Origin of the sequence: Legionella sp. W05-934-2, from assembly GCF_964199965.1 — a bacterium.
In the GTDB taxonomy this organism is placed as follows: Bacteria; Pseudomonadota; Gammaproteobacteria; order Legionellales; family Legionellaceae; genus JAFIFT01.
Map to the genome: position 1 here is coordinate 265,345 of NZ_CAXMZT010000003.1, position 88,753 is coordinate 354,097.

Sequence of the window (88,753 nt, forward strand, 5' to 3'; positions counted from 1 at the left end):
AGGGGACGAAGCAATCCACACTCCCCGTCGTTGCGAGGAGCCCTAGCGCAGCGGAGGGGACGAAGCAATCCACACTCCCCGTCGTTGCGAGGAGCCCTAGCGCAGCGAAGGGGACGAAGCAATCCACACTCCCCGTCGTTGCGAGGAGCCGCAGCGCAGCGAAGGGGACGAAGCAATCCACACTCCCCGTCGTTGCGTGGAGCCGCAGCGCAGCGAAGGGGACGAAGCAATCCACACTCCCCGTCGTTGCGAGGAGCCGTAGCGCAGCGAAGGGGACGAAGCAATCCACACTCCCCGTCGTTGCGAGGAGCCGTAGCGCAGCGGAGGGGACGAAGCAATCCACACTCCCCGTCGTTGCGAGGAGCCGCAGCGCAGCGGAGAGGACGAAGCAATCCACACTCCCTGTCGTTGCGAGGAGCCGTAGCGCAGCGAAGGGGACGAAGCAATCCAGAATGCTCGTGGTTTGTTCCATGTGTTTCCAGAGAAAAATAACCTGGAAAAAGAAAAATTTACTATACTCATCCCCTCCCACCCTATAGAATTTATTTCTAAGCGATATCTTCAATAGAAACCTCCCCGCTTAAATAAGTCCAAAAAAAGGAAATAACATGAGTGAACGACAACCTGCCGTATATATCATGGCAAACAAACGAAATGGTACCATCTACACAGGGGTCACCAATGATTTGACCAGAAGAGTATTCGAACACAAATATGCCAATATTGGCGGATTTACCAAAAAATACGGTTGTAAATACCTGGTGTATTACGAACTCGCAGACGACATAATGAGCGCCATAACACGGGAAAAACAACTCAAAGGAGGCTCAAGGCAAAAGAAAATAGCGTTAATTGAAAGTGTGAATCCCTTTTGGGAAGACTTATATGATAAGTTAGTGGAATTATGAGCGATCGCGGTCTTCTGGATTGCTTCGTCCCCTCCGCTACGCTCCGGCTCCTCTTAACTAACTTCACAATTTGTATATTATTTGATCTCAACGATCTTCTGGGCTGCTTCGCGTTGCTCGCAGTGACGACGAAGTTAGTTCGGAACGTTTTTCAGACCCCGTATAAAGGCTCTTAACGACAGCTACTTGCTTATCGATGATCATTCAAAAATAATTAAACCCCAATCTACTGCACAATCTGATCAATCACCGGCAAATCAATCACATCCCCCGTAACGCTAGTCACATGCACATAAGCCACATCGCCTTGACCATTGGATAATTGATACAAATTACCACTACCTTCCGTGCCTAAATTATCGTTTGGCCCTAGCTCAACTTGCTCAGCATTATGAAGGATGACTTTATCGCTGCTATCGCTGATGATTTTTAAAACGGAGACATTCCCTTGATTTTCAAGACTTAAACCTAATTCACTTTCATTTCCGGTTAAACTGATAACAGCATCATAATCAAGTTCAAGCGTATTGCTGCCATTGCCACTCATATCCACCAACTCAAATCCTCCTTGGAAATGATCGTTGATTTCAGTAGAGTACAAATTCATACCCGTTTCATGAAAGACAATCGTATCAATACCAGCACCGCCAATATATCGACCGAGATGACCAAAATCATCGGGTATTTCAAGTGTATCATCCGAATCCATTAAATGAATAATGTTATTAAGCGTTGCCTCGCTAACATCGCTATCAAAGATAGATAATGCCACATCAGCTAGTTTACCAGTACTACCATCCGCATAGGTAAAGGTTGATTCACCAAATACTAACACCTCATCGTTCGCAGCGTTATACGCTTGCTCATCACTCAGCAAATTAATACTAACAATGCCATAACCACTTAAGCTTCTATATTCACCTTCCTCACTGACACCATTCATATTAACATCTTGCCACAATCCAAATTGTGAGAAAGCCGCATCTTGGGCATCAAGCACCCCATCCATATTGGTATCATAGTTTAATCGAAGCCCCGCCAAATCGGTAAAGGCGCCATTTTCCGGATCAGCAAAGATAATTTCAGAACCATCATTCACTTTATTATCCAGGTTTAAATCAATGGCCAAAAACGCTTCCATCGCCCCAATCCAAGCCGACATCATAGGGACACCATTCCCATTAAAATCAAAACGAACTTGAGTGGTAGGGTGGGTGTGTGGGACGAAGGTAAAGCCGTCGTTGTATAAATCGACAATAACTGGGAATACCACGGACGAAGAAATCAACGTTGACAAGTTAGTAAGCGGGAAGGGTACTCCTTGAATGTTTAGTAAGTCGACGAGGATGTCGTTATTGACATTTTGACTATTGCCAACCTGTTGATAAATAAAAGTATGATTAACTCCATCGATGACCGCGTTAAAAGCAACGGTAGCACCAGCATTCCCCAAATCATTCCTTTGTAAATAGTCAACCACTGCTGCCACATGGGAAAAAGATGTTAATTCCAAGGCGCCTAAACTATTAAAAGTGTTCGCATCATCAAATCTAATAATACCATTAGATATTGAGTGTGATTTTACGGTTTGGCTATTGATAGTTAACACGGAGTCTTGTCCGTTAAATCCAACTGTATCTGCTACAGCAAACAGAGATCCTGGGAAAGTACCTGGTAGGTTGATTCGGTCATTAGCAACGTTAAAATCTCGAATAACATCAAATCGTGTAATAGTACCGTTATCACCACTACCACCTAATTTAGCAATCGAGTCTCCACTAGCGAAAACGAAAGTATCGTTACCAGTTCCACCGTCTAGGACATCCTGTCCTTTACCGCCATTTAAAGTGTCATTGCCACCAAGGCCCAGCAACACATCGTCGCCATCACCACCGTTGATTATATCATTAGGATTAGCACTACCTACTATTTGAATATTATCAAACCGAGCGTATTCACCGGGGTCAAGGTTCCCTTCCCCTTCAAATCTAATCCGAATATCGTTACCACCTAAGTAAGACGAGATATCCACACTAAAAGATCCGCTACCGGGGTCGGGGCCATTTCCATCTAACTCTAGTAGTTCTGTCCATGAAGTACTTGCACCATTATAATTACTGGTAATAAATACTCTTACATCTTCACCTGTACTGCTAATATCTTTTTGCCAATCAAACGAAAGCGTTACATTTGTATAGCCTAGAAGCGGTAATTTACCGCTAAGTAGAGATACATTCCCTCCACTACCTGTTCCAGTAAACTCCAACCAGCCTGAATCAATTTTTACTCTTCCTGTATTAGCATTATTATTATCATCCAACTCTTCCCATGGGACAGGCCAAGTTCCACCAGGAGGGTTATAACCTAGGGAGAAATTTTCTTCCCAATTAATAATAGCCCCATTATTTCCTATAAGAACTTCGTTCCTAAATGTCCCATTTAAAACTTGAGTACGATTAAGTACAACATTAGCATTAGCACTTTGACTGCCTGTTGTATTGGTGTAATTAAACGACCCACCATCAGCTGCTCCATTGCTCTCTTCTGTAAACTGCACGTTGCTACCTACGATGCTGGTTGTCCCATCTATAGCAGGTCCGAGTAGTGTTAGATTTGGGATTCCTACTCCACCCATATCATTTTGCGTTAAAGCCCAGATGGGGATATTAATCACATCTTGTCCTGATACCTCAGGTTGATTGGTTAAAATCAAATCATCTCGAACGACAAAGACAGGATTCTGCCCTGGAACGCCAATGTTAAAGGTTGCCGTCGCACTAGACGTATCACCATCATTATCAATTAATGTAAAATCAACTGTCTGATTAATGGCAGTGGTGATTGATGCTGGCGGCGTAAAGGTGTAATTGCCATCATCCATATCCACAAGAAATTGTTCTCCCGAAGGATTAATTGTGATAATCAAGACATGGTTGCCATCAAACGTGTGTGAATTCGACCCATTCGTTGCTATGCCAGAGGTTGATATTGAATTTGGTAAATTATAAGTATAGGTCACGCCATTCACAGTGACTGATTTAATATAACCACCATCTGCGCCAAAACTGCCATCAACTGGGAAAGGATCTGTCAGTAAGTTCCCTGAAATGGGGGCTGCTGTAATAGTGCTGACTAAAACATCAGTTAAGTCATTAATATCTTCGACTACATTAGGGGGGATATCAGCTTGAGCAAAGCCATCATAAGCAATAGGGTCAAGATTTCCAGGAGTTATTCCCGATCCCATAGCTAGTGCATAAGAACGAATATCTTCATCTTCTAAAAACATTGTCCAATCTGTAATCTCAGATCCGGTGATCCCACCACCTTCAGTAGGATTTCCATCAGAAATAAAATATGACAAGTTCTGTGCATCCGCAATCCGCCCGTCAGACTGACCAACCGTTCCTGTATTAAAAGCTGTTTCCGCGGTATCAAGTGCAGCATCAAAATCTGTTAAGTTACCCAAACCTATTTGATTTCCTAATTCTAAATTACTTATCACAGATTTCGCTTCATCAATCGTCATCCATCTATCAACCCCATCGAAAGATGAAGTCGCATCCGATGCAAAAGCTATTATTCTAACTTTAGTCTCACCAAGTGCTTCATATTGCTCTAACAATTCCAAAGACGAATTAATTAAAGTATTAAGTCCCAAATTATTGTTATTGCCCATACTGCCAGACACATCCAGAATCAGCATCAAATTAGTCTTAGCCCCTTCAGCGGCTAGTTCTTGGCGGGAGAAGTTGTAGGCACTGGGTCCATCATCATCAAAGCTAATTAAGCCACCTAAGTCTTCACCGTCAACGTCCACATCCCCATCGCCATCGGTCACTGTTATCGTTGCAGATAACACCCCATTTCCAAGGCTTATGCTTTCATCATAGTTATTAGGTGAATCTGAGTGTCTTAATGAGTCATATTGGGTGACTGTCACGGTCCCATCTTGAGCTAATTCAAAGCGAAGGATCACATCGCCTGCGGCATTATTTCCAGCTCGCCCGGTAACACTGCCATCGCCTTCACTAAATAAATAAATATCGGTGCCATCGGTGGTTTGTAAGCCCGATAAACTGGTGTTAATGGTTAACGATAAGACTTTGGTAGCCCCTTCATCATCAGAGCCTGTTTCACCAGAGTTTGCCGCTGTGCTCACCAATTGCGCACTGGCTTGTCCAATGGGCGTTCCATAAGCATCCGCGACCGTATAATCATCACCATCACCAATGGTTTCATCCAAGGCAATCGTTGCTGCACCAACCCGGGTAATATCAGCACTGGGTCCATCATCATCAAAGCTAATTAAGCCACCTAAGTCTTCACTGTCAACGTCCACATCCCCATCGCCATCGGTCACTGTTATCGTTGCAGATAACACCCCGTTTCCAAGGCTTATGCTTTCATCATAGTTATTAGGTGAATCTGAGTGTCTTAATGAGTCATATTGGGTGACTGTCACGGTCCCATCTTGAGCTAATTCAAAGCGAAGGATCACATCGCCTGCGGCATTATTTCCAGCTCGCCCNGTAACACTGCCATCGCCTTCACTAAATAAATAAATATCGGTGCCATCGGTGGTTTGTAAGCCCGATAAACTGGTGTTAATGGTTAACGATAAGACTTTTGAGCCGCCATCTTGATCTCCTCCAATCGATCCTGAATTAGCAGCAGAACTAACCAATATCGTACTGGCTTGGCCAATGCGGATACCATATGCATCTGTGGTTCCATCATCATCTAATGGGGTATCTGTACCACCTATCGTTTCATCTAAATGTATTGATATTGGATTTAGTGTAATATTTGCAATAGGCACATCATCTTCAATACCCGCAAATACATGATTCGCTGGCAAATCCATAAACCCGCCATTTGAGAAATTAGCGCGAATGGCTTGAGAAATGTCGAAACTCATAAACTCTAGATCATTGCCATTTGCGTTTGGATGGTCGATAGGGCCTGATATCTTTAGTTCTAATGTCCCATCTGGATTTAAATTAAATCGTAATATTTCTGTGTTTGTACCGGTTATTTTTCCTATCAAATCATTCCCCGAAACACTGTACTCAATTTGGGCTTGATTCGATGTGAGCGCTGGTAATGTGCTTGTGGTCCCGTTCCAGGAATATGATACGGTTACACCAGGTGTTGGGTTAAATAATGGGGTTAACGATATCGTGTCTGATATTCTTTGAATCGCTAGGTTTTCAAAGTTTGCGCCAGAGAGCGCATCCTCAAATACTCTAAGAGATCCTAAGACAACCCCTGTAAATAATGGGGTAGGAAGTATCTCACTGGCCTCTATTAACCTGGTTTCTCTTGGTTCAAAGAAAAACACTTCCTCATGAAAAGGCTCAAATGATCTCGATATCGGGCTTGTGGGATACCCAGCAGTGACTGCACCTTGAGCGTAGAGAGGATCGACTACTGTAAATTCTGCGCCACCGCTATTTAATTCGCTTTCTCCTGCGGCGGTCGCTTCTAACGTTTCCATAATCAAGCCAATATCGACACCTTTTTCACTAAATTCATCGATTAATAATTCTTCGATTGTCCTGGCTTCATTGTTATCAACAATGGGTGAGAGACCGGTCAGTGCAACCGGCTTCATGACCTCTAATATCATGGGTAAATGCCCTTGCAAAAGCAAGGCCGCTTGCCCATTGAGAAGAGTTAGAATATCGCCATCCGTTACCGTGCTATTTTGCTTGGCAAAAGATAGCTTGCCATTTGAATCTTCCTTGATTACTAAGCCATTCACCTTTAAAACAGGTTGTACATCGGAATGCTCAGACATCATTTCGCTCAAAGTTATCACATTATATATTTAATAATAGCCTATATGTGACAAATTTTTGTCTATATTAGATAATATTTAATCATTTATTGCTCTTTTTGCTGATTAAGCTAGGCCGTTCGCTTATACTTAGGATAACTACTTGATAAATGGTTAATTTGGCGAATGATGAGCGACAAAAAAATATCTCCGGAGGATAAAGCGTTGTTTCGCCAGGCGATGGCCGGTGTTAAGCCGATTAAAAACACGGAGAAACGGGACGATAAACCGCTAAAGTTTCCCTCTCAGGGCGAAAAACTTGTGCCAATAGATCCTACGTATCCTGAAAATAAAGACAATGCGCGGTTTTTATCAGACGCTATCAATGAACCAGTATTTGACCACACCACCCTATCCTACCAACAAAATCCGCTCCCTCTAAAACGCATGAAGCAATTGAAAAGCGGGACGATTGCTTTTCAAAGTCAACTTGATTTACATGGTTTTCGCGGTGATGAAGCAAAAGCGGCGTTATTAACTTATCTTAAAAAAGTCAGGCTAGCAGGCATTCGATGTGTGTTGATTATTCATGGAAAAGGCAGCTACGGTGCTGAGCCACCACGCATTAAAAATTTGGTCAATGTTTGGCTGCAACAATTGCCCGAAGTGCTTGCTTTTCATAGCGCTATTCCCAAAGATGGTGGCACTGGCGCGCTTTATGTCTTATTAAAACGTTGAATCCAAGCAAAAAAAAATGCTATTATCCGTTCAAATTTTCAGCGCTTAAGATTATGAATAAACGTACCATCATTATTGGCATATCCGGGCCATCTGCTTCTGGCAAAAGCTTATTAGCCAATACCATTGTCAATGAACTTGGTTCAGACCAAGTAGCAGTCATCTCCGAAGATGCCTATTATAAAGATAATGGTCATTTACCCTTTGCTGAGCGTGAAAAAATTAATTACGATCACCCCAATGCCTTTGACCATGCCTTGCTGGCTGAACACCTTAGGCAACTTCAAAAAGGTAAAAGTGTTAAAATCCCTATTTATTCACATTCGAAGCATGAACGGTTACCCGAAACACGGGAAGTGGGCGATCATGCGATCATCGTTCTCGAAGGAATTTTACTTTTCAGTGATCAGAGTTTGCGGGAGTTAATGGATATCCGAATATTCATGTCCACTCCACTTGATATTTGCTTAACCAGACGGCTAAAGCGCGATGTGGTTGAACGCCATCGTTCGTTTGAGTCGGTCATCCATCAATACGAAACAACCGTGCGACCAATGTATTTTCAATTTATTGAACCCTCAAGCCTTCATGCGGATATTATTGTACCGCGAGGTGGGGAAAATCGTATCGCCATTGATATGATTCAAGCAAAAATGCGAGAGTTATTGGCCAATCATGCAACCGACTAAGGAGTTATCCATGGGTTTCTTACAAGGAAAAAAAGCACTAATTTGCGGCCTTGCCAGCAATCGATCCATAGCTTATGGCATTGCCAAAGCCTTTCATGAACAAGGGGCCGAGCTTGCTTTTACCTATCAAAACGATAAGTTAAAAGAGCGCGTTGAAAAAATGGCCGCTGAATTTGGCTCGTCACTTGTTTTCCCTTGCGATGTCGCATCGGACGATGAAATCAATGCTGTCTTTAGTTCATTAAAACAACATTGGTCGCATCTTGATTGCTTAGTGCATTCTGTGGCCTATGCCCCAGCAGATCAAATCGGCGGAAATTATCTTGAAAATGCAACCCGCGAAGGGTTTCGAATTGCCCATGATATCTCTGCTTATAGCCTAGTTGCTCTCGCTAAAGCGGCATATCCCATGATGCAAGACTGCCAAGCCTCCATTATTGCCTTAAGTTACTATGGCGCGGAAAAAGCCGTCCCCAATTACAATGTGATGGGTATTGCTAAAGCTAGCCTTGAAGCGGCTGTTCGCTATCTTGCCTTGAATATGGGTGAAATGGGTATTCGGGTAAACGCCATTTCAGCTGGTCCAATCAAAACATTGGCGGCTTCCGGTGTGAAAGACTTTAAGAAAATGTTGCAATCATATGAGCAAATGACCCCATTACGGAAAAATGTGTCCATTGAAGAAGTGGGGCAAACCGCTGCATTTTTGTGTTCGAATATGGCGTCAGGCATTACCGGGGAAGTGTTGCACGTGGATGCTGGTTTCCATGCGGTGGCGATGTCTTCAGTTGGGGAATAAAAATTTCTTTCCCAGCCACCTATAATTTGCTATAAATTAAGTTACTGATCTTTATTAAGAATGATAAAAATGATGCATCGCTGCCTGGCCCTTGGGCTGGTTGTCTTATCGCTTACCAGTTGTATAAAGCGTGGCCCTAACCCACAAGATCCTTATGAATCACTCAATCGTGAAACGCATAAGTTCAACGTTGCCTTTGATGCAACCATTTTAAGGCCGCCAGCTCGTGTTTATAAAGCCATGGTGCCAGGGCCAATTCGAGGTAGCATTGATAATGCTTATGACAATATTCATATGCTGCCAACGGTTGCCAATGATATTTTACAAGCCCAGTGGCGTGATGCTATCAAGGATTCATGGCGTTTTCTCATTAACTCAACATTAGGCATTGCAGGCTTCTTTGATGCAGCGACCCAAATGGGTTTACCACCGCATAGCAATGATCTTGGTTTAACCTTTGCTAAGTGGGGCGATAAGAATTCTCCTTACATCGTCATACCCTTCTTAGGACCAAGCACGATTCGTGATGGGGCAGGTTCTGTGTTTGACTTTTCTGTTTTCATGCCATACCCCTATATCAATAATGATGCCCTTGTTTATAGCTTGTTAGGCCTTCGTTATATTGATTTGCGTTCTCAACTGTTTGAAACGGATCAATTAATTGCGGAAGCATTGGATAAATATGCCTTTATTCGCGATGCCTATTTGCAAAACCGCAACTATCGAATTAATGGAGCAATCCCTGTGGCTGATGCCGGTTCATTATATGTGGACGAGGAAGAAGTCGGCGATTATATCGACGATGATACGAACAACGGCAAAGCTAACCACAACAACGCTAAAGTTGAGCATGATTCACGTCGTACTGTATCAGCCTGAAATTCCACCCAACACTGGAAATATAATTCGCCTCTGCGCCAATGCAGGGGCAAAGCTCCATCTCATCCACCCGCTTGGGTTTCGTTGGGAAGATAAACAATTGCGTCGAGCGGGCCTTGATTATCATGAATTTGCTGACATCGCACATTACGATAATTTTGACCAATTTGCTGAGCAAAATCAGCAGCGTCGTATTTTTGCTTGCTCTACCAAAGGAAGTCAATCCTTTTGGGATGTCACCTTTGAAGATGAAGACATGTTACTGATGGGACCTGAAACGCGTGGTTTACCCGATGCCATACGCGAACGGTATACGGCTATTCATATTCCCATGCAAGCCCACAGTCGCAGTTTAAATTTGTCGAATGCGACGGCGATCTTACTTTATGAGGCGTTGCGGCAGATTCGGTAGTTTGGGGTAAGGAGTACTATCCAATACCAGCCCGTATGAAGGCCGCAGGCCGTAATACGGGGAAAATTCTCGGCGAAGCAGAGACAACAAAAAAGCATTTCAAGTTTCTACCAAATCAAACGTCAATAGCGTTCATGTAACTTCATTTATCTCGGGTTTTAATCCCGGATAAGTCCATATACGTATTACGGCCTAAGGCCTGAGGTATCTTCAGTTTTTGGGAGATGCCTCAAATTTAGTCGTTGCGAGCGCAAGCGAAGCAATCCAGATCGATGTCACGCTGAAGATTTGTACTGAATTGCTTCGCTTTGCTCTTAACTAACCTCACAATTTGTTTATTATTTGAACTCATCGATCTTCTGGGCTGCTTCGCGTTGCTCGCAGTGACGACGAAGTTAGTTCGGTACGTTTTTCAAGGTCTGTATAAAGGCTCGCAACGACGACAACTTTTTCTTGCTTTAGAAAACTGAAGATACCTCAGGCCGCAGGCCTTCATACGGGCTACGAAAATTTTTGAGGTGCGATGATTTGCGACAGATTCGGAATTTTTTACTTTATTTTACTCGCCAATGCCACCAACAAGTCTTTAGCGATGGTTAAATTGGTTTCTGCTTCGATTTCTCGTATACAGGTGGGGCTGGTGACGTTAATTTCTGTTAGATAATCACCAATGATATCAATGCCCACAAAGTATAACCCCATTTTTTTAAGTGTTGGTCCTACTTGGCTGGCTATCCAATAGTCGCGCTCAGTTAGCGGCTGGACGACGCCTTTAGCACCCGCGGCGAGATTGCCGCGCATGTCGCCTTTGGCGGGAATGCGGGCTAGGGCGTGTGATATGGGTTTGCCATCCACGAGCAATACGCGCTTATCACCGGTTTGATAGATTTCAGGGATAAATTTTTGTGCCATGATTGATTGGCTTTGATTTTTAGTGAGCGTTTCTAAAATGACAGGCAGGTTTAGCCCTTGTTCATCAACAAAAAAGACAGACTTGCCTCCCATGCCTTCTAGGGGTTTAAAAATGACTTTTTGGTGTGTGGCCCAAAATTGGGTTAATCGATGCATATCACGACTGACTAATGTTTCTGGGCAGCACTGGGGGAAATGAAGGGTGAAAAATTTTTCATTGGCATCGCGAAGACTTTGAGGCTTATTGGCAACTAAAACCCCCGCTTTTTCCGCTAAGTCGAGTGTATACGTTGCATAGATGTATTCGATATCAAAGGGGGGGTCTTTACGCATTATGATAATATCATAATCAGCTAAGGGAATATCGCCGATTGCTTTGATTTCAGCCCAGTCTTTTGCCTTATCATCGGTGATTTTAATAGCACTCATCTTGCCAAAAGCGTGTCCTTGGCTGCTATATAAATCCTCCAAAGTTAAAAAATGCACCGTCCAATCCATCGCCTGAGCAGCAAGGATCATAGCAACAGTTGAGTCTTTATACGGCTTAATTTGTGAGGGATGGTCCATCACGATAGCAAGTTTCATCGTCAAAGCGTCCTATAATCTTTCTTTACTTTCTATCGCAGCCAGTTCATAAGCAGCTGCTAGTGCACCAAGCCGAGCAATCACACCATAAATATAGAATCGATTAGGCGAGTTTTCATCATCGCTGATATCAGGCATATTGCAAGGTTCTGCAAATGCTAGCGGCACAAAATGCATGCCAGGCGCATTGAGATTTTCGTCTCGACCACGCCCTTGATGGACTCGATAAAAGCCGCCCACCACATAAGGGCCTATCATATACACCACGGGCTCAGCAACGGCACCACCATCCACAGTTTCAAAGGTATGGACCCCTTCTTGCACAATGACGCGAGAGACTTTCTGACTGCCCTTGGACGCAGCCATTTTAGTACGTAGCTTTCGATTCATGTTTCTGACATCATCGCCATCATGAACCATCATCACACTCATCCCATAGGTGCCATTATCGGCTTTAACAACAGCGAAAGGTGTCTCACGTATCCCCTTTTCTTGATAATGTTGCTTGACTTGAGAAAGTAAAGTATCAACCGCTTGAGCACACTGCTCTAAGCCTTCTTGCGCCATAAAATCGATGCCCTCGACAGATGCATAATCGGGATTAACCAACCAAGGGTCAATATCGATTAGCTCAGCAAACTGTTGGGCTACTTGTTTATAGAAACGAAAATGAGTCGATTTCAGTCGGCTTGTCCACCCAAGTTGTGTGGTTGGCAATATCGTTTGCTCAAGCCCTTTTAGCGAATCTGGAATGCCTGAGGATAAATCGTTATTTAATAACACCAGGCACGGCTTGAACCCATCAATCATAATATGATTATCTTTTCGAATAACAGGTTCGTATAAAATGGTTTCCCCAGAAGCAGCGGTTACCTCATAGGGGGCTTGCTTTTCCCCATCCAGGCTGCCAATTCGAACCTCATAACCAGCTTTTTGTACAATGCCTCTTAAAACAGAAAGGCTTTGGGTATAAAAAGGATTGCGCGTATGGGTTTCCGGTAAAATCAAAACCCGTTTACAGCCTGTTTGATAATTGGCTAAGGTGGCTTGCATTGCCTGCACACAAAGAGGCAAAAACTCAGCATTTAAATTGTTAAACCCCGCCGGGAACAAATTGGTATCCACCGGTGCAAGTTTGAATCCTGCGTGCCTTAAATCAACGGATGTGGTTAAAGGGGGTTGGTAAATTGTCCACTGTTTTCGGAACCAGTCTTCAATCAAATTAACTTGGGAGAGTATCTTTTTTTCCAAAAGATGGAGTGGGCCACGATAGGCCGTAGTAATGTGTGGAACTGTCATCTCATTCGTCAACATGTTGACTCTCCAAGTGTTAGGTGATACAAGTGTTGCAGCATATGTTTTAGATGAACAGTAATAGTAACCGATTTAGACTTCTTAAGTGAATGATTCAGCGAAAAATAATTAAATCAGATGCCAATAATCGATTGGGACTTCAAAGTCAAACCCTCAAAGGACTTTTTTTGTTGTTCCTGCTAGGCTTTGTATGGGGCTCCGGTTATTCCATCGCTCGTTTTGCCATGACCCATGAAGTGCATCCCTTGGGTTATGCCTTTTGGCAATCAGTGGGCCCAGCCATCTTGCTAGGCTTAATTTGCCTAATCAATCGTGATCCAAGCTTACTGAACTCAAAAAATTGGTTCTTTTTTATTGTATGTGGACTTATTGGCATTGCCATTCCTAACACTAATATGTATTTTGCTGCCAGTAAGATTCAAGCAGGTACCTTGGCCGTATTAGTGAATACCGTTCCTTTGATGGTATACCCGTTAGCCTTATTATTTAAACAAGAATACCTTGATTTGAGTCGCTTAGTTGCCATCCTCATTGGTTTATTTGGTTTAGGATTTATTGTCTTTCCTGCGGGCGGTTTCAACTGGCATAGTTGGCAGCTATTAGTCTTAATCACCCCATTAAGTTTTGCCCTTTGTGCGATTTATATTTCTGCTTCCAAGAAAAATGACATTCATCCTTTATCTGCCGCCGCAGGTATGTTGATTGCAGCCTCCTTATTCTTAACACCCATCGTATACAACCAACAGGCATTTTATGCGCTGACATGGCCGATGAATTTGAGCCAAAAAGTCGTGGTTTTAGAGATATTTTTATCCAGTTTAGGCTATCTTATTTTCTTTCGTTTGATTCGACTTGCGGGTCCGGTTTATTATAGTTTGACCGGCGGTGTTGTCGCGGTCACAGGCATATTCTGGGGAGCCTTGCTATTTGGTGAAAGGCCGGATTGGCATGAGTTATTAGGCACGGTACTGATTCTCTTAGCAATCGGTCTGTTATCCTGGCGACAACCCTATCAACCTAACTATGAGTTAAATCATGAATGAATTCCTTACCCAATTAAGCTCATCGATAGTAACGTTTCAATATATTTTACTGATTGTTAACATCATCATCCATTTGTTATTTGCGGGTGCCGTTGCTAAAGATGCGGGTAAAATTAATCAATTAGGCCATCGGACCGCACTAGTTTCCCCCTCCACATGGGCGTTCGCCACATTGTTAGGCGGGGTAATCATAGCAGCTATCTATTGGTTTATTCACCATTCAACCCTTACACGTCCGACAAGCGGAGAAAAATCGTATGAACGAAGTTAACATTCCTTGCATTGATGTCCACGAACTCAAACAAAAACGAGATGAAAATAGTAATCTATGCCTCATCGACGTTCGTGAGCAAGATGAATGGGATCTCATGCATATACCCGGTGCTAAACACCTACCAAAGGACACCATAGCAGAAAGAATCCATGAAGTGACGACCGACAAAAATAAGCCTATTTATCTGCATTGTCGAAGTGGCGTTCGTTCGCTTTATGCAGCCCAGGTGCTCCTTTCGCTTGGTTATCAGCAAGTATTTTCAGTGAATGGTGGGATTCAAGAGTGGGCAATGTTTGGCTATGAAATTGAGGAGTAAGGAGCAGGCTTGCCTGCCTCCTAGCAAATCGCTACAATGCCTGAAGTTTCAATTCTTCATAATTAGTATCCTATGAAACGGTTTTCTCTATTTTGTGCGTTAACTGCGTCTCTTGTGAACGTCTCTGCCCAGCAGCCCAAATTGGTTGTGCAATTAGTTGTCGACCAACTCAGATCGGATATTTTGGCCAGGTACGAGAACCATTTTAGCGAAAAGGGATTTAACCGATTAATTAGTCACAGCGTGGATTACCGCAATGCAACCCATAACCATGCTAACACGGTGACGTGCGTAGGCCATGCAACCATTGCGACAGGCGCCCCCCCTTCTTTCCATGGCATAATTAGTAACAATTGGTTCGATAGGGCTTCAAAAAAGACGGTTTATTGTGTCGATGACCCGAAACACCCCCAATTATCCCAGCCCAAAAACAAAGACGAAGGACGCTCCCCTCGGTGGTTAACCACCACGACGCTTTCCGATGAATGGCGATTGGCAAATAAAGGGCAAGTCTATGCTGTTTCCTATAAAGACCGCTCAGCCATTACCATGGCAGGCCATAGTGGCAAAGCGTTTTGGTTTGATCGCGATATTGCCCAAGTCACAAGCAGTACTTTCTATTTTCAATCGTTACCCAATTGGGTTGAAAAGTGGAATAAAGCGCATCCTGCAAAATCCTATCGATGGGACATGTCTCACCCTGTGACATATTATTACAATCATAAAGCACCAAGATTTGCCAACCGTTTTCCCAATTTTAATGCTAATTTCCCCCATGAAACAGGGAACCCGAAAGGTAAAAAATATAAAAAATTCTTGGCAATGACCCCGCAAGCGGATCATTTAACCAACCAATTTGCTATGGCTTTACTCAAAGAAAAAAAACTCGGTCTCAATCAAAACCAAACCGATTATCTGTCGATTAGTTTTTCAGGTAATGATGCCATTGGCCACCAATTCGGCCCCAATAGCATTGAGAGTGAAGACAATTTATATCATCTTGATAAAGAAATTGGCGATTTGCTCGATGCCATTGATAGCCAAGTTGGCTTGGATAATACACTCATTATATTAACTGCCGATCATGGCGTTAATGATAGTTCGGTGGATTTGATTTCCCGCCATATCAAGCCAGATAACCGGAAAGAAGCCGTTACCGTATCACGACAAATAAAGCGTTTGCTAAAAAGTAAGTGGCATTTGAAAAAGGATGCCATACAAGCGATCGAGCTACCTTATGTGTATTTTAATCATCGCTTAATTTCTGAGAAACATCTCGACTTAGATACCATCAAAAAAAGCATTGCATCCTCGCTCAATGGCATCAGTCCAATTTTTAGAGCAACCCCCATGCCCTATCAGAAGAGCATTGATGACGAACTCGATCAACTCGTCAATGCCATGAGTGTGCCAACACGCAGCGGTGATATGTATGTTGTCCCATTTTCAAATCACTCACTTAGTCCTTATGAAGATGTCCGCGTGATGCATGGCTCACCTTGGCAAAATGACCGCAGTGTCCCGCTCTTGGTGTTTAATGGACGTTGGCGTCATCAAATGATTTATCGGCCCGTCGGCACCACCGACATCGCACCAACGATTAGTTTGTTGCTCGCTATCAAAAAACCAGCATCGGCCATTGGGCAACCGTTAACAGAAGTATTGAGTCAGTTTTGAGAATGCGCTTCTCACACTTGCGTTTGCTCTCATTTATCTTCATAATTAAGCCAGTTATGCATACACGGTGGAAACATGACACAACTTGTTGAATTTATAGCTCACCACTGGCCTTTGGTTGGCGGATTAGTGGTTGTTTTGATCCTCATATGGATTAATGAAATGTTGACAGCTAAACAACAGGCTCAATCGATTTCACCTCAATCGCTGGTCAATTTAATGAATCATGATGAAGTCAAGATTTTTGACCTAAGGCAAAAAGAGGTATTTAACAAAGGCCATATTATTGATGCTGTCAAAGTCAATGCAGAAGAGTTTAACCAACCACATCTTGAAAAATTAAAAAATACCCATACTATTTTAGTATGCGATAATGGCCTGCAATCAGCACCATTAGGTTCCAAGTTGAAAAAGCAAGGCTTTAATCAAGTGAAAGTACTCCAAGGGGGCATCAAAGCATGGACAGATGCCGGTTTACCCCTCGTTAAAGATTAAGGATCATCAATGGCAGACGTGATAATGTACGCCACATGGTCTTGTCCATATTGCCATCGGGCAAAAGCGTTGCTCGATAGTAAAAAGGTTCCTTACCAGGAAATTCGTGTGGATGTGCACCCTGAACTCCGTAAAGAAATGATCGCGCTTTCGGGTCGCCACACGGTACCTCAAATATTCATCAATGGCCAACCAATTGGTGGCTGCGATGAGTTGCACGCTCTGGACGCAACAGGGCAATTAAATCAACTACTCGGTTTAGGGGATAAATAACAATGACTGAAAAAGCAAGCGCAGAAAATAAAAATGAAGCCCAATTCCTGATTCAACGGGTTTATACGAAAGACATGTCTTTCGAAGCACCAAACACGCCAGCCGTTTTCCAGCAAAAATGGGAACCCGAGTTATCTTTAGACTTAAATACCTCACATACCATGCTTGAAAACAGTGTTTATGAAGTCGTCCTTCATGTAACTGCTACAGTTAAAAACGAAGGCCAAGTTGCTTTTTTAGCAGAAATAAAACAGTCTGGGATATTTACGATTAAAGGCGCCCCTGGCGATCAATTAGATCATTTACTTGGTAGCTTTTGCCCCAGTATCCTTTACCCATACGCCCGTGAAGCAATCACTTCCGAAGTCGTCCGAGGGAGCTTCCCACAATTAGTGTTAGCACCTGTCAACTTTGATGCATTATATATGCAACAAAAACAATCCGAAGAGTCTGAAAAGGCACATTAATGACAGGCAAACCTGCCACTTCAATTGCCATACTCGGTGCCGGATCTTGGGGCACCGCAGTGGCCATCCATCTTGCCAGGCAAGGGCACCATGTCATTTTGTGGTCGCACAACCCTGCCAAGGCAAAAAAGATAAACCAAGACAGGATCAATGAGCAATATCTTCCTGGCTTCCAGTTAGCTAAAAGCATTGAGGTCTCTTCGAACCTCGAGGACACAATAAACCAAAGCGATGAAGTTATCATTGCTATTCCTTCGCATGGATTTAACGATCTGCTTCGCTTATTACCCCGTCATCTGAAACGCATTGCTTGGCTAACAAAGGGGATTGATCCTCAAACAAACCGATTATTAAGTCAGTGTGTTACCCAGCAAATGGGAGACCATGTTGCCATGGCAGTCATTTCGGGACCCTCTTTTGCCAGAGAAGTTGCCAACGGGCTTCCCACTGCCATCACCATTGCTGGCAATGATACCGAACACATGAAAACGCTGTTAAACCTTCTTCACCATGACATGCTACGCGTCTATTTATCGGATGACATGATTGGTGTTCAGCTAGGTGGCGCAATGAAAAACGTACTCGCCATTGCCTGTGGAATCAGTGATGGCCTTCACTATGGTGCCAATAGCCAAGCAGCGCTTATTACCCGTGGTTTAGTGGAAATGCGACGGCTTGGACGGCATTTAGGCGCACGTGACAATACCTTTTTAGGCTTAGCAGGGATGGGCGATCTGGTATTAACTTGCACCGATAACCAATCCCGGAACCGCCGTTTTGGAAAATTGCTCGGACAAGGGATTGACATCAAAATGGCGGAACAACAAATTGGCCAAGTGGTGGAAGGAAAATACAATGCCAGCCAAATCCATCAGTTAGGCAAACAATACCAGGTAGAACTGCCTATATCTGAACAAATCTATGCCATCCTTCACCAGAACATTCCAGCCATTGATGCAGTTAAATACCTGCTATCCAGGCCAGCAAAGTTTGAAGATTAAAATCGTGCTTTATACATAGCAAAGTGTGATAGGTTAATCTTCGCGTTCGGCTTACGGCCTTAAACTGCAAAGATAAATTTTCATAAATAGTCAGATCGCCATAGCTTTTTAATTTAATTCCTTTATAATATTCTTTTAACATATTGACTTTATTTTGCTCATGATATTATCCATGTTTATTCGTATCCCGCTTTTATTACTCATTACTACTTCTGCACTGGCAAATATTGATACCCATTTTGAGCAATTAAAAAAAGATCCCAATGCACTCTATCATTTTTTACATGAAATGCCCAAAGGCGGTGAGTTACACTATCATCTTGCTGGTGGTGCCTACCCGCAAGCCATGCTTCAATTAGCCAAAAACAATCAAAAGTTTTGTTTAGATTTAGAAAATAACGCCGTGCAAAAAAGAGAGCAACCCTGTGAAGTACCCACGAAACTCCTATCTAAAAAAGGCATTTATGAACGTTTGTTAAAAGCCTGGACCATGATTGGATTTAAAGCCAAAGATGTACGTGGCGGACATGATCATTTCTTTGCTTCATTTATGAAATTTATGCCTATAGTGAAAGAGTACCACGCTCACATGCTTAAAGATGTTGTTGAACGCGCGGCTAACCAAAATGAACAGTACTTAGAAATTATGGTCTTAACCGACAACGCTGTCTCTACCCAGCTGGCCCCTAAAAAATTAAATTGGAATAAGTTGGATAAGCAACGCAACAAATTACTCGCAAACCCTGCGTTTCAACAAACGATTGACATGACAGTGAGCCAAGCCTCGCACATCTTATCAGATACACATCATTTGCTCAATTGCCAACAAAATCCTGAACAAAAAGCATGCCAGGTCTTGGTGCGCTTTCATTATTATGTATTGAGAGAACAGCCCATTGAGAAGTTGTTTGCACAAGCGTTAAATGGATTTGAAGCGGCGAATCGCAAAGGACCCTTTGTGGGAGTCAACCTGGTTCAACCAGAAGATGGACCAATTTCCATGCGAGATTATCAACGGCAAATGGCTGTGTTTCAATATTTACATCAAGTGTATCCGAATGTGCATATTAGTTTACATGCCGGGGAACTATCGGCAAGATTAGTCCCCCAGAGTGGCTTAACCTCTCATGTTCATGATGCTATTCAAATTGGCAATGCGGAAAGAATAGGCCATGGGGTGGATATTTTATCCGAGCACGATGCGACAGGGACCATGAAAACCATGAAAGAACGTAACATCGCTGTTGAAATCAACCTATCCAGTAACGAAGCGATTCTTGGCATCAGTGGAAAGGAGCATCCTCTGTTGCATTATCTGGCTGCAGGTGTTCCCGTTGTCTTATCAACTGACGATGAAGGGATACTTCAAACCAATCTTACCCAACAATACATGCTGGCGACCACCATGCATCACTTAAACTATGCCACGATAAAGCAAATTAATCGAAATGCCCTCACCTACAGCTTCTTACCAGGGAAGAGTCTATGGCAAGATGCATCAACGGCCACACCTGTTCCCATCTGTTCCAATTTGAACAGCCGTAGCTGTCAATTATTTGTAGCACAAAACCCGAAAGCCGCTCAGCAACGATTATTGGAAGTAGCGATTACTGAGTTTGAAAGCAAGTATCGTTGAAGGATCGCGATTCACTTGATTTTTTAAGCATTATTTTGTAACATCCCCGTCTCGATTTCCCAAAAAGTAGTTTTCCTTTCTCTTTTTGGTTCAATTTGGAGAGATGGCCGAGCGGTCGAAGGCGCACGCCTGGAAAGTGTGTATACGTGAAAACGTATCGAGGGTTCGAATCCCTCTCTCTCCGCCAAATTTAACGTGTTCAGAGCTTACGAATAAGCCCAAACTCACATGCGGCGAGCTATAAAGAATTATTGGGGACTACTTGCTTTGAAGCGGCTAATCGCCTTTATCTTTCTCGTCTAGATCAACAAGCTTCAGAAAAGGTCGCTTTCGATCATTTGATTTAAGCTGGGTAGGCATCGGGGCGGGGTTTGATGTTTCTTCAAAAGAAAACCCTTTGTTGAACTCCGGACCAAATTCCATGCCTCTACCGTTTTCTTGGGCATAAATAGCCATCACCGCTGCTGGATGGATGACAATTTGGGTACTGATCCCAGAAAATTTGGCGGTAAAGATAATTCTGTCATTGCCTAGATGCAACCCCCGAGAAGCGCTGGGGGATATATCGAGGATGATTTGGCCATTGTTGACAAATGCCTGGGGAACTTCAACCATCGGCATGGTGGCATCAACCAACATATAGGGGGTTGCATCATTATCAATGATCCAATCATAGATCGCTCGAATAAAATAGGGCTTATTCGGTGTCATGTGCATAATTAGGCAACCCTTAATTGTCGTTCTGCATCGGTTAAACTATTTTGGAACGAATCTCTTTGGAAGAGTCGATTCATGTATTGGTGAAGAGCAATATGTTGTTTTGGAATCTCGATCCCTAAGGAAGAGAATCGCCACATTAACGGTGCTATGACACAATCAATCAATGAAAATTCTTCGCTTAAAAAATAAGGTTTATCGGCGAATACCGGCTCTAATGCAATAAAGCTATCTTTTAAATATTGCCGGGCTGATTCAGCCTCTTCGCTACCGCTAAGAATAATACGCATTAAGGAATACCAATCCGTTTCTACACGGTGCATCATTTTTCTTGATTCTGCGCGGGCAACGGGATATACCGGCAATAATGGCGGATGAGGAAAACGCTCATCCAAATATTCCATAATAATGCGCGCTTCATATAATACCAAGTCGCGATCGATTAAGGTAGGAATGCTGCCATAGGGATTGATTTCAAGAAGCTCTTCGTTTTGATGATCTAAATCAATTTGGTATATTTCAACATTAACCCCTTTTTCAGCTAATACAATGCGTACTTGGTGTGAATAGATATCTTCAGCGTTGGAATATAGGGACATAACAGTGCGTTTAGCCACAATCGCCATACTAACTCCTAAAAAATTCATGATTACCCAGGTTTAGCGGTTCGAATAGGAACGCAATCTGGCAAAGAGTCATATTTTACCACAATTTTAGGAAGCCATGTTGACTTTTGAAAAAAAAATTTTTTGTTTTGCTTAGATTAATAGAAATTGGTCAGAATCTCAAACACAATAGACACCGCATTCAAAAAACCTCTTCGATTCAACAACCCCGCATCCACCCGTTGGGCACCTTCTCCCCATGTCTGGGGAGAAGGGAAAATGAAAGACGCTATTAGCCTGTCTATTTATTTTTTAACAGCCTTCCAATAGGTTTTCTTCAATAAATATGCTGGGATTAAAAATATCACAAGAAACAACAGCACTCCGCTGCCAACATAGTAGCGGGTTAAACGAGCAGGTTCGGAAACATACACTAAAAAGTGAACCAAATCCCTGACTGAGCTATCAAATTGTTGCGGGGTACCTTCCCCTTGCTCAACTGTTTGTAAGTAATCAATCACCTCTTTACCATCCACTTTATCCATAACAGCGATGCGTCTTCCGGACAAGGGTAGCAATACGTTCGGCATGGCTACCCCTGGCACTAATAGGTTATTCGCACCAAAGGGTCTGGTATTATCGGCATAAAAACTGGTTAAATATTTATATATCCAGGCCGAGCCTTTTTCGCGCGCTGTCAAGCTAAGATCAGGTGGCTCAACGCCAAACCATGTACGCGCATCGTCTTTGGGCATTGCGATTTGGATAGGATCGTGCTCTTTCGATTCAGTAAATATCAAATTGTTATATAGCAAGTCCTTATCTACCTCACCGGAAAAGGTGGTTAGACCTAAGTCTTCTGCCATGCGACTGTAGCGCATGTATTTTAACGAATGACAGCCAGAGCAATAATTCATAAAAAGGGCTGCCCCTCGTTGAAGTGCGGCTTTATCTTTTAAGTTGACAGGAATGGGTTCAAGTGGCGTTTCTGTACTTGCGGCTGCCTGCGTGGATATTGCCAGCAGCAATGAACAAATTAGCAATAACTGTTTCATTAACCTATCCTCTCAGGTGGCATTTTATGTGTTTCGAGACGAGTATAAATCGGCATCAGTAAGAAATACGCAAAATAAACCACAGTAAATAGCTGTGCTAGTGCTTGGCGAAGGGGCGTGACAGATAATGTTCCCAAATAACCGAGCGAAAGAAAACTAATGACAAAGAGCCATAAAAAAACTTTGGAGAACATGCCTTTATATCGCATCGATCGCACAGGGCTCCTGTCAAGCCAAGGAATGATAAATAAAACGATAATCGAGGCACCCATGGCTGTCACGCCCATTAATTTATTGGGAATCGCCCTTAAAATGGAATAAAAGGGTGTGAGGTACCAAACAGGCGCTATATGCTCTGGGGTGACGAGCGGATTAGCTGGCGTGAAGTTAGCATGCTCTAAGAAATACCCTCCCATTTCAGGGGCAAAAAAGACCACAAAGAAAAATGCGATTAAAAAGAGAATAGCAGCCACCAGATCCTTCACCGTGTAATAGGGATGAAATGGGATGCCGTCTAATGGGCGACCTTTTTTATCTTTGTGTTTTTTAATTTCAACGCCGTCGGGATTGTTTGATCCAACTTTATGTAGGGCAACAATATGCAAAAAGACTAACATGACGAATGCTAAGGGCACACCAATGACATGGAGGGCAAAAAAACGTTGCAGTGTTGCATTGGCAATATTGAAATCGCCCCTTAGCCAGACAAGTAAACTATCGCCTATCCAGGGTATAGCACCGAATAATGAGGTAATAACTTGTGCTCCCCAAAATGACATTTGTCCCCAGGGTAATAAGTATCCAAAAAAGGCCTCCATCATTAGGAGCAAGAATAAAAAAGCGCCAAGTAACCAAATTAACTCACGGGGCTTTTGATAAGAACCATACAGTAGACCACGAAACATATGCAGATAAACAACAATAAAAAATGCCGAAGCCCCTGTCGAATGCATATAGCGCAAAAGCCAGCCTAAATTGACGTCACGCATAATATACTCAACCGAATCAAACGCGCCTTCAGCAGTCGGCGTATAAAACATGGTCAGCCACAACCCAGTAATAAGCTGGTTGGCCAGTACCAGCATGGATAATGCGCCAAAAACATATAAAATATTAAAATTTTTGGGCGCATAATACTCACTCAGGTGTTGGCGCCAGGTGCTCATGAGTGGAAATCGTTCGTCAATCCAACTAATCATTCGATTCATGAGTTATCCTTCCTTAGACGATTCACCAATAACGATGACGTGTTCTGATACAAATTTATACGGGGGTACTTGTAAATTGATTGGTGCCGGAACCCCTTTATAGACTCGGCCGGCAAAATCAAATCGTGAGCCATGGCACGGGCAATAAAATCCACCCATCCAATCAGCACCAAATTCTTCTGCATTGGGGGTATATTTCGGTACGCAACCTAAATGTGTGCAGATGCCAACCAGCACAAGATATTCAGGATTGATAGAGCGATATTCATTTTTAGCGTATTCCGGTTGTTGGTCAACCAGCGATTCTGGGTCACGCAGACTGGATTGTATTTTGGGCAGCCCTTCTAACATCTCTTTGGTTCGTCGCAGTATCCAAACAGGCTTGCCGCGCCATTCAACCGTCACTTGTTGACCTGGCTCAAGGTCTTTCAAATCGACTTGCACAGGTGCACCCGCCGCTTGCGCTTTTGCACTGGGTAACCAAGATGAAATAAAGGGGGTTAGTGCGCATGCAGCACCAACGCCACCTATGGCACCTGTTGTTTTTAAAAGAAAGTCCCTACGTTCCTGATCAATGTTACTTTCATCGGTTGCACTTTCTGATGATGAATCCACATTTAGTTCATCAGTCATGTCATCCCTCACACAAGTATGAAAACCATAATTTTATGACTATAAACGAAAAATGGTTTTTCTTCTAGCCTGATTTTATTGAAAACAGCAGTAAAGTGCAATTATTCATGCAATCATAAAAAGGGAGAAAATTATTTTGACGTTCTGAACAGCTTTTTATAGGGTAAAAAAAACCCCGCTGATGCGGGGCTTTTGCGAATTAACGCTTGGAGAATTGCTTTGCTCTTCGCGCTTTTGGGCGACCAACTTTCTTTCTCTCAACTTTTCGAGAATCTCGGGTTAGTAGACCTTGAGCACGTAATTTACGTCGGAAAGAATCTGGGTTTGGTTCAGCGTCTTCCACTAAATCAGACTCATCATAATCGACTAATGCACGCGCAATACCTAATTGTACGGCGCCTGCCTGTCCAGTGATACCGCCACCTTTGACAGTCACATAGACATCAAATTTGCCTAGCATATCGACAACTTCCAGTGGCTGTCTCACAACCATGCAAGAAGTTTCACGACCAAAATACTCATCAAGTGGGCGACTATTAATTTTAATATCGCCTTTGCCCGAACGTAAAAATACTCTCGCAACAGAGCTTTTTCGTCGGCCAGTGCCATAATGCTGCTTTAATTCAGCCATATTACTTTTCCCCAACTTCTAATTTGATTGGTTGCTGAGCTGTGTGTGGATGCTCGCTACCAGCATAGACCTTTAACTTGCGGAACATTTCACGTCCCAAAGCATTTTTAGGCAGCATGCCTTTCACGGCAAGCTCAATAATTTTGATAGGATTACGGGCTTGCAACTTGTCAAAACTCGTTGATTTTATCCCGCCAGGATACCCTGTATGATGATGGTACATTTTATCTGTCGCTTTTTGACCTGTAACCATCACTTTTTCTGCATTTGTTACAACAATATAATCACCTGTGTCAACATGAGGAGTATAAATTGCTTTATGCTTCCCACGTAACCGACGTGCAATTTCTGTTGCCATACGGCCAAGGACTTGGCCATCTGCGTCAATATGAAACCAATCACGTTTTACTTCGTGCGGTTTGGCGCTAATTGTACTCATTTATTAAACTCCGTACGCCCATTTTGCAAATAATATAATCTAGGGAGGCGATTTTACCCAAAACTTACGCAACACACAAGGGTTATGGGAAAATTATTTTAAATAAATAATCGGGGCACTGGCATGCCTTCAATCAAATGTGTTTGCACAATTTCGTCTAGGTCAGCTTGGTTTTGGTAAGTATACCAAACACCTTCTGGATAAATCACCAGACAAGGACCCATGGCGCAACGGCCCAAACAACCTGATTTACTGACTCGAATTTTATCAGGACCATGGCGATCCAGCTGCATTAACCGTTCTTTGACATAAGAAAACGCATCGGCAGCACCTGAATCTGCGCAGCACTTTTTTCCATTCATTTTTTGATTGTTGCAGACAAAGACATGCTTTTGGTAATACGACAAGCAAGGCTCCTAAGACTTAATGATTATTCAACATCAATTTGTTCAATTCGCTTTTTCAACTTCATGCCTGGTTTAAAGGTCACGACTCGTCGAGCAGAAACTGGAATTTCTTCCCCGGTTTTGGGATTACGACCTGGTCGTTGACTTTTATCTCGTAAGATAAAATTACCGAAACCTGAGAGTTTAACATGATCCCCTCTTTCTAATGCCTGGCGAACTGTTTCAAAAAACTTTTCAACCAGTATACGCGCGTCTTGACGAGACATTTGGCCTTTTTCAATCAGTATTTCTGCCAACTCAGCTTTACTCAATGCGTTCACTATGATTCCCTCAGTTCTATTGACAGCTCTTGTTGAAGTATTTTAAGTATAGCACTGATTTTATTATTGATCTCAATATCGGTTAAAGTTTTATCCGCCGCTTGCATGGCAACACTAATCGCCAAACTTTTTCTACCTTTAGGAATCGATTCCCCTAAATAACGATCGAACACATCGACTGAACGGAGTAGCTCATTACCCACCGCTTTTTCCACCAACCGTTTAATTTGCTCAAACTCCGTTGCTTCATCCACTAAAAGTGCTAGGTCTCGTCTAATTAAGGGGAATTTTGAGAACGATCGATAGGCGGGCTTTGGGCTAAATGTCGCTAAAGCACTTAAACAAAGCTCAAACAAAAATACGGTTTGGCTAATATCCAAAGCGGCTGCTAAACGAGGATGAAGTTGTCCCATTCGCCCTACCCACTTTTGCTGGACATAGATGTCGGCGCTTTGACCGGGATGTAAGGCTGGGTGGGTTGATGCTTTTAGTTGAATGTTGTTTAAACCGATGAATCGACATAAGGCCTGGACATCGCCTTTGATATCATAAAAATCAATTTTGCTGACATCATCACACCAATTAATTGCACCTCGTTGACCTAATGCCAAACCAGCAATCATCGGTTTTTCGATGATTTTTCCTTTTGAATAGTCAAATATGACACCCGACTCAAATAAATGCATGCTCGTGTGTTGCCGGTGGAGGTTGTGTAGCATGGAAGCCACCAATCCTGGCCATAATCCTAATCGCATCTGAGACATTTCTGATGACAACGGATTCAACAGGTCCATGGTCTCTTCTTCGGGATAAAATGCCTTTTGCACTTGCGGATCCACGAAGCTATAGGTCACTGTTTCCTGATACCCACGCAATACAAGCCCGTTGGCTATTTTATCGTTCAAAACCTCAATCGCATCAATGCTACCATGAACGATTTCGCCTTCCATAGGACTTCCAACGATATGCTGAAATCCATATAAACGGATGACCTCTTCAACCAAATCCACATCCAAGTTCATATCAAATCGATACGAAGGCGCTTTGACTCGCCAAGGAGTTGACTTTGAGTCAATGTCCAAACCTAATGCTTGTAACATTTTTTCAATTTCAGCTTCCGCAATATCAACCCCAGTCAACTGTTTGACCTTAGCCGGGTTAAATTGTATAAGTGCTTGCTGGGGTAAATCAGCCAGATTTTCTGCAACAGTCAACTCACCAGCATCCCCGCCACAAATAGATAAAATCAACTCACTTGCATAATCAATTGCCACCGTTTGGATGGATGGGTCTATCCCTCTTTCAAACCGCTGTGAGGAATCTGTGCAAAGACCATAGCGCCTTGCAATGCCCGCGATATGTTTTGGGTTAAAAAATGCACTTTCTAGGAAAATGGCGTGCGTATCGACGGTAACAGACGATTGTGCACCGCCCATGACACCAGCTAAAGATAATGATTGCTTTTCATCGGCGATAACCAGCGCGTCAGGCGACAAAGAAATTTCTTTATCATCCAGTAGTAAAAGTGATTCACCGTCATTTGCAAACCTTACTTGCATAGCACCTTGCAACTTATCATTATCATAGGCATGCATCGGTTGACCTAATTCCATCATCACATAATTGGTGATATCCACCACGGGATGGATTGTTCGAAGGCCACAACGTCTTAATCGCTCCTGCATCCATAGGGGTGTAACGGCATTTGGATTAATGTTCTCAATGACACGGCCACAAAAACGCCCGCAAGCTAAGCCTGCATTCAGATGAATTGAACGTTTAAGTCTTGATTTTATTGGTATTGTCACACTTGGCAACGGGTTGACCGAGCGTCTTGCTAAAGCAGCCACTTCTCTCGCAACACCTCGGATGCTAAAACAATCTGCTCTATTAGGCGTTAAATCAATATCAAGTGTCGTGTCATCTAAGGCTAAATAGGTTCGTAAATTTTCGCCCACCGGCGCATCATCAGGCAACTCCAAAATCCCTTCAGACTGATCAGCCATACCTAACTCGGTTGCCGAACATAACATGCCTTGAGAAGGTTGCCCCCGCAATTTTGCAGGTTTAATTTTCAAGCCATTGGGTAGAACAGCACCAACTTGAGCTAGTGCTACCTTCAATCCTGCGCGAACATTATGTGCGCCACAAACGATATCCACTTCACCTTTCCCCGTATTAACCTGGCAAAGGGTTAGTTTATCGGCATCGGGATGAGGGCTAGTGGCTGTTACCTCGGCAACAATCACGTCGTTAAAATTACCCGCAGCAGGAATGATCCCATCGACTTCAAGCCCGGCCATGGTAATTTGTTCTGCCGTTGTATTTGCATCCCAGTCGCTGTCAACCCAAGATTTTAACCAATGTAAACTAACTTTCATGAGGTGATTCCAGAATAGATATTAAAACTGTTTCAAAAAGGCCAAATCATTTTCAAACATGATGCGTAAATCATCGATGCCATAATACAACATCGCTAATCGATCAATTCCAAGGCCAAAGGCATAGCCTTGATACTCATTGGGATCGATGTTGACTGCTTTTAATACATTTGGATGAACCATACCACATCCAAGAACTTCCAACCACCCTGTCATTTTACACGACCGACATCCTTCTCCTTTGCAGTGGGTGCAAGAGATGTCTACCTCGGCAGAAGGCTCTGTGAAAGGAAAATAGGAAGGCCTGAATCGCGTTTTAACGGGCGCGCCAAAAAAGTCAGAGAAAAAATTGGTCAGAAGCTCTTTTAAGTGGCTTAAATTAGATACTTTATCAATGACTAGTCCCTCAACCTGGTGAAACATGGGTGTGTGGGTAACATCCGAATCACATCGGTAAACTCGCCCGGGGGCAATCAATCGAAACGGTGGCTTGCCATGCTCCATACTACGGATTTGCACCGGTGAGGTATGTGTTCTTAATAAATGGCCATCACCGAAATAAAATGTATCATGCATAGCACGCGCGGGATGGTGGTCGGGGATGTTTAATGCTTCAAAATTATAATAATCGGTTTCAATTTCTGGTCCAGTAACCACATCAAAACCTAGCTTACTAAAGTATTCATTGATTCGCTTTTTTGTCAGCGATATGGGATGTTTTGAACCAACCTGTCTGTGCCTACCAGGCAACGTGACATCAATGGTTTCTTCAGCTAATTTTTTATTGAGTAACGACTCCGCAAAGTCTTCCTTTTTTGCCTCAATTTGGTGATGAATCGCTTGCTTTGCTTCATTCACCAACTGGCCGACTTTGGGTCGCTCTTCTGCCGATAGCTGAGCCAAGCTTTTTAAAATACCCGTTAACTTACCTTTTTTACCCAGGTATTCCACGCGTATATCATCGAGACTTTTAGCATCTTCTACCGCTTCAATTGCAGCCGTTGCTTCATTGACATATAACTCTATCTCTTGCATATATTACTTTCCATAAGCGTTATTACGCCAAACGGGTTGCAAAAGAGCCTATTCAATCATACATCCCAGGTGTTTGGCTAGTGTAATTATCAATTTTAGAAAGAAAAAAGGGCAGATTTAAGACGCGTTTGCAGTCTGTCATCTACCCCTTATAAGATGTAACGCTAGCTTAGCTTAATGCCGCTTTCGCTTTTTCAGCTATTTTTGCAAATGCATCATGATCATGCACCGCAATATCAGCAAGCGTTTTCCGATCAATTTCGATATTCGCTTTCTTTAAGCCATCAATTAATCGGCTATAGGATAGGTCACATAAACGCGCAGCTGCGTTAATACGCGTTATCCACAAAGCACGAAACTGTCTCTTTTTTTGACGACGGTCACGGTACGCATATTGCCCCGCTTTAATGACCGCTTGCTTTGCGACGCGATAAACTCGACTACGGGCACCGTAATAACCTTTCGCTTGCTTTAAAATTTTCTTATGACGTGCCTTGGCTGTGACGCCTCTTTTCACTCTTGGCATATTGGACTCCCCCTATTAACCACCGTTCAACATACGTTTTACCATCTTTGCATCTGGAGCACTGAGCATCAGATTAGATGAACGCAGTTGACGTTTTCGTTTAGGGCTTTTCTTAGTCAAAATATGACTTCGATTGGCACGACGACTTTTCACTTTTCCGCTAGCTGTCACTTTAAAGCGTTTGCTAGCACCTCGATGAGATTTTAACTTTGACATTAAATACTCCGCATTTAGTACGCATAAACGATGTTCGTACGACAACCAATTGCTATCTAGACTGCCTAAAAGGCATGACCAGCTAGTATTGACTTAACTCGTAAAAACGCTACTTCTTCTTAGGCGCCAGTACCATAAGTATCTGTTTTCCTTCACGTTTTGGGCTCTGCTCAATCACAGCAAGTTCTTCTGTGTCTTTAACCAGTCGCTCCATCAAACGCATGCCTAAGTCTTGGTGTGCCATTTCTCGTCCCCGAAACCGCAGGGTCACTTTGGCTTTATCACCATTATTCAGGAAACGTATCAGGTTGCGTAGTTTGACCTGATAATCCCCTTCCTCCGTCCTTGGTGTAAACTTTAATTCTTTGATTGAAAACTGTTTCAATCGTTGCTTTTTCTTTGCCTCTGCTTTCTTCTTGTTTTCCTCGAAAAGAAACTTCCCATAATCCATGATACGGCATACAGGGGGGGCTGCTGTAGGCGAAATTTCGACTAAATCGCTATCACTTTCTTCCGCCGCTCTCAGTGCTTCCCGGATTGATACTATGCCTACCTGGTTGCCATCAACATCAATTAAACGCACTTCTGGTGCTGTGATTTTTTCATTGACACGTGCGCGATCGTTTTCACGCTTAGATGTTGTATTAATGGTGTTTCCTCCAATAAACAATCTTAAAGCAAAATATTATTCTAAATCCTAAGGAAAATCCCTAGAATTGAACAATAACAAATAATTGGATTGTTGAGTAACCCCAACAAACCAATCTTCAATTATCCCGCGATCTGTTTTGATTCGACGGCTTCTTTTACCAGTTGGATAAACTTATCCAGTGGCATACCCCCTAAGTCTTGACCAGCTCGGGTCCTAACACTGACTTGCTGATTTTCTACTTCTTTATCACCAATAATCAGTTGGTAGGGAATTTTTTGTAAAGTATGCTCACGAATTTTATATCCAATTTTCTCATTTCTCAAGTCTGTTTTAACACGAATTCCACATTTTTTCATCTGATCAGCTATTTCTACCGCATATTTATGGTGTTTATCCGTTATCGACATCACCACAACTTGCTCTGGAGACAACCAAACCGGGAAAATCCCAGCATAGTGTTCAACGAGAATCCCCATGAAGCGCTCAAAAGTACCAATAATCGCACGATGAATCATCACAGGAATTTGTTTACTACCATCTTCAGCGATATATTCAGCACCTAAACGCTCAGGCATGGAAAAATCAATTTGAATGGTGCCACACTGCCATATTCGTCCGAGACTATCCGATAACGAACACTCGATCTTTGGACCATAAAATGCCCCTTCTCCGGGTGCGTCAACCCAGGTAATGTTACTACCTGCCATGGCTTTCTTCAAACCCTCTTCTGCTTTATCCCAAACGGCATCAGACCCGACTCGTTTTTCAGGGCGTAATGCAAGGCGATATAAAATCTTATCAAAGCCAAAATCTTGATAGACGGATTTAACTAACTGCAACAGTTTAACAACTTCCGTTTGAATCTGATCTTCTGTACAAAAAATATGGGCATCATCTTGAACAAAATTTCTCACCCGTAACAAGCCATGCAGTGCACCGGAAGGTTCACATCGATGGCAATTACCAAACTCAGCTAATCGCAGAGGCAGTTCACGGTAGCTTTTTAAGCCTTGATTAAACACTTGCACATGGCAAGGACAATTCATTGGCTTAATCGCATATTGGCGATTTTCCGTCTCAGTGAGAAACATTTCATCGCGAAAATTTGCTAAATGACCTGATTGCTGCCATAGGCTGACATCAACCATTTGTGGCGTTCGAATTTCCTGATAATCATTCGCCAAGCACTCTCGCAAGTAGTTTTGCATAACCTGATAAATTGTCCATCCTTTTGGATGCCAAAATACCATGCCAGGCGCGATATCTTGGAAATGAAATAAGCCAAGTGCTTTTCCAAGGCGTCGATGATCACGCTTTTCAGCTTCTTCAATGCGGTGCAAATACGCGTCAAGATCTTTTTTATTCAACCATGCTGTCCCGTAAATTCGTTGCAGCATTTCGTTATTTGAATCGCCTCGCCAATACGCACCGGCTAGTTTCGTTAATTTAAATGCTTTGAGAAACCCCGTGGATGGCACATGAGGCCCTCGACAAAGATCTTCAAAACTGCCTTGTTTATAGAGAGAAATCACTTCACCAGAGGGGATCTCTTCAATGATCTTGGCTTTGTAGTTTTCGCCAATGCCTTTAAAATATTCAATTGCTTCATTTCTAGGCAAAGAACGTCGAGTAACCAGAAAATTCTCTTTTGCCAATGCCGCCATTTTTTCTTCAATTTGCGCTAAGTCTTCGGGCGTAAATGGTCGACCAAAGGCAAAGTCATAATAGAACCCGTCTTCAATCACTGGACCAATCGTGACTTGCGCGGAAGGGAAAAGCTCTTTCACCGCCTGAGCTAAGAGATGCGCTGTAGAATGACGAATAACATCTAAGCTTTCTTCATTTTTCTCGGTTAAAATGACCAACGAGGCATCATCTTCGATGGTATAAGACGTATCAACTAATCGATCATTCACTTTGCCCGCAATAGCGGCTTTCGCCAATCCAGGGCTAATTGACATAGCGATGTCAAATACACTCACTGGTTGCGAAAATGACTTGACACTGCCATCCGGTAATTGAATATTTGGCATACCCTCTCTCCGATTAGACTGATTGTAGTATTGTTTCATTCTCACACGAATCAGTAATCAGCTTAAAAATAACGAGAAGTCATTCCAAGCTCTAGGTGAGAAGTTTATAAAAAAAACCCTGCTACGCAGGGTTCAAAATTTGGTAGGCACGAGTGGGTTCGAACCACCGACCACCACCATGTCAAGGTGGTGCTCTACCACTGAGCTACGTGCCTATATTTTATGCATCGATTTAAGTTCTATGTATTCTAGGAAATATCCCCAACAAGATCAACCATTTTAGCAAGTTTTTATTGCACGATGTCATTTCTGTCGTTAATATAAATCTTACTTATTATTTTGTTAATTACTTTTTTCTACCTTTCGTTGATAGAAAAGAGCCTCAAAAAATAACAACAAAAATGGCAAAATTATATTTCTATTATTCAGCAATGAATGCTGGTAAAAGCACGGTACTGTTGCAATCAAGCCACAATTATCAAGAACGTGGCATGCAAACGCTCCTCTTGACTCCCAAAATTGATAATCGATTTGCTGAAGGCATCATCCATTCTCGGATAGGATTATCCGAATCAGCTTATTCCTTTAGCGAAAATGATGACCTTTATGATTGGGTTAGCACACAAAAGCTTTCCCTTGCCAACGTCGCCTGCGTGCTAATTGATGAAGCGCAATTTTTATCAAAAAGACAAGTAACCCAGCTGTGCGATGTCACAGATAAACTCAAATTACCCGTTCTAGCGTATGGTTTGCGGACAGATTTTCTTGGCGAGCTTTTTGAAGGAAGCCAGTATTTGTTGGCCTGGGCTGATGAGCTAGTTGAAATCAAAACCATTTGCCATTGTGGCAGCAAGGCAACCATGAACTTGCGGATCGATGAAAATGGGAAAGCCCTTGATATAGGAGAGCAGTTGCTAATTGGCGGGAATGATCGCTATGTTTCAACCTGCCGTCGACACTTTAAGCAAAAAAATCCGGGGCATGGGCACGATATCGCCAAGAATACAAAGACAGAAGCATGTGTTTAATTATCATTTTTTGTACAAAATAGTTACCATTGTTGATCCTTTTTTGATATAATGTGCCTCAATTTTTAAGCACCTTAACCTTTGGAGTTGAAATTGTCCAAACCAGCTAGTTTTGCCTCTTCTAATGTGGGCTTAAGGGATTCCTCGTTAGCGTGGATTGTTTGCCTTTCAGCTGGCCTTTTTTTCTTGTATGAATTTTTTCAACTCAACTTATTTGACACCATTAATCGCGATTTTAGCCAAGCCCTTTCTCTCAATAGCGTACAAGTTGGCTGGATTTCGTCTTCTTTTCTGATTGCTGATGTCTTATTTTTATTACCAGCCGGGTTAATCCTCGACCGATTTTCAATACGCTCTGTGATTTTATTTGCCTTAGTTTTAAGTGTTGCCGGGACGTTTGGCTTTGCCGTGACCCACTCCTTCACATTCGCATTTTTCTGCCATTTTTTATCCGGGATTGGTAATGCGTTTTGTTTCTTAGCCTGTGTGATGTTGGTCACCCAGTGGTTCCCTCGTAACCGGCAAGCCTTAGTGATTGGCATTATTGTTACCATGGCATTCTTGGGTGGAACATTAGCGCATGTCCCCTTGCTCTGGTTGAAAGCACATTTTGGTTGGCGCCAATCTTTAATGATCGATGGCCTTGTGGGCATTGGTATTTTAGCCATTATCGCACTATTTGTGAGTGAAAAGAGGCCCAATCTTCCCGTCAAGAAAACTGCCCATCAACCATTTTGGAAATCCTTAAGACTCGCTGTTCAAAATCGCCAGAATTGGGTATTAGGGCTTTACACAGCCATATTAAATTTACCCATTATGGTGCTTTGTGCCCTTTGGGGAACTCGGTTTATGACAGAAGTGTATGGCTGGCCAGAACAATTAAGCTCTGAGATGATGTCGAATATTTTCTATGGCAGTATGGTGGGATGTCCTGTTATTGGTTGGCTATCAGACCAACTTGACCAACGCCGAAGCTTAATGATTTTTTGCGCAATCATCACCTTGCTTTTGTCTTTGCCTATGAGTTTTGGATGGCAGGTTAGCCCTACCACCATGAAATGGTTGTGCTTTACCATAGGCTTTATCACCAGTGCACAAGTATTAAGTTATCCACTTATCGCTGAAAGCAATCCGCTGGAATATCGTGGCGCAGCAACTGGTTTCGCCTCTGTCTTAATCATGGGCGGTGGCATGGTTGGTCAGTTACTGTATAGTTTTATGTTGAACATGCATGCGCAACAACAAACTGTTTACACCAGTGCTGATCATTTATCCACAATTATCATGTTACCCATTTTATTTGTTGGCGCAATTGTTACTGCCATCTTGATTCGAACCCCTACTAATAACCAGCCAATTAAGGAGACTTAATGCAACCACACATTGCAGCGGCAGATAGCGATAAATTAGTTTCTGATAATGCCTGGCAAGCTTGGTTAATATGTATCAGTGCATCGCTCTTCTTCTTTTATGAGTTTATTCAGGGAAATATGTTTGCTTCAATTGGCGAAGCATTAATGGCTGACTTTCATATTCAGGCCAGTACAATGTCCACATTGTCCAGTGTCTATTATCTATCGAATGTCTTATTTTTATTTATTTCAGCCGCCATTCTTGACCGCTACTCCGCCAAAAGAACCATTATTGTCGCAATGGCTTTATGTGTCTTTGGCACCATTACGATGGCCTTGACGCATTCTTTTGCTGTCGCCATTTTCTGTCGGTTTCTTACTGGCATTGGCAGCGCTTTTTGCTTTCTAGGCCCTGTCCGGATAGCCTCACGATGGTTCCCAGCTAATAAAATGGCATTAGTCACCGGGGTAATTGTCACGATTGCAATGGCAGGTGGCATGGCTGCACAAACGCCATTGACTATTTTAGCTTATCAATATGGATGGCGGCAAAGCCTACTCTACGTTGCTGCCTTAGGGTTTATCATTTTATTCGTCATGATGCTAGGCATTAAAGACAAAAAAGAAGATACGGCTCATACCATTGATCCCTACCGATTTAGTGATGCACTCACTATCTATCTAAACCCCAAAAATTATCTACCGGCTATTTACACCAGTTTGATGAATGCCCCTTTAGCAATATGGGGAGCAATCATGGGCACTACCTATCTTGCCCAGAAGCTGCAAACGACGAACCAGAATGCTTCCATAATCAATTCCATGTTGTTCATGGGCATGATTTTTGGCGGTCCACTCATTGGTTCTTTATCTGATCGAATGGGCAACCGCGTAGCCCCTATGCGATGGTCTTTATTCATTGCTTTCTTTTTATTTTTAGTCATTAACTTTACCACCCCATCCATGGGGTTGATGATGGTTCTTTTCTTCATTTTAGGCTTTTTCTGTGGTGGCCAAGTCCTAAGTTATGCCTTGGTTGCAGAAACTAATTCGCCGGCAATCACCGCCATGGCTTTAAGCACCATATCAATTTTAACCCAAGGTGGTTACATCCTTTACCAAAAAGCGTATGGGGCAGTCCTTGATTATATTGGCCCAACTTATTATGCCGCCAATGACACCCCCATTTACACCGTGTCCTCTTATCAGAGCGCCAACATTGTGTTGCTAACCTGCTTTGTTGTTGCCGCGATAACGCTCGTCCTTTTGCAAAACTTTTCGCGGAGATAATTGGATGCATGGAAGAGTTTGTGTTTTACTCATGGATTCTTTCGGCATTGGCGCGAGTCTTGATGCACATCGCTATGGTGATAGCGGCGCAAACACGCTTGGCCATATCATTCGCGCATGCGAATCCGGCTTAGCTGATAACGACGAAAGGCAAGGGCTACTTAACATACCAAATCTTGCAAAACTAGGCATTTACCATGCGTTGGTAGCCAGTAGTGGTGAAGCCTATGGCGATCTTGCCTCGATCGGAAAACCCCAAGGATTATATGGCTATGCGGTTGAACAAAGCGCTGGCAAAGATACGCCAAGCGGTCACTGGGAAATTGCCGGCGTTCCCGTTTTGTTTGATTGGGGTTACTTTCCAAACAAAGATAATTGTTTTCCTAAAGAGCTTATTGAACAATTTTGTAAACAAGCATCCTTGCCTGGCGTTTTAGGTGAGTGCCATGCCTCTGGCACAACGATTCTGGAAACGTTAGGTGAAGAACATATTAAAACAGGAAAGCCAATCGTCTACACATCAGCAGACAGCGTGTTTCAAATCGCAGCCCATGAACACTATTTTGGTTTGCAAAAACTCTATGACGTGTGTGAGATAGCTCGAAAGTTATGTGACTCACTCAACATTGGCCGAGTAATAGCCCGACCGTTTATTGGCGAGCCAGGGAACTTCTCTCGAACAGCAAATCGAAAAGATTATTCAGTGCCCCCCCCAAGCCCAACCTTATTAGATAAACTAATTAATGAAAAACGAGAAGTCATCGCTATTGGTAAAACAGCGGATATTTTTGCTCATCAAGGCATCAGTCAAACGCTAAAAGCCGACAACAACATGCATTTATTTGATGAAACACTGGCCGCCATGAAAAAGGCAAAAGATGGCAGCCTTATATTTACGAACTTTGTCGATTTCGATTCAAAATACGGCCATCGAAGAAATGTCAGTGGCTATGCCCATGCCTTAGAACAATTTGATAATCGATTGCCAACGCTAATCAACCAACTGCAACCACAAGATAAAATTATTATAACGGCCGATCATGGCTGTGACCCAACCATGCCAGGGTCTGATCATACCCGTGAGCATATTCCAGTGCTCGCCTATGGCCCCAATTTGGCTGCCAAGTTTATCGGCCGTCGGGACACGTTTGCCGATATTGGTCAGAGCATTGCTAGCTGGCTAGGGATAAAACCATTATCCAACGGCGTTAGTTTTGCGTGATTGTTACGGGAAAATAGCTAGGTCAATCCCACATCAAACTTGAAATTTTATAAACTACCCCCATCTGCTAGATTTATTTGCTGTGAGGAATTATTTTGGAACAATATCGAGGCACAACCATTCTATCAGTAAGACGCGGGGATAAGGTTGTCATAGGAGGCGACGGGCAGGTTACCTTAGGAAATACTATCATGAAAGGTAACGCCCGCAAAGTGCGACGCTTATATAAAGATAAAGTCATTGCCGGGTTTGCCGGTGGCACCGCTGATGCATTTACCTTATTCGAGCGATTCGAAGCAAAGCTTGAAACATATCAAGGTAATCTCGTTCGAGCAGCTGTTGAGTTAGCGAAAGATTGGCGGACAGATAAGGCCTTAAGGCGATTAGAAGCCTTATTAGCCGTCGCCGATACAAAAGCCTCGCTGATCATAACCGGAAATGGGGACGTTATCGAGCCGGAAGAAGGCTTAATTGCGATTGGCTCCGGAGGCCCCTACGCACAATCTGCCGCGCGTGCCTTGTTAGATAACACCAAATTGCCTGCCCGCAAGATTGTCGAAAAGGCATTAATCATCGCCGGAAATATTTGTATCTATACAAACAACAATTTAACCATAGAAGAGCTTGATAATGAGTGCAATTAACGAAACAATGACACCCAGAGAAATCGTACAAGAATTAGACCGATACATTATCGGCCAGGATGACGCAAAACGTGCTGTTGCCATTGCTTTAAGAAATCGCTGGCGCCGTATGCAAATTGAAGATCATGCCTTGCGTTCTGAAATTATGCCCAAAAACATTCTGATGATAGGCCCAACAGGTGTTGGTAAAACTGAAATAGCCCGACGATTGGCCAAATTAGCGAAAGCCCCTTTCATCAAAGTCGAAGCCACAAAATTCACCGAAGTTGGGTACGTCGGAAGGGATGTGGAAAGCATTATTCGCGATCTAGCCGATGTGGCTGTCAAACAAGGCCGCGAAGAAGCGATGAAAAAGGTAGAAAATAAAGCCCTTGATGCCGCTGAAGATCGGGTATTAGACGCGCTATTACCAACGGCCAGCAGCGTTAATGCTGCCGAAAAAAATGCGAATACAACACGGCAAGCATTTAGAAAGCAGTTAAGAGAAGGGTCTCTCGATGATACGGAAATTGAAATTGATATGTCTGCTTCCAACTTTGGCATCGAAATCATGACCCCTCCCGGCATGGAAGACATGGCCAGCCAGCTTCAATCCATGTTCCAACAAGTCGGTTCGGGTAAAACAAAAACCAGACGCGTGACTATCAAAAAGGCCATGCAACAATTAAAAGAAGAAGAAGCAGCAAAATTAATTAACGAAGATGACATCAAAGTTCAAGCAATTGAAAATGTCGAACAAAATGGGATCGTCTTCATAGATGAGATCGATAAAGTTGCTAAACGAGCCGAACATGGTGGTGCCGATGTCTCCCGAGAAGGCGTTCAGCGGGATTTATTGCCTTTAGTGGAGGGTTCAACCGTATCCACTAAATATGGCATGATTAAATCCGATCATATCCTTTTTATTGCTTCCGGCGCATTTCACGTTGCCAAGCCATCAGACCTTATCGCTGAATTGCAAGGCCGATTACCCATTCGCGTCGAGCTAGGTGCACTGTCCGTTGATGACTTTGTACGAATATTAACAGAGCCAAACGCTTCTTTGACGAAGCAATACGCTGCGTTATTAGCAACGGAAGGCGTTACCATTAAATATGCTGAAAATGGTATACGAAGAATCGCTGAGGTGGCATGGCAAGTTAATGAGCGCACTGAAAACATTGGCGCACGACGACTATATACTGTCATGGAGCGGCTATTGGAAACCATTTCCTTTGATGCCACGGATAAATCTGGCTCCAGTTTCACTGTCGATGCGGACTATGTTAATAAGAACCTGGGGCAGCTGGTTGAAGATGAGGATCTTGCCCGTTACATTCTTTGATATCACCAAATAAAAAAGCCCGTATTAGGGCGTCACCTAATACGGGCTCCAAAAGGAGGGATAAAAACACGTTTCTCCGCCAATGCTGACAATAGTCTATATCGCGATAAAACGGCTTGGTTTGCCCACAATAAATTGATTAATCACCGCTTGCCAAAATGGGGTATAAAGTTTTTCATACAGAGGGTGTGCTGCGTCGACTGGGAAACACGGGCCGTGATTGATTTCTAAAAGCCATAGTGTTTCGTTTGCATCGACCATAAAATCCACCCCAAAACATCCAATCCGAGGCTTTTCATCCTGAAAGTGTTCTTGAAAAGAATGCCTTAGTGCATCACTTAGCCGCTGACAAGCGTGGATAATGGGATCTTCAAAAGGCTGGTAAATCACCATTTCGCTACTTAATCGCTGTACGACATTGATGCGTTCATCACTTAAATGCTCATTGGTTAAGTGAACCGAAAGATCCTGTGTTACATCCGCATAAGGTCTAAGCGCAATATTCAAGTAACCATTAGGAAAAATGCCACATCCCGCATGCGTGGATAACACCATCAGTTGGCGAATACTGTATTTATGGCCATGCGTGGGCCCCTGAATCAAATGGGGAGGCTCAATGTATCGTTGTAAAACATGCGGTCCACCCAACCGTTTTCTGCTAACATAGTAATCATATAATGTCTCAGGGTTTTCAAAAATATGTATATTTTGCCCATTATTTAATAAAGCGGGTTTAAGAATAAAGCGTCCCCAAGATTCCTTGTCAACAAGACCCAAAATCGTCTGCCAATTGTCCTCGTCTAAACAATAGGTTAATGGAATCAGGTCTGACAAACCGTGTTGTTGGCAGAATTTAGCCAATCGATGTTTGTATTCTAAGGTTTCACTGATTGCTATCGGGAAATCTAACCAGGCATCACTCACCTTTGCACGCCTAGGAATACGAGTAGCTGTCCAGCCTATTTGACTCAGAAATGTTGCCAAATTGGTTTGAGTGGGTGATTCTTTTCGAAAACAATAGTAATCAGTCACTATGGCCTCAAATCAGTGAAATTTAACATCGAATCGGAATAACAAAAAATAGCATATATCATCATGCTACATTTTAGCAGATGAATGCGCTAAAATAGCGTTTTTTTCCGCATCAATATATAAAATGCAACTCAAGCAAATGAAAATATCAGGGTTCAAATCATTTGTGGACCCTGTCACAATTCATCTTCCCAGCCAATTAATTGCTATTGTTGGTCCAAATGGGTGTGGAAAATCCAATATCATTGATGCCGTACGGTGGGTTTTAGGCGAAAGCTCTGCCAAAAATTTACGTGGCGATGCGATGACAGATGTCATATTTAATGGGGCAAGCACACGTCGTGCGGTTGGCCAAGCATCGGTTGAATTACGATTTGATAATCAGCTGGGTAAGATTGGGGGACAATTTAATCAATACCAAGAAATTGCCATTAAACGAACGGTCAATCGAGATGGCGATTCCGCCTACTACCTCAATGGCAAACGCTGCCGAAAACGCGATATCATTGATATTTTTCTTGGGACTGGCGCTGGTTCACGAGGCTATTCCATTATTAGTCAAGGGACCATCTCGCAACTTATTGAAGCAAAGCCCTTAACCCTACGTTCCTATTTAGAGGAAGCCGCAGGCATCTCAAAATACAAAGAAAGACGGCGAGAAACCCTCCAACGTATCGAACATACGAAAGCCAACCTTGCTCGGATTCATGACATCAGTCAAGAATTAGACAAGCAAGTCCAGCGTTTACAAAAACAAGCGAAAACCGCAGAAAAATATCTCCAATTAAAACAAGAAGCAACCCACTGTCGCATAAAAATTTCTGCCTATAAATGGCAACATCATCATACACAACGCACATTGTATCAACAACAACTTGAAGAACTGACGCGAAAGATTACCGACCTCAAACAACAGCGTGCGTCGTTTATTAATGAGGCAACTAAGGCACAAGCATCTCTCCAAGATCAGCAGCACCTTTTTAACCAAAAACAACAAGCTTATTATGAGCAACAAAGCAAATTAGCACGCATCGAAGAACATGCCTTGATGCGCGAAAAAGAGCAACAAGCGATTACCAGCCAAATACATCAAGCGCAACAAGACGCGCAGCAAATTGCACAAACGACAACGGATGAGCAATCCCAATTAAATAGTTGCCAACAACAGTTAGAGCAAACAGAAAAATTGCTCGTTGAAATGAACCAAACATATGAACAGGCGTTAGCCGATTTAAACCATCTAGAACACCAACAACAAGAACAAACACAAGCTTACCAGCAATTAATAAGTCAGCAACAAACACTAAACCATAGCCAACAATTAACCCAGCTTAAAATCGATCAGCTAAATGACAAGCAGCAACAGTGGATGATCCAGGTAGAAAACACGGACAGTCAGGAGTTAACAAAGACAATTGAACATTGCCAAAACCAGGCGCAGCAGCTAGAAAAAACTCTGCACCACTATGAAAAATCGATTGAAGCGCTTGAAACTGATATACAATCTCATATAACTGACGAGCGAGGCCACCAGCAATCATTGCAAACGATTAAAAAAACCATCAAAGACCTTGAGGCTGATTATCAACACCTCTTACGCCAAAAAACGATCGTTGATGCGTCAATCGAGGCAAATAGTGGGAAGAAAGAGCAGTCAATCCCCTCTTTCCTACAACAACAAACGCCCGTTTTTCAGACAATTACTGTCGCCGAAGAATGGCAGGCTGGATTTCAATGGATAGCATCTTTTCTCCTTCATGGCTATTTAGTGGAAAATACCCAGGATCTTCTCTCCCATAAAGCACAACTTTCACAAAGTGGATTAGTCTTATGCCAATCAAATCCGCCTAAAAAATCAGTCCAAGGTCAAACATTAGCCGACGTCATCGATGGCCCGATTCCCGATACAAACCTCAAACTCAGCACTATTTATTTAGCTGAGTCAATTGAAGAAGCGTATGCAAAAATCGATTCTTTAGCAAACGATGCATCCATTCTGACTAAAGATGGTTATTGGTTAGGAAAGACCTGGCTTCAGTGCATGCCGGCAGATAATGAAGCGTCTGTCAACTTACTCGCACTCGTTCAAGACCAAAAACGTCTTAATCAATCGCTTGAAGACTTGTCAAATCAAATAAGCCTTTATCAACAAAAGCATCTAGAAAGTGAAAATAATCTCCAAGAGATTGGCCATTCCATTAAAGCAACGCAAGCAGCGCTTAGTCAGCAGCGTCAAGAACAACAAAAAACCCAAACTGAACTCACGCTTTGCCAACGCCAACAAAAGCAAGCTGAAATGGAGAAAATCCGGTTAAATGAGCTAAGCTTGCAATATCACACAGAGATTGAGTCAATTGTCTCAGAGCGACTCTTACTTGAAAAGCAATTGGAAAGTACTCAAACCCAACAAAGCGATCTTGCGCTTCAATTGAATCAATTCGAACATCTCAGCTCTCAAGCTGAAACCGTCAAATTAAAAAAAGAAACGGTCATGCATTACCACCAACAGTTGCAACAACACCAGTTAATGCAAAAGCAATTGCAACAAACTGAACAAAACAGTAAGCAGCAATTAACCTATTGGCAATCTCAACAAGAAAAGTTAGCGGCAAGGCTGACACAATTAAATGATTCGTTGGCCGACCTTGGAAATAAACAGGAATCGGATGATAAAGCAAATATTGATGACTTAAAAACGGAACAAAAAAGCAATAAGTTGCTTTTGGATCAGCTACAAGCTGATATTGAGCAACAAAAGCAAACAATAAGCTCATACTTACAGCAGGCCGATTCATTGCTTCAACAAGCGAATGACGTTGAACATTTGTTCCAGGCAGCCCAATTACAAAAACAAGAAGCCACTATCCGTTTAGAAGAAGCACAAAATCAATTGGATCAATACGCTATTACCATTGAAGAGGCGATAACGCATTTAACAGAAACGGACACGATTGAGCATTTAAACCAACTGCTTAGCCATAATGAAAATCGTCTCCAACTACTTGGTGGCGTCAATCTGGCAGCAAAAGCCGAGCTCGATGAAGAAATAGCTCGTAAGCAAGCATTAGATGCCCAACAAGTCGATCTAGAGTCAGCTATCGAATCACTTAACCAAGCCATCAATAAAATTGACCAAGAAACCAAAACACGATTCAATGAAACGTTCGAACAAGTCAACAAAACCTTTCAACATCTGTTCCCAACGGTTTTTGGCGGGGGCAAAGCATCATTAACCCTTGAAGGAGATGACTGGCTTGAAAGTGGTGTCATGGTGATGGCACAACCTCCTGGAAAGCGAAACACGACCATACAGCTTCTCTCAGGAGGTGAAAAGGCCCTTACCGCCGTTGCGCTGGTATTTGCTCTTTTCCAATTAAACCCATCCCCTTTTTGTTTACTCGATGAGGTCGATGCGCCGTTAGATGATGCGAATGTCGGTCGGTTTTGTCAATTAGTCAAGCAAATGTCTGACCAAGTCCAATTTTTAATAATTACACACAATAAGGTTACCATGACGCTTGCTAAACATTTGATTGGAGTCACCATGCGTGAACCGGGAGTTTCGAGATTGGTCGCAGTAGACGTTGCAGAAGCCATCGAATTGAGCGCGAAGTGAGCTTGACAAATGGTTTCTGCCAATTAGATACTGTAAAATATTACCTAAAAATCTTTCACTGGAGACATCATGCAAGCGAATATAAGCTTGGCCTTTAATCTATTACTACTAGGTGGGGTTATCTATGCGATTTTTCGCATTTTAAGAAAACAACCCTCTTCGGATATTGCTGATACAACATCAAACCACCCTAAAGATATTATCGAACGAGATGATATCATTGCAATCCGGAAAATTACTCCCCCAGAAACCGTTGTTTCAATGGATAAATTCCATAAGGAAGAACCCACCTCAAAAATGAGAAAATCGGATAACCCCCACCAACTCTATTTCCTTGTTCCTAACAAGCAACCGCATTTTCAAGGATATGACTTACTTCAAAGTTTGCTTGCTGCCAAATTACGGTTTGGGGAAGGCAATTTTTTCCATTATTACCAACAACAAAATGGGATTACTGAATCCGTATTTACTGTCGCAGCAACGAGTGAAACAGGCCAGTTTGATTTAAATAAAATGCATGCTTTTACTACCAGAGGCTTGTGCTTGTTTATTGAACCAAAGGCAGATGAGTCTTCTAATAAAGATGCGCAAGCTATTCTGCTACAAACCGCCAAGCGATTGTGTCAACTTTTAGATGCAACTTTGTTGGATGAGACGCAAAAACCAATGAGCCATCCCATGACGAATGCCTCCACTGAAACCGCCTCAGCGACATAACCAAAGGTAGATTGGAATAATGAAACTAGCGCAGATAGCCCTTTGGTTAAGTCAGCAATGTGACCTCGATTTAACCGTTAATCAAATCGTGTCTGATAGCAGGCTTGTTAAACCAGGCGATGTTTTTGTCGCCTTATCTGGCGAAACATACCAAGGGCATAACTTTATTAGTGCGGCAGCCCAGCAAGGCGCCATTGCAGCAATCACTGACAAACAAGATCCGGATGTAACTATCCCTCAGTTTGTGGTAAACGATCCGCTAGTAGCATTAACCACCATGGCAATAGCGCATCGTCAACAAGTCAAATGCCCAACTGTCGCCCTAACGGGTAGTAATGGTAAGACAACTGTGAAAGAGATGATCTACACCGCGTTACCCAAACCCGCGCTCGCAACTACTGGGAATTTGAATAACCATATAGGCGTTCCACTCAGTGTCCTTCGCCTGAGACCCGAACATCGTTATGCTGCCTTCGAACTTGGTGCAAATCACCTTGGTGAAATTGCTCAAACGGTGAAAATTGCCCAACCGGATGTTGCTTTAATAAATAATATCGGCCCAGCACATATTGAGGGCTTTGGTAGCATTGATGGGGTTGCAAAAGCCAAGGGCGAAATTTACAGTGGTCTGAAAAAAGAAGGGATTGCCGTTATCAATGATGATGATAATTACAACCATTTCTGGGATGACATCATCAAGGATAAATCCGTTATTCGATTTTCCATGACCCACACAGCCGATGTTTATGCAGACAATATTATCATGGATCAATACAACTGTGCCCATTTCCAAGTACACTTTCCTTCTCAAATAACGGCTGATATCCATTTGCAAGTACCTGGCCGCCACTTGGTTGCCAATGCGTTAGCTGCCGCCAGTTGTTTATTTGCTCTTAATATACCCATCGACAATATTGTCACAGGCCTCAATCAATTTAAGGGCGTAAAAGGTCGCTTTCAACGCATGAAAGGACAAAAAGAAAGTTGTATCATTGATGATAGCTATAATGCCAATCTAAATTCCACACAACGTGCCATTGAAGCTCTGGCGCAATACCCTGGTAAACGCATATTAATCATGGGTGACATGGCTGAGCTAGGCTCTTGGGGAATCGAACATCATCAACAAATTGGAAATTTAGCAAAACAAAATCATATCGACATGGTCATTACCCTTGGAAATTTATCGTCTCACACCAGCGAATCATTTGGTGACAATGCTTTTCATTTCAACGATATTGGCAGCCTGATTGATCATGTCAGAGGCTTATTGGCTTCTGATGTAACCCTATTGATTAAAGGTTCGCGCAGTGCCCGAATGGAAAGGGTTGTTGATGCGTTAAAAGAAAAAGAACTACACGCAGATGCGTCGAGTTAACACGAAAGATACATAAGGAATCTAAAAAATGCTCTATTGGTTAACCCAATATTTTCAAGGTCAATACCATGCTCTTAGGGTATTTCAATACCTGACCTTTCGTTCAATATTAGCCGCTTTCACCGCTTTGCTGCTAACAATTATCTTTGGCCCTATATTAATAAAATGGCTTAAACAGGTTCAGATAGGCCAAATGATTCGGGATGACGGTCCTCAATCACACTTTAGTAAGAAAGGCACTCCGACGATGGGTGGCGTTCTTATTATCTTTGGTATCACGATGAGTGTGTTGTTATGGGGTGATCTAAGCCAACCAGCGTTATGGTTGGTTTTACTAGTCATGCTAGGGTTTGCTTTAATTGGCTGGGTAGATGATTATCGCAAGGTGGTACAAAAAAATAGTAAGGGGTTACCGGGTCGCTGGAAATATTTTTGGCAATCAGTCGTGGCACTTATCGCTTTGGTGTGGCTATACAGCCAAGCGATTTTGCCTGTTCATACTCAATTAACTATCCCATTTTTTAAATCATGGCTAATTGACTTAGGCATTTTCTTTCCCATATTCGGTTATTTCGTCGTTGTCGGTAGCAGTAATGCCGTCAATTTGACCGATGGTCTTGATGGCTTGGCTATCGTCCCCGTTATCATGGTTGGCGGTGCTCTTGGGATATTTGCTTATGCCTCCTCCAATGCTATTTATGCCCATTATTTAGCAATGCCGTTTGTGCCTCGCACTGGCGAGCTAACCATATTTTGCTCTGCCATGGTGGGAGCTGGTTTAGGTTTTTTATGGTTCAACAGCTATCCAGCCCAAGTATTTATGGGTGATGTCGGGTCGTTATCGCTTGGCGCGGCATTAGGGATGATTGCGGTGGTGATTCGCCAAGAGCTGGTATTAATGATTATGGGCGGTTTATTTGTTATTGAGACATTGTCCGTCATTTTACAAGTGGGCTACTTCAAAGCCACCGGTGGAAAACGACTATTCCGAATGGCGCCATTACATCACCATTTTGAATTAATGGGATGGCCTGAACCAAAAGTGATTGTTCGATTTTGGATTCTTACTGTCTTTTTCGTCCTTTTTGGACTCGCAACTCTGAAATTACGTTGAGAGAAATGCCATGCAAAACCGTCTTCAATTAGTTATTGGTATTGGAAAAACAGGTGAATCAATCGGGCGCTGGTTAGCTCGTCACAATCAACGTTTTGTTTTCTTTGATACGCGCTCTGAGCCCCCGCAAAAAGCAGCCATTGAAAAATTATTCCCCGATGCTGCACTTTATTGTGGTCTTTTGCCTGAATCAATTTGGGCGAATATTGAAAAAATCTATGTTAGTCCGGGCGTCGATTTTCGACACCCCGTCATGACACAAGCCCTCAAAACAAAGATACCACTTAGTAATGATATCGATTGTTTAGCCGCTGAAATCGGTGATGCGCAAGTGGTAGCAATTACAGGTACCAATGGAAAATCCACCGTCACCGAGCTTGTTGGCTTAATGGCAAAAACTGACCAACATCCCGTTGTGGTTGCAGGCAACATTGGTTTGCCCGTTCTTGATCAACTGGAAACTGCTCCCTCTAATGCGTTATGGGTTTTGGAATTATCCAGTTTCCAACTCGATTTGAGTAAACATCTTAAACCATCTGCTACCACTATTTTAAATATCACCCCCGATCACCTCGACAGGCATGGAACGTTTGCAAATTATATTGAGTCAAAACAAAAAATTTACAAACAGGCGCAATTTGCTGTTTATAATCGTCAAGACACTAATACCTACCCCCCCGAAAATGTTGAATCAACAAGCTTTGGATTAGACAAGCCTAATGCCAATCAATGGGGAATAGATTACCTGGATGACCAACCTTATCTTTGCTATGGTGCAAAAAAAATCCTGTCAACCTCATCACTCAAACTGAAAGGACAACATTTCTGGCAAAATGCACTGGCTGCTTCAGCTTTAGCGCATCGGATGAATATCTCTATCGAAGCAATCACAAAGGTTTTATCAACCTACCAAGGCTTGCCCTATCGGACGCAATGGGTGGCAACGATTAACCAGGTTGACTATATCAATGATTCAAAGGGAACCAACGTGGGAGCAACACAGTCTGCCATCCAAGGGATCGGTTCTACCATACCAGGGAAACTCATTCTTATTGCAGGAGGGCAAGGAAAAGGGGCGGATTTTTCTTTATTACAGCCCTGCGTCAAGCAGTATGTCAAAGCAGCATTCATTTATGGGCAAGATGGTCCATTGTTAGTTGAAGCCCTAAAAAACCATACTCAAGTAACGGCAACCAGTGGGTTGAAAGAATCGCTACGACACGCTTTTGAAATTGCCAAACCAGGAGACTGTGTCTTATTCTCACCCGCTTGTGCAAGCTTCGATGGCTTTAAAGACTTTAACCATCGCGGTGAAGTCTTTAATGAATTGGTCGAGGCATTAAAATGATAGGGTTGGCATACCAGAAACACCCGTTTTCAGGCCCAGCATTATCTCAGTTAGATAATTGGCTACTAGGGGTTGCTGTTACCTTAATCTTACTAGGGCTTATCATGGTATGTTCAAGTGCTATCATGGTCTCCACATCCCAATATCACCAACCTTTTTTTTACCTAATAAGGCAATTATTGTTCCTGAGTATTGGGTTGGTTGTCGCAAAAGTAATATTGCATATTGATTCCTCTATTTGGCAGCGCTATAGCGTGCCGGCATTATTCACTTGTTTATTTTTATTGCTCATCGTCCTTATCCCTGGCATTGGTAAAGTCGTCAATGGCTCACGTCGCTGGCTTGCTTTTGGCCCAATTGGCATACAAGTTTCTGAAATAGCTAAACTAACGATGGTCGTGTATATGGCCAGTTATTTGGTGCGACAAAAAGACAAGGTCACCTCCCAACTATCAGGCTTTATCAATCCCATGATTGTGCTCGGCATTGTATCCCTACTTCTATTAAGGGAGCCCGATTTTGGTGCTACTGTGGTCATCAGTTTTACTGTGATGAGTATGTTATTTATCGCTGGCGTAAAATTTCGCTATTACACACTTTTCTTGATTGTTGTTGCCTTCGCCCTGACAATGATTGCCCTTTCATCGCCTTATCGCGTTGCGCGTTTAACTGCTTTTTTGGATCCCTGGGCCGATCAATTTAATACAGGTTATCAGCTAACCCAAGCATTAATTGCATTTGGGCGAGGGGGAATTTGGGGCGTGGGACTCGGCGATAGCGTTCAAAAACTATTCTATCTTCCCGAATCTCATACAGATTTTCTATTTGCTGTACTAGCTGAAGAGCTTGGATTCGCAGGCGTTATGCTAGTTGTGATATTGTATTGTATACTGATTATGAGAGGCATCAAAATTGCAAATAACGCGTATCGACAACAACGCTTATTTGCAGCATATGTCGCTTATGGGTTAACCTTTTGGTTAGCGTTACAGAGCTTTATCAACATGGGCGTCAATGCTGGTTTATTGCCAACCAAGGGACTGACCTTGCCTTTACTGAGTTATGGTGGGGCAAGTTTAATAATAAATTGTATCATGATTGCTTGTTTGTTGAGAATCGATTACGAGAACAAAGTGTCTGCTGCAATGCAGTAATATACGGGATTTTCGCAATACTGCTGGGGCAAGGAGAAAATGATTTTAGGGATGCGCTTTCACGAGGGAACGTCCCGATTGAATGTCCGATTTTAAGGTCATTTTTTTGCGAAATAATTAGAAAAATTGCCTCCATTTGGCAGCGGACCAATCAGGCAAGGGGAACGCGGTGAAAAATATTAACAACTTTATGACACCAAGGATGGGTCGCGTTGAAAACATTCATTTCATTGGCATCGGTGGCTCGGGCATGTGCGGCATTGCCGAGGTATTGCATAATGAAGGGTATTGCATCACGGGATCTGATGCAAGCGAAAGCAAAACGACTCAATATCTTCAATCGTTGGGGATTGAAATAACCATCGGCCATCATGCTAGTTTAATTGACAAAGCAGATGTGGTGGTGCGCTCGACCGCCATTCGGGATGATAATCCTGAGATCCTGGCTGCAAAGCAAAAACAAATTCCGATTATACCGCGGGCAAAAATGCTGGCAGAACTCATGAGATTTCGACATGGTATCGCGATTGCGGGCACTCATGGAAAAACGACTACCACCAGTTTAGTCAGCAGTGTATTGGCAGAAGGTGGTCTGGATCCGAGTTATGTTATTGGTGGCCGGCTAAATAGCTCGGGTTCGAATGCGCAGCTCGGTAAATCAACTTATTTTGTCGCTGAAGCGGATGAATCCGATGCTTCCTTTTTGTTTTTAAAACCAATGACAGCCGTGGTCACTAACATCGATGCGGATCATATGGGGACCTATGAGGACAATGTCGACAAACTTAAAGATACCTTCTTAGAGTTTTTACACCATCTTCCCTTTTATGGCTTAGCTATTTTATGTCTCGATGACCCAGGTGTTATGGACGTGATGCCAAGAATTGAGCGACCTATTATAACCTATGGCTTTAACAAAAATGCCCATTATCATGCCGTCGAATGGGTGCAAAAAGGTCTATCTAGCCAATTCACCGTTTTCAGACCAATTCCCCATGCGCCACTACACATCGAATATAATTTACCAGGCCGCCATAATGTATTAAATGCATTAGCCGCTATAGCCGTCGCCACCGATCTGGGTGTCAGCGATACCGACATCATTGAAGGTCTTAGAAAATTCCAAGGGGTAGGACGGCGCTTCCAACAACTCGGTGATAAACTATTCGAGCATGGAACAGCTAAAATTATCGACGATTATGGCCACCACCCCCAAGAAATTAGTTCGACCATTGATGCATTGCGCCATGTATGGCCCGATACTAAATTAATTCATGTTTTTCAGCCACATCGGTATACGCGAACGAAAGCCTTATTTGATGCCTTTGTTGATGCGTTAAGTTTGGCAGATGAGCTCGTGTTATTAGATGTGTATCCAGCTGGGGAACCCCCCATTGAAGGAGCAAACTCAGCCGCCATTGCCCAAAAATTACATGAGAAAGGTAAACATGCTTATTTGGCAAATGAACAGACTTTATTAGCCACACTCGATAAAATTGTCCAAAACGATAATATTTTATTAATGCAAGGCGCTGGCAGTATTGGTACGATGGCCAATAAACTTGTGCAAAATACCCAGGAGCCAATATCATGAACCAACCGGCACTGGTCTCTCAATTAAGAGGTGAATTATTTCATCATCAACCCCTTGCAAAATACACGACTTGGCGTGTAGGTGGTCCTGCAGACACACTCTATAAACCGGCTGATTTGGAAGATTTATGTCATTTCTTAACAACATTACCAGCCGATGAGCCAATTCATTGGTTAGGCTTAGGTTCCAATTCGCTTATCAGTGACAGTGGGATTAGAGGGACAGTTATCGTTACCCAAGGTGCCTTGAAAGATATGGCGATGGTTTCTGCCAATGTCGTTCGGGTTGAAGCCGGTGTAAGTTGTGCGTCTATGGCTCGCTTTTGTGCTCGAAACAATTTACAAGGCGGCGAATTTTGGGCAGGTATCCCGGGAACCATGGGAGGCGCTTTGAAAATGAACGCTGGCTGCTATGGCCATGAAACCTGGAATTATGTCACAGAAGTTGAGACCATTAATCGTCAGGGTGAATTGCATAAACGCCCGGCTAATGACTATGAGATTCAATATCGGCAAGTGAATGGCCATGAAGAAGAATGGTTTATTGCAGCCTGGTGCTCATTGAATATTGGCGATAAAGAAATATCACTTAATCGGATCAAAGAGCTTCTAAAACAACGATCGGATACACAACCGACGAGTGAGCATAATTGTGGTTCGGTATTTCGTAATCCACCCGGTAATTTTGCAGCAAAATTGATTGAATCCTGCGGCCTAAAAGGCTTTAAAATCGGCGGCGCGCAAGTATCTACAAAACATGCAAATTTCATTATTAACCAGGACTGTGATGCCACGGCAAAAGACATTGAGCAACTAATTAATCATGTTTGGCAAACGGTAAGAGATAAAACAGGCGTCGAATTGGTCCGCGAGGTCCATCTTATTGGGGAGTAGTTATGGGTAAAAAAGATAAAGTAGCAGTCATTTATGGCGGGAAATCGGGAGAACACGAAATATCACTCCGTTCTGCGGCTTCCGTTGTTCATAATTTAGATGCCAGTCTTTACGATATCATCCCCATCGCGATCGATAAAAATGGGCTATTGTTTCTTAATGACTATCAAGAAATGATGACCTACCGAGACTCGCTTCCAGTAAAAACAGAACACTCTAAAGCCCTGCCAAGCTTAGATAATTTTGGGAAACTCACCATCGATGCTGATGTTATTTTCCCCGTGATGCATGGCCCATTGTATGAAGATGGCTGTTTACAAGGCTTGTTAGAATCGTTATCCATTGCTTATGTCGGTTGTGGCGTTTTGTCATCCGCTATTGGTATGGATAAAGACATGACACGAAAAGTTGCATGCCGTCATGATATCCGTCATGCACCCTACGTCTGTTTAACAGCCACTCAGTCTGACGCGCAACGCCAAACGATCCTGCAACAATTGATCGATCGAAATCAATGGCCATTATTTGTCAAACCGTGTTCATTAGGCTCAAGTGTTGGCACTCATAAAGTCAACGATAGCCAATCATTGCATGAAGCCGTGAAAGATGCTTTTCGTTTTGATCACACCGTGTTGGTTGAAGATTGCATTCACGGGCAAGAAATTGAAATATCGGTGCTGGAAGATCTAGAAATAGGCAACCCTCCCCGAGCATCGACACCGGGTGAAATAAAAACGGTACACCAAGATGGTTTCTATTCGTATAACGCCAAATATTGTCAAAGTGAGCTAACCGATTTAATTATTCCGGCCAACATCAGTAAGGATTTACAACAAAAAGTGCAGCATGCTGCCATTCAGATCTTCCAAAGGCTAAAATGCCAAGGACTCGCAAGAATTGATTTTTTCATTGCCGGGAATGATATCTATTTTAACGAAATTAATACCATGCCAGGGTTTACTTCCATCAGTATGTATCCAAAACTATGGCAACATGATAACCTAGGCTATGAAGATTTGTTGAATCAATTAGTCACATTGGCAAAAAGAAATCATCAAATCAAATCAAATCGCTTAACGGATTACCAGTAATAACTATGGCAAATGATCAAATAGAACCTGAACGAAAGCCGATAAAATTGTTCTTATTGATTGTATTTGCTGTTTTTTTAATTTTCCGTTGTTTCTATCTTTTTTTTAGCGACCCTGAACGGTTCCCTATTGACGTCGTAAAGGTTGAATCACCGTTTAAATTTGTCGATAGAAAAACCATTGAAAAAACGATATCTCCTTTTCTTGAGAAGAGTTTTTTTACGTTACCTGTCCATCAATTACACCAGCAGTTAAACGCATTAAACGGGATTGAACAAGTTGACGTTAAACGGCTGTGGCCAGACCAATTAGTCTTGCATTTTGAAGAAAGGCATCCAATTGCCAGTTGGCATAATCAGCTCATCACACCATCAGGGGAGGTATTTAGCACTAAAGACCCAGCAATATTCGATAACTTACCTAAATTAGAGGGACCCGAAAAAAATAAAAAAGATATTTTACATACTTACCAAAAATTGAGTAAGATATTATCAGGCTACGGATTTTATTGTAGAGAACTAAGTTATTCTCCTGCACAGGGCTGGCAATTACGGTTAAAAAATGACATGCTAATAGAGTTGGGAAATCAACAAATTATCAGTCGACTGGAAAGATTTCTTCGTCGTCTTCCAGCTATACAAGCTGAATCATCGGCTAGGATTAACTACGCAGACCTACGATATAAGCAAGGGGTTGCAGTTAAGTACGAACAATAGGGTCAATTTGTCGCACTTTCATTTTTATAGGGCGACGCTTGATTTGACAAAATGGTGTGTAGAATAAATCGATCGCTATCGGGGAAAATAGGTTAACATGGCCAAAAAACAAGATAAACAAATAATCACTGGTCTGGACATAGGGACATCGAAGATTGTCGCTTTAATCGCTGAAGTTAGTGAAGATGGCTCTATTAATGTAATTGGAATGGGGAGACACCCCTCTCGAGGATTGAAACGTGGCGTCGTCGTTGATATTGAAGCCACCGTTAATTCAATACAAAGAGCGATAGAAGAAGCCGAGTTAATGGCCAACTGTGAGGTATCAACCGTCTATGCTGGCATTGCTGGCAGCCATATTCGCAGCTTAAATAGCCACGGTATTGTGGCTATAAAAGACAAAGAAGTGACTCGGGCGGATGTTGAGCGTGTTATTGAGGCCGCTAAAGCCGTCGCTATCCCAGCGGATCAAAAAATCCTACATGTATTGCCCCAGGAATTTATTATTGACAATCAAGGGAGCATTCGTGAACCACTTGGCATGGCCGGTGTAAGACTTGAAGCGAATGTCCATATTGTCACGGGGGCCGTTAGTGCTGCACAAAATATCGTGAAATGCGTTAATTTATGCGGTTTACAGGTCGAAGACATTATTTTAGAACAGCTGGCTTCAAGTCATTCTGTCTTAACCGACGATGAAAAAGAACTTGGGGTATGCTTAATCGATATCGGTGGAGGCACCACGGATATTGCTGTTTTTTCTCAGGGTGCGATCCAACACACAGCCGTTATTCCAATCGCAGGGGATCAAGTCACCAACGATATTGCCATGGCGTTACGTACCCCCGCTAAATCAGCGGAGCAAATTAAAATTCAATATGCAACCACTATCCCTTCACATGCCAGCACGAATGATATGATTGAAGTATCACCCGCGTCCAATGATCGTGCAGGGCGCAAAATTGCAGCCAGCATGCTAGCAGAAGTGGTTTATGCACGTTATGAAGAGTTGTACATGCTCGTAAATAATGAATTATTACGTAGCGGTTTTGCCGATAGGATACCTGCAGGTCTTGTCATAACCGGTGGTGGTTCTTGTGTAAATGGCGCCTTGTCATTGGCAGAAATGAGCTTCAATATGCCCGTTCGACATGGGCTAACCCATCGTTTGCCCGGCATGCCTGATGAATCCATTTCGCCAACAATGGCAACTAGTGTCGGTTTATTGATACATGGCTTTAATCATAAACAAGAAACAGGGTACAATACGCCAAGACTCAGACCACAAGCAAAAAATGTCTGGGCTAAAATGCGTGCATGGTTTCAAGGTAATTTTTAGGGACATTCCCTGGTAACTACTCATATTCAAAGACTGTTTATACACAGCTCAGCCTAAATTAAGAGGAGAGGCATCATGTTTGAATTAATGGATAACCAGCAAGATAGTGCTGTTATCAAAGTCATCGGCGTTGGTGGTGGCGGTGGAAACGCCATCGAACATATGCTGGCTGAACATTTTGAAGGCGTTGAGTTTATCTGCGCCAACACGGACGCACAAGCCCTGAAAAATTCAAACGCCCAAACGGTTATGCAGCTGGGAGGTGAATTGACCAAAGGACTGGGTGCAGGCGCTAATCCCAAAATTGGCAGAGATGCGGCTGAGGAAGATATTGAAAAAATTCGTGCCTGTATCGAAGGGTCAGATATGGTATTTATCACAGCTGGCATGGGCGGTGGAACCGGAACGGGTGCAGCACCCGTGTTTGCTAGAGTGGCTAGAGAACTAGGGATTCTAACCGTTGCCGTTGTGACTAAGCCATTTTCCTTCGAAGGAAAGCAACGTAGCCTAGCCGCAGAAGAAGGCATCCGCCAACTGGCTGAGCATGTTGACTCACTGATTACGATTCCAAACAACAAATTATTAACTGTTTTAGGAAAAAACATCAGTTTATTGAATGCATTTAAGGCCGCCAACAATGTCCTTCTTGGTGCAGTTAAAGGCATTTCTGATTTAATTACCCGCCCCGGTCTCATTAATGTGGACTTTGCAGACGTTCGAACGGTCATGTCCGAAATGGGAATGGCCATGATGGGAACAGGAACTGCCTCAGGTGAGCAACGAGCCCGACTAGCGGCTGAATCTGCCGTCGCATCACCTTTACTAGAAGACGTGAATTTATCGGGTGCGAAGGGTATTCTTGTCAATATAACAGCTGGCATGGATATGTCGATTGGCGAATTTGAAGAAGTGGGCGATGTTATCAAAGAGTTTATCTCTGATGATGCAACCGTTGTTGTTGGAACGGTCATCGATCCAAATATGACCGACGACATGCACGTCACCGTTATTGTTACTGGCCTGGGTAATCGAAGGGATCAGGCTAGAACAGCTCATACCCCTGCTACCTCTCAGGTTAGCACCAAGCATTCACCTGATTTAGACTACCAGCAATTTGAGCGCCCTGCCGTAGTTCGAAAGCAAGCAGCGGTAGGTCAGATGGAAAATAGCAACAAAGATACAGATTACTTAGACATCCCCGCATTTTTGCGGCGAAAAAAGTAAGCTTGGCAAAAAGTCCGATGTCACCTTCTCCCCAGATAGGGGGAGAAGGTAACTAAAGGCCGATGAAAGGTTAGCGAATTCGAAATCTTTGTTCGGTTAAAAGCACATCGTCCATGCACCATGCCTTAAGATGTTTTTTTATAACCACCCCATTTTTAAGATTAATTTCAAACAGAATGGTTGCAATTTAGATAATAATGGTCGATTATTAGAATAATAATTAGTCATTTTTTTGGAATTGTTAGACAAATCAATAAATTGTTGTTAACATGGTTAAGTTTGGTGTGTGAAAAAAGTGGTAGGGTTTAAGCAAAATTTCACCCAACTTTTGGCAGAAATTCTGCATAAGTCTTAAAAAATAATACGACGAATAGGCGAATGATTAATGATCAAACAAAGAACCCTTAGAAAAATTATTCAAGCTACGGGCGTAGGCTTACACTCAGGAAAAAAAGGGTTATTAACACTGAAACCAGCTCCCATCAACACGGGAATTGTTTTTCGTAGAACAGATTTAGATCCGGTGGTAGAAATACCCGCGGTTTACGACAACGTGTCGGATACCATGTTATGTACCTCCTTAAGCTACCAAAATGTCAAAGTCGCCACCGTTGAACACCTATTATCGGCAATGGCCGGATTAGGCATTGACAATGCCTACGTTGATGTTGACTCACCTGAAGTCCCTATTATGGACGGAAGCGCTGCGCCATTTGTTTTTCTTATTCAATCAGCTGGCATCATCGAGCAAGAAGCGGCTCGAAAATTTATTCGCATAAAGAAAACTGTCCGTGTTGAAGATGGTGATAAATTTACTGAGATATCACCTTATGATGGGTTCAAGGTTGGGTTCACGATTGCTTACGATCACCCTGTCTTCAATGATAAACCCCAACGCTCTGTTTTCGATTTTTCATCGACCTCTTATATCAAAGAAGTCTGTCGCGCTCGAACGTTTGGGTTTTTGTCCGATTATGAGAAATTGCGTGAGAATGACCTCGCCAAAGGTGGTAGCTTAGATAATGCTATTGTGGTTGATGAGTACCGCGTATTAAACGAGGATGGCTTGCGCTTTGACAATGAATTTGTTTCGCATAAAGTTTTAGATGTTATTGGCGATGTGTACTTACTTGGCTGCGGATTAATTGGTGCATTTGAAGGACATAAATCGGGCCATGAAATGAATAATCGCCTGCTAAGAGCATTAATGGCTAGAAAAGATGCATGGGAATACACCTACTTCAATGCTAAAAATTATGCAGAAGCACCCGCTAGCCTCTCATTCAAAAGCTTAGAGCTAGTTGAAGCATAACATTTCAGGGTGAAAGATCTGAGGATAGATAACCAAGTTACTCTTTAGACTCTAAGTGATCAGCCCATTGTTTTATCGCTTTTTTTAAAGGTGGATAATCGACACTCTCAGCAAGTGATTCAACCGTTTTTTTTGCCTTTTGACTAACCTTCCTAGCTTTTTTATCTTTAGATACAAAGACGGGAGCTGCGTGTGGGGACTCGATCATAATATCACACTGGATGAGTTGATAAAGCTGATGGTCACGGCGCAGGCAATCTCGAATCGTTGGGATCAAATAGCGCAACTCTGTCGCAAATGCGGCGTCTCTGACGCTAATCGTTAACTTGCCCCTAACAAAGCTGGCAACTCGACAATAGCTTTGCAGATGCTCAGGCAGCATATCCAAAAAAATATCATTTATTTTATCCACCTGAAAGCTTTGTAAGCATATTTCCACTAATTGGGGATTTAAACATCGGCTAATCCGTCGCATATTCCTGGCTTTTTCATTAAGATAAGGTATAGTATACATAAGAGCGAAATCCTAGTATAGCCATTGACATGACCAATCAACCGACCATTCACCAAGCAAAGCTGCACATCATTATTTTCTTATGGCCTTTGTGCGTGGTCCTTGCACCCATTTATGCTTCGTTTCATTTACCCTCAAATTTACAGCAATTTCGTGATATGTTCTATTATGTTTCAGGGTTTGGCGGCATATGGATTATAATGACTTGGGTTACTTACCAATTTTCATCGCTTACGATTAAACCCAAGCAAGTGATTTTAAGAACCGGCTTATTAGTGCGCCAAACCATTGATATTCCTTTGGACAAAATTGAAAGTATCGATATACGACAATCCTTAATAGGAAGCCTGCTAAAATATGGGGAGCTCACCATCACTGGCACAGGCGGCACCCGCAATGTCATTAATTATTTATGCAAACCTTTAACTTGTCGACGCGTCATTGAACAACAAATGCATCAGGTTTGAATTATACAGGGCTGGCGCATTAACACACAGGGATAGACAATCATGACAACGCAAAAAGTGATTATTCTTGATCACCCCTTAATTCAGCATAAGCTCACCGAGTTGCGCGATAAATACACCCAAACTCGCGAATTTCGTTCATTAATTCATGAAGTATCCCTGTTAATGGCTTATGAGATAACCCGCCATCTACCTTTAAAGTTGAAAACGATTGAAACACCCTTAATGCCGATGGAGGCCCCGACGCTGGCCGGCAAAAAACCCATTTTTGTCTCTATTTTAAGAGCAGGCAATGCATTACTCGATGGGATGTTACAATTAATACCTTCTGCAAAAGTTGGCCATGTCGGTCTGTATCGGGATCATGACACACTAAAAGCAGTTGAGTATTATTTTAAAATGCCTCCCCATTGTGAAAAAAGTGATTTCATCGTTCTTGATCCGATGCTGGCTACTGGCAACACAGCCGTTGCAGCAATCACCCGCATTAAAGCGCTCAATCCAAAAAGTATTGTATTCCTGTGTTTATTAGCGGCACCTGAAGGGATAGAAGCCTTGCACAAAGTCCACCCAGACATTCCAATTTACACAGCAGCGGTGGATGAAAAATTAAATGATAAAAAATATATTTTACCCGGGTTAGGCGATGCAGGCGATCGATTATACGGTACCAAATAACAGGACTACCTGAAAGACAATAGGATGAATTCCCGGTGGTTATCGAGAGACTTTTGAATCATCCTTTCTTGGAAAATCAACGATATCAATTTGTGTTTTATTCACAACTTTTTCGTTTCCGGTTGTTTTGGGTTGGTCTGTTAAATCATAATGGTGATTTTCATTAACCAATCGTTGTATCTCTTTGGCAGGTAAGGCCTTGGCAAAATAAAATCCTTGAGCAACCTCACACCCCATTTTCTTTAACTTTTCGAGTTGGGCAACTGTTTCAACCCCTTCAGCAACAACGGTAATATCGAGCTCTCGTCCCAGATGAACCATTGCCTCAACGATACTTGCCTTTTTCTTATTTTCCAACATGGTGGAAATGAACGACCGGTCAATTTTAATTTCACTGACAGCTAAATCGGATAAGTACATAAAGGATGCATAGCCAGTTCCAAAATCATCAATCGAAATTCTAACACCCATATTGGCAAGTTTATGAATCACTTCAACAGCACTTCGTTGATCCGTTAAATAAAAACTCTCAATGATTTCAAAGGTCAATTTGTGGGCTGGCATATTATAGCGCTCTAAAGCGGATTTAACCCTGTCAGGCAACTCAGGATCGGTTAAATCAACGGCTGACAAATTGACCGCAATATTGAGATTGGTGCCTTCACTGTGCCATTGAGCAGCCTGAGAGAACACCATATTAAGTACGTGGTCTGTCAGCGACTTTACCATACCCGTTCGTTCTGCAATGGGAACAAATTTGGAGGCATTGATCATACCAAAATCGGGGTGAGACCATCTTAATAACGCTTCTAATGAATAAATCGTTCCATCAATTAAATTGATTTTTGGTTGAAAATAGATATCGAGCTGTTCTAATTCAATGGCGCGTTTAAGCTCACTCATTAAAACAAGCCGCGTTGGCTGATCCGCTTCCATGCCTTTTGAAAATATGACAAATTTCTTTTCTAACATCCTTGCTTTATAGAGCGCAATACTTGCAAATTGTAGCAATAGATCGTGATTATCACCATGATCTGGATAAACAGATATCCCCATTCTTGCAGTCACATCGATAGCAAAAGAATCCAAGGCAAAATGAATTGATAAAGCTTGCTGTAGTTTCTTGATGCATTCTTTGACTTCGTCCATGCTGTCAAGGTGAGGAAATAACAAAGCAAATTCATCACCAGAGAAACGACCAACCGTTACAACATCTGAAACTGAACACGACAAGCGAATGGAAAATTGCTTCAGTATTTTATCTGCGTTATTTGCACCTAAACCGGTGTTAATTTCTTTAAAATTGTTAATATTAACCAAAACAACAGCCAATTTTCCCTCGTGGCCTGTCATAGAGGATATGGCTCGTTTTAGTCTTTTCACAAACATTTTTCGATTGGGCAGTTTTGTCAAAAAGTCGTGACTGATGTCATGTTCAACCCGAGATTCCAATTGTGATTTTTCCAGACGAAGCGATTCTGTTTGGTCTATCACCATGGCACTTGCCGTATAGGACATCATTGATCCGACGGACTGTCCCCAAAACATAAATAAAAACGGGGTAAGATCTAACACTAACAAGGCAATGTTATTTTTTTGCGCATCAACGATTCCTTGGAAGGAAATTGTCCCCGACATTTGATAGCTAACAGCCAATGTGGCAATGATTATTGTCAAAATTGAAATGGCTAAGCCATACCAAGCATATTTGGACACTCTTGATTTTAATAAGGCTGCATTTTGCTCGAGGGCGGAGCGAACATTTTTCATGAGAATATTTCCATTATTTTGATAATTAATAATTAGACCAAAATGAATAGCTTATCAAGTTAACCATAATTTAAGAATCTCTAGCACTATGATCTACATGGTCAAAAAATTTAGCTAGCCTTACCTTTTTTATAAATAAAGACTATATTAGAAAGTAGTGAGAACTATTCTAAGCCTACCGACCAACATCCTTAAAAGGCGTTCAAGCTAAATATAAGAATAATACAAGGAGAGACGCATGAAAAATTGGATAACATTAATATGCATTTGGACAGTGATGTTATCGATCAATCCCATTGCCTACGCGGTAGAAAAACAAGTCGCGATAACCATTGATGATTTACCCTTTGTTGGCTCCGCTAATTACAATCCTGGTAATCTGCGTCGAGAGCATGACCGATTTATGAAAATGCTGGCGGCTATCAAAGACAGAGGCGTTCCTGCTACAGGGTTTGTGGTGGCCGGTACGATCGAAAAAGGTCAATGGGACATGTTAAATGAATTCGCAAATGCAGGACTTGAAGTGGGAAATCACACCTATTCGCATCCAAATTTGTACAGCACTGCGACTGAACGGTATATCAAAGACATTGATAAGGCGGACAAGGTTCTAAAGCCAATACTTACTAAGCCCAAATTTTTCCGATATCCCTATTTAGCAGAAGGAAGAGGTGAAAAGAAAGAAAAAGTTCTCTCATTTTTACATCAAAAAGGTTACATCATTGCGCCCGTGACCATCGATAGTAAAGATTTCCGATTCAACGATCGATTATTTAGTATCAATTGGCGTAATCGCCCCCAACATCTGCCAAAAATCAAACAACAATATTTGAGTTACATTTGGCAACAAACTAAGCGAGCGGAGCGAATAAGTGAAAAGAATGGGAAACCTATCAAGGAAATCTTATTAATCCATGCTAATTTAATCAATGCACATGCAATGGGTGACATCATCGATATGTATCAAAAAAAGGGTTACAAAATTGTGCCTCTTAGAGATATTTTACTCCCTTCTTCGATAGCAAAGATGCCGATTGCATCGGAATGATAAAAATTTCTTCTTCAATATTGAGTTTCTCCCCAGACATGGGGAGAAATTGCCCTTGAAATACTAACGAGTAGCCCACCACAATTATGCGGGGGTTGACACGATGGATGGTACATTGGTTGAATGTGTGGCTGCTTCCCCACCATTTGCTTGAGGCGTGGCCAGTGGTTGGTTTATACCTTGTTGGGCTTCCTCTTTTACTTTCAAACTAAAAAATCCATTTGCTTTATATAATTGTTTCATTGGAACAAATGATTTTTCCAAGCTATTGCTCATATTATCATAATGTTGTTGGCGCGTTGGGCTGCGCAGGTGCAATAGCGCTAATAAATCCTCGATGCATTGTTTAAACCATAGCCATGTAAAGGGCTCAACATCATTTCTGATATTCATGAGGCGAGTGTAAAAAATAGAATCTTTTTTAGTTAAGTCTTTTAGCAATTTAATTCGCTCAGCGGGCATCAGCTTTTCATTACAGGTGATTTCCTCAAAATCATCGAGAATACCCAAGAAGTTTTTATACTTTTGTTGCTTCCTATTGTTGGTTTCATTAACCGATAATTCTTGCGCGTATACTCGACAAAACTGAAGTTGATTCAAAAATTCACATAGTAATGCATAATCGTCATAATAGGCATTAACAAATCGATCGAGCGAATTTTTAGTCGCATTGGATGTAATCAATATTAAATCTTGGTTGACCAACTCGTCTAAAGGCCGATTGCAAATCTCATCACGAATACGATTGCGCTCTTCTTTTTGGTAGGCTTCTAGGCGATTCTTATAGTCTTTGCTTAAACTGGCAATGCCAATAGTACGGGTCAAATACGGTGTTGCGACTTTATCAAATTGAAGCTCAATAAAGTGCTTCATTTGTTCTTTTTGCTCTGCTAAAACTATGGCTGCGTATTTATCATCGGAAATAAAGCCCATGAGCAATTGCTGCTTTTCGGTAGCAAAAAGATCCGATGCGTTTTCACCCGTTAATTTTGCTTTCAGCCGCTTGATTCGAAATTCAAAATTGGGCAAATCCAGCTTTAAATGGGGTGAGGCTCGGTAAATTTCTTGTTCTAGATTTGTTGGATTGCTATTGATAAAATCGACAGCCAGATTATTTTCTTCTTCAAGCCTGATAATCAAATCCTTATTTTTCCGCAACCAGCGAATGAATTCATATTTTTTGTTAAAAGGCATGACTGTTTTTTGATCGTAGTAAGTGTCAAGCCATTGGGTTGCCGTTTCGAGTAGTTGGATATTCTCTTTCCTCTGATTCATTTGCAAAATCAGATCATCTTTTCGATTAACTATGCTATTTAATCGTCTTAAGCAGCCCTCTTTGCTAAACAAAATGTCAAATGTTTGTTTAGATGGCAATTGTTGTTGGAAAACCAACTCAACATAAAATTTATTAAGTATTTTTCTGACAGGTTCCGAGAGGGTACCCGCTTTTAATCCGATAGAAATTTCTAGTTTGTCTGCTTCGATTAATATATCGGTTAAAGGCCCATTTTGAATTAGCTTCAAACGATCAACCACTGAGTGGTGAATTAGTTGACCTAGGCTGACACTTTCATCACGAAGCTGATAACTCAATTTAGCAATTTGCGGCAACGCTAAGAATACTTGCAAATAAGAATCCGATTTAGCCATTAATTCCTCAATTTCTAAACACGTCTGCTTAGCTGAGTAGGACGCATCAAAATTGGGCATACCTTCAACCGGTTTTCCTTGAAGGTGAGTTTGAATGTGATTCGGCAACACCTTTAGAGTCTGGACTGTATACCATAGTGCTGACCATTGCACAGGTTTATTCTGGTGGTGATTGACTTCGAGCGAAGAAGTTTGATATGGCAACGCGTTGGCATAAGCGGCCTGTTTGAATTGTTGGTATTGCACTTGCAATTGTTGAATAAACGATAACAAATATGGATCGCTGTGCAATGCCAAACCTAATTCATAAATCTGTTCAATCCCTTCATACGCTTGAAGTAAATTATACACATAGATAGATTGATAAGAATCTTCACGCAGCTCTGCAAGCTTTTGTGAGGACTGTTCAAGATAATACAAGGCATTGAGCACTTGCTTAATGACCACTAGCTGATGAGGCTGACTTAGCCTTGTTAACGTATCTTCAATTTCGGGATAAGGCGCGCCTGTTTGTGCTTGGTTTTTAAGCTCTTTTGTGATGGCATCGCTGTAATTTTCAATGACCCATTTTAAAAGCTGTTCGCGCTGGCTTTGTATCCATTGAGGAATTTTAGGTACAAATTCCCATTTAAAAACATAGTTGGCTCGCTCAAGGACTTTTTTAGGCTCAACATAATGTAAGTCTTCTTTGTATGCTACAGCCTTTTCTCTTTGCATTTTCTGGTATGTTTTGACCTTTTCATTGGCTAATCGTTTTGCCTCTAATAACTTAGGATGAAATTTGAAAAAAGCCAATTTCATAATCACCTCTCGAATAAGAAAAGAGGATTTATCGGTCGGTACCCAGTTGACATCACCCGTGAGAGCTTGAACCATTCGTTTATCGAAATAGGACCAACTATTTTGTTGTACTTTATCCACACAGGAATTTAAATAAGGCTGTAATGAGGCATACAATGTCGATAACTCCTTCTTGTCGCCTTCATTTAAACCATTAATGTGAAATTGGTGATCAGTTAGTAATTGCTTTAGCTTTGCTTCAAATTTACTGAAATCGTTTAACGCTTCTCCGAGATGCTTTTGTTCGCGCTGTGCCTGATATAGATTCTTATAAGCTTGAATAAGCTCATCGTTTTCGTTTGTCATATCCGGTGGCGGTTGCTTTTGAAAAGGAATCAACGGTAAATTTGCGGTTGTATCAAGATTTCTGCACAGATCTTCAGCAATCCTGATATTCAATAATGGGGTATTGCTAGCAGATTGGATGGCATTTTTGATGTCTTTTTTTATCGCCAACAACTCTGTTTTACAGTTTAAAAAGGTAACTGCATAAGGCATGTAGTTTTCATATAAGTTGTTAAAGAACCCATTTGTATGATTTTTTATAGCGTCTTCAGATAAATAGGTCTCAACTAATTTTGCATGCAGTTTGGGGCTTTTAGCAATAACAAACCGCTGAAATAAAAGATAGTGCTTAGCTAAGTTTTCTAGCTCCTCTTTAGTTACAGCATGGCTTCCATCTAACTTTTCTAGATTTTGATAAAACCGGTTAAATGCATCCAGTCTTCGACTATTGACAGCAAATAATGATCTATTCTTGTCAATACGATCTTCCATTACCTCCTTTCGACGATTCATCAAGGCCCAATCATTTAACGTCAATAAGTCAGGTGCCTTATCTTGAAGATCAATATAATTATTCGCATAATAGGCTAACTTAGACCAATACTCAGACATCACCTTCATCCAAGGCCCAGTCAAGGTGCCTGGCTTGAGCATTAGTTCTGCTTCTGTTTTATCGAGCAAAAGGAATAACGCCCCTATCTTTTGATGTTTTAGTTCTCTTAACTCCTCTATCACCACTTCTTTAGAGGCTTCATTTGCCAGTGAAAACTGGTCTACAATCCCGCGGCCTAACATAACGATATCTTGAATTAATCGGATATAATGTAATACATAGAGGGGCAATACCAACTTATTGCGATTTCTTAATCTATCCGTTGCGACTAATATTTTTTCAGCCTTCTCTTCGAATTTAGCCAATTGCTCTTTGGACAGAGACGTTTCAATGTTGGCTAATTTAGGGCTATATTGCTTGAGTGAGTCGGTTAGCTGTTGAAAAAATGAAGGTAAGGAGCCACTCAAATGGGTTAAAAAACTCATATCAACGGAACCACCATCTGACTTTAATTGGTATAATCCTTCACCAACAATGGATCCCAATTGATCGGGCTGCATCCAGTCTTGCACATTTTCCGGAGTAATATCGGTATAGTCCTGAACTTGTTTACCAAGATTTTCCAGCTTTTTAAAGGCATTCAGGAGTGATTCATATTCTGGGACAAACGCGCTTAGAATCGAAAAATCTAAATGCGTAATTAAATGCGATGCTTGGTAGGCTTTTGGAATGGTATCATGCCATAATTTTTGCCTTGCTGTATTCGCTTCCCCAGTTCCATTATAAGCTGTCTTTACACCACCCGATGCCTTATACCACCATCGTTTCCACAAAGGCAATTGGTTAATTTCAATCTGTTTATCCTCATCAACAGCATCATACCATTGAAAAATCTTATGATCGCCTTCTCGAATATCGATCGACTCTAAATCCTCAAAGGTTTTTTGTAATAAATAAACCGCGTTTAATAGATCCTTTAAGTTTTTAACAAAAACGGGTTCTTTCGCATAATCTTTGAAGGGAATGCCCTCCGGATTATAATTTTCGAAATACTCTTTTAGGCGCTCCGAAGTAAGCGCATATTTCTGAAACTCTGGGTAAAGGATTAATTCATTTTTTGATACGTGGGCAATCGCACCTTTGATAATTGTTGCGCAAAGATTAGAAAATTTATAATGCTTGAAGTGATCAACAGTAAGAATTAGGCGATCGAGTTTTTGTATCACTGGGAGTCCTAAATCAAAAAACTTAATCAATTGTATCAAAAATGAGACACATTTAAAAGCTTTTTAAGCATACTGATAATATTTAGGAAGGTATGAATTGGAGGGGTAAACTGATATTTCAGAGATTACTGTGGAAAGGCCCTGAGAGTTCCTATTTTTTTGGGGAGATGATCGATATGTGTCCAGCCTGGTAGCTTATAATCAAAAAATTTTACTTTGGGTGAATTCCCGTTTGCTAGCAAACGGGTTACACTGGCGTTCTCAACTTCGTTTGTCTCAGATGTCACCGTCTCATAAAATAGCAACACTAAAATGAATTAGCTTTTATGAAACCGCTCGACACTGGCTTCTACCTCAGCTTTTGCTTCATCACGTCCAGCCCAGCCTTTAATTTTAACCCACTTATTATCTTCAAGATCTTTATAGTGTTGAAAAAAATGTTCGATTGATAACAATAAACTCTTGGGTAAGTCATCATAGCTTTCAACGCCATCATACATCATCGATAATTTACGGATAGGAACAGCAAGTAGTTTTGCATCTTCACCCGACTCATCTGTCATTTGTAGCACACCGATTAATCGGCATTTTATGACAGAACCGCTGATCAACGGAACAGGGGTAACAACCAAAACGTCCACAGGGTCCCCATCTTCAGATAATGTTTGTGGGATATACCCGTAATTGCATGGGTAATACATCGCTGTTGACATAAATCGGTCCACTAATAGAGCGCCCGACTCTTTGTCCACTTCATATTTCACTGGATGTCCCTGCATTGGGATTTCGATGATAACGTTTATTTCTTCAGGTGCATTTTTGCCCGCGCTAATGTTTTTCAAACTCATTGTCTAAAACCTATAAATATATTTCTCGGCGGTATTATGGAAAAAAAAATGGTTAATTGCAAAACATATTATAACAAATACTAGGGAACCTCCCTAAAGTTTTGTTATAATTTATTAAGAATCACTGGTATATATCCAATTTTCTTCAAAATGCTAGCTTTTAAGCGACACATTGGTTTTGTTCATAAATCGTTTAAAAGCAAGTAATAATAAGGTCCTAATGCGCGATTTTAAATGGTTTAAGGGCGGAAAAATAGATAGCATAAATTTAGCATTTTGATGTAAATTGGGTATAAATATGGACATACGCAAACATGGATTGTATATTTTGCCAAACGGCTGCCAGATAAGGTGGCTTCAGGCTAATACTTTACAGAGTAACTATGCAAGCTTACTATAAAAATATTCTAATTGAATTAGGCGAAGATATCGATCGTGAAGGGCTACGCGAAACACCTAAGCGTGCTGAAGAGGCAATGCGTTATTTAACAAAAGGATACACTGAGGACCTGAATGATATCATTAATGATGCCTTGTTTGATTCTGAAATGAATGAATTAGTGGTCGTCAAAGAAATTGAAATGTATTCGCTTTGTGAGCACCATTTACTTCCCTTTCTCGGTAAGTGCCATGTGGGATATATCCCTAATGGGAAAGTGCTTGGCTTGTCTAAAGTTGCTCGGATCGTTGATTATTTTGCACGTCGCTTACAGATTCAAGAACGCTTAACTCAAGAAATTGCTAAATGCATTGAATCAATTACCGACGCTAAAGGTGTTGGCGTTATCATTGAAGCGAAACATCTCTGCATGATGATGCGAGGGGTGGAAAAGCAAAACTCACTAATGTCAACATCCGTAATGCTAGGTGAAATGCGCAAAAACCCAATCACGCGAACGGAATTTCTCAGCCTAATTCAATAAAAAATTCAACAAGGAAAAATCAAACAAGTTATTTAGAGGCATCTCAAGCACGATGCGCTACGCAACCAAATAATACCTTTGATTTAGCAAACCCTCATCCTGCTTTAGGACACCTTTCATCTATCTAGGGAGAAGGGAAAAGAAAGGCAGTATTTTTAGCACTATTCATTAGCAAAAAACGTAATAATCCTTTCATGCATAGGTTCATGCTAGCGCTCTAATCATTGATTTTTTTCTGTCGGACATCGTTGGTGCCCAGGGCCGGAGTCGAACCGGCACGGGATTTAACTCCCGAGGGATTTTAAGTCCCTTGCGTCTACCTGTTTCGCCACCTGGGCATATCGAATTGTGGAGGCTGAGGCCGGAATCGAACCGGCGTACACGGCTTTGCAGGCCGCTGCATAACCACTCTGCCACACAGCCCCATTCAGCTTGCCAGTGCTGTTTTAAAAAAAAAAGCGACGAATCTGTCGCTTTTTGGAGCGGGAAACGAGACTCGAACTCGCGACCCCAACCTTGGCAAGGTTGTGCTCTACCAACTGAGCTATTCCCGCGTCACTGTACGAGTTGCAATTTTACCGTTTTTTGCCCTCGTGTCAACTAAAAAATTGATTTTTTGTAACAATTCACCTGGATAAATTAATTACAGGTGAAGCTGGATAGCTATGATTTTTTTACTCTGTTGCTTTGCCAACAATTAAAGGCCATGCAAGGGAAATATAAACCAACATTGACCATAAAGTAAGTATTGCAGCCACATACAAAAGCACAAAACCTAACCACGCCCAGTAACTGCTAGCCAAATCAAATGTAATCAATAAAAATAGTGCTATCATTTGTAACGTGGTCTTCACTTTTCCTACATAACTTACTGTAACACTTGCCCTGCTTCCTAATTCTGCCATCCACTCACGCAACGCAGATATTAAAATTTCCCGGCCAACAATAATGATAGCGGGGAGCGTAATATAATTTATATCTTTTTGCCCTAAGAGCAACAACAAGCTAATTGATACTAACAACTTATCTGCGACGGGGTCCATAAATGCCCCAAACGGGGAGCTTTGCTTCCATTTTCTTGCAAGATAGCCATCAAACCAATCCGTTATGGAGGCAATGGCAAAAATAATACCCGCTAACGGATGAGCAAAATGAAAAGGCAAATAAAAAACTATCACAAAAATGGGGATCAAAAGTACACGAAAAAGTGTTAAAAAATTTGGAATATTATGTTCATAACTCACGGCTTCATTACTCCTTTATACCAATGAATTTTGCCAGATCATCAAAATTATCAACAACAACGACAGCTCCTGCTTTTTCTAAGCTAGCTTGATTTTGGTGATAAAAATCCATGCCGACGGCTGGCACATTTAGCTGCTGAGCCATTTCAACATCGGTTTCTGAATCTCCGACCATCAAACACCGCTCAGCAGGACATTGAAATATACTCAAAATTTGTTCAAGCATTTCGGGATGCGGTTTTGGCGCAGTTTGACCTGATGATCGAAAAACTTGGATATACGGATCAAGTCCTGCTAATTTAATGGATTTTACTAGCGATTGTTCGCCTTTGTTACTTGCAACCGCTAAATCAAATCCGAGGTTATGGAGCAACTGGATAAACTCAAAAGCCCCGGGTAATAAATAGGCCTGCTCACTCGACTTGGCTAACTTTTTTTGCAGAATATTTAAGAATTGGAATAACTCTTCTTCCGATAAATTGGGAAATATTTTCCTTAACGCAATATTGGGCCCATATTGGATGGAATCGCGTAATTGATTCCAATCAGGCGGTTCTAACCCCCTCGTATTCGCCTCATCACTAATCAGCTCAAAAACTTGTCCGAGCGTATCGCTCAGTGTCCCTTCCCAATCAAAAACTATCAATTGATAAGCTAGCTTATTCATTTACTAGGGTCCTCACCCTCTAGGTAGTCAAGATATTGTTGAAACGTATCATCAAGTGGTGCTTCAAAATAAAATTTTTCTTGTTCAAGGGTAAAACTAATTGCGTTTGCATGCAAATAGAGTCTCTTTATTTTTGGTAAATTACCTAAATTAATCGTTTTTGACTGATATTTATCATCACCTAAAATTGAATGGCCAATATATTGGCTATGCACACGTATTTGGTGCGTACGCCCTGTATGCAATTGTGCTTCGACCAAACAACAATCGTTGAAATTTCGTTTTAAAAAAAACGTAGTATGGCTTGGCTTACCTTCATTATCAACAAAAACCATTCTTTCGCCAGAGGCTAACACATTTTTTTTTAGTGGAACCTTAACATCAATTTTAGTATTTTCGTCCCATCGTCCATAGAGCAATGCTAAATACCTTTTCTCAATTCGACGCTCTCTCATTTCTGCCTGCAATAATCTCAAAACACTCCGTTTTTTAGCTAAAAGGATACAGCCCGATGTATCTCTATCTAATCGATGGACGAGCTCGACAAATGGTGCTTTTGGCCTTAAGTTTCGTATGCTCTCGATTAACCCAAATTGAATACCGCTTCCACCATGAACGGCGATACCTGCTGGCTTATTCACTACCATAAAGGCATTGTTTTCAAATAGAATGCTATCCTCGATTCGCTTAACCTGTTTCGTCACTTTAAAATCGTTTGCTTTTGACTCATGTTCATTCATTCGAATAGGAGGAATGCGAATAAGATCTTCAGGTTGTATGCGATATTGGGGTTGTGTTCTTTTTTTATTAACCCTTACCTCACCCGAGCGAATTATTCGATAAATGTGACTCTTCGGAACACCTTTGAGTATACGGAAAAGGTAATTATCAAGCCGTTGTCCTGACTCATCTGGCTGAACAATTTGATAATTTACATCAGACATATTGCTAGAACCTATTTGCTGGCGCTTAATTTTTTGGTATATTGTACTGTATGCGTAAAAAAGTCGAGTAAAAAAAGCCATCGACTTGATGCGCCACAAGATTATAACGTATTTGTAGTTACTTTAGTAACTAAATTAGGGTTAAGTAATTTCCTAATATCCTAATAAAGCTGGCATCAGCGAGACAATACAAAAATTGTATTCATTTACCGCGTTGATAACTGTTTTTCTGAGAAGTAGGATTTTATATAACCATGGCAATGCTCCTGAAGTTTAGCCGGAAATAAAAGCAATAAATGTAACAAAAAGCGAGTATCTACTGAAAATAGGATCGTGAACTTGGACATTTTGTTTTTTACCAGCGACAACTGTTAGAGCCTTACCGAATAAATTTAACATAAGCACTAATACTGACATAATTGAGGATACTCGCCCATTTTGGGACAAACTTGGTAATTTTGGATTGTATACAACGACACACTAATACAAATGGTTCTGTTGAATGAAAAGCAACAACAGATAAAACAATCCATCTAAAACTCAAGTGAAACAATAGCATAATACAGATCACAAGTGGTCTGATAGCCAATTTATGAAGAATTGGGCAGTATAAAGGACATCGCTATTGCCACGTACCAATGGCAATTCGTAGGTCGGCAAGCCGGCTGAAATCAAGTTGTTGCCTCAAATTATCTCAGCATGAGTGCCCTATACTATGGGGTAAAACATGGAAAAAATGTTAATCAATGCGATTCAATCCGAAGAAATAAGGGTCGCTTTGGTAAAAGACAATTTTTTATATGACCTGGATATTGAATGTCCTAACGAAGAGAAGAAAAGAGGTAATATCTATAAAGCAACCATTACTCGACGTGAGCCAAGTCTTAACGCCGTGTTTGTCGAATATGGTGCAAAAAGACAAGGGTTTCTTTCTCTAAAAGACATAGCCTCCGAATATTTGAGCCACGCCAAGCCATCCAATCCTGAGGGTGATGAAAAATCACCGATAGCCACTCAAATTCGAGAAGGGCAAGAGCTGTTGATTCAAGTTGATAAAGAAGAACGTGGCAATAAAGGTGCTGCATTAACGACGTATATCACACTCGCGGGCTGTTATTTGGTATTAATGCCCAATAATCCGAATTCTGGCGGAGTGTCTCGAAGAATTGAGGGTGAAGAACGCGATGAGCTTAAAACCACCTTGAACCAGCTTAAATTGCCTGATGGCATGGGTCTAATCATACGTACAGCGGGCGTGGGTAAAAACCTAGATGAGTTACAAACTGACTTAGATATGCTCCTTAACCAGTGGGAAGCAATCAAAAAGGCTTATAAAAATTGTCTTGCACCTTGTTTGATACATCAAGAAAGTGATGTTGTTATTCGCTCTATACGTGATAACTTACGTAAGTCTACCAACGAAATCATCATTGATGATCAAATTGCATTTATTAAGGCGAAACAATACATCGAACAGGTTAAGCCAGATTTCTTAAAAAATCTAAAGCTGTATAACAGCACGATTCCTCTCTACAATTATTATCAAATTGAAAGCCAAATTGAGACGGCCTATCAACGGGAGGTTCGGTTACCTTCAGGTGGATCGTTAGTGATTGACCGTACTGAAGCTTTAGTCTCAATTGATATCAACTCAGCTAAAGCAACCGGTGGTACTGACATCGAAACAACGGCCTTTAATACCAACTTGGAAGCGGCCGATGAAATTGCCAGACAATTAAGGCTACGCGATTTAGGAGGCTTGATTGTCATCGATTTTATCGATATGAACAATGCGAAAAATCAACGAGATGTGGAAAGCCGCTTGAAAGAAGCGCTTGAAAATGATAGGGCCCGAATTCAAGTTGGACGAATATCTCGATTCGGCCTTCTAGAGATGTCTAGGCAACGATTGCGATTATCCCTTGGTGAAAGCTCCCAAGACATTTGTCCGCGTTGTGAGGGTCGTGGAACAGTTCGTAATATCCAATCCCATAGCTTAGCCATTGTCCGTTTAATAGAAGAAGAAGCTCTCAAAAAGAAAATAGCCCAAATCCAAGTTCAACTACCTGTTGAAATGGCGACCTATATTATTAATGAAAAACGAAATCAACTCGCCAATATCGAGAAGCGACATGGCGTTGATGTGGTTGTGGTGGCGAACCCCCATCTGCAAATGCCTCATTATTCTATTAACAGCGTAAAATTAGATAATATTACGAAAGCAAAAAGACCAAGCTATGAGTTAATTGAAGAGCCCCAAGTGATGTTCATTAAAGCCGATGATGAGCGTTTAATTTCAAGTAAACCTGCCGTTGAAGCGTTTGCTCAGAGTAGCCATAGTGAAAATGGCACAAAAGATAGTGTACTTAAAAAAATATGGCAAATAATTTTCGGTAGTAAAGCGACTAAACACATGTCTAAGGGCACTGTCAAAGAGGATGAATCAAACAAACCATCCCATCAGCAAAGAAGACGTCCAAACGCTCAGCAACGGTCTAAACAACGACAAAGGCAAGATCAACGTCATGCCCAATCTGATTCGAGCAGCTCACAAAGAAGCAATCAGCAACGAAGAAGAAGACCTGCGGGCGGAGGAAGGCAAACCCAAGGGAAAAAGCCCGCTAACAGAACTATCGAAAATTAATTGTTCATCTCACCTGAAGGTCATATTGAATAATTCGCCTGACCTTCAGGTAACCCCATGCAGTAATAACCAATAAAGGGCCGCTTAAATTCGAGGTCCTGGTTGATCTTGAGGTGTAGGTTGGGGCAATAGTTTATTTAACCCATACAAAAGACCCGCAATGACTGCCCCACCCAACAAAATGCAGCCAATGGCAATGCTTCCGATTAATAATGGCGCGCCTAACCCAACTGACAAAGCTGACATAGCCAGAGATCCAATAATCATTGATAATCCAGCAAATGCAACGCCACCAACAATCTTAGGGAAACTTGGGCTTTCACACAGTGTTTTCAATTTAAACCGGAGGGAGATTCCAAGATCATAAATGGTATAATCAGGTGATACAGTAATCGCCATAATAAGCTACCGCTGTGTAAACAAGATTATATAGTAACACATCATTTAATCAGTTTGCAATATATTTGGCCATTGGTTGCTATGGAGATAAAAAAAAGCCGGTAAGACCGGCTTTATCAAAAAATGATTTAGCGATCAATCTTCCGACTCATCATCAACTTCTTCCGCTGTAGGTCGATCAACTAACTCAATGATAGCCATCGGTGCACTGTCACCAGCACGAAAACCACATTTGACTATCCGAGTATAGCCACCTGGCCGCTCAGCATATCGAGGACCTAGCGTTGTGCATAATTTAGCAACAGCCGCATCTGAACGTAATCGATCAAAAATGTAACGTCTGGTAGCAACTGAGTCACTTTTGCTTTTAGTGATTAATGGTTCAATATAACCCCTTAATTCCTTAGCCTTAGCCAGAGTCGTTTTGACAATCTCATGCTCAACCAATGAAGAGCACATATTAGAAAACATTGCTTTTCTATGGCTGGAAGTTCGGCTAAACTTTCTGCCTGAATTTCGATGTCGCATGGTTTAAACTCCTAAATTTATTCGCCTAAATTAGCCGGTGGCCAATTCTCAAGCGTCATACCTAACGATAATGATTTTGATGCAAGTACATCCTTAATTTCAGTTAATGATTTCTTGCCTAAGTTAGGTGTTTTTAATAGCTCATTCTCTGTCTTTTGTACCAAGTCACCAATATACATAATGCTTTCAGCTTTAAGACAATTCGCAGAACGTACCGTTAACTCAAGATCATCGACCGGTCGAAGTAAAACTGGATCAAAATCAGTTTTTTCCTTTTTCTCAGCTTGTGATTTTTCAAAATCTAAATCAACAAATGAGCGCAATTGATGCTGAAGTATTGTTGCAGCAATCCGAATTGCTTCCTCAGGATCTAAAGCACCATTTGTTTCTAGATCAATTGTTAACTTATCTAAATCGGTTCTATTTTCAACCCGGGCGCTATCAACTGAATAGGCAACTCGTTTTACAGGTGAATATGACGTATCAATTTTCAACGTTCCAACTGATTTGATGGGTAACTCATCTTCCATACGAACAGGTTCAACATTCGCATGGAATCCAACACCCTTCTTTACAGTAAGCTGCATATTTAGCTCGCCCTTTTCATTTAAGTGAGCAATAACATGGTCTGGGTTTATGATTTCTTGATCATGCGATAGTTGTATGTCACCTGCCGTTACCACACAAGGTCCCTTCTTTGATATTTGCAAAACAGCCTCTTCGCCAACAGGCATATTAATAGCAACCTGTTTCAAATTTAGGAGAATTTCAATAACGTCTTCTTGTGAGCCTTCAATTGTACTAAATTCATGGGCTACATTGTCAATGTGAACTTCGGTAATAGCACTTCCAGGGATTGAAGAAAGGAGAATTCGTCTTAAAGCATTACCTAAAGTATGGCCATACCCTCTTTCTAGTGGTTCTAAAACAACACGAGAATGAAATTCATTCGTGGATTCTACTTTCAGAACCGACGGGGTGAGCATATCGTTTATAAATGATGTGTACATTCGGCCTATTCTCCGCTTTTACTTAGAATAAAGTTCAACAACTAAATTAATATTATAGTTGAATGAGATATCTTCTATCGTCGGATAATAATTATATGTTCCACTAAACGCAGACGCATCAACATTTATCCAATCGCATGGTGCACGTTGTTCCGATAAAGCAATCGCTGCTTGAATTCGGTTTTGTCCACGTGCTTTCTGGCGAATGGTAATCACATCACCAGGAGAAACATGATAAGAAGCTATGTTCACTACTCGGTCATTAACCATGACTGAACGATGTGAAACAATTTGTCTTGCTTCAGCTCGTGTGGTTGCAAATCCCATACGGTAAACCACATTATCAAGCCGACTCTCAAGCAAAACGATCAGATTTTCACCCGTAGACCCTTTTAAGCTTGATGCCTTTATATAATAATTTCTGAATTGTCGCTCAAGAACACCATATAGATGACGTATCTTTTGCTTTTCACGTAATTGGTGACCATAGTCACTGATTCGTTGCTTTGCATCAGCATGCATACCGGGTGGTCTTTTCGCTTTACATTTTGTTTCAAAATCTCGTACGCCACTTTTATGCATCAAATCGGTGCCGAGTCGACGAGACAGTTTACATTTAGGACCAGTATATTTAGCCATTATCTTACTCCAAAATTCCTAGACGCGTCGTTTTTTAGGTGGTTTGCATCCATTATGTGGAATGCCAGTAACGTCGGTAATTTCTGTTATTTTAAATTCCTGAGAAATTAATTCTCTCACGGATGATTCACGTCCTGGTCCAGGACCATGAACAAAAACCGCAACGGTTTTAACCCCATACTCTTTTGCATCAACAGAAGCACGTTCTGTAGCTATTTGAGCCGCATATGGAGTGCTTTTTCTTGAGCCTCGGAATCCCGACCCGCCCGACGTTCTCCAACATAACGTGTTACCATGTTGGTCAGTGAACGTAATAATTGTATTATTAAAAGACGCGTGTACATGAACATGTGCATGCACTACTTGTGCTTTCTTCTTCTTTACTGATGTTTTTTTCGTAGCCATTATCTATACCTAATTAACTTGATGTACTTTTGCGACGCCCTTTACGGGTACGGGCATTCGTTTTAGTCCTCTGACCACGTAAAGGAAGACCTTTACGATGTCTTTGACCACGGTAACATCCCAAATCCATCAATCGTTTGATGTTCATTGTGACAATACGGCGGAGATCCCCTTCGACTGTTAGATTTGCGATTTCATTACGGATAGTTTCCAATTGATCATCACTTAAATCCGATACTTTTGTAGCGGGGTTGATATTACAATTTTCACAAACCTTTAAAGATGAGCTTTTCCCAATTCCATAGATATAGGTAAGCGATATACTTATATGCTTATTATCTGGAATGTTTACACCGACTATACGAGCCATTAATTTCTCCGAACCATTAATGTTCTGTCAAAAGGACAGAAGAATACTATTAATAAACAAAAAAATCAAGTATTAACCTTGTCTTTGTTTATGCTTAGCGTCCTTGCATATCACACGAATAACACCATTTCTTTTAATGATTTTACAGTTTCTGCAAATGCGTTTCACAGAAGTTCTTACTTTCATGGTTTAACTCCGAATACAATATTAAAACAAGCCAGGCAATTTAGTACCTTTAAAATTTGCCTTTTTCATCAGTGAATCATATTGCTGACTCATTAGATGAGCCTGAACTTGTGCAATAAAATCCATAATAACAACCACAATAATCAGCAAAGATGTGCCTCCAAAATAGAAGGGGACATGCCAAGTATTCATCAAAAATTGGGGCAATAAACATACTACTACGAGATAGATTGACCCAACTAAAGTAAGCCTTGTCATTACTTGATCAATATATCGAGCTGTTTGCTCACCAGGTCGAATTCCTGGGATAAACGCGCCAGATTTTTTTAAATTCTCTGCAGTATCCTTAGGATTAAATACCAAGGCTGCATAGAAAAATGCAAAAAATATAATGGCAGCTGCATACGATATCATATAGATGGGCTGACCAGGTGTTAACATTAATTTAATATCTTCAAGCCAAGATAATGAGCCATTCTTTGCAAAAAACTGGGCTAATGTAGCAGGCAGAAGAATAATACTTGAAGCAAAAATGGGGGGAATAACACCCGACATATTGATCTTCAAGGGAAGATGACTGCTTTGAGCTGCATATACCTTGTTTCCTTGTGTTCTTTGAGCATAATTGACACGTATTTTTCGTTGCCCACGCTCCATAAACACAACAAATCCAGTAACAATCGCTACAACAACTGCAAGAAGTATCAGCGTGATACCTTGCATTTGCCCTTCTCTCACTTGTTGGAAAAGAGAAGATAATGCGGCAGGAAGACTTGAAACAATACCAGAAAAAATAATCAGTGAAATACCATTCCCAATACCTTTTTCTGTGATTTGCTCCCCTAACCACATTAGAAACATTGTACCGGTCACTAAAGTACAAACTGCTGTAAAATAGAATACAAAATCAACATGCAATGCTATTTGTTGACCAGCTAACCATCGCGCCATACCTAATGACTGAAATAAAGCTAATATCAGCGTAAGATATCGGGTATATTGATTGATTGTTCTTCTTCCTGACTCACCCTCCTTTTTGAGTTGCTCTAACTTAGGCGAAACAACTGAAAATAATTGGATGATGATGGATGCAGAAATATAAGGCATTATTCCAATTGCAAAAACAGTAACTCGGGATAATGCGCCGCCGGAAAACATATTAAAAAGGCCAAATATCGTGTTTTGCTGCTGAGCAAAGAAATTAGCTAGTTTTTGTGGATCAAGTCCCGGTACCGGAATATGAGCACCTAGCCGGTAAACCATGATACCTATGATGACAAAAAGTAATCTATTTTTTAACTCTGTCAGCCCGCTACCTAGGGACGGAAGATTTGTTTTGGCCCTATCTTTCATTATTATCCTTCAATCTTTCCACCGGCTTTTTCAATTTCCGCTTTAGCACCTTTGGTAACTCGAATACCGACAATGTTTTTAGCAGATTTCAATTCACCACAGGCAATTATTTTAACGTGTTTAACATCATTTTTTATTAAACCTGCCGCTTTCAACGATTCCATCGATACAACATCACCAGGAATTAGATTTAACTCATGCAAACGGATTTCATCTGTAACGAGAGATTTTCTCGATGTAAAACCCACTTTCGGCAACCGACGTTGCAAAGGCATCTGTCCGCCTTCGAAGTTAATTTTATGGTAACCACCTGCTCGTGCTTTTTGACCTTTATGGCCTTTGCCACAAGTTTTACCAAGTCCGGAACCTATACCACGTCCAACGCGTTTTGGGGCAGATTTCGAGCCAGGAGTCGGTTTCAACTCATTCAAATTCATGATGATACTTCCTCTACCTGCAATAAATAATCAATTTTCTTTACTAAACCTAATATTGATGGGTTAGAAACATGAATTACTGTGCGATTCATTTTTCGTAACCCTAATTGGTTAGCTATTTCTATGTGTTGAGGCTTTCGACCTATCAAGCTTTTTATCAACGTCACTTTAATTTTTTTCATCGTTAACCCTCAACTATTTGATCTACTGTCTTACCACGTTTTGCAGCAACGTAATCAGGAGAACCAATATGTCGGAGCGCTTCAATGGTAGCGCGCACGATGTTTCCTGGATTGGTTGAACCAATACTTTTTGATAAAATATTCTTAACACCAAGAACTTCTAATACAGCACGCATCGCTCCACCAGATATGATACCCGTACCTTCGCTAGCAGGTTTCATAAATACGCGGGACGCACCATAGGACCATGTAATTTCATGATGTATTGTGTTGCCTGCAAGTGGAATATAAAACATATTTTTACGAGCTTGCTCAGTTGCTTTTTGAATAGCAAGAGGGACTTCTTTAGATTTACCAAGGCCATAACCAACACGGCCTTTACCATCCCCAACAACAACAAGCGCAGAAAAACTAAATATTCTACCACCTTTTACAACTTTTGCGATACGTCGTACTTGTACTAAGCGTTCGCGATCACCTTCATTTTGATTTTCAATATCAAATGTCATAATGATTCCTTAGAACTCTAAACCGCCTTCTCGAGCACCTTCAGCGACTGCTTTAACTCGACCGTGATATTTGTAACCCGAACGATCAAAAGCGACTCTATTAATGCCCTTTTTGATTGCCCTTTCACCAAGAAGTTTGCCAATATGGTGTGCTTGTTCTACTTTTTTGGTGTTGAGTTTACCTTTTAACTCTTTCTCTAAGGTCGAACAAGATACAATTACTTGCCCACCATCGACAACTTGTGCGTAGATATGTCTGCCACTACGGAATACAACAATTTTTGGTCCGCCTTGGCGTTTCAACATCATTTTGGTCTTTTTTGACCGTCTTTCTCTAGCTTGGTTATTCATTTCTTACCTACTTTTTCTTTGCTTCTTTCTTGACGATTTGTTCATCAGAATAACGGATGCCCTTGCCTTTATAAGGTTCAGGTGGTCTTAACGCTCTAATCTTTGAAGAAACATGCCCAACAAGTTCTTTGTCAATGCCTTTAATGATAAGAACTGTCGCAGAAGGGGTTTCTGCTGTTATTCCTTCGGGTAGATCAAACGCAATCGGGTGTGAAAAACCTAAGGATAAATTAACTTTTTTACCCGCTGCTTGTGCACGGTAACCGACACCAACCAATTCCATAGTTCTAGTAAAACCATCGGTTACGCCAATTACCATATTATTCGTTAATCGACGTGCAGTGCCTGCTTGAGCCCAACCATTGGGATGATCATTGGCAGGTTGAAAATTAATTTGAGAGTCACCATCAATCGTAATTTTTACGAGATGATTGAATTTCTTAGTCAAGGTACCTTGTGGACCTTTAACTTTTATTTCATTGGATGCTAAATTTACCTCGACATTCTTGGGTATTTGCACCGGCGCTTTAGCTACTCTAGACATCATTCACCTCGAATTATTAGGCAACTTCGCATATTATTTCACCACCAATACCTAACTGTTTAGCAGCTAGATGGCTCATAATACCCTTTGAAGTGGTTAAAATTGCTATACCAAAACCTGCAACTGGTTGAAGTTTGTTGCATGGTAGATATTTCCTAATACCTGGACGGCTAATTCTTCGTATACGTTCAATAACAGGACGTCCTCTGTAATATTTTAGCTCGATGCGAATATGCTTTTTGTTATTGGCAGCGTCAATTTCTTCACAACTCGCAATATAACCTTCATCGAGTAGAACTTTCGCGATTCCGAGCTTTATTTTAGAAGCAGGTATATCAACAGCTTTATGATTGGCTATCTGCCCATTTCGAATTCTTGTTAGCATATCTGCTATAGGATCATGCATACTCACATTTACTCTCCAATACTTTACCAACTCGACTTACGGCCGCCAGTCACATTCCCAGTCATCAATAACTGGCGCAAACAAATTCGGCATAGTGCAAATTTTCGATAGACAGCATGTGGTCGTCCACATTGCTGGCAGCGTTTTGTAATTCTTGATGGACTCGAATTAACTGGCAACTTTGAAATTTGTTCCTGCAATTCGAGAACCTTATCAATATCAGTCTCTTTCTTAATCGCTTTTCTTAATGCGTTACGACGCTCGCGATATTTCTTTTCCAATTTAATGCGTTTTTGTTCACGCGCAATCATTGATGTTTTAGCCACAGATCTACCCTTTAGTTTTTATCTTTTAATGGGAAGTTAAACGCTTCTAATAGCGCTTTAGCTTCCTCGTTTGTTTTAGCAGTTGTTGTAATGCAAATATCTAAACCACGAATTTTATCAATTTTGTCGAGATCAATTTCAGGGAATACGATTTGTTCTTTAATTCCCAAACTATAATTACCTGTGCCATCAAATGACTTAGGGTTTAGCCCTCTAAAATCTCTAACGCGAGGCAAAGATATGTTAATTAGTCGATCAAGAAATTCATACATTCTATTTGCTCGTAAAGTGACTTTACAACCAATTGGCCATCCTTCACGTATTTTAAATCCAGCAATCGATTTTCTAGCGTTCGTCACGATTGGCTTTTGGCCAGAGATTGCTGTTAAATCTTCAACAGCATGATTCATCACTTTTTTGTCACCAACTGCTTCGCCAACACCCATATTAAGGGTAATTTTGGTGATTTTGGGCACTTCCATAATTGAGTTATAACCAAACTTCTTCATCATGTGATCAACGATGGTTTCTCGGTATAATTGTTTTAGCCTTGCCATATTTGTTTCACCTTCAGATTATGCTATATCAACGAGTTCGCCGTTAGACTTGAAATATCTAACCTTTTTGTTGTTATCCAGGTACTTAAATCCAACTTTATCCGCTTTGCCAGCTACTGAGTTGTAAATAGCAACATTCGAAATATGAATTGGCTTTTCTGTGGTTTTGATACCACCCTGTTCATTAACATTGGGATTTGGTTTAACGTGCTTTTTCACTAAATTTGCACCTTCAACCGTCACTGTATCACCAGAAACTAGCTTAACAGTTCCAATATGACCTTTACTTCTACCAGCGATTACGATAACAGTATCACCCGACTTAATTCGTTTCATTGCAACATCCTCTATAACACTTCGGCGGCTAATGATATAATTTTCATAAACTTATGCCGCAATTCATATAATACGGGGCCAAATATACGCGTACCGATTGGTTCATATTGGTTATTTAATAATACAGCCGCATTCCCATCGAATCGGATTAACGAACCATCACCACGACGAACACCTTTTGCTGTTCTTACAACAACTGCATTCATAACAGCGCCCTTCTTCACCTTACTGCGTGGTATAGCTTCTTTAACACTAACCTTGATAATGTCACCAACCCGGGCATATCGTCTGTGTGATCCACCTAATACCTTAATGCACATGACTTTGCGTGCGCCGCTGTTATCGGCAACATCAAGCACAGTTTGCATTTGAATCATTTTTTTCTCCAGCTAACTCTGATCCAAAAAGGTTGGCGATTATAACAACCTTTTCGAAAATTTTAAAGTGTTTACGATAAAACTTCGATAAGAACCCAAGACTTGTTCTTTGCAATAGGACGAGTTTCTTGGATTTTAACAGTATTACCTTCTTGAGCAATTCCTTTTTCATCATGCGCAGACAACTTTGTGGTTCTACGAACATATTTTCCATAAAATGGATGCTTGACCAAACGTTCAACCAACACAACAATTGTCTTGTCCATTTTGTTGCTAACTACTTTGCCGATTACTGTTCTAGCTCGAGAAGAACTTTCTGCTGCTTTTACCATCTTCTTATCCTGCCTTTTGCGTAATAATCGTTTTGATGCGAGCAATTGATCGACGAATTCTTTTAAATTCATCTGTTCTTTCTAAACTGCCATTCGCTCGTTGAAAACGAAGTTTAAATTGCTTCTCTCTAAGGTCTAATAATTCTTTATTAAGTTGTTCAACGCTTAGCTCTTTAAGTTCTTGTGCAGTTAGCATTACATCACCTTTCTTTCTTCAAATGATACTTTAAAAGGTAATTTAGCCTTGGCGAGATCAAAAGCTTCTTGAGCTAACTCTCTGCTAACACCTTCCATCTCAAAAAGAATTTTACCGGGTTGAATTTGCGCTACCCAATATTCAACATTACCTTTACCTTTACCTTGACGAACTTCAAGTGGCTTTTTCGTAATTGGCTTGTCTGGAAACACTCGAATCCAAATTTTACCACCCCGTTTAATATGACGAGTCATTGCCCGACGTGCTGCTTCAATTTGACGAGCTGTTAAACGGCCTCTTTCTACAGCCTTCATACCAAATTCGCCGAAATTTACTGTGCTACCGCGATGCGCAAGACCACGGTTACGTCCTTTCATTTGTTTTCTATATTTCGTTCGCTTAGGTTGTAACATGATAAACCTCTTTTACTGACCGCTGTTTTCTGCTTGAGCTTTCTGAGGAATTATTTCACCCTTGAAAATCCAAACTTTAACACCAATAATTCCGTAAGTTGTTTTAGCTTCAGCTGTGCCGTAATCGACATCAGCTCGGAATGTATGCAAAGGAACTCTACCCTCGCGATACCATTCGCTACGCGCTATCTCAGCGCCGCCCAAACGACCACTAACACAAATCTTCACGCCTTTTGCACCCGATTTCATGGCAGTATTCACAGCTCTTTTCATCGCTCGTCTGAACATGACGCGCTGTTCAAGTTGTTGTGCAATACCTTCGGCAGCTAACGTAGCATCCAGTTCAGGTTTTTTGACTTCATCAATATTTAAATGAACTGGAATGCCTAGTCGTTTAGAAATTTCGGCACGCAATGTCTCTATGCCACCACCTTTTTTGCCGATGATAACGCCTGGACGTGCGGTACGTATTTTAATAATCGCTGTATTCGCAGGTCGATCAATTTCAATTTTGCTAATCGCTGCGCTATACAATTTCTTTTTGAGGAATTTTCTCAAATTGACATCTTCATTGAGTAATTCCGCATACTTCTTATTAGCATACCAAGTTGAATTCCACTTTTTAATGATTCCAAGACGTATGCCTATCGGATTAACTTTTTGACCCATTACTCATCCTCATCAGAAACGACAATTTTTATATGACAGGTTCGCTTCAATATACGATCTGCTCTACCTTTTGCACGTGCATTTAAGCGTTTTAATGTTGGCGCTTCATCAACTTGAACGCGAGATAATTTAAGTTCATCGATATCCGCACCTTCATTATTCTCAGCATTCGCAACAGCTGACTCAAGTAGTTTTAGCATTAATTTTGCACCTTTTTTGGCTGTAAACCTCAAGACATCTAATGCATCAGCAACTTTCATATTGCGAACCATGTCTGCAATTAAACGACCCTTTTGTGCCGAAAGTGGAGCATTTTTTAAGCTAGCTTTTACTTCAATCATGGTATTTACCTACCTTTCGCTTTTTTATCTGCTGCATGACCACGGAATGTTCTAGTCAGAGCAAATTCCCCTAATTTATGGCCAATCATGTTATCGGTTACAAATACAGGAACATGATCTTTACCATTATGAACAGCAATTGTTAGATCGATCATTTCAGGAATAATCATCGAACGCCGTGACCAAGTTTTAATAGGTCTTCTATCTTTAGACTCATTCGCTTTAATCACTTTTCTCATCAGATGTGTGTCGACAAATGGGCCTTTTCTTAATGAACGAGACACTGTTATATCCTCTTAATTACTTTCGTTTCTTTGCACGTCTGACGATAAATTTGTCAGTTAATTTATTGTTTCTAGTTTTATAACCTTTAGTCGGAATACCCCAAGGCGTTACCGGATGACGTCCCCCCGAAGTTTTTCCTTCACCACCGCCATGGGGGTGATCAACAGGGTTCATAGCAACACCACGGACAGTTGGTCTAATACCACGCCACCGTTTTGCGCCTGCCTTTCCAAGAGCACGAAGACTATGTTCACTATTGCTGACTTCACCAATGGTCGCGCGGCAGGTATTTAATATTTTTCTAACCTCACCAGAACGCATTTTTATCAACACATAGGTTGACCCTTCATTTCCCAACACTTGACCACTGCTGCCAGCACTTCTTAAAAATTGTGCACCTTTGCCAGGCTTATTTTCGACACAGTGTACTGTCGTACCTAGGGGAATATTTTTTAGTGGTAACGAATTTCCTACACTAATAGGAGCTTTTTCACCACTCACAACCATATCACCCTTTTTTAGGTGTGAAGGGGCAATAATGTACCTCTTTTCGCCATCTTTGTAAACTACTAAAGCAATAAAAGCTGTGCGATTAGGATCATATTCTATACGTTCAACTTTTGCTTCAATATTATCTTTTTGTCTTTTAAAGTCGATCACGCGATATTTTGGACGTGTACCACCGCCAATGTGGCGTACAGTTATCCGTCCAGTATTATTACGACCGCCAGTTTTACAGTTTCGCTCAAGCAAAGTCGATTCTGGCTTGCCTTTATAAACATCACGGGATACTCTTATTTCTCCACGGCGACCTGGAGAGGTCGGTTTTGATTTTAATATTGCCATGAGTACTTACCTTATTCACTAACCGTAAAATCTATATCATATTCCGGATAAAGCGTGACATACGCCTTTTTCCAGTCACTACGTTTTCCTTCATGTTGGCGGAAACGTTTTGTTTTACCTTTCATGATGACAGTGGAAACATTTTTAACCTTTACGTTAAACAAATTTTCAACCGCCTTTTTGATTTCAGCTTTTGTCGCTGATTTCAAAACTTTGAAAGTAAACTGCTTCAATTTTTCAGCAACAACAGTCGACTTTTCAGAAGTATGAGGTTGTTGAAGCACCATAAATAAACGTTCTTTGTTCATTGAAGTTTCTCCTCGATTTTTTTAAGCGCTTCTTCAGTGATAACAACGTTGTCATACTTAAGGAGAACAACAGGATCAACTCCTTGCACATCAATCACAAGAAAATCTATCAGATTACGTGATGCAAGATATTCATTTTCACCAAGATCGGCCATAACAATCAGTGCATTTGTTAATTGCAACTCATTGATTTTCTGTATAAACGCTCTTGTTTTTGGTGACTCTACTTGAAAGTCGCTCACAATTTTAAGCGCTCCGTTTCGATTAAGCTCAGCCAATAAACTGCGCATGGCAGCTCGATACATCTTTTTAGGAAGCTTTTGACTGTAGTCTCTCTTTTTGGAGGCAAATGTAACACCACCACTACGCCATAATGGACTGCGGATTGTACCAGCTCTCGCTCTACCAGAGCCCTTTTGACGCCAAGGTTTTTTTCCACCGCCGCTTACTTCTGAACGGTTTTTTTGAGCACTATTACCGCTTCGTGAGTTCGCCAAATATTTACAAACTGTTTGATGTACAAGTCCCTCATTAAATTTAACATCAAATATCGTTGTATCAAGAGATACCTTTTTATTCGTGTCAACTGTTTGTACTTGCATTATCTATCTCCTGTCGATTTCTTTAAAGCTGGCGTTATGACAACTTTAGTGCCAGGTGCGCCAGGGATAGCACCTTTAATTAATAGCAAGTTTCGTTCACTATCTATTTTTACTAGTGATAGCGATTGAGTGGTACACGTCTCATTACCCAAATGCCCAGCCATTTTTTTACCTTTAAACACGCGACCGGGAGTTTGGTTCTGACCAATTGAACCAGGAACCCTATGTGAACGAGAGTTACCATGGGTTGCATCCTGTGTTCTAAAATTATGTCGCTTCACAGTACCTGCATAGCCTTTACCTTTCGAAGTTCCAGTAACATCGACAAATTTTATGTCAGCGAATACATCTGAGACATTTAGTACTTGACCAAGCTCAAATGTTGCTATGTCATCAATTCGAAATTCTTTAACAATATCACCAGGTTCAGATTTTGCTTTCGCTAAATGTCCTGTCATTGCCTTATTTACATGGCTGGCTTTCTTTTCACCGCCTGTTAATTGCAATGCTGTATAACCATCATTTTCAATTGTCTTGATTTGTGTGACTCGATTTGGCACTACTTGAACAACTGAAACTGGAATGGACAGCCCATTGTCATCAAACACACGAGTCATGCCTACTTTTCGGCCCAATAACCCTATTGTCATCATCTACCTCTTCTCTAATCCTGTCTCAGCCATCAGTTGTCATCCAAACTAATCTGAACATCAACACCCGCTGCAAGGTCCAATTTCATTAAAGCATCAACTGTTTTTTCAGTTGGTTGGACAATAACAACTAAGCGCTTATGCGTTCTTATTTCATATTGATCACGTGCATCCTTGTTAACGTGAGGTGAAATTAGCACAGTAAACTTCTCCTTTTTAACAGGGAGAGGAATGGGGCCTCGAATTTGCGCCCCAGTTCGTTTAGCTGTCTCAACTATTTCACCAGTCGATTGATCAATAAGTCGATGGTCAAAAGACTTTAACCGTATTCTAATGCTTTGACTGTTACTCATAACTTATTACTCAACAATTTTAGAAACAACGCCAGCGCCAACTGTACGGCCACCTTCACGTATCGCAAAACGCAAACCTTCATCCATCGCAATCGG

95 protein-coding genes and 5 tRNA genes are annotated in these 88,753 nt (G+C 41.6%); 40 read left to right on the plus strand and 60 right to left on the minus strand.

Going from position 1 to position 88,753, the window contains the following annotated elements:
- Window positions 1-608: 608 nt before the first annotated feature.
- Window positions 609-908, plus strand: a complete 300-nt coding sequence (locus AB3348_RS04850) for a GIY-YIG nuclease family protein (RefSeq protein ID WP_367606440.1) — start codon at window positions 609-611, stop codon at window positions 906-908.
- Between the two features lie 226 nt (window positions 909-1,134).
- On the opposite strand, the gene AB3348_RS04855 is transcribed toward AB3348_RS04850, so the two are convergent.
- Window positions 1,135-6,732, minus strand: a complete 5,598-nt coding sequence (locus AB3348_RS04855) for a DUF5801 repeats-in-toxin domain-containing protein (protein ID WP_367606441.1) — start codon at window positions 6,730-6,732, stop codon at window positions 1,135-1,137.
- A gap of 144 nt (window positions 6,733-6,876) precedes the next feature.
- Here AB3348_RS04855 and AB3348_RS04860 point away from each other — a divergent pair, with 144 nt between their 5' ends.
- The 5 genes from AB3348_RS04860 (at window position 6,877) to trmL (ending at window position 10,207) form a co-directional block, all read left to right on the plus strand.
- Window positions 6,877-7,428, plus strand: a complete 552-nt coding sequence (locus AB3348_RS04860; RefSeq protein WP_367606442.1) for a Smr/MutS family protein — start codon at window positions 6,877-6,879, stop codon at window positions 7,426-7,428.
- 53 nt (window positions 7,429-7,481) lie between these two features.
- Window positions 7,482-8,117: a uridine kinase gene (udk, locus tag AB3348_RS04865; RefSeq protein WP_367606443.1), complete on the plus strand. Its 636-nt coding sequence runs from the start codon at window positions 7,482-7,484 to the stop codon at window positions 8,115-8,117.
- A 10-nt stretch (window positions 8,118-8,127) separates the two neighbouring features.
- Entirely contained in the window at window positions 8,128-8,916 is a 789-nt protein-coding gene (locus AB3348_RS04870; protein ID WP_367606538.1) for an enoyl-ACP reductase, read from the plus strand.
- 69 nt (window positions 8,917-8,985) lie between these two features.
- A complete protein-coding gene (locus AB3348_RS04875; protein ID WP_367606444.1) occupies window positions 8,986-9,795 on the plus strand; it encodes a VacJ family lipoprotein in 810 nt (269 codons plus the stop codon).
- Window positions 9,767-10,207 (plus strand): tRNA (uridine(34)/cytosine(34)/5-carboxymethylaminomethyluridine(34)-2'-O)-methyltransferase TrmL, encoded by a 441-nt coding sequence (trmL, locus tag AB3348_RS04880; protein ID WP_367606445.1) that lies wholly within the window; start codon window positions 9,767-9,769, stop codon window positions 10,205-10,207. The genes AB3348_RS04875 and trmL overlap by 29 nt, the downstream gene beginning before the upstream one ends.
- Before the next feature lie 549 nt (window positions 10,208-10,756).
- On the opposite strand, the gene gshB is transcribed toward trmL, so the two are convergent.
- Complete coding sequence (gene gshB / locus AB3348_RS04885; RefSeq protein WP_367606446.1) at window positions 10,757-11,704, minus strand: glutathione synthase; 948 nt, start codon at window positions 11,702-11,704, stop codon at window positions 10,757-10,759.
- 12 nt (window positions 11,705-11,716) lie between these two features.
- A complete protein-coding gene (gene gshA, locus AB3348_RS04890; RefSeq protein WP_367606447.1) occupies window positions 11,717-13,018 on the minus strand; it encodes a glutamate--cysteine ligase in 1,302 nt (433 codons plus the stop codon).
- Between the two features lie 89 nt (window positions 13,019-13,107).
- On the opposite strand from gshA, the gene AB3348_RS04895 reads away from it, so the two are divergent.
- The 10 genes from AB3348_RS04895 to AB3348_RS04940 all read left to right on the plus strand — a co-directional run bounded on the left by AB3348_RS04895 (window position 13,108) and on the right by AB3348_RS04940 (window position 20,387).
- Complete coding sequence (locus tag AB3348_RS04895) at window positions 13,108-14,061, plus strand: DMT family transporter (RefSeq protein ID WP_367606448.1); 954 nt, start codon at window positions 13,108-13,110, stop codon at window positions 14,059-14,061.
- Window positions 14,051-14,332, plus strand: coding sequence for a hypothetical protein (locus AB3348_RS04900; RefSeq protein WP_367606539.1), 282 nt, complete (start codon window positions 14,051-14,053; stop codon window positions 14,330-14,332). Before AB3348_RS04895 ends, AB3348_RS04900 begins: the two co-directional genes overlap by 11 nt.
- Window positions 14,319-14,651: a rhodanese-like domain-containing protein gene (locus AB3348_RS04905; RefSeq protein WP_367606449.1), complete on the plus strand. Its 333-nt coding sequence runs from the start codon at window positions 14,319-14,321 to the stop codon at window positions 14,649-14,651. The genes AB3348_RS04900 and AB3348_RS04905 overlap by 14 nt, the downstream gene beginning before the upstream one ends.
- Window positions 14,652-14,723: 72 nt before the next feature.
- Window positions 14,724-16,328, plus strand: coding sequence for an alkaline phosphatase family protein (locus AB3348_RS04910; protein WP_367606450.1), 1,605 nt, complete (start codon window positions 14,724-14,726; stop codon window positions 16,326-16,328).
- A 75-nt stretch (window positions 16,329-16,403) separates the two neighbouring features.
- The gene (locus AB3348_RS04915) at window positions 16,404-16,823 is read left to right on the plus strand and encodes a rhodanese-like domain-containing protein (protein WP_367606451.1); all 420 of its coding nucleotides are present in this window, start codon (window positions 16,404-16,406) and stop codon (window positions 16,821-16,823) included.
- Between the two features lie 9 nt (window positions 16,824-16,832).
- The gene (grxC, locus tag AB3348_RS04920) at window positions 16,833-17,096 is read left to right on the plus strand and encodes a glutaredoxin 3 (protein ID WP_367606452.1); all 264 of its coding nucleotides are present in this window, start codon (window positions 16,833-16,835) and stop codon (window positions 17,094-17,096) included.
- 2 nt (window positions 17,097-17,098) lie between these two features.
- A complete protein-coding gene (gene secB, locus AB3348_RS04925) occupies window positions 17,099-17,563 on the plus strand; it encodes a protein-export chaperone SecB (RefSeq protein ID WP_367606453.1) in 465 nt (154 codons plus the stop codon).
- On the plus strand, window positions 17,563-18,564 hold the full coding sequence (locus AB3348_RS04930; RefSeq protein WP_367606454.1) for an NAD(P)H-dependent glycerol-3-phosphate dehydrogenase: 1,002 nt from the start codon (window positions 17,563-17,565) through the stop codon (window positions 18,562-18,564). The genes secB and AB3348_RS04930 overlap by 1 nt, the downstream gene beginning before the upstream one ends.
- Window positions 18,565-18,724: 160 nt before the next feature.
- Window positions 18,725-20,200 carry an adenosine deaminase gene (locus AB3348_RS04935; RefSeq protein WP_367606455.1) on the plus strand — a complete coding sequence of 492 codons (1,476 nt, stop codon included), beginning with the start codon at window positions 18,725-18,727 and terminating at the stop codon, window positions 20,198-20,200.
- A 97-nt stretch (window positions 20,201-20,297) separates the two neighbouring features.
- A tRNA-Ser gene (locus tag AB3348_RS04940) sits at window positions 20,298-20,387 on the plus strand.
- An 89-nt stretch (window positions 20,388-20,476) separates the two neighbouring features.
- Here the strand turns inward: AB3348_RS04940 and AB3348_RS04945 are convergent.
- The 16 genes from AB3348_RS04945 to AB3348_RS05020 all read right to left on the minus strand — a co-directional run bounded on the left by AB3348_RS04945 (window position 20,477) and on the right by AB3348_RS05020 (window position 33,273).
- Window positions 20,477-20,917, minus strand: a complete 441-nt coding sequence (locus AB3348_RS04945; RefSeq protein ID WP_367606456.1) for a ClpXP protease specificity-enhancing factor — start codon at window positions 20,915-20,917, stop codon at window positions 20,477-20,479.
- A 2-nt stretch (window positions 20,918-20,919) separates the two neighbouring features.
- Complete coding sequence (sspA, locus tag AB3348_RS04950; RefSeq protein ID WP_367606457.1) at window positions 20,920-21,543, minus strand: stringent starvation protein SspA; 624 nt, start codon at window positions 21,541-21,543, stop codon at window positions 20,920-20,922.
- A 284-nt stretch (window positions 21,544-21,827) separates the two neighbouring features.
- Window positions 21,828-22,577 carry a cytochrome c1 gene (locus tag AB3348_RS04955; RefSeq protein WP_367606458.1) on the minus strand — a complete coding sequence of 250 codons (750 nt, stop codon included), beginning with the start codon at window positions 22,575-22,577 and terminating at the stop codon, window positions 21,828-21,830.
- Window positions 22,577-23,785 carry a cytochrome bc complex cytochrome b subunit gene (locus AB3348_RS04960; protein WP_367606459.1) on the minus strand — a complete coding sequence of 403 codons (1,209 nt, stop codon included), beginning with the start codon at window positions 23,783-23,785 and terminating at the stop codon, window positions 22,577-22,579. Before AB3348_RS04960 ends, AB3348_RS04955 begins: the two co-directional genes overlap by 1 nt.
- A 3-nt stretch (window positions 23,786-23,788) precedes the next feature.
- A complete protein-coding gene (petA, locus tag AB3348_RS04965) occupies window positions 23,789-24,418 on the minus strand; it encodes a ubiquinol-cytochrome c reductase iron-sulfur subunit (protein WP_367606460.1) in 630 nt (209 codons plus the stop codon).
- 199 nt (window positions 24,419-24,617) lie between these two features.
- Window positions 24,618-25,049: a 30S ribosomal protein S9 gene (gene rpsI / locus AB3348_RS04970; RefSeq protein WP_367606461.1), complete on the minus strand. Its 432-nt coding sequence runs from the start codon at window positions 25,047-25,049 to the stop codon at window positions 24,618-24,620.
- A 1-nt stretch (window position 25,050) separates the two neighbouring features.
- A complete protein-coding gene (gene rplM / locus AB3348_RS04975; RefSeq protein WP_367606462.1) occupies window positions 25,051-25,488 on the minus strand; it encodes a 50S ribosomal protein L13 in 438 nt (145 codons plus the stop codon).
- A gap of 98 nt (window positions 25,489-25,586) precedes the next feature.
- A complete protein-coding gene (locus tag AB3348_RS04980; RefSeq protein ID WP_367606463.1) occupies window positions 25,587-25,895 on the minus strand; it encodes a ferredoxin in 309 nt (102 codons plus the stop codon).
- Window positions 25,896-25,918: 23 nt separating this feature from the next.
- On the minus strand, window positions 25,919-26,215 hold the full coding sequence (locus AB3348_RS04985) for an integration host factor subunit alpha (protein WP_367606464.1): 297 nt from the start codon (window positions 26,213-26,215) through the stop codon (window positions 25,919-25,921).
- Window positions 26,215-28,596: a phenylalanine--tRNA ligase subunit beta gene (pheT, locus tag AB3348_RS04990; protein ID WP_367606465.1), complete on the minus strand. Its 2,382-nt coding sequence runs from the start codon at window positions 28,594-28,596 to the stop codon at window positions 26,215-26,217. Before pheT ends, AB3348_RS04985 begins: the two co-directional genes overlap by 1 nt.
- A 21-nt stretch (window positions 28,597-28,617) precedes the next feature.
- Window positions 28,618-29,631 (minus strand): phenylalanine--tRNA ligase subunit alpha, encoded by a 1,014-nt coding sequence (gene pheS, locus AB3348_RS04995; protein ID WP_367606466.1) that lies wholly within the window; start codon window positions 29,629-29,631, stop codon window positions 28,618-28,620.
- A gap of 169 nt (window positions 29,632-29,800) precedes the next feature.
- Window positions 29,801-30,157: a 50S ribosomal protein L20 gene (gene rplT / locus AB3348_RS05000; protein ID WP_367606467.1), complete on the minus strand. Its 357-nt coding sequence runs from the start codon at window positions 30,155-30,157 to the stop codon at window positions 29,801-29,803.
- A gap of 15 nt (window positions 30,158-30,172) precedes the next feature.
- Window positions 30,173-30,373 (minus strand): 50S ribosomal protein L35, encoded by a 201-nt coding sequence (gene rpmI / locus AB3348_RS05005; protein WP_367606468.1) that lies wholly within the window; start codon window positions 30,371-30,373, stop codon window positions 30,173-30,175.
- A gap of 109 nt (window positions 30,374-30,482) precedes the next feature.
- On the minus strand, window positions 30,483-31,022 hold the full coding sequence (gene infC / locus AB3348_RS05010; protein ID WP_367606540.1) for a translation initiation factor IF-3: 540 nt from the start codon (window positions 31,020-31,022) through the stop codon (window positions 30,483-30,485).
- Between the two features lie 122 nt (window positions 31,023-31,144).
- Entirely contained in the window at window positions 31,145-33,058 is a 1,914-nt protein-coding gene (gene thrS, locus AB3348_RS05015; protein WP_367606469.1) for a threonine--tRNA ligase, read from the minus strand.
- 140 nt (window positions 33,059-33,198) lie between these two features.
- Window positions 33,199-33,273: transfer RNA gene (locus AB3348_RS05020), tRNA-Val, on the minus strand.
- Between the two features lie 186 nt (window positions 33,274-33,459).
- Here AB3348_RS05020 and AB3348_RS05025 point away from each other — a divergent pair.
- The 6 genes from AB3348_RS05025 to hslU all read left to right on the plus strand — a co-directional run bounded on the left by AB3348_RS05025 (window position 33,460) and on the right by hslU (window position 39,918).
- Window positions 33,460-34,086 carry a thymidine kinase gene (locus tag AB3348_RS05025; protein WP_367606470.1) on the plus strand — a complete coding sequence of 209 codons (627 nt, stop codon included), beginning with the start codon at window positions 33,460-33,462 and terminating at the stop codon, window positions 34,084-34,086.
- A 93-nt stretch (window positions 34,087-34,179) separates the two neighbouring features.
- Window positions 34,180-35,457 (plus strand): MFS transporter, encoded by a 1,278-nt coding sequence (locus tag AB3348_RS05030; RefSeq protein WP_367606471.1) that lies wholly within the window; start codon window positions 34,180-34,182, stop codon window positions 35,455-35,457.
- On the plus strand, window positions 35,457-36,728 hold the full coding sequence (locus AB3348_RS05035) for an MFS transporter (protein WP_367606472.1): 1,272 nt from the start codon (window positions 35,457-35,459) through the stop codon (window positions 36,726-36,728). The genes AB3348_RS05030 and AB3348_RS05035 overlap by 1 nt, the downstream gene beginning before the upstream one ends.
- A gap of 4 nt (window positions 36,729-36,732) precedes the next feature.
- Complete coding sequence (locus AB3348_RS05040) at window positions 36,733-37,950, plus strand: phosphopentomutase (RefSeq protein WP_367606473.1); 1,218 nt, start codon at window positions 36,733-36,735, stop codon at window positions 37,948-37,950.
- 95 nt (window positions 37,951-38,045) lie between these two features.
- Window positions 38,046-38,594, plus strand: a complete 549-nt coding sequence (hslV, locus tag AB3348_RS05045; protein ID WP_367606474.1) for an ATP-dependent protease subunit HslV — start codon at window positions 38,046-38,048, stop codon at window positions 38,592-38,594.
- The gene (gene hslU, locus AB3348_RS05050) at window positions 38,581-39,918 is read left to right on the plus strand and encodes an ATP-dependent protease ATPase subunit HslU (protein WP_367606475.1); all 1,338 of its coding nucleotides are present in this window, start codon (window positions 38,581-38,583) and stop codon (window positions 39,916-39,918) included. The genes hslV and hslU overlap by 14 nt, the downstream gene beginning before the upstream one ends.
- Window positions 39,919-40,014: 96 nt before the next feature.
- Here the strand turns inward: hslU and AB3348_RS05055 are convergent, their stop codons facing one another.
- Window positions 40,015-40,950 carry a tubulin-tyrosine ligase gene (locus AB3348_RS05055; protein WP_367606476.1) on the minus strand — a complete coding sequence of 312 codons (936 nt, stop codon included), beginning with the start codon at window positions 40,948-40,950 and terminating at the stop codon, window positions 40,015-40,017.
- A gap of 124 nt (window positions 40,951-41,074) precedes the next feature.
- On the opposite strand from AB3348_RS05055, the gene smc reads away from it, so the two are divergent.
- From smc to lpxC, 13 genes are all read left to right on the plus strand, one after another.
- Window positions 41,075-44,566, plus strand: a complete 3,492-nt coding sequence (gene smc / locus AB3348_RS05060; RefSeq protein ID WP_367606477.1) for a chromosome segregation protein SMC — start codon at window positions 41,075-41,077, stop codon at window positions 44,564-44,566.
- Between the two features lie 69 nt (window positions 44,567-44,635).
- Window positions 44,636-45,283 carry a cell division protein ZipA C-terminal FtsZ-binding domain-containing protein gene (locus tag AB3348_RS05065; protein WP_367606478.1) on the plus strand — a complete coding sequence of 216 codons (648 nt, stop codon included), beginning with the start codon at window positions 44,636-44,638 and terminating at the stop codon, window positions 45,281-45,283.
- A gap of 19 nt (window positions 45,284-45,302) precedes the next feature.
- Window positions 45,303-46,661, plus strand: a complete 1,359-nt coding sequence (gene murF / locus AB3348_RS05070) for a UDP-N-acetylmuramoyl-tripeptide--D-alanyl-D-alanine ligase (protein ID WP_367606479.1) — start codon at window positions 45,303-45,305, stop codon at window positions 46,659-46,661.
- A 28-nt stretch (window positions 46,662-46,689) separates the two neighbouring features.
- Window positions 46,690-47,775, plus strand: a complete 1,086-nt coding sequence (gene mraY / locus AB3348_RS05075) for a phospho-N-acetylmuramoyl-pentapeptide-transferase (RefSeq protein WP_367606480.1) — start codon at window positions 46,690-46,692, stop codon at window positions 47,773-47,775.
- Between the two features lie 10 nt (window positions 47,776-47,785).
- Complete coding sequence (gene murD / locus AB3348_RS05080; RefSeq protein WP_367606481.1) at window positions 47,786-49,123, plus strand: UDP-N-acetylmuramoyl-L-alanine--D-glutamate ligase; 1,338 nt, start codon at window positions 47,786-47,788, stop codon at window positions 49,121-49,123.
- Window positions 49,120-50,277 (plus strand): putative lipid II flippase FtsW, encoded by a 1,158-nt coding sequence (ftsW, locus tag AB3348_RS05085; RefSeq protein ID WP_367606482.1) that lies wholly within the window; start codon window positions 49,120-49,122, stop codon window positions 50,275-50,277. Before murD ends, ftsW begins: the two co-directional genes overlap by 4 nt.
- Before the next feature lie 202 nt (window positions 50,278-50,479).
- Window positions 50,480-51,871, plus strand: coding sequence for a UDP-N-acetylmuramate--L-alanine ligase (gene murC, locus AB3348_RS05090; protein WP_367606541.1), 1,392 nt, complete (start codon window positions 50,480-50,482; stop codon window positions 51,869-51,871).
- Window positions 51,868-52,764, plus strand: a complete 897-nt coding sequence (murB, locus tag AB3348_RS05095; RefSeq protein ID WP_367606483.1) for a UDP-N-acetylmuramate dehydrogenase — start codon at window positions 51,868-51,870, stop codon at window positions 52,762-52,764. The genes murC and murB overlap by 4 nt, the downstream gene beginning before the upstream one ends.
- A 2-nt stretch (window positions 52,765-52,766) precedes the next feature.
- The gene (locus tag AB3348_RS05100) at window positions 52,767-53,855 is read left to right on the plus strand and encodes a D-alanine--D-alanine ligase family protein (protein WP_367606484.1); all 1,089 of its coding nucleotides are present in this window, start codon (window positions 52,767-52,769) and stop codon (window positions 53,853-53,855) included.
- A gap of 5 nt (window positions 53,856-53,860) precedes the next feature.
- A complete protein-coding gene (locus AB3348_RS05105) occupies window positions 53,861-54,571 on the plus strand; it encodes a cell division protein FtsQ/DivIB (protein WP_367606485.1) in 711 nt (236 codons plus the stop codon).
- A 97-nt stretch (window positions 54,572-54,668) separates the two neighbouring features.
- Window positions 54,669-55,910, plus strand: a complete 1,242-nt coding sequence (ftsA, locus tag AB3348_RS05110; RefSeq protein ID WP_367606486.1) for a cell division protein FtsA — start codon at window positions 54,669-54,671, stop codon at window positions 55,908-55,910.
- A 75-nt stretch (window positions 55,911-55,985) separates the two neighbouring features.
- The gene (gene ftsZ / locus AB3348_RS05115; protein ID WP_367606487.1) at window positions 55,986-57,134 is read left to right on the plus strand and encodes a cell division protein FtsZ; all 1,149 of its coding nucleotides are present in this window, start codon (window positions 55,986-55,988) and stop codon (window positions 57,132-57,134) included.
- A gap of 385 nt (window positions 57,135-57,519) precedes the next feature.
- Entirely contained in the window at window positions 57,520-58,446 is a 927-nt protein-coding gene (lpxC, locus tag AB3348_RS05120) for a UDP-3-O-acyl-N-acetylglucosamine deacetylase (RefSeq protein ID WP_367606488.1), read from the plus strand.
- Between the two features lie 37 nt (window positions 58,447-58,483).
- On the opposite strand, the gene AB3348_RS05125 is transcribed toward lpxC, so the two are convergent.
- On the minus strand, window positions 58,484-58,960 hold the full coding sequence (locus AB3348_RS05125; protein WP_367606489.1) for a DciA family protein: 477 nt from the start codon (window positions 58,958-58,960) through the stop codon (window positions 58,484-58,486).
- Window positions 58,961-58,989: 29 nt separating this feature from the next.
- On the opposite strand from AB3348_RS05125, the gene AB3348_RS05130 reads away from it, so the two are divergent.
- On the plus strand, window positions 58,990-59,427 hold the full coding sequence (locus AB3348_RS05130) for a PH domain-containing protein (protein WP_367606490.1): 438 nt from the start codon (window positions 58,990-58,992) through the stop codon (window positions 59,425-59,427).
- A 42-nt stretch (window positions 59,428-59,469) separates the two neighbouring features.
- Complete coding sequence (gene upp / locus AB3348_RS05135; RefSeq protein WP_367606491.1) at window positions 59,470-60,105, plus strand: uracil phosphoribosyltransferase; 636 nt, start codon at window positions 59,470-59,472, stop codon at window positions 60,103-60,105.
- Between the two features lie 39 nt (window positions 60,106-60,144).
- Here upp and AB3348_RS05140 read toward each other — a convergent pair whose 3' ends face one another.
- Window positions 60,145-61,875, minus strand: a complete 1,731-nt coding sequence (locus AB3348_RS05140) for a putative bifunctional diguanylate cyclase/phosphodiesterase (protein ID WP_367606492.1) — start codon at window positions 61,873-61,875, stop codon at window positions 60,145-60,147.
- Window positions 61,876-62,113: 238 nt separating this feature from the next.
- Here AB3348_RS05140 and AB3348_RS05145 point away from each other — a divergent pair, with 238 nt between their 5' ends.
- Window positions 62,114-62,923, plus strand: a complete 810-nt coding sequence (locus AB3348_RS05145) for a polysaccharide deacetylase family protein (protein ID WP_367606493.1) — start codon at window positions 62,114-62,116, stop codon at window positions 62,921-62,923.
- An 84-nt stretch (window positions 62,924-63,007) separates the two neighbouring features.
- On the opposite strand, the gene AB3348_RS05150 is transcribed toward AB3348_RS05145, so the two are convergent.
- Window positions 63,008-67,477, minus strand: coding sequence for a hypothetical protein (locus AB3348_RS05150; protein WP_367606494.1), 4,470 nt, complete (start codon window positions 67,475-67,477; stop codon window positions 63,008-63,010).
- Window positions 67,478-67,794: 317 nt separating this feature from the next.
- The gene (ppa, locus tag AB3348_RS05155) at window positions 67,795-68,325 is read right to left on the minus strand and encodes an inorganic diphosphatase (RefSeq protein WP_367606495.1); all 531 of its coding nucleotides are present in this window, start codon (window positions 68,323-68,325) and stop codon (window positions 67,795-67,797) included.
- Window positions 68,326-68,708: 383 nt separating this feature from the next.
- Here ppa and folE point away from each other — a divergent pair, with 383 nt between their 5' ends.
- Window positions 68,709-69,248: a GTP cyclohydrolase I FolE gene (gene folE, locus AB3348_RS05160; protein ID WP_367606496.1), complete on the plus strand. Its 540-nt coding sequence runs from the start codon at window positions 68,709-68,711 to the stop codon at window positions 69,246-69,248.
- A 249-nt stretch (window positions 69,249-69,497) separates the two neighbouring features.
- On the opposite strand, the gene AB3348_RS05165 is transcribed toward folE, so the two are convergent.
- The 6 genes from AB3348_RS05165 to AB3348_RS05190 all read right to left on the minus strand — a co-directional run bounded on the left by AB3348_RS05165 (window position 69,498) and on the right by AB3348_RS05190 (window position 72,103).
- Window positions 69,498-69,586 (minus strand) — tRNA-Leu (locus AB3348_RS05165).
- 11 nt (window positions 69,587-69,597) lie between these two features.
- Window positions 69,598-69,671: transfer RNA gene (locus AB3348_RS05170), tRNA-Cys, on the minus strand.
- A 55-nt stretch (window positions 69,672-69,726) separates the two neighbouring features.
- Window positions 69,727-69,802: transfer RNA gene (locus AB3348_RS05175), tRNA-Gly, on the minus strand.
- A gap of 120 nt (window positions 69,803-69,922) precedes the next feature.
- Window positions 69,923-70,492 carry a CDP-diacylglycerol--glycerol-3-phosphate 3-phosphatidyltransferase gene (gene pgsA, locus AB3348_RS05180; RefSeq protein ID WP_367606497.1) on the minus strand — a complete coding sequence of 190 codons (570 nt, stop codon included), beginning with the start codon at window positions 70,490-70,492 and terminating at the stop codon, window positions 69,923-69,925.
- A 7-nt stretch (window positions 70,493-70,499) separates the two neighbouring features.
- Entirely contained in the window at window positions 70,500-71,159 is a 660-nt protein-coding gene (locus tag AB3348_RS05185; RefSeq protein WP_367606498.1) for an HAD family hydrolase, read from the minus strand.
- Window positions 71,156-72,103 (minus strand): RluA family pseudouridine synthase, encoded by a 948-nt coding sequence (locus tag AB3348_RS05190; RefSeq protein WP_367606499.1) that lies wholly within the window; start codon window positions 72,101-72,103, stop codon window positions 71,156-71,158. The genes AB3348_RS05185 and AB3348_RS05190 overlap by 4 nt, the downstream gene beginning before the upstream one ends.
- A gap of 727 nt (window positions 72,104-72,830) precedes the next feature.
- Between AB3348_RS05190 and AB3348_RS05195 the strand changes: the two genes are divergently transcribed.
- On the plus strand, window positions 72,831-74,747 hold the full coding sequence (locus tag AB3348_RS05195) for a ribonuclease E/G (RefSeq protein ID WP_367606500.1): 1,917 nt from the start codon (window positions 72,831-72,833) through the stop codon (window positions 74,745-74,747).
- 84 nt (window positions 74,748-74,831) lie between these two features.
- On the opposite strand, the gene AB3348_RS05200 is transcribed toward AB3348_RS05195, so the two are convergent.
- The 30 genes from AB3348_RS05200 to AB3348_RS05345 all read right to left on the minus strand — a co-directional run.
- A complete protein-coding gene (locus AB3348_RS05200) occupies window positions 74,832-75,146 on the minus strand; it encodes a hypothetical protein (RefSeq protein WP_367606501.1) in 315 nt (104 codons plus the stop codon).
- Between the two features lie 135 nt (window positions 75,147-75,281).
- Window positions 75,282-75,674: a 50S ribosomal protein L17 gene (gene rplQ / locus AB3348_RS05205; protein ID WP_367606502.1), complete on the minus strand. Its 393-nt coding sequence runs from the start codon at window positions 75,672-75,674 to the stop codon at window positions 75,282-75,284.
- A 17-nt stretch (window positions 75,675-75,691) separates the two neighbouring features.
- Window positions 75,692-76,684 (minus strand): DNA-directed RNA polymerase subunit alpha, encoded by a 993-nt coding sequence (gene rpoA / locus AB3348_RS05210; protein WP_367606503.1) that lies wholly within the window; start codon window positions 76,682-76,684, stop codon window positions 75,692-75,694.
- Between the two features lie 18 nt (window positions 76,685-76,702).
- Complete coding sequence (gene rpsD / locus AB3348_RS05215) at window positions 76,703-77,323, minus strand: 30S ribosomal protein S4 (protein WP_367606504.1); 621 nt, start codon at window positions 77,321-77,323, stop codon at window positions 76,703-76,705.
- A gap of 18 nt (window positions 77,324-77,341) precedes the next feature.
- The gene (gene rpsK, locus AB3348_RS05220; protein WP_367606505.1) at window positions 77,342-77,728 is read right to left on the minus strand and encodes a 30S ribosomal protein S11; all 387 of its coding nucleotides are present in this window, start codon (window positions 77,726-77,728) and stop codon (window positions 77,342-77,344) included.
- Window positions 77,729-77,741: 13 nt separating this feature from the next.
- A complete protein-coding gene (gene rpsM / locus AB3348_RS05225) occupies window positions 77,742-78,098 on the minus strand; it encodes a 30S ribosomal protein S13 (RefSeq protein ID WP_367606506.1) in 357 nt (118 codons plus the stop codon).
- 72 nt (window positions 78,099-78,170) lie between these two features.
- Window positions 78,171-78,284: a 50S ribosomal protein L36 gene (gene rpmJ, locus AB3348_RS05230; protein ID WP_367606507.1), complete on the minus strand. Its 114-nt coding sequence runs from the start codon at window positions 78,282-78,284 to the stop codon at window positions 78,171-78,173.
- Window positions 78,285-78,305: 21 nt separating this feature from the next.
- Window positions 78,306-79,637 (minus strand): preprotein translocase subunit SecY, encoded by a 1,332-nt coding sequence (gene secY / locus AB3348_RS05235; RefSeq protein ID WP_367606508.1) that lies wholly within the window; start codon window positions 79,635-79,637, stop codon window positions 78,306-78,308.
- 2 nt (window positions 79,638-79,639) lie between these two features.
- Window positions 79,640-80,074, minus strand: a complete 435-nt coding sequence (gene rplO / locus AB3348_RS05240; protein ID WP_367606509.1) for a 50S ribosomal protein L15 — start codon at window positions 80,072-80,074, stop codon at window positions 79,640-79,642.
- A complete protein-coding gene (rpmD, locus tag AB3348_RS05245; protein WP_367606510.1) occupies window positions 80,071-80,256 on the minus strand; it encodes a 50S ribosomal protein L30 in 186 nt (61 codons plus the stop codon). The genes rplO and rpmD overlap by 4 nt, the downstream gene beginning before the upstream one ends.
- 2 nt (window positions 80,257-80,258) lie before the next feature.
- Window positions 80,259-80,765: a 30S ribosomal protein S5 gene (gene rpsE, locus AB3348_RS05250; RefSeq protein ID WP_367606511.1), complete on the minus strand. Its 507-nt coding sequence runs from the start codon at window positions 80,763-80,765 to the stop codon at window positions 80,259-80,261.
- Between the two features lie 9 nt (window positions 80,766-80,774).
- The gene (gene rplR, locus AB3348_RS05255) at window positions 80,775-81,116 is read right to left on the minus strand and encodes a 50S ribosomal protein L18 (protein ID WP_367606512.1); all 342 of its coding nucleotides are present in this window, start codon (window positions 81,114-81,116) and stop codon (window positions 80,775-80,777) included.
- Between the two features lie 7 nt (window positions 81,117-81,123).
- Window positions 81,124-81,660, minus strand: coding sequence for a 50S ribosomal protein L6 (gene rplF, locus AB3348_RS05260; RefSeq protein WP_367606542.1), 537 nt, complete (start codon window positions 81,658-81,660; stop codon window positions 81,124-81,126).
- Window positions 81,661-81,676: 16 nt separating this feature from the next.
- Window positions 81,677-82,072, minus strand: coding sequence for a 30S ribosomal protein S8 (rpsH, locus tag AB3348_RS05265; RefSeq protein WP_367606513.1), 396 nt, complete (start codon window positions 82,070-82,072; stop codon window positions 81,677-81,679).
- Window positions 82,073-82,089: 17 nt separating this feature from the next.
- Window positions 82,090-82,392 carry a 30S ribosomal protein S14 gene (gene rpsN, locus AB3348_RS05270; protein ID WP_367606514.1) on the minus strand — a complete coding sequence of 101 codons (303 nt, stop codon included), beginning with the start codon at window positions 82,390-82,392 and terminating at the stop codon, window positions 82,090-82,092.
- Between the two features lie 11 nt (window positions 82,393-82,403).
- Entirely contained in the window at window positions 82,404-82,949 is a 546-nt protein-coding gene (gene rplE / locus AB3348_RS05275) for a 50S ribosomal protein L5 (RefSeq protein ID WP_367606515.1), read from the minus strand.
- 18 nt (window positions 82,950-82,967) lie between these two features.
- Window positions 82,968-83,285, minus strand: coding sequence for a 50S ribosomal protein L24 (gene rplX, locus AB3348_RS05280; RefSeq protein ID WP_367606516.1), 318 nt, complete (start codon window positions 83,283-83,285; stop codon window positions 82,968-82,970).
- Between the two features lie 11 nt (window positions 83,286-83,296).
- A complete protein-coding gene (gene rplN, locus AB3348_RS05285; protein ID WP_367606517.1) occupies window positions 83,297-83,662 on the minus strand; it encodes a 50S ribosomal protein L14 in 366 nt (121 codons plus the stop codon).
- 71 nt (window positions 83,663-83,733) lie between these two features.
- Complete coding sequence (rpsQ, locus tag AB3348_RS05290; RefSeq protein WP_367606518.1) at window positions 83,734-83,994, minus strand: 30S ribosomal protein S17; 261 nt, start codon at window positions 83,992-83,994, stop codon at window positions 83,734-83,736.
- Window positions 83,995-83,998: 4 nt separating this feature from the next.
- The gene (gene rpmC / locus AB3348_RS05295; RefSeq protein WP_367606519.1) at window positions 83,999-84,190 is read right to left on the minus strand and encodes a 50S ribosomal protein L29; all 192 of its coding nucleotides are present in this window, start codon (window positions 84,188-84,190) and stop codon (window positions 83,999-84,001) included.
- On the minus strand, window positions 84,190-84,603 hold the full coding sequence (gene rplP, locus AB3348_RS05300; protein ID WP_367606520.1) for a 50S ribosomal protein L16: 414 nt from the start codon (window positions 84,601-84,603) through the stop codon (window positions 84,190-84,192). Before rplP ends, rpmC begins: the two co-directional genes overlap by 1 nt.
- A 12-nt stretch (window positions 84,604-84,615) precedes the next feature.
- Window positions 84,616-85,272: a 30S ribosomal protein S3 gene (gene rpsC / locus AB3348_RS05305; RefSeq protein WP_367606521.1), complete on the minus strand. Its 657-nt coding sequence runs from the start codon at window positions 85,270-85,272 to the stop codon at window positions 84,616-84,618.
- On the minus strand, window positions 85,272-85,610 hold the full coding sequence (rplV, locus tag AB3348_RS05310) for a 50S ribosomal protein L22 (protein WP_367606543.1): 339 nt from the start codon (window positions 85,608-85,610) through the stop codon (window positions 85,272-85,274). The genes rpsC and rplV overlap by 1 nt, the downstream gene beginning before the upstream one ends.
- 8 nt (window positions 85,611-85,618) lie before the next feature.
- Complete coding sequence (rpsS, locus tag AB3348_RS05315) at window positions 85,619-85,897, minus strand: 30S ribosomal protein S19 (RefSeq protein WP_367606522.1); 279 nt, start codon at window positions 85,895-85,897, stop codon at window positions 85,619-85,621.
- 16 nt (window positions 85,898-85,913) lie between these two features.
- A complete protein-coding gene (gene rplB / locus AB3348_RS05320; protein WP_367606523.1) occupies window positions 85,914-86,744 on the minus strand; it encodes a 50S ribosomal protein L2 in 831 nt (276 codons plus the stop codon).
- 11 nt (window positions 86,745-86,755) lie between these two features.
- Window positions 86,756-87,052, minus strand: a complete 297-nt coding sequence (gene rplW, locus AB3348_RS05325) for a 50S ribosomal protein L23 (RefSeq protein ID WP_367606524.1) — start codon at window positions 87,050-87,052, stop codon at window positions 86,756-86,758.
- Window positions 87,049-87,654 (minus strand): 50S ribosomal protein L4, encoded by a 606-nt coding sequence (gene rplD, locus AB3348_RS05330; protein ID WP_367606525.1) that lies wholly within the window; start codon window positions 87,652-87,654, stop codon window positions 87,049-87,051. Before rplD ends, rplW begins: the two co-directional genes overlap by 4 nt.
- Window positions 87,654-88,304: a 50S ribosomal protein L3 gene (gene rplC, locus AB3348_RS05335; RefSeq protein ID WP_367606544.1), complete on the minus strand. Its 651-nt coding sequence runs from the start codon at window positions 88,302-88,304 to the stop codon at window positions 87,654-87,656. The genes rplD and rplC overlap by 1 nt, the downstream gene beginning before the upstream one ends.
- Before the next feature lie 32 nt (window positions 88,305-88,336).
- A complete protein-coding gene (rpsJ, locus tag AB3348_RS05340; protein WP_367606526.1) occupies window positions 88,337-88,657 on the minus strand; it encodes a 30S ribosomal protein S10 in 321 nt (106 codons plus the stop codon).
- Window positions 88,658-88,663: 6 nt separating this feature from the next.
- The coding region (locus AB3348_RS05345; RefSeq protein ID WP_367606545.1) for a hypothetical protein at window positions 88,664-88,753 on the minus strand (90 nt) is incomplete at its 5' end.

Bases quoted from the DNA above. Each gene is read 5' to 3' on its own strand.
- ftsW (WP_367606482.1), top strand. From the start codon at position 49,120: ATGATAGGGTTGGCATACCAGAAACACCCGTTTTCAGGCCCAGCATTA.
- AB3348_RS05105 (WP_367606485.1), top strand. From the start codon at position 53,861: ATGGCAAATGATCAAATAGAACCTGAACGAAAGCCGATAAAATTGTTC.
- rplR (WP_367606512.1), bottom strand. From the start codon at position 81,116: ATGAATAACCAAGCTAGAGAAAGACGGTCAAAAAAGACCAAAATGATG.
- murC (WP_367606541.1), top strand. From the start codon at position 50,480: ATGGGTCGCGTTGAAAACATTCATTTCATTGGCATCGGTGGCTCGGGC.
- rpmI (WP_367606468.1), bottom strand. From the start codon at position 30,373: ATGTCAAAGTTAAAATCTCATCGAGGTGCTAGCAAACGCTTTAAAGTG.
- gshA (WP_367606447.1), bottom strand. From the start codon at position 13,018: ATGTTGACGAATGAGATGACAGTTCCACACATTACTACGGCCTATCGT.
- AB3348_RS04870 (WP_367606538.1), top strand. From the start codon at position 8,128: ATGGGTTTCTTACAAGGAAAAAAAGCACTAATTTGCGGCCTTGCCAGC.
- AB3348_RS04945 (WP_367606456.1), bottom strand. From the start codon at position 20,917: ATGCACATGACACCGAATAAGCCCTATTTTATTCGAGCGATCTATGAT.
- AB3348_RS04895 (WP_367606448.1), top strand. From the start codon at position 13,108: ATGATTCAGCGAAAAATAATTAAATCAGATGCCAATAATCGATTGGGA.
- rpmD (WP_367606510.1), bottom strand. From the start codon at position 80,256: ATGAAAAAAATTAAAGTGACGTTGATAAAAAGCTTGATAGGTCGAAAG.
- pheT (WP_367606465.1), bottom strand. From the start codon at position 28,596: ATGAAAGTTAGTTTACATTGGTTAAAATCTTGGGTTGACAGCGACTGG.
- rplC (WP_367606544.1), bottom strand. From the start codon at position 88,304: ATGACAATAGGGTTATTGGGCCGAAAAGTAGGCATGACTCGTGTGTTT.
- rplP (WP_367606520.1), bottom strand. From the start codon at position 84,603: ATGTTACAACCTAAGCGAACGAAATATAGAAAACAAATGAAAGGACGT.
- rplM (WP_367606462.1), bottom strand. From the start codon at position 25,488: ATGAGTACAATTAGCGCCAAACCGCACGAAGTAAAACGTGATTGGTTT.
- AB3348_RS05190 (WP_367606499.1), bottom strand. From the start codon at position 72,103: ATGTCTGATGTAAATTATCAAATTGTTCAGCCAGATGAGTCAGGACAA.
- petA (WP_367606460.1), bottom strand. From the start codon at position 24,418: ATGACTGATGAACTAAATGTGGATTCATCATCAGAAAGTGCAACCGAT.
- murD (WP_367606481.1), top strand. From the start codon at position 47,786: ATGCAAAACCGTCTTCAATTAGTTATTGGTATTGGAAAAACAGGTGAA.
- AB3348_RS05185 (WP_367606498.1), bottom strand. From the start codon at position 71,159: ATGAATAAGCTAGCTTATCAATTGATAGTTTTTGATTGGGAAGGGACA.
- rpmC (WP_367606519.1), bottom strand. From the start codon at position 84,190: ATGCTAACTGCACAAGAACTTAAAGAGCTAAGCGTTGAACAACTTAAT.
- AB3348_RS05040 (WP_367606473.1), top strand. From the start codon at position 36,733: ATGCATGGAAGAGTTTGTGTTTTACTCATGGATTCTTTCGGCATTGGC.
- AB3348_RS04960 (WP_367606459.1), bottom strand. From the start codon at position 23,785: ATGAATCGAATGATTAGTTGGATTGACGAACGATTTCCACTCATGAGC.
- rpsE (WP_367606511.1), bottom strand. From the start codon at position 80,765: ATGACATTTGATATTGAAAATCAAAATGAAGGTGATCGCGAACGCTTA.
- udk (WP_367606443.1), top strand. From the start codon at position 7,482: ATGAATAAACGTACCATCATTATTGGCATATCCGGGCCATCTGCTTCT.
- rplT (WP_367606467.1), bottom strand. From the start codon at position 30,157: ATGCCAAGAGTGAAAAGAGGCGTCACAGCCAAGGCACGTCATAAGAAA.
- secB (WP_367606453.1), top strand. From the start codon at position 17,099: ATGACTGAAAAAGCAAGCGCAGAAAATAAAAATGAAGCCCAATTCCTG.
- rpsD (WP_367606504.1), bottom strand. From the start codon at position 77,323: ATGGCTAAATATACTGGTCCTAAATGTAAACTGTCTCGTCGACTCGGC.
- AB3348_RS05145 (WP_367606493.1), top strand. From the start codon at position 62,114: ATGAAAAATTGGATAACATTAATATGCATTTGGACAGTGATGTTATCG.
- AB3348_RS05035 (WP_367606472.1), top strand. From the start codon at position 35,457: ATGCAACCACACATTGCAGCGGCAGATAGCGATAAATTAGTTTCTGAT.
- thrS (WP_367606469.1), bottom strand. From the start codon at position 33,058: ATGCCAAATATTCAATTACCGGATGGCAGTGTCAAGTCATTTTCGCAA.
- rplD (WP_367606525.1), bottom strand. From the start codon at position 87,654: ATGCAAGTACAAACAGTTGACACGAATAAAAAGGTATCTCTTGATACA.
- rplX (WP_367606516.1), bottom strand. From the start codon at position 83,285: ATGAAACGAATTAAGTCGGGTGATACTGTTATCGTAATCGCTGGTAGA.
- upp (WP_367606491.1), top strand. From the start codon at position 59,470: ATGACAACGCAAAAAGTGATTATTCTTGATCACCCCTTAATTCAGCAT.
- AB3348_RS04955 (WP_367606458.1), bottom strand. From the start codon at position 22,577: ATGAAACAGTTATTGCTAATTTGTTCATTGCTGCTGGCAATATCCACG.
- grxC (WP_367606452.1), top strand. From the start codon at position 16,833: ATGGCAGACGTGATAATGTACGCCACATGGTCTTGTCCATATTGCCAT.
- AB3348_RS04930 (WP_367606454.1), top strand. From the start codon at position 17,563: ATGACAGGCAAACCTGCCACTTCAATTGCCATACTCGGTGCCGGATCT.
- rpsQ (WP_367606518.1), bottom strand. From the start codon at position 83,994: ATGGTAAAAGCAGCAGAAAGTTCTTCTCGAGCTAGAACAGTAATCGGC.
- rpsI (WP_367606461.1), bottom strand. From the start codon at position 25,049: ATGGCTGAATTAAAGCAGCATTATGGCACTGGCCGACGAAAAAGCTCT.
- sspA (WP_367606457.1), bottom strand. From the start codon at position 21,543: ATGGCGATTGTGGCTAAACGCACTGTTATGTCCCTATATTCCAACGCT.
- rplE (WP_367606515.1), bottom strand. From the start codon at position 82,949: ATGGCAAGGCTAAAACAATTATACCGAGAAACCATCGTTGATCACATG.
- murB (WP_367606483.1), top strand. From the start codon at position 51,868: ATGAACCAACCGGCACTGGTCTCTCAATTAAGAGGTGAATTATTTCAT.
- hslU (WP_367606475.1), top strand. From the start codon at position 38,581: ATGAGTGCAATTAACGAAACAATGACACCCAGAGAAATCGTACAAGAA.
- rpsK (WP_367606505.1), bottom strand. From the start codon at position 77,728: ATGGCTACGAAAAAAACATCAGTAAAGAAGAAGAAAGCACAAGTAGTG.
- smc (WP_367606477.1), top strand. From the start codon at position 41,075: ATGCAACTCAAGCAAATGAAAATATCAGGGTTCAAATCATTTGTGGAC.
- rpsM (WP_367606506.1), bottom strand. From the start codon at position 78,098: ATGGCTCGTATAGTCGGTGTAAACATTCCAGATAATAAGCATATAAGT.
- AB3348_RS04850 (WP_367606440.1), top strand. From the start codon at position 609: ATGAGTGAACGACAACCTGCCGTATATATCATGGCAAACAAACGAAAT.
- AB3348_RS04935 (WP_367606455.1), top strand. From the start codon at position 18,725: ATGATATTATCCATGTTTATTCGTATCCCGCTTTTATTACTCATTACT.
- AB3348_RS04910 (WP_367606450.1), top strand. From the start codon at position 14,724: ATGAAACGGTTTTCTCTATTTTGTGCGTTAACTGCGTCTCTTGTGAAC.
- rpsC (WP_367606521.1), bottom strand. From the start codon at position 85,272: ATGGGTCAAAAAGTTAATCCGATAGGCATACGTCTTGGAATCATTAAA.
- AB3348_RS04905 (WP_367606449.1), top strand. From the start codon at position 14,319: ATGAACGAAGTTAACATTCCTTGCATTGATGTCCACGAACTCAAACAA.
- rplN (WP_367606517.1), bottom strand. From the start codon at position 83,662: ATGATTCAAATGCAAACTGTGCTTGATGTTGCCGATAACAGCGGCGCA.
- rplQ (WP_367606502.1), bottom strand. From the start codon at position 75,674: ATGCGACATCGAAATTCAGGCAGAAAGTTTAGCCGAACTTCCAGCCAT.
- AB3348_RS05200 (WP_367606501.1), bottom strand. From the start codon at position 75,146: ATGGCGATTACTGTATCACCTGATTATACCATTTATGATCTTGGAATC.
- AB3348_RS05065 (WP_367606478.1), top strand. From the start codon at position 44,636: ATGCAAGCGAATATAAGCTTGGCCTTTAATCTATTACTACTAGGTGGG.
- lpxC (WP_367606488.1), top strand. From the start codon at position 57,520: ATGATCAAACAAAGAACCCTTAGAAAAATTATTCAAGCTACGGGCGTA.
- rplF (WP_367606542.1), bottom strand. From the start codon at position 81,660: ATGTCTAGAGTAGCTAAAGCGCCGGTGCAAATACCCAAGAATGTCGAG.
- rplO (WP_367606509.1), bottom strand. From the start codon at position 80,074: ATGAATTTGAATGAGTTGAAACCGACTCCTGGCTCGAAATCTGCCCCA.
- AB3348_RS04860 (WP_367606442.1), top strand. From the start codon at position 6,877: ATGATGAGCGACAAAAAAATATCTCCGGAGGATAAAGCGTTGTTTCGC.
- rpoA (WP_367606503.1), bottom strand. From the start codon at position 76,684: ATGTACACATCATTTATAAACGATATGCTCACCCCGTCGGTTCTGAAA.
- secY (WP_367606508.1), bottom strand. From the start codon at position 79,637: ATGAAAGATAGGGCCAAAACAAATCTTCCGTCCCTAGGTAGCGGGCTG.
- AB3348_RS05140 (WP_367606492.1), bottom strand. From the start codon at position 61,875: ATGAAAAATGTTCGCTCCGCCCTCGAGCAAAATGCAGCCTTATTAAAA.
- rplW (WP_367606524.1), bottom strand. From the start codon at position 87,052: ATGAACAAAGAACGTTTATTTATGGTGCTTCAACAACCTCATACTTCT.
- AB3348_RS05125 (WP_367606489.1), bottom strand. From the start codon at position 58,960: ATGTATACTATACCTTATCTTAATGAAAAAGCCAGGAATATGCGACGG.
- rplB (WP_367606523.1), bottom strand. From the start codon at position 86,744: ATGGCAATATTAAAATCAAAACCGACCTCTCCAGGTCGCCGTGGAGAA.
- rpmJ (WP_367606507.1), bottom strand. From the start codon at position 78,284: ATGAAAGTAAGAACTTCTGTGAAACGCATTTGCAGAAACTGTAAAATC.
- ppa (WP_367606495.1), bottom strand. From the start codon at position 68,325: ATGAGTTTGAAAAACATTAGCGCGGGCAAAAATGCACCTGAAGAAATA.
- AB3348_RS05195 (WP_367606500.1), top strand. From the start codon at position 72,831: ATGGAAAAAATGTTAATCAATGCGATTCAATCCGAAGAAATAAGGGTC.
- rpsJ (WP_367606526.1), bottom strand. From the start codon at position 88,657: ATGAGTAACAGTCAAAGCATTAGAATACGGTTAAAGTCTTTTGACCAT.
- pheS (WP_367606466.1), bottom strand. From the start codon at position 29,631: ATGCAAGAGATAGAGTTATATGTCAATGAAGCAACGGCTGCAATTGAA.
- AB3348_RS05100 (WP_367606484.1), top strand. From the start codon at position 52,767: ATGGGTAAAAAAGATAAAGTAGCAGTCATTTATGGCGGGAAATCGGGA.
- mraY (WP_367606480.1), top strand. From the start codon at position 46,690: ATGCTCTATTGGTTAACCCAATATTTTCAAGGTCAATACCATGCTCTT.
- AB3348_RS05025 (WP_367606470.1), top strand. From the start codon at position 33,460: ATGGCAAAATTATATTTCTATTATTCAGCAATGAATGCTGGTAAAAGC.
- folE (WP_367606496.1), top strand. From the start codon at position 68,709: ATGCAAGCTTACTATAAAAATATTCTAATTGAATTAGGCGAAGATATC.
- AB3348_RS05130 (WP_367606490.1), top strand. From the start codon at position 58,990: ATGACCAATCAACCGACCATTCACCAAGCAAAGCTGCACATCATTATT.
- trmL (WP_367606445.1), top strand. From the start codon at position 9,767: ATGATTCACGTCGTACTGTATCAGCCTGAAATTCCACCCAACACTGGA.
- AB3348_RS04875 (WP_367606444.1), top strand. From the start codon at position 8,986: ATGATGCATCGCTGCCTGGCCCTTGGGCTGGTTGTCTTATCGCTTACC.
- ftsA (WP_367606486.1), top strand. From the start codon at position 54,669: ATGGCCAAAAAACAAGATAAACAAATAATCACTGGTCTGGACATAGGG.
- AB3348_RS04915 (WP_367606451.1), top strand. From the start codon at position 16,404: ATGACACAACTTGTTGAATTTATAGCTCACCACTGGCCTTTGGTTGGC.
- gshB (WP_367606446.1), bottom strand. From the start codon at position 11,704: ATGAAACTTGCTATCGTGATGGACCATCCCTCACAAATTAAGCCGTAT.
- murF (WP_367606479.1), top strand. From the start codon at position 45,303: ATGAAACTAGCGCAGATAGCCCTTTGGTTAAGTCAGCAATGTGACCTC.
- ftsZ (WP_367606487.1), top strand. From the start codon at position 55,986: ATGTTTGAATTAATGGATAACCAGCAAGATAGTGCTGTTATCAAAGTC.